The following is a 115,343-nucleotide window of genomic DNA, read 5'->3' on the forward strand; positions in this document are numbered from 1 at the left end:
GTAAAACCACCTAGAGAAGATCGCCGCAATCGATTCAATCGAGAAGCACGCATAAGATGTCAGTCCTTATGAGCCAGAGAAGAGGTTCTCCATCTTCCTCAATTTTCCGAAAGAATCAAGCAGAACGCCGAATGCCAACTCAGGCAGCGGACCAGCGTAAACAGCAGCGCGAAACACCAATTCCCAATCCCAGTAGAAGAAAAGTGCTAGGTTCAGGGACCGTGGCCGATGCAGCCGCCAGCGATGCTGAGGTTCCGTAGTTATCGTTCCAAGCAGTCAGGCCACTGGACGAAGCTTCGCTGTGCTGCCCTAGAAGGAAGTCTGAACCGTCAACGATTCCGTTGCCGTCGAAATCGCCCGACAATGCGAGGATCACTCCGGTGACGGCGACATTGTCGATCCACAGGTCGTGGCCGCCCGAGCCGTCACCCTCGCCGCTGGAAAAAGCGAGCAGGAAGTCGACTGACTCACCAACGGCTAGTACGTTGTCAGCGAGTCCAGCCAAAGAGTGATCGATGTCGTCGTGCGCGAGGTTATCGTTGTTCCCTGCGACGTGCGTGATTTCATCGTCGGCGGAGGTGTAAATCACGCCGTTGGTGATGTCACCACCCGACACGCTCAGTTCATAAGCTCTGGCTGCTTTGGGGCGGAAGGCGTAAGCGTCGAAATGGAAACCTTCCAGCTCGATGTCGCTGGTCCCATTGTTCGTTATCGTGAAGGTAATCGTTCCGCCGGTAGTTGCGTTGGAGAGTTCGAGATTTTGATCGTTGTCGGTGCCGACCGTCGTGTCCGCCGCGGGAGGGCCAGTGAATGTGCCCCAGTCGCCATCGGCGCTGGCGCCGCGTTCATCGTTGGTATGCCAAGCGAGCCCTTCGGACGTGGTGACTGCGGCCCCTGCGATGCCGCTCGCCGTGAACGAAGCCGTTGGTGCTGAACCGCTGTTCCAAGTGTCCCAGCCGGCAATCAGAGTCGGAGGTTCCGCCAGCGGAGGATCGGAAATCGTCAGCACACTGATCGAAAGTGGCGGCAGTGAGATCGCTCCAGGCGTCGAGGGGATCGAAGTCAGACCGCTGTCACCCAGATTGAAGGTAGGGAAATCGTTGACGTTGTTGAACTGGAGCGCCTCGTGCACGTAGGTGCCGCCATAGGAGCTGTTGTCGATGCTCAAATCAAAAGGAACACTCACCGGCGACTTGTTGACCGCGTAAACGACAACATCACCATCCTTCAGGACTGCTTTCGCTGAGGCCGCGTCCAATCCGGGAATAATCTCACTTGAAGTGACTTGTCCCGAAAGCAGATCGCTATCAACAAACACATTGCGGAGAATGTCGTAAGCGGCTCCGCGAGTTGTTTTCACATGCTTGGGGTTCGCACTCTTGTCGTAAATCACCAGCGGGTCGTGGTTGTGAATCTGAAAGTACTCGGCCGAACCGAACAGATCAGGACGATCAATGATTCCCAAATATGTATCAGACAGCCCTAGCACGCTGATCGCATTCTCGCCCGCATCCACGCTCCACTCCGAGAGCCAGATGGGTTTCCCCGGGAACTGAGCACGCGTCGCCTCAGCCGTTTGAATCATTTGGCTTCGCGCGTCGAGCACTTCTTCGAGCCCGGCGGTCGAATCACCCGGTCGGATGTATTTGTGCAAAGTCACCGCATCGTAATAAGTCTGATCAGCGGCGAGTGCAGCGTTCCAAGGAACGTGGTGGCCGGTGGTTCTCCACGAGACCGGTACAGAAAGCTCGATCGTTGGGTCTACTGCCTTGAGGGCAGCGGAGTGTGCCTGGGCAACGCCCACATACAGTTCAGGGGTCGCAACCGCTTCGCTGCGTTGATTTACCCAGAAGGTTTCGTTGCCGAGTTCGATTCGGCTGACGTCAAAACCGTCCGCTCGCCGGTCTTGCAGCCGGGCAACGCCCTTGGCGGGACTGTCGTAGTTGATATTCCAAGTATGCAAGACATCGAAGCCCAGGTTATCGTGCAGGGTTTTGAATCCGTCGTACCCGTACTTCAACTGCGGAACATTGACCACCGCGTTATAGTAGGTCCCCATGTAGTTGTCGTAGATCCGGCGGCCGTCGACCTCCCAGTCATAGAAGTTCGACCAGACGCCGTGCGGAAACCTGAGCGAGGGGGGAGACCAACCCGTGATGAGGGCCTGCCCGTCGGCGTCGTTGTATCCGTCGAGGCCGTAGAGGTTTTCGGGGAAGTTGGTATTCAGCCCCAGCAGTCGATTGTTAAAAGGCGTCTGGCTCGAGCTATTGATGCTCAGACTGGCGTTTTGTGGCCCGACGCTGCTATAGGGATAGTCGACCGCCGTCGCTCTTTGGCCGACGGCGCAGTAGGCCATCAAGACTAACGCGAACGCTAGGCAATTGATCCTCATGCTGACCTCGTCTTCTCTGTGTCCGAATGGGGGCGTACTCGCCTAAGCACAGTCTGCCTCAAAAGAAAGTTGGCCCGGCGCGATGAAACACACCGGGCCAACCTGTGCTGCCCCAACATCAAGCTAAATTGGCATCAAGCCAAATTGGCTCGTCGATTAGCGTCGTTTTCTACCCACGGCAACCAACGACATCATGCCCAACAGGACAAGACTGCTTGGCTCGGGGACAACGGAGCCGCTAACGGCAACGTTATCAAGGAACAGGTGATGTCCACCGGAACCGTCTCCAACACCGTTCGAGAAAGCAATTTGGATCACCACGGAACCACCTGCTTCAAGGACGTTGTCTGCGAGGCCAGTCAGATCCAGATCGAGATCATCATGCTGGTCATGCCCACTGAGGCCTCCGCCAAGGTGGGTGATTGCATTCGTGCTGTTATCGTTCATAGGTGCGTCGGACGTGAAAACATTACCATTGGTAATATCGCCACTCAGCACGTTCAACGCGTACGTTCTGGCTGCCTTGGGACGGAACGCAAGGGCGTCCATGTGAAACGCTTCCAAAACGATGTCGGCGGCGCCGTTGTTCGCGATCGTGAGTGTAACCTGTCCATCTGTTCTGGCATTCTGCAATGTGAAGTTGGCAGGCCCGACCTCTGTCTCGGAGCTAGCCGGCACCCCATTACCATCAAAGGTTCCCCATGTGGTATCCCCGCTGGATCCACGGCCTGAACCGTCAGAGATGCTCCAGTTCTCTGTGCCGCCAACAGCGGAAGCAGTAGCTGTTGCGGTGACGCCTGCAGCAGTTACAGGAACAGTAGGAGCTGTGGTGCTATCCCAATTATCGATGCCAGCAACAATGATTGCCGCTGATGCGCTCGAGTGCAGGCACAAGGCCACACTCAGCACGAGTAATGCTTTCGTAAACTTCATTAGAACTCCTCCCAAAAAGTAGTAATACCTAAGACAAGATTAGTGATCTCTGCGTAACGAAAATCTTTTCTTGTTCTCGCCTTTCATTTCTGCAAAGAGCGAGACCAAGAACTTCCTCTATTTAGCCCCGGTTGCGGCGGCTTGACCGTGCAAGCAGGGCGAATCCCATGGCAGCCAACAACATGGAGCTTGGCTCAGGCACAGCGTTCAAACTGGCCACTGCCGAAGTCGTGCCGTAATTGGCTTCCCAGTCTGCAAGCGAACCAATGTTGGTATCGCGTTGCCAATCAATGAAGTCGGTCCCATCGACATTGCCATCTTGGTCAAAGTCACCCGCGGTGAAAGGAGCGTCCTCGAAGGAGATGTCGTCGAAGCCGAAAACATTGGGGCCGGCCGTCACAGCCTGAGTGAGGCCAGCAAATGAGAAGATGATGTACTCGTATCCGGTGCCCAGGTCGAACGAGAGGCTGACGTCTTGCCAATCGGCACTGGGTGTTAGGGCACCGCCAGTATTGCTGTTCTCAATCAGCAAGTTATCCACCACGGGACCGGCTTCTTCGCCTGAGAGGTCTCGGTGCTGTCCTGCTGAAATCCCAGCAGCCGCAGTACCACTGGAAGCGAGATGCGTGAATTCATCGCCTCCCCACGGATCGTTGGCATCACCCGTGCCTTGCACCCCTTGCACCCTCACGGCGACAATTCCGCCGTCTGCGTTGCCAGTCCCGTCTGACTGATTTGGGGTGGGGTCGTTGTAGTACATCCTGAAATTGAGAAGCTGCGGGCCTGTGGTCATCCCGTCGTCGTAGAGCACGTAGCTTGCTCCAACGCCGTTTTGATCACCGGGAATATCATCGAGTCCGTCAGCCACGTTGGTATCGAAGTGAGCGGACATGAAGTTGCCGTTCACTCCGGTGGCGGCACCCGCAAGACCGACAGGCTGATCCGGCATGCCGTTGATCTCCCTGGGATTCACCACGTCTCTCATGCGACGCCCTGTCGAGCGGAACCACGCAGCGTCGCCCTGTTCAAGAACATTCGGATCGGAACCCGACTGGACAATACCGTTTCTGGTCGGATCGCCTGGGTTGTTATTCAGCATCAAAGGGCCAGTCAAATGAGACCCACTAAAGAAGTTGAGGGTATTAGCAGTACCATCGTAGATCATGGTCTGAGCGTTGGCCGATTGCGTAGACGAGAGGGCGACGAGTGCCATCAGAGCCGAGGCGAAATAATGATTGAATGAGCGCATCAAATTGTTCCTTCTCAAAAAAAGTTGGGCATGTAGCGTTTCAAATAGTGGAAGTAACTTAAGTCGGGAATCGCAGTGTCCTCGGCGATCCATTCACGGTATTCACGTCAGCTTGGCCTGTCGTTCTATGCGATTTGCCGAAACCCTGTTGCCCCGATGGCAAAGCACAAATCGTCGAACAGACCGAAGTACTCGCTGAGTTGTTTCAGTTCGATTGAATAAGGTGAAAAGTTAAGGCCCAGAATTCAGGGAGCTGACCCGAGCCTTAGGAACCGCCTGACCGCGACTCTAGTATGGGCAGAAATTCCCCTCCTGACCCGCAGTCCTCTTGCACTATTACTGCCCCGTCGGCCAAGATTGGACAGGAATTATTGCCCCGAAATATGGAAGAAGGCCCTCCCAGCTTGAATTTAGGCGAAAACGGCGGAAAAAAGCAGCATTTCGGCTCTCCTAAAGTTCCATGAATCCAAAAAAATCGCTCGTCAGCGCTCTCGAGCCGAAATGAACCTAAGTTGCTGAGAGGCAGCAATTTAAGGCTAAAGAAGCACTAATTCTTGGAATTGACCCATTCTGGCGCTAGTGGCGGTAGCCAATCGAAATATTTAACGATTTTTGGCCGTCCAAAATGAATTGCTATTGGCGTGTTACAGTAAGCACCAGCCACAGGCGGCAGGTGATTTTGCATCAAGTCACGCGGGATTCATCGCGTTCACCTTATCATTCTTCGTTGTGGCTCTCATTCAAGCTCAGCGATTTCGATTCTATTTTTCGTATCTTGGTGAAGGAACAAACATGAGTGCCAATCGGTCAAACAGCTCGCTCAAACGAAAGACGACGGGTTTTACCCTCGTCGAACTGCTCGTCGTAATCGCCATCATCGGCGTCTTGGTCGGGTTGCTGCTGCCAGCGGTACAAGCGGCCCGGGAGGCAGCTCGTCGGACTCAGTGCATCAATAACATGAAGCAACTGGGACTTGCCGCGCTGAACTACGAGTCGGCAAACGGACATTTTCCGACCTACGGATTGGCGCTCAATGGGTACGGGTCCGGGGTAGCGGGCCCTAATGGACAGCCTAACGTTAAGACTAAGGCCAGGATCGAAAACTTGTCGTGGACCTATCAGTTAATGCCCCTGATGGAAGCCAACAATCTTTACGAACTCCGTTCGCAGATCGGTGTCGTGCCCGAACTCCTCTCGCAAAGAATGCCTGGCCTGACGTGCCCGAGCCGTGGCCTGCGTGTGCTGGTCAACGGCATTGGTGATGAAGAGTTCTACGGCGATTACGCCTCGTTCGCGATGGATGCCATCTTCTGGAGAATTATCAAGGGCGAGTCCGGCATCGAGGTGCCCTTCTATCCCAACCCGGAAAGTCATCGCGTTGATCCGGTGCGAGGAGATGTCAGTGAAATTGATCTACTCGAGCAGCACATTAGCCAAGGCGTAATTGGCCGAGGCGGTTACTTGCGTGCATCACAAGCCCCGAGTGCGCTAGCCGCGTTTCAGAAGGTCGATACTTCAGCCATTACCGATGGTGCTTCGAATACCTTGATGTTCGGGGAGAAAGGCATCCCCGGTGACCTGTACGAGGACTATGCCAATAATCCAACGGAACGCAGCGGCTATTGGGCTGGCGGATTCTCGACCGTACGCCTGGGAATCGCATTCAACCCCGACAGCATCTTCTCAACCTCTGGCAATTACAAGAAGTTCTCTCATAATCAGAGCTTTGGTTCGCCGCACACTGGCGGGGTCAACTGCGTTTACGCGGATGGCTCGGTTCATTCGGTGACTTTCGATGTCGATGCCTTCGTCCGCTTTCAGCTTTTCCATCGGTCTGATGGCAACGTGCTAGATCAAACTCAACTTTGAGTTGGCCAGCTTCGAGTTGGATAGTCACGCCACTGGCAGGAAGAAGCTGGACCTTGTATACCTTTTCATTCGATTCAATCTCGTGCAATCAATAAGGATTCGTTCGCACCATGTGTCGAAAAATCAAGCAGCCAATAATCTTCCTATTAGCTCCCATTGTTTGTGCTCTCCTCGGCTGCTCGAATAAGCCCGACACAGACCATGTGAAAGCCCTCAACGACACCAACATCAAGAAGGTCTGTAGCGCGTATCAGCTCTATGCAGCTAGGTCGGGCTATACCGGACCAAAGTCGATGGAAGAGTTGAAGACCTTTCTCAAGACGAACGAGAAGATCTCGCGCAACCTGGAGTTGATGGGCATTGATCAAACCAAGATCGACGAAATGTTCATCAGTGAGAACGATGGCAAAGAATTCGAATGTCGTTGGGGTGTGTTCGTTAATCCTGACACGGAACGGGCCAAGACGCCGCTAGTGTTTGAGCGAGAAGGCAAGAATGGCGTGCGGCTGGTGATACTCGGCAATCGAAAGATCCTCGAAGTCTCCAATGACAAGAAGTACGAGGCACTCTTGAGCGGCAAAATCAATCGCAAAGAGGCGAAGAGCGAAGCCGAGCTACAAGAAGAGGCCGAAGCTGCGGCCGGGTAAGCTGTTCCACCTTGTCCAAGCGGATTCTCACACTATCCAAGACACTGGTGCTTTCTGTGAGAGTCATCGCAAAGGCAAATCTGGAAATGGCGTACCGTATCACTCTCCTTGCCTTCTGCTTTTTCCTTTCCGCGTCAGCTGTAGTGGCTGTCGAAAAGAAGAACGTTCTGATCTTCTTCATTGACGACCTCAGGCCTGAACTCGGCTGCTACGGCGAGCAATCCATCAAGAGCCCTCATATTGACGCGTTGGCGTCGCAGGGCGTGCTGTTCGAGCGAGCCTATTGTCAGCAGGCGATCTGCGCGCCTTCACGCGCTAGCATGATGGCGGGCCAGTATCCGGACACACTCGGAATTTACGACCTGTGGTCACCGCTTCGGCGGACGGTCCCAGACGTAATGAGCATGCCGCGGTATTTTAAAGAGCGAGGATACGAGACTTCATCATTCGGGAAGGTGTATCACCATCAGACGGACGATCAAGCTTACTGGTCGAAGCTCCCAAGAGTTCCTGGTGAGAAGTACGTTGATCCCGCCACGCTGAAATCGATCGCCCAGCGTAAAGCAGAAGCGGTTGCGAAAGGCTTGAAGCGAACGGCGCTTTCGGCAGCGACCAAAGGACCAGCGATCGAGATGGCAGTCGTGCCGGACGAGGCTTATCGCGATGGCGCTGTCGCCAATCAGGCTATCGAAGAACTGCGAAGTAGCAAGGGTACACCGTTCTTCATGTGTGTCGGTTTTGCGAAACCCCACCTGCCATTCGCCGCACCGAAGCGCTACTGGGACTTGTACGAGCGGGGGCAGTTTCAAGTTCCCGAGCGACAACTCCCTGCAGGTGCCCCGTCGCTGGCCTTCACCAAATGGGGTGAATTGCGAGCCTATTTAGGCATGCCCGCCAAGGGACCATTGACCGATGAGCAAACGCAAGAGTTGATGCACGGCTACGCGGCTTGCGTCAGCTATGCCGACGCTCAAGTCGGAAGAGTGCTGGCCGAGTTAGGAGAATTGGGCCTGCGTGAACAGACGATCGTCGTCCTCTGGGGCGATCACGGCTATAAGCTGGGTGAGTATGGATTGTGGTGCAAGCACACGAATCTTGAACTCGACACGCGTGTTCCTTTGATCGTGTCGGCTCCTGGTCACACACAAGGTAAGCGTTCGAAGGCATTAGTCGAAATCGTCGATGTTTTCCCGACGCTCGCCGAACTGACTAGCGGCGATATCTCTGGGTCTTGCCAGGGAGCGAGCCTAAAAAAGCTCCTCACAGATCCCAGCCAAGCGATTCGCAGTACCGCGTTGAGCCAATACCCACGGGGCTCAACGATGGGCTACAGCCTTCGAACTGATCGTTGGCGATACACCGAATGGTTCAATTCGCAGAAGAACAAGATAGTTGCTCGCGAACTCTACGACCATCAAGACTCTCACCTAACCGGTCGTAATCTCAGTGAAGAGCCAGGATATGCCAAGCTCATTGCGAGCCTATCAAAGCAACTAAAGTCTCGCATGAGAAAACCTGCCAAGTGAAATACTCTTTCAAGACGTTCGCGATCGTCGTTCTTCTGTCTTTCGCTATTCCAGAAGCCATCGCCTCAGAAGAAGACCTTATCACACCCCCGGAAGGTGGCAATCAGATCGTTGCGTTCGATCAAGATTTGCCTCTTCAGTTTCAAAGCCAGAATGTTGAGGCTACTGGTCGCTGGGCAGCCGCCAAGGATATGCCCTTCAAGGAGGTCTACCGCATCGAGTCGGACACGCGATTCAGCGATCCGAAGAACATGCAGTTGAGTATCCCTCTCGCAGCCTCCATTCGTAAGGGTGATGTGTTGCTTCTCTCGTTCTGGGTCCACCGCCCTAGGGCAGGTGGGCAGCCCAATAACATCTACCTCTCGATTGGTGATAAAGACGCGCCGGCAATCTACGAGAATCAACTCTCTGCCTACCGCGTGTGGAAGCAGCATGTGAGGTCGTTTATCGCGCCGCGAGATTGCGACTCGACAGATGCGGCCATTCATTTCGATCTCGGCGAAGCCGGAAAGATTGCCGAAATCGCTGCTATTCAACTCATCAACTACGGCCCTGATCGCGATCCGGCCACGCTCCCTCGATCGACCGTCAATTACCCAGGGCGTTCGCCAGACGCTCAGTGGCGAAAGGAAGCATTGAAGCGCATCGAAGAGATTCGCAAAGGCGAGATCGCTGTCAAAGTGGTTGACGCTCTTGGCGAGCCTGTCATCGACGCAAACGTCGAGATTGCCATGCAGCAGCATGCGTTTGGGTTCGGCAACGCGGTGAACTCAGAGATGCTCGGTGCTGAGAAGAAGGACTTCCCAATTCGTCCCAAAGGAAAAGCAACTGTCAAATGGGAGGACGCGCAGAAATATCGCGAAGTCGTCAAGAAGTACTTTGATCGCGTCACATTCGAGTCCGAATTGCGGCCTGCAAACTGGCAAGCCATGAAGAAAGGTAATCCCGCTTGGCAACGGAAGCACAGGATTCTGATGACTCAGACCCTACCGTGGCTTCAGGAAAACAACATTGACGCGCGTGGCCACTACATCGCTTGGGCGCCGATGGATTTCAACGCTATCGAAAAACAGTTTTTGGGGAAACCAAAAGAGCACCGGGCATGGCTGTGGGACCACATGGCGGACGTTCTGCCCGCAACCTCCGCGTATGTCACCGAATGGGACACGATCAATCACATCATTGGCTGGGGCAAGCACACTTACGAAGCGGAATACGGCGGGCCTGAGATCTATGCCGAGATTCTCGCCGAGGCCCGACGGCTCGCGCCCAATGCGACTCACGCCATCAATGAGGGCAAGGTGCTGCCCGACGGCTACAAGCGTGAGCCTTACAAACGCATCATTCGATTTCTCAATGAACAAGGTCAGCCAGCGGATATCGTTGGCTTCATGGCTCACTTCGGCCTAACGACCTTGACGCCCCCAGAGGAACTTTTGCAAGTGTACGATGAGTTCGCTGAGATCGCACCCCGCTTGCAACTGAGCGAGTTCGACGTTGAGGCGGGAGACGACGATGAGCTGCAGGCGGACTACTACCGCGACGTGATGATCGCGACCTTCAGTCACCCCAACTTCGAGGCGATCGTGCAGTGGGGGTTTTGGGAGCCCGTCCATTGGAAGCCGGCTGCCGCCTTGTGGCGAGAAGACTGGACGCTCAAGCCAGCTGGAGAAGTCTTCGTCGATCTCGTCGCCAACCAGTGGTGGACCGATGAGACGTTACAGACTGACGAGCAAGGGAAATGTCGCCTGCGGGGATTCTTAGGTGACTACAAGATCACCGTTGAGCATGACGGACAGACCAAAGTAGTATCGACCACTCTGGAAAGGAGCGGTGTGCAACTGAAGATTCAACTTCCCTGAGTCGAGAGTCGCTCGATCTCCGTTTGGGCTTCTTGTACCTGTTCTGAATTAGCCAACCAATCAAGAGTGAGCTCCGCTGACCAGCTCTCGCCCGCCTCTAAAGTAATCACCCGCCCTGCTTGTTCCTCGACGGAACGCCCGTTGGGGTAATTCGTTGCTGGCTCCAGGCCAGTCACGTAGCCGTCTTCGCTCGCTACTTCGTTTTTCCAGAGCGAAAAGTAGGGCAGTTCTTTTGTGTCATGTTCAAGCACCAAGCCTTGCGCGCCGTCTGCACTTTTGAGAAGCACTTTGGTGTGATCATGCTCATCACCGACCAACTCGAGAAAGTAGCAATCCTCGCTTTGACCAGCGACAGCAGGGCCGTACTTCCGCCAATCCTCCTTCATCTCAGTCCCGGCATCTCTGGGAGCGATTTCACGGACGTGAGCGACGAATTCTGCGCCAGGTCCCAACAACGGCTCGCCGACATTGATGTGGTAAAGCATCTGCATCTGCGCGGCGGTGCCACCAAAGTTTTCCACGCGGTCGACCTGCGTAAATGAGGAAGCATCAAAACTCGTCGTGATCGTCACCTCCAGGCGCAGCTTCTGAAAGTGGAATCGACTCTCTTCAACGAGACCCCGCACAATGATCGTGCGATCCTCTTCATTGACCGTCACTTCGACACAATGAGCCGGTCGGTTGGCAATGCGACCGTGTAGTGGATAGACAAGCTCGCCGTTCTCGCCGAACTCCGGGGCTCCATTACTTTCCAAACCGCAACGCACGATTAGTTCATCAAACCCCTCAAGCCAGCCAAGCCCACTCGGGTCGTGAATGGACACGAAACTTGGATGGACCGGTCCTCGCACAGGTGACCTCCAGCCCAACGACTGTCCCTCGTCTCTTTCGACATTCCATATCCCCATTCCTCGGGTCGGCAGAACGTGTATCCGCTGCAATCCGTTGTCAATCGTGAGCAGGTCGACTCCCTCACTGAGTCCACCCTGCAGGGTTTGTTGCGTTACTTCCCAGTTGCCCACGGCTCCGGGCAGGTCGCTTGCCGAGACGCGGAACTTATTCTCGTGAATTCCTCGTTCGACATCGGTCAAGGTCCAGGTGTGACTAGGCACGCGTTGGCTCCAGATTGCGGGGAGTTGTTGCGGTTTCGATCAACTGGCTCGTTGCCGAGTCGACCCACTGCTCGCGATAACTCCGCGGGGTGAGTTGCATCTCTTTCTTAAAGAGGCGAACAAAGTGGCTCGCGTCATAGAATCCCGTGCGGCTGGCAATCCGCTCGACACTTTTCGAGGAAGAACGTAACATCGTGCAAGCCGCGTTGATCCGTACCCGCGTAATGTACTGGGCAGGGGTGATCTTAAACAATCGCTTAAACGTGCGATTGAACTGGCTGATCGACAGATGAACAAGCTCTGCTAACTGCTGGACGCTAATCTTCTCGGCGTAGCAATTGTTAATATGAGTGATCGCGCGGGTCAAACGCTGATAAGGTGCCAACGTTGCCCCGGCTTTCTCCAAGTCGTGCATAATCCCCGCAATGCCGAGTATCTCATCCTTCTCATCGATCAGCGGAATCTTCGTTTCAACGTACCACCTGAGCAAACCCGTGGCATCAGGCACGCCACAGACATGATCAACAACAGGTTTGCGAGTGGTCATCACTTGCTGGTCTTGATCGCGATAGCGGTCGGCCACTTCGGGAACAAACAGATCGGCGTCGGTCTTGCCCCAAACCTCAGTTTCTGTGGGTAGACCCAACACTTCCAGCAAAGCACGATTCATGTGCACGAATCGCCCGAGCTTGTCCTTGGCAAAGAAATACGTCGCTGGCATATGATCGATCAAAGCCAACAGTGGGATCGGACTTTTGACAGCCGAAAAGAACTCATGCTGCCGCTTTTCAAGATCACCGCGAAAAGTACCCATGCGCGTTTTATACCATAACTTGATTGGCAAATACATTGCCTATCGGCGGACGAATGAGCCATATTAGCAATGCAGTGGAGAGCCGTGTGGTTCAATTATCCACGCTCGAAAGAGTCGGGTTTCACCCGTCTTTACTTATCTAAAAGGCCAAGTTTTTCACAGGAGTGAAGCGTTATGGCTGAGGCGGCCAGTGCTGGTAAGGCGCTAGATCAAGGGCAAGGAGTCTTGCGATTGACCCCCACTTGGGTACCACGGTCTTTCTGTATTCCTGGAAGAAGAATCAAGCTTCACCCCGACGACTACTATGCGTTGGGCGCCAATCGCGGCGGCATTGACGAGCGTTGGTTCTCTTCCACAACGCCCGCGGACAACGGTCCGCTGACAAGCAAGAACGAGGGGCTCAGTCATGTTGCTTTTGAAGATGGCGGCAACACGCAGTTGATGACACTGCGTGATGTCGTTGACCAGCTTAAAGGCCAACTACTCGGCGAAGAGTTTTGGGATACTCATCAATGCTGGCCCATGTACTCAAAGTTTTTTGACAACCAGGGTGCGCTCCCTTTCCACATTCACCACAACGATGAGTACGCCGCCCGTGTTCATGCCAAGGGGAAGCCGGAAGCGTATTACTTCCCTCCACAAGTGAACAATCATGGCGGTGATTTCCCTTACACCTTTATGGGCCTGTCACCAGGCGTCACCAAGGACCAGCTTCGCGAGACGCTCGTGCGATTCACCGAAGGTGATAATCGCATCACCGACCTTTCAGCCGCCTACTGTTTGACCCCCGGAACCGGCTGGGACATTCCTCCGGGGATCCTACACGCCCCAGGGAGCATGTGTACTTACGAACCTCAGAAGGCTTCCGATGTGTTCGCGATGTACGAGTCGGTCTCCCACGACAAGGTGATTCCCGAGGAACTGCTCTGGAAAGATACTCCCGAAGATCAAGTGGGCAACTTCGACTATCTGGTTGAGGTTCTCGACTGGGAGCAGAATGTTGACCCCAACTTCAAAGCCAATCATTTCATGGCTCCGATTCCCGTAAACGATCTCAGCGAAATGCGTGCCGAAGGCTATGAGGAGAAATGGATCTGTTATCGCAGCGAAGCCTACAGCGCCAAGGAGCTTACGGTACTTCCGGGGGCTTCGGTCACCATCAAGGACCAAGGTGCCTACGGGCTAATCGTACTGCAAGGCCATGGCACCTTGGGAGCTTGGGATATCGAAACGCCTTCTTTGATTCGCTTTGGGCAACTCACTCACGATGAGTATTTCGTCTCCGAACCGGCGGCGAAAGAAGGCATTGTGATCACCAACCCCAGCAAGACGGATCCCATCGTCATGCTCAAGCACTTTGGTCCTGGTGTAAATCCAGTACTGGCATAGCACTGCAGGCCGGTGTGAACTCTTCTCGTACGATCTCTCTGCGTAAGTTGTGATAGAAGATATTGGAGTTCCGAATGTCCACGGAAGTGAATTCCTTTCCCAAGCTCCACAATGCTGCGTGGCCTGGGCTGGTTGGCAAGGGCGACGACAGTGAGCCGCCGATTGAGTTAGATACGCTTCTCGACCTGACTGCGGCGGCAGAGGTCGATGGCGTGAAGTTCGACGGCATTGACTTGTTCTTGCTGTCGCCACATGTCGATATCGATTCCTCACCAGATCAACTCGAAGAACTGGCCAAGAAAGTCACCGATCGCGGCTTGGTGGTCGGCTCTTTGGTCGCGCCAGTTTGGCCGCCAACCGGCGGTGGGTCAGCCATGGGGACGCGTGAGGAACGAGCCCGGTTCTTGGACCAAGTCAGAAAATCGTGCCACATCGGTGCCGAACTGAAACGATTGGGCGTGAGACAATACGGCATCGTTCGCATTGACTCCGCCTGCGATCCGGCAAGCTGGTCGGCTGATCCGCACACGAACCAGATGAAAATCGCGGAGACGTTTCAGGAGGCCTGCAGCATCGCCGAAGGCTACGGTGAACGGCTTGCTGCTGAAGGAGAAATCTGCTGGGGTGGCATGCACAGTTGGAAGTATATGGTTGAGCTGCTTGAGCGAGTCGACCGTCCCCAGACCCTAGGATTCCAAGCCGATATGGCTCATACGCTGCTGTATCTGCTGGGCTACAACGCGCCTGAACATGCCTTGCTGGATCAAGGTTTTGATTGGGAGGATGAGACCCAATTCTACGAGAAGTACAAAACACTGACTGACACGCTCCGACCTTGGACGATCGACTTTCATGTAGCTCAGAACGACGCGACGGTTTTTGGTTCAGGATCCCACGACAAGACCGGCAAGCATTGCCTGCCGGACGATTCGGCAGGCAAGCTGGACATCCCTCGTGCAGCCGGGTACTGGCTTCGTGATGAGTCAGGCAATCTCACTAATCGGTTCGAGCATCTCTGCTGGGACGGCTGCATGTTTCCGAATGAAACCATGCTAAATCCTGAAACGTGGAACACCATCCTACGCACCTTGATCAAAGTGCGAGAGGCACACGGCTCGTCAACTTAACCTAACAGAAGAGCATCAAAGTGAGTGAAACCCTGAATATCGGCATGATCGGCTACGGCTTCATGGGTCGTGCGCACACCAATGCTTACAAGCGGGTAAGCGATTTCTTTCCCGACCTAAAGCTACGCCCCGTTCTGCGCGCAGCATGTGGTCGCGATAAAGAACAAGTAGAGGCTTTCGCTCAACAATGGGGCTACGAGTCGTCTGAAACGGACTGGCGGAAGCTACTGGATCGAGACGACATCGACGCCGTCGATGTGTGTGTGCCGAACAACCTCCACAAAGAGATTGCCGTCGCCGCAGCACAGGCAGGAAAGATGGTGCTCTGCGAAAAACCCTTGGCCATGAACGCCGAGGAAGGCGAAGCGATGTGCCAAGCCGTGGAGGAAGCAGGCGTCGCCAACATGGTTTGGTACAACTATCGACGAATTCCCGCGGTCACGCTTGCGAAACAGTTGATCGATGAAGGGCGACTAGGTCGAATTTTCCACTTCCGTGCCAATTTCCTACAGGACTGGACGATCTCCAGTGAAGTGCCACAGGGAGGGGCCGGCACCTGGCGGCTGGATTCGTCAGCGGCGGGCTCTGGGGTGACCGGCGATCTGCTAGCCCACTGCATCGACACCGCCATTTGGCTTAACGGGCAGATCACTGATGTCAGTGCCATGACCAAGACCTTCGTGACCCAGCGCGTGCATGCCGAAACAAAGGAGATTCAGGAAGTTGGAATCGACGATGCTTGCGCTTTCTTATGCTACTTCGACAACGGTTCGTTGGGCGTCTTTGAGTCCACGCGCTATGCTCGTGGGCACAAAGCGCTCTTCACTTTCGAGATCAACGGCGAGCATGGCTCTCTGCGTTGGGACTTGCACGATCTGAATCGCCTGGAGTTCTTTGACTACAACGACGACTCCCAAGTGCGTGCCTGGCGGTCGATTCACGTGACGGAGGGAGAAATGCCTTACATGAACCGTTGGTGGGTACCCGGACTGAGCATCGGCTACGAGCACAGCTTCGTACACCAAGTCGCTGACTTTCTCCACGGACTAGAAAAGCAGCAGCCTTGCCAGCCAGACTTTCGCAGTGCTTTAGATACGCAAGCTGTTTGTGATGCGGTCTTGAAATCCGACGACGAGGGGAAGTGGACTCAAGTCTAGTCTGCGTGTCTAGCCGTTAAGGAAGAAATTACGCTTGGCTCTCGCCAAGTGTGTTGTGCTCGAGCGCAGGAGGGCCTAATCGATGGCAGTTACGAATCGTCGCATTAAGCAATCGATTGTTCACTGGTGCTTGGAATCGAGTAGCGAAAACTGGGGAGTTGAAGAGACTTGCCAACTGGCGAAGTCGCTCGGTTGCCAAGCGGTCGAGATCGTCGCCCCAGAAGATTGGGGCATTCTGAAGCGTTACGATTTAATCTGTGCCATGACTTTGATCGGCATGCCCGGCATGCCTTTTGTCAAAGGTTATAACAATCGCCTCTATCACGAGGAGCTAATCTACCGCTCGAAAAGTACGATCGATGCGTGCCGGCAAGCGGGTTTCCCGAACATTATCGCGTTTACCGGCTTCAAATGGCGCGATGCTGAAGATCCTACAAGCGGTGAAATCTCGCTCGAAGAGGGGGCCGATAACTGCGTCGCAGGATTGAAAGAACTCGCTTCTTACGCTGAATCGCAAGGCGTGACAGTCTGTGTTGAGCATCTAAGCACACGTGACGAGAGTCATCCGATGAAAGGGCATCCAGGATATCAGGGCGATGACATTGACTATGTGGCTTCGATTATTCGCCGAGTCGGATCCCCTCGAATCAAGGTGTTATTCGACGCTTACCATGTTCAAATCATGCATGGCGACATTCTGCGACGCTTGGAAGAGAACGCAGAACTCCTTGGTCATGTGCATGTCGCAGGAGTCCCTGGACGAAATGAAATTAACGAAAATCAGGAAATCAACTACCCGGCTGTCATGCGGAAGCTATTAGAACTCGATTATCAAGGTTTTGTCGGCCAGGAGTTCATCCCTTCAGGCGATCCGGTCGAGAGTTTCCGAGAGGCTGTGAGTCTGTGCGATGTCTGACGATGGCTCTCAATGGCTCTCAACGAGACAGTCTTGTCTTAAGAGCTGACTTTTTAGCGGTAGAGTTCTCCTTGGATACCGCATCGACGGTACGCTCGCGAACCTGATACCAATCGTCGAGCAGACCACGAAGTTTCGTGACTTTCGCCGGGTGCTTCGTCGCTAAGTTCTCCTGTTCTGTCGGGTCTGCCTGCAAATCGAACAGTTGAGGCTCGCCGCTCTTGGCGGGAAATTTCCTTCGCCCATTCTGTCCATCGTAAGTGAGCAAAAGCTTGTCGTGACCGCGGATGACCCAGCGGTGCAACAGAGAGGCTTCTGGATTTTCGAGATCCGCAACGTCATGCGAGAACGTCTCGCCATAGATCACATCACGCTCAATCGCTTGACCGCTTTCAAGATGGGGCAACAGATTCATCCCCGGCATCGACTCAGGGATCTCTACGCCGACCGCGGCAAGGATAGTTGGCACAATATCTATGCTGCTGCAGAGTTCTTCGCGGTCCGCCGGTTGAAATTGCTGCGGCCAGCGGAACATGATCGGCGTCCGCACGCCACCCTCGTAGGGGCTTTGTTTCGAGCGTGCGGCATAGCGATTGAGGGTTGGACCTTGAATCCATCCGTTGTCGGTGACGTAGATCACTAGCGTGTTCTCAGCGAGGCCCCTTTCTTCAAGCCGCGTGAGCAGTTGCCCGCAGGTTTCGTCGAACCACTGGCACATCGCGTAGTAGGCGGCCACTGAATCGAGCCGGCCTTCTTTCTTGTACTTCTTCAGTAGTCTCTCAGGCGGATTATGGGGAGCATGCGGCAGAAAAGGGGCATACCAGAGAAAGAATGGCTTTTCGGCAGCGGTTGCTGTGTCGAGGAATTCGTAGATCGGCTCCATACCTTCCCTGCCGATCTTGAGTCCATCATCCCCGTGACGCCCGCCTCGCTCTGGAAAGCCGCGGGTCATGCCATGGGTGAATCCGCCCCGCTTGTAGTTGCCTTCCCACCACTTGCCACATTGAAAACTTAGGTACCCTTGCTCCGCCAGCACCTTAGGTAACACAGGGTGCTTGTCGATGTTCGAGATCAACATCTCGCGTGGATGGACCTTCGTTCGTTGCTGATGCGCACGGTTCGCTGCCGTGTCGGCCGGATCGTTGCCCGTGACGCCGTGTTGATGGGCGTAGAGCCCGGTCACCAGAGTCATTAAAGAGGGTCGGCAGAGGGCCGTTGGCACGTAGCCGCGTCGAAACGTTACGCTTTCACGCGCTAGCTGATCGAGGTGCGGGGTCTCGATGGCTTCGTGCCCCATAAAGCCATAGTCCGTCCACGCCTGATCGTCGGACAGAATGAGCACAACATTGGGCGGTGGATCGCTCTCCTGAGTGACCTTTGGTGTCTCGTTCGATTCCTGGTTACGCTCGCCGCGTAATTCCTTGATGCGAATATTCCTCCAGAGGACAGTGCCTTTAGCACCCTTATGGATTTGCAGCCCAAAGAAGCCCTTGGGGTAATCCCCTTTGTCAACCCAGTGAGCTGCCGGCACTCCGTTGATCCAGGTCTTGACCACGTTGCCTTTCGCAGAAATGGTGATCCGGTTCCAGCCGTCCTTCTTTTGTGCCGCACGAGCCTTCTTATGTTCCTTCAGCCACAACGGATAGAAGTAACCGCCGCAACTTTGGCCATAGATCCCACCTGACCAGTCTCGGTCCTTGGAGAACTCTTCCATCTCCGCCTGAGGACCATAGACGATCTCCTGATTCTTTTTGTCTTGCTTCGATCGGGCGCGAAACATCACGCCGCTGTTCCCTTCAACCTCCCACTTCATATCACAGGTGAAAATGAAGTCCGTGAAGTCGGCGCGTTCGGTGCATAGATAGGTGCTTTCCGAGCCCCGAACACAGGTGCCGACAAGCAGTCCGTCCCGGACTTCAAACTTGCACTTCCCGCCTCGTGGCGTCCAGCCGTCGAGTGTCTTACCGTCGAATAGTGTAGCGAACCCGTCAGACAGTGCCGGTTCGGCATCGGTATTGAGCAGCATATCCTCCGGCTTGGGGGCATTGGGCTGTTTACTGTAGCGCGGATACCACTGTTGTTGCTGTGGGTCGAATTCCCCGGCTTGGAGGGGACCGCTCAAGCAGCAGCCGAGTAGGAACAAAAGCGTTGAGCTCAGAAGTCGTTTCATTATTATCGTTCTTCCGTCAATTGGGTCATTTTGTTTGGCGAACATGGTTGGGAATCGCATCGCTCAGTTTTTCTATCACATCGCGGTGGCGCTCATCATCGGCAAGATTTCGCCATTCCTGCGGATCACTTCGGTGATCGTACAGTTCGCTGGAACCATCCGAATACTCAATAAGCCTCCAGTGCCTACTGCGGACGGAGTAGATTCCTTTCTTCACGGTCGATAGGACTACGCGATTGGTCTTCGCTTGGGGACGTTTTAACTGGGGAAGCAGGGATTCGCCATCTAGTTCGGACTTAGCCGGAAGGCTACACATTTCAATCAAAGTTGGATAAAGATCGATCAGTCCCACGGGCTCATCACAACGACTTCCCGTTTTGCAGCCATCGCTTTTCGACTTGGCGGATATGATCATCAGAGGAACTCGCGTCGAGCGTTCCCAGCCGGTCGTTTTGCCCCAGTGCTCTTTCTCCCCAAGATGCCAGCCGTGGTCGCTCCAGAGAATCACAATGGTGTTCTCTGCATGCGGTCCCTCATCGAGCGCCTTCAGCAAACGGCCAACTTGCTCGTCAACAAACGTAACACAAGCCAAGTAGGCAGCGACAGCATTCCTCCACTGGTCGTGTTGAAGTACGCTCTTGTGCAACCCGGCCGTTTGAATGGAGTGAGATAACTCAATCGCTTCGGAGCCTAAGTCGTTTAGATCGTCGGAAGGCACCTCGGGGACGACCGTGGACTCAGCGGGGTAAAGATCGAAGTACTTTTGCGGCGCGTACAAGGGAATGTGCGGTCGGTAAAACCCCACCGCCAGAAAGAATGGCGCATCCGAGGTTGGGTCTTCAACTAAACGCTCCGCCGCCCAACGGGCGACCTTGCCGTCACCCATTTCGTCACTGGAAACGGGAACAGCCCCCCAGTCAAACGAGCTGAACCGACCGGGCTGGAGTTGCTGCCGATCGTTCGGCATCTCGTTCAGAGGACGCAGGGGAAAGCGAGGCATTTCAACATTATCTTGCGGATACTTGTCCGCGTATGGGCTCCAGCGTTGCTCCGTGAAGAAAGACTCGTCGTACAAATCTTTGAATTTACGATGCATTAACTTCCCGGTGCCCAGAGTCCGATACCCGTGATTCTTAAAATACTGTGGCAAAAGTACTAAATCAGGCTTCAGCTTGCGAATCTGCTGTTGATTGTTGAACACGCCCGAGTGGAATGGCTGCATTCCAGAAAAAATCGCCGCTCTCGAAGGTCCGCAAAGCGGCGCGGCACAGTGAGCGTTGGAGAAGACTACCCCCCGCTTCGCCAAACGATCCATATTTGGAGTTTGGACTTGAGGGTGGCCATCAAGGAACCCGACCCAATCATTCAAGTCGTCAACGGCGATGAACAGAACATTAGGACGAGCGCATGCCGAAGTGAACCAAGTGAAAGTGAGTGCGCAGAAGAGCAACAAGAGAGTGCAAGCGACTCGAGATTCTCTCCACAACTTCATAATTTGATTCCGCAAGTCGGCAGCGATTCTAGGGAAAGCCTGCCAATAACACGTTCCGAATCGAGTATTCTGGACAGCAACTGTAGCGCCTGTAACTAGCTCAGCTCATGCTATCCGCAATGATTCTTGCATAATTGCTGTCCGTTGACGTTACCTCATTTTCTCGAAAAGAACCGTGAATTCTTTGAGGATAGTTTGTCCATTAGTCCTCGGTAGTGTCGTATTCTCGGGGGTATTCTTGTTCGTCGGTCAGGTTGCCCCTCTTTTTCCCTAGTCGGTCCCGCCCCTGAGGCCCGTAGAGCAGCTGAAGTCAGAGACAAGTCAATCTATGAAGAAGATTCCCTTTGCAAGCCTTCTTTCTGTCTTGCTGGCAGTATCAAGACTAACGCATCCTCAATGCCACGCTGAGCCGACTGAACCTCTCAGCCAACGCCCAAACATTCTGTTCCTCTTCACAGACGACCAGCCGGCGAATTGCACGGGCTACTCGGGCAACCAAGCGATTCAGACTCCTAACTTAGATACGCTTGCGCGTCGCGGGACGGTGTTCAACAACGCTTTCGTGACGACTGCGATTTGTTGCAGCAATCGCGCATGCCTGATGACAGGTCAGCCAATGCATCGTCATGGCATCAAAGATTTTCGCGCGCCGCTCTCGAAGGAGGCGTTTGCCAATACCTATCCAGCACTACTGCGAAGAGCCGGCTATCGAACTGGCTACCTAGGAAAATACGCCATCGGAAATCCCAACATGCATCCCGAGGAGGCCTTACCAAAGTCTGAGTTCGACACCTGGTATGGATTTCCGCAGAGTATTTCATTCAAGCAATCGGTCAACGGCGAACCCCGATACCTCACAAGCGTGATGACCGAGAAGGCGATTGATTTCTTTGAGGAGGAAGACGACAGACCGTTCTGCCTAACGGTCGCCTTCAAGGAGCCTCATGGCCCGTTCAGTTATTTCGATCCAAACGTTGAGGACCCCTACGAGAATGTGGAGCTACCACCATCGCCAACATTCACGAGAGAGGATTTCCAAAAACAACCTCCATTCATTCGCAATTCGCTAAACGCATCAAGCAGTAGCGAGTTCCTTGCGAACCGAGATCGCCATCAGCAGTATTTGCGCACGTTTTACCGGACCGTTACCCGTGCCGATCAAGCCGTGGGAGAAATCCTTGCCGCGCTCAAGCGTTTAGGATTAGACAAAAACACTGTGGTCATCTTCTCTTCCGACCACGGGGACCACCTGGGCGATCATGGGTTGACTGGCAAGTGGCTGATGTACGAGAGCAGCATTCGCGTACCTCTGATTATCTACGACCCTCGTCCCAAGCAACAATCGTCTGCACAACGAGACGAACTCGTTCTCAGCCTAGACATTCCAGCGACCATTATTTCCCTTGCTGGACTGACCGTCCCAGAAACGATGGAAGGACGAAGCCTGCTGCCGCTGCTGCACGGTAAAAAACCAGAGTGGCGATCTCACTTCTATTACGAACATACTTACACGCCAGAAGACAAGAAACGTCTGCCAATTCCACGGACCGAAGGCATTCGCACGGAACGCTGGAAGTACGTCCGCTACCCCGAGCAGAGCCCGGTGTTCGAGCAATTGTTTGACCTTGATGCCGATCCGCTTGAGCAACACAACCTCATTGCGAGTAAGCAGTGGCAGGAAATGGCAGATCGATTACGACGACTATGTGACGCCGAGGCGCCGCGACCATAATCATTCAGTTTCGGAAAACTCATGATAACCAACGAACCGCAAAGTATCAGATTAAATGTCAGCTGCGTTTGCAGGCTAGTGGTCCGTTCGTTTTTCATGGGAATGTGTCTAGCTGCAATGGCATGCGCGCTATGTGACATAGACGCGCGAGCAGACGAGGGAACGCGAAAACCGAACATCATCTTCATCCTCGCCGACGACCTCGGCTTCAACCAGCTTGGTTGCTACGGAAACACTCCCATCAAGACGCCGAATCTTGATCGGCTAGCGAGCCAAGGGATTCGATTCACCCAGGCTTATTCAGGCAACACGGTCTGCTCCCCATCGCGTGTGTCGCTGTTCACGGGCCGCGACGGCCGTCTAATGGAGAACAACTCTAATACGGTTCAGCTTCGCGAGATCGATGTCACGATGGCTCATGTTCTGAAGCATGCGGGCTACGATACGGCACTGTTTGGCAAGTACTCAATCGGTTCACAGATGGGCGTAACCGACCCACTTGCGATGGGATTCGACACCTGGTTTGGCATGTATTCGATTCTCGAAGGCCATCGTCAGTATCCTCATATCCTATGGCGTGACGGCAAGAAACTGCGAATCACAGCGAACGAAGGCGGCAAAAAAGGTGCCTACGCTCAAGAGTTGTTCACCAGAGAAGCAATCAACTACATCAACGAGCCGCACGACAACCCTTTCTTCGTAATGCTCGCATACTCATCACCCCATGCTGAGTTGGCAGCCCCGCAGAAATACGTTGACGGCTACAAGGACCAGTTTCAGGAGATACCTTACACTGGCATGTCGGGCGGCAAGCCAAGCGACAAGTACGCATGGTACTACCCGGAACCAGTCGAGCGGCCCAAGGCAACGCTTGCTGGTATGGTGACGTCCTTGGATGACTACGTAGGTCAGATCGTTGCAGCACTAGAGGAACAGGGGATCTTGGACGAAACGTTGATTTTCTTTACTTCTGATAATGGACCTCACGATGAAGGTGGTGGGGACCCCGTATTCTTCGAAGCGTCGAAGCCGTATCGGGGAATGAAGCGCGACGTCTACGACGGCGGAATCCACGTCCCAATGATTGTTCATTGGCCGCAGTCGATCACTCAGGCAAGAGTCGATGACACTCCTTGGGCATTTGCCGATGTTCTGCCAACACTTGCAGAGGTTGCCGGGGTTTCACTAGAAACTGTGCCGCGTGTGAGAACCAATGGCGTTTCGATCCGTGGCGTTCTGAAGGATGATCCAGCACCAATCCCAGAGCGCACACTCTACTGGGAGTTCGGCAAGCAGGCCGGAGACCCGAACTCAGGCGTCGTAGGCGAGGTCTTCCAAGCAGCCCGACGCGGCAAGTGGAAGGCCGTGAAATACGGCAAAGACGCTGCTGTGGAGTTGTACGACATTGTGACCGATCCAGGTGAAACCAAAGAGCTGTCTAAGCAGTACCCAGATGTACACAGCAGCTTTGTGCAACTACTAGAAAAGCATCGAGATTAAGAATCGTCAGTTGCATGGAAGTATCCGAGTACTATCCCGAAGGGATTGCATCCTAGAGCCCAGGGTCAGTCAATAGCGAGCCCCAGCGAGCTGTTGACCTACCCTGGGTAAGTAGAAGCCATAAGAATCGACCGAGAAGTAAGTTATGAGTACCGAAAAGCTTAATCGAGGTCGAAATGGGTCAGATTAGAGCGTTCATGCCAATTCACGTCTGGAGTTTGACACTAATAGTCGGCTTTTGGTTGCAGTTCGCAGAGTTCGCACTTGCGGAAGGAACCCTCGAGCTGATCGGCGAATCAACCGTCGATGCGCAGACCCTCACATTCGCGGAAGGCCCAGCCGCCCGATTCTCCGGCACCGCCAACGGTCGGACGCATCAGCAAACTCCACTCACAACTTTTCGCGGCTATCAGTACGTCACCTACTTCGATGATGAAAGACGTGTTTGCCTTGGCCGTCGAAAGCTACCCAAAGGCAATTGGGAGATCATTCAGTTTGAGGATCATCGTTTTGAATCCAACGACTCACACAATACTGCCGTTATCGGGATTTGCGAGCGAGATGGCACCATTCACATGGCCTTCGATCATCACGCGTCACCACTGAACTACCGTGTCTCGAAACTTGGGGCCGCCCACAATCCAGAAACTACCGATTGGACTGTCGACCTGTTTGGACCCGTCTTGCACACGCTCGGGAGTGTGAAACCCGCCGAGCGGGTGACTTATCCAAGATTTTTTCGCACGCCGGATGGCAACCTGATGCTTTATTACCGAGCCGTCACTTCGGGCAACGGCGACGGCATGATCGAGGAGTACGATGGCGAGAAGCATGACTGGACGCCCGGCCTTGGACGATTCATCGCACGGGACATCGGTACCTACACTGCCGGCGATGAAACGAGCACCGCTCGCTGCCCTTACATAAACTCCTTGTCCTATGCAGGCCAGCGGCTTCATGCCTCCTGGGTTTGGCGTGATCTCTTCGAGCGGACCCATCCGCGAAATCAGCACGATATCTGCTACATCTACAGCGACGACCACGGCCGCACATGGCACAACTCCGCGGGTGAGCTAATCGGCAGAATCGGTGATCGTCCCGTGCATCTGAATTCTCCAGGTCTTGTAGTTGTGCCCATCCCGCGGGGTTCCGGCCTGGCCAATTCGAACACGCACTATGCTTATCCAGACGGAAGCGTCCACATCGTCTTGCGTCATCGCGCTGCAGGCACCCTGGACGGTAGCTACCACCACTACTGGCGAAGCGCCACAGGAGTTTGGTCCGGAAAACAACTTTCGTTCACAGGAGATCGCCCCAAGTTGGTGGGGGCGAAGGATGGCTCACTGGTTCTCACCTACACCGATGAGAATCAGTTGCTACTCGCCAGGGGCACCCCATCAACTGAGAAGGACAATTGGACGTGGACAGCCATTGATCTCCCACAACATCAATCCTGCTACGGCGATGCCGTCTTGGATTATGATCGCTGGCAAGAAGAGGGATTCCTCTCGCTTTATATCCAGGAAGAACCCGACAGACTCATCAGAACGAAAACCTCAGAGCCCGTTGATGGCTTCCCTGCGCCACTTAGGGTGATCGATTACCGACTGAAAGATTAACGACGAGCTTTTCGGCAAGAGGCGAGTAGCAAAACTAGCCCACCTGCCAAGACGACTGTCGTGGGCTCAGGAATCGCTGCGGCTGCAGAAACCACCGAGGCTGACGAACCATAGTTGCCTTCCCACGCGGTTAATCCGCCTGGCGTCGTCTCGCTGCTTTGCCATTGCAGGAGATCAGAACCATCGACGTAGCCATCGTTGTCAAAGTCGCCAGGGAGTGAATCGAACGTGCCCGTGACGGCAATGTTATCAACCCAAAGGTCATGGCCCCCCGACCCATCTCCCGCACCGCCGGAGAACGTTAATAGAAAATCGACACTGCCTCCAGCTTCAAGGGTGCTGTCCGCAAGGTCGGCAAGGGAGTGATCGATATCGTCGTGAGCACTATTATCCCAGGCACCAGAGACGGTCGTAATTTCGTCTGCAGCCGAAGTGTAAATCACGCCGTTGGTGATGTCCCCCGAGGCCACACTCAACTCGTACGTTCGAGCAGCATTCGGTCGAAAGGCGTATGCGTCGAAATGAAAGCTGTCTAGTTCGATGTCTGTAGAACTCGTATTCGTGAGCGTGAAGGTGATCGTCCCGCCGGTTGTCGCGTTGGAGAGTTCGAGGTTTTGATTGTTCGTGTCAGCGACCGAGGTGTCCGCTGTTGGCGGTCCAGCAAAACTTCCCCAATCACCGTCGGCACTGGCACCACGCTCGTCGGTTGTGTGCCAGGAAATCCCTTCGGAAGTTGAAACAAACGAAGCCGTAATGCCTGCTGCCGTCTGCGAAGCGCCTACCGGCGATGAGCCCCCACCGCTGAACGTATCCCAGCCAGCCAACAGCGTACCCGGCATCGGCTGCGGACCATCGGGAATGGGGATCCCTGAATCCACGGTCGCATGGCTCACAAAAATCATCGCTTCGCTGGTGACCTCTTGGGCTCCGACGTAGATCCCCCAGCGGAAGCGTGTGTCAGAATTGTCCCCAGGATCCGCGTTACGAACATATTGGCCGGCAGCGAACGGTTCGGATTGGTCGCCAAAGTAAACTTCGTAGTCGAGGCCGTTATCGCGAACTCGCACATCAAAGGGCTGACCGATGGCGTTATCCACTAGCCGCTGCGTTTTGGGCTGCCCAGGCAACGGACGTCGATGGGTGACGTCGACGCTTCCGTCCGCGTTCATGTTCAGATGCACGGACCAAGCCTCGTCGTCGTTATCCTTCGCCTGAAAGATTGCTGCATTGATAGGCTTAATGATCGTGTAACGCGCAACCCAATCGTGCCATTCTCCGTCGCTCACATTCCAATTCGTGTTGGCATCGAAAGCTTCGACACGAGCCGCTAGAGGCCGACTATTACGGACGTTCTCCTCGCCAGGGAACAATCGAAAAATTTGTGTGGCCCCATCGGTCTGATACCAACGGCTCCAGTTTCCGAAAGTGCTCTCACTGAGCGAACTATTGGCGAGCGTGTGTAAGCGGAGATTGCTCTGCACACCCAACGAACCGTAGAGACCACCTTCCACCAACGCATTGTTCACGTCGATCGTGGTACCCGCGTAGCCATTGGTAATGTCATCGCGAATGTCTTCAAAGGGCGGGTTGACCCCCGGCCCTTCGGTGTAGAGCAAACTCTGGCCGAAGCTGTTTGCACTGACTGCAAGCAGAATCCAGCTTACACAGGCAAGTAGTGGTAGTTTCAATCTTGAATGGTCTGTCATTGGTATTCGCCTCTCGCTACATCCAATTTAGCAGCTTTTGTTGACTTGCAGGTGGTCTCTGTTCCGCAGAGATGACTTGATTTAACGATATGAAATCACTTCGCCCCCGCCACGGCTCGCGAAAGCATAAAGGGTTGGGAGATCAGCACTGTCCTGGATGAACTGAACAGAGCCATCCGCCATGGCAAAGTGGCAACCTCCCGGATGTTCCGAACCAAACCCAACATCGTTCCGTTGTACTTCAGATACGGTCGCACTATTGAGTGGGTAAGTGAGATTATGGGCTGTGTAGAACCACGTCGTGGCTGCACCAATCCACCACGGACGCGTACCTTGCTGTTCAGGTAAGCCGAATGCCGATTCACCGATGATGAACGTGTTGCTTGCTCCATCGGTGATCTGCCGGAACTCCGTTTCACCGCGGAAGGTAATGACACCATTGATCGCTAGCTTTCCCTCTCCTCCAGAATGGCACCGACCGTTACCCGAGTTATTCTCTTGCATGGGGTAAGGGCTATTCTCATTGATCCGATTCCCGGCACCGCAACCAGGGATCAGGTCGGTCCCCGCATACTCATCAAGGTTCGCCCCCAGCACCGCGCAGTAGGCAGTCGCCAATGCATTGTCCTCAACGGTTGCACTACTTCCAAAGTTGCCGATGTTGACCGGTTGCGTCTCGGAGAAGGAGGGGCATTTGAATTCGTAGATCGGGGTACTATCCAAAAAGTCACGGACATCTTGCGGTTGCCGGTCGTACGGCAGTTCTGGTACCAAAAGATTCCTGAGAGATTCCTGCTCAACGTACGGGGTCAGGTAAGCCAGATATCCCCAGTTTCCCACGTCCCAAGAATTGTTTTTGACTTGCTTTGGCGACAACTTACCGCTTGCAGGTGGGAACTGCCCACGGGCGGCAACATAATTCTGACAGGCAAGGCCAAGCTGGCGCAGCCGGTTCTGGCACTGGCTGCGTCTAGCGGCCTCGCGAGCTGCCTGAACCGCCGGTAGAAGCAGCCCAACCAAAACGCCAATAATCGCAATCACAACAAGAAGCTCGACTAGCGTAAAACCGTTCGTGCGTGCTGGCTTCTTGAAAGCAGAGGACGCTACATCCCTCTCCGCGAATCGATCCTGATTTCTCAGTAGAGACGCGATCGAGGTCGGCTTCGAGGGTGCCTGAGCAGGGCCCATCATGTGAAAAGTCCTTTCTAGTCTGCCTGAGTTTTTCGCTTCCGTCTCGACCAAGAGTGGCTCCGACGACGTTAGGAAGCTAAATCCGCTTTCTCTCAGCGAAAAAGGTTTAATGCGGGCTGTCCGGAAGCCAGAAATACGGCCTTTTCAAAAATCCCTACAAATACACGCCAAGATGCCCCGGAAATGGACAGGAAAAGCAGCATTTTCGAATTTTTTAGGGAGAATCGTAGATCTCAGGGGTTAAGACAATCTCCAGGTAATTGCTCGCGATTTCCGCCTAGTCGGGCTCCTTGGAATGCCGATGCTTACAACGAAAATTTCCCATATTATGTGGTTTGCATGTCCAAATCCCCGTTGCTGGGGCGTAACCTTACATGCCGCAACATTCCCCAGAAAAACCGGGTCCGCCGACAGACCCCATGAAGTACGAGCTTTTCGTTAAGCATCTGCTTGAGCATGAGCCAGGCGTACGCGCTTTCTTGCGGGGTTTGCTCCCAACTTGGCAGGACGTTGAAGAAGTGACTCAGGAAGCAAGCTTGGTCGCGTGGCGAAAGTTCTCAGATTTCCAGGAAGGCACCTCGTTCGGTGGCTGGTTCCTGACGATCGCTCGTTACGAGGCCATGAGCTATCGTCGGAAACTTGCACGCACTCCATTGGTGTTTTCCGATGATGTCTGGGACCTACTGGCCGCCGAAGGGGCCAAAGAAGAGCGTGGGGAAATGCGTCGGCAATACCTCGAAGAGTGCCTACAGAAGTTGGACGCTGCCGGTCGTGAAATCCTCTTGAAGGTCTATTCGCCGGGAGTCCTAATCCGTGAAGTGGCCAAACAATCGGGCAAGAGCGAACAGGCTTTTTACAAAGTGGTACAACGGCTCAGGTCAGCACTCCTGAAGTGTGTTTCGAAAGCCATGGCCAAGGAGGGCGTGTAATGTCTGAAAAGGACTTTGACCAACTGGTAGCTGCCTGGCTCGATGGCCGTCTTAGCGAGCAAGATTCGCTCGTACTGCAAACAGAATTGCGCTCTTCAGCATCGGCTCGCACGAAATTTCGCAAATACGCCCAACTCGATGTGGCTCTCCATGAGTTCGCTGACACCAGTGGCCTCCTTACACCTGAACAACTTGTCGCCAGTGCCTTAGGCGGCTCCAACGCTGAACAAGGGAAAGTTGCATTAGCGTCCGCTGGATCGACTCATAAACTCACAAGCCTACTTGGTTGGTTTCCCGCCTTGAGTGTTGGTATCGCAGCGACCATGCTACTCGCGGTGACGTATCTTTACACTCGGGATTCCTCAGCGGATCGACTCGGCAATCCGGATCGAAGCGAGACGGTAGCCAACGCTGGTTCGGAAGGCGACTCGCAGGAGCACGGCAAGTCCAGTGAGCGATCGGTACGAAGGCCGCCAGCCCCTGTTGCCACTTTGGCGGCTGCCAAGGAAGCTGTTTGGGAGGATTCGCAACTCGAGATCGGCCAAGCCCTCTATGAAAGTGAAACCGTCAATCTCAAGTCCGGCGACGCGCGGATAAGTGTCGGTTTTGGCGCTGAAATCGTCGCCGAAGCGCCTTGCTCACTTACCTTTCTGGCGAACGACCGCGTCCGCCTAAACCATGGCGAAGTCGCCGTCGATGTCGCTTCATGGGCTAAAGGTTTCACGATCGTCACCGAAGAAATGGACATCGTGGACCTCGGGACAACATTCACCGTTTCAGCTTCCCCTGGAGTGCGTTCCGAAACGACAGTCCTTAAAGGTTTGGTCCGGGTTCACCCCACAAAGTCTCAAGAGAAACAGCGTAGGGGGCTGCTCGTCACCGAGGGACAACAAGTTTCCGTTGATGGGAACGGACTTCTCAAGAATGCACAGCCAGAGGCTGCTCAGCAGCGACTCGCCGATTTAGACTTCGGCGTTTCGCAACCGTATCGACCTGTCAAACTCAACAACACAGGCATAGGGCTTGCGGTCGGCGATGAAGACCAACACTGGCGAGTCGTCGCTGGTCCAGACGGCGCATTCCAAGGTGAAGAGTTCGCCACCGTTTGTGTCCCGCACGAACGTTACTTGGAAAACGATCCTAGCGCATCTCAGTGGATTTCCATTGCCGACTGGACAACGGCACCGGCGAATTCCGTCTACACGTTCCAAACCGAGTTTGACTTGGAGGGCTATGACCTTTCCACCATGCAGCTCTTCGGTCGATTCTTAGCGGATAACGGTATTGCTGCTGTCCGCGTTAATGGCCAGTCAGTCAAAGTTCAATCATGGGTCGACAACATTAAGTATCAGCCGTTTGGCCACACTCAGTTTCGCTTCGTCAATGTCACTGAGGGGCTCGTCAAAGGCAGGAATGTTATCGAAGTCGATGTGCGGAATGGAATGCAACGAGTTTGGAAGCATGGAGCGGCAGTGCTCAGCGTGATCCCCAACCCGATGGCACTGAGAGTTGAGTGGTATGCCTTCGGAAGGCAACATAACTTCAACGATGCTGCCTACGATTCCGACCTTTTCGACGGATCAACCTGGCCCGCGATCTCCTTCGCTCTTGACCTTCCAAGGCAGTAGGACCACACAAAGTCCGACTAATTGCCGGGGCATGGAATTGCGTGGCAAGTCGCAGAGATTCGCCACGTGTGGTCTCTGCTGTGGCCGTAACATCCTGGGCCTCGATGAATCTACCCTTTGAAAACGACAACTTGGACACGAAGCCCATGCAACTCGCCGCAAGAAGGTCTCTACAGACGTGCGTGATCCTGATGATGGGTCTTCTCCTCGTCGCGCTACACAGCCCAGCGAAGTCGAAAGACGCACTCTCGCCCGAGCGAGTGGCGATTCGAGTTCCTCTCGCCGAGGTCAATCCCGCAAAGCCTCCTGCCGAGGGAATCATTGCTCTTGAGCGACAGTTGCCTGAGAAGGCCAAGCGGCTTGATTCTGAGGCGGTGTTCTTCGACTTCGGGCGAGTGGCCTTTGGTAATCTGGAGTTTTCACCACCTGCTGGTTTCCAAGGCACACTGACGGTTCGTTTTGGCGAAAAACTGAAAGATGGAGTGATCGATCGCGATCCGCCTGGAACCGTACGCTTCAGCGAAATCGCAGTGGAGATCGAACCTGGCAAAACAACAGTCCTCGCTCCCCCACCAGACGAGAGGAATACCCAACAGAATGGAGAAGTCAGACGCTCCGGGCCGACGCCTCCGGCCGTTCTGACCCCAAACGAGTGGGGCGTTGTCACTCCGTTTCGTTGGGTTGAAATAGAAGGCTTGCCGGCAGGTCTGGATGCCAGCGAGATCAAACTCGTTCGCCGTGCGGCTTTCCCAAAACATTGGGATGAGAATGCCGCCAGCTTCAAATGTTCCGATGAAACTCTCAACCGCGTCTGGGAACTCTGTCGCTATTCGATCAAGGCGACCATGTTTGCTGGAGTGTACGTCGATGGAGATCGAGAGCGGATTCCCTACGAAGCGGATGCGTACCTCAACCAGTTGAGTCACTTCTACGTCGATCACGACCCGAGCATGGCCCGCGATACGTTCGACTGGCTGATCGCCTACCCGACGTGGCCGACGGAGTGGGGCCCTCAAATGGTATTTATGGCTCATGCCGACTGGATGCAAAATGGCGACGCTGAGTGGGTTGCTCAGCGCTACGAGAGCCTCAAATCGAAAACCCTGATGGAGCGCTGCCTCAGTTCGGAGTTGGTTCATAGCAACCAGCAGCAGATTGCCTGGAACGACATTATTGACTGGCCACCCAGCGAACGTGACGGATTTGTGCGAACCGAGGTCAACACCGTCGTCAACGCATTTCATTTGGCTGCCGTCGAGCAGATGTCCGATTTGGCTGCCGCAGCAGGACTCGTAGAAGATTCCCAGCGTTACAGAGCTCACGCCGAGAGCGGACGCGAAGTCTTCTACGCGCAGTTATTCGATCGCGAGAAAGGTCTGTTCCGCGATGGTCTTGGTGTGAATCATCACTCCATACACGCCAACCTTTTTCCTCTCGCCTTTGGCCTCGTGAAGGAAGAGGACAAGCAGGGAATCGTCGACTGGCTCGTTGAACGAGGCATGCGGTGCTCGACTTACGCTTCGCAGTATCTCCTGGAAGCACTCTTCGAGAACGGAGCGGGTGAAGCCGCTGTTGAACTGATCATCGCCCCGGGAGAAAGAAGTTGGCGTCACATGCTCGACTCCGACGCGACAATTACCTGGGAATCGTGGAATGAGAAAGTCAAGAAAAACCTCGATTGGAATCACGCGTGGGGAGCGGCGCCGGCCAATCTCCTCCCGCGCTACGTTCTGGGCGTCCAACCACTGGCCCCCGGCTGGGATCGCGCACAGATTCGTCCTTGCCCGAGCGGGCTCGACTTTGCCGAGGGGGTGATTCCCACTCCGCACGGTCCTGTTTCGGTAGAATGGGCCGATGGCGATGTATTCCAGATGACCGTCGAACTACCGAAGGATATGAACGCCTCGGTACAGGTACCGTCGAAGCCTGGGGCAAGCAGCGTCTTGGTGAACGGCAAAAAGGCGGAAGCCAAGCTAGAGAAGGGATATTGGTTGCTCACGGAGGACATCAAGGGAACGGTAAAGATCGAAGTGCGCTAGATGGCTGCGAGGCACAGGCATCGTGCGAACTTATGAGCCAGACACGGATTTGATTCGGAACATAGTGGCAGAGAGGATGTACCATGCAAATTGGCGCGAGAAATTCTGAAAGGTTCCTTGCTAGACGTCTGCGGAAAGCGATTTTTGCAGTTGCGGTGATTCTTACGGCAAGCACATTGCCACAGGCGTCTGCGCAGTTCAGCGTGAGTCCACTGAGCGACATGTTGCTCGATTCCGACGCTCTGATCTTACCTACGGGTGGTAACTTTGCCACGACGATCAACGGTCAGCCCTACCAGCAAGAAGCACTTATCACACATGGCGGCTATCAGTATGCAGCTTGGTATCACAATAGTCCCACCAATGAAGACATCTATCTTTCGCGTCGCGACTTAACTGGGACGACTTGGGAAACATTTGACACCGGCTTTGGTTTGGACAACGGCGACGGAACAGCCTCATCACCCAATAGAGAATGGGATTCCCATAACGTCATTGGGTTGGGAATTTCCGGGGATGGACGCATCCACTTGTCCTTTGATCATCACGTGGATTCACTGCGTTACGTCACCACGAATGCTGGAGCCGCTACTGGCGGCACTTGGAATAGCTCGATACTAAACGCTGAGCGAGATTCGCTGAACGTTGGAGGTTCTACAATCCCCCGTGTCACCTATCCCCGTTTTGCCAACGTGGGTGATGACTTGGTCTTGACCTATCGCGATTATGGCAGCGGCAACGGTGACCACCGGATCGCCGACTATAACTCGGCAACAGGGCAATGGAGCAGCACTCGGTTTGTGACCAAAGGGAGATCAACTGGCCAAGTTTATGACGATGCTAATAGCAACCCATCAAGCAGTCGTAATTCTTACCACAACGGATTTCACTTCGACAGTTCCGGCAGATTGCACACCACTTGGAACTGGCGGGAAGGCACTCAGGATGGAAATCACGACATCATGTATGCCTACAGTGATGACAAGGGAGTCACTTGGCGAAACAACGACGGCCAACTAGTAGGGACGAATTCTTCGCCGATTACATTGAACTCTCCTGGCATTGAGGTCGTCGATCTCGACCGTCGCCAAGCCTTACTCAATCAGCAAGGCCAAATCGTGGATCCAGACGGTGGCGTTCACGCGCTAATGTTTCATCGCACTCCGGGACATAGTTTCACGAATTCACCGTTCAGTGACAGGACGAATTCGGAGTACTTCCACTATTATCGCGACCCGCAATCGGGGACCTGGGATGTTAGCGCGTTTCCAGCCGGGACTTCGGTGGGGAGCCGTCCCAGGATAAGTGTGGATAGCAACGGTCATCTCTACGGTCTCTTCACCGAAGGCGACGACCTGGTCATCGCCGGGCGCCAGAAAGTCCTAGGCGGTTACGATGACTGGGAGATTCTGCACGTAGACCAAACCTACAATTACGATGGCACACCGCTAGTCGACAACCAGCGCTTGCTCGATGACGGGATTTTGTCGGTATTTATTCAAGAAGAAGGTAGCCCTCATCCAACCAATCCGACCAGCAGTCCACTACGTGTCCTTGAATTCAGCACTACCGCACCGCCTGTCACGCAAGGCACACTAATCGCGGGCTGGGATACTTGGCAGAACTCAGGAGTGCAATCTCCCAACGTGACCGACGGAATCACCACAGGCACATCTGCCAGCAGTGGATTTGGCCTCGACTCCGATATGCGGTCGAGCACCGACGGAACGTGGGGAACCTTGAATACTCCCGCAGCTGATGGCACTGCCGATGACATCAATGATGCGGCACGGTTGGCCAACGGTGCCTCGGGTTACTACGACTTTACGGTGACCGACACAGGCGGAATCGATCGAGACTTAACCACGTTTCACTTCGATGCGGCTACCTTCAGGCCCAACTCCGCTCGAGACTATGAACTGTCAGTCCTCTCAGGCGATCTGACGGTGGGGTCTGTAGCGACAGGCAATGTCCCATCCTTTGCTGGGGGGCAGCAGGACTGGTCGAACTTCGACATCGACCTCACTGGCGTCGCTGACAACACTCTCGATGCCAACGGAACGGTCACCTTCCGGCTGAATTTCACAGGAGGAACTCTTGGGGCCGGGGGGCACCACCAGGGCCTCGACAATGTGGCGATAGCCGGCGAAGTACCAGCCTTGCCTAGTACTCTCATCGCCGGCTGGGATCGATGGGCTTCCAATGGGATTCAAGCTGCTAGCGTAACCGATGGAAACACCACAGCCACGACCGGAAACAATGTCGAGTTTGGCCTAGTTGCCAGCGGCAATACCGACGGAACCTGGGGAACCTTGGCGACGCCAACAGCAGATCAAACGACCGATGATAGTTTCGATGGATATCGGTTGGTCAATGGCGAAGAAGGTTCGATCGAGTTTACGCTCACTGACTCAAGCGGAGTCGATCGAGACTTGACGGAATTCCACTTCGACACAGGCACCTTCAGGCCAGACTCTTCTCATAACTGGGAGCTGTCCGTGATCTCAGGTGATCTCACCCTGGGATCAGTAGCGAGCGGAGATGCCCCAAACATAACGGGCGGTACCATTGATTGGCATGATTTCGATATCGATCTCACAGGCCTAGCCGACAACACCTTGGATGCGAATGGAACAGTGACCTTCCTCTTGGAATTCACTGGGGGCACGCTGGGGGCATCAGGTCATCATCAGTACCTCGACAATGTGGCTATCTCTGGCACAGCCGTCGAGATCGATGACACTGGCGACTTCGACGGGGACGGGGATGTCGATGGTGCTGACTTCCTAGCTTGGCAACGCGATACGATTGTTGGCAACCTCGCCGACTGGCAAGCAAACTATGGAACTCAGGCTCAATTGCTAAGCTCAGCGACTGCTGTTCCGGAACCATCAAGCCTTATACTTCTCTCGCTGGCTCTCGCACCCTACTTTAGGCGGCGACCTCCGACCCACCGTCCATAACGAACCTGAACCCAAGACATGACGACCGTACGCTGCCTTCAAGGATTGTTTCTACAGCTTCTATTGGTTCGACTTGCCCTTGGGTTGGCTCCTGCACCGACGCACCTCATTGTGGGCGAAGGGTTCGAAGACCCTCTAGGATTCCACGACGCAACGCCGACTTTCTCATGGCAACTACCGGTTGGCACCGCTAGCCAAACGGCTTATCAGATCGAGGTGCGAGACGTTCTCCAGGAAGAGAAGGCCTGGGACACCGGGTGGATCGATTCCGATCAATCGATCCTCATCCCCTACGGCGGTCATCCATTGGCTTCGCGTCAACAACTAAGTTGGCGTGTTCGCTTCCGCGATGAGGCTGGTGAGGACTCTGAATGGAGTGAACCCGCTAGCTTCGAACTGGGGCTCCTCAGTTCAAAAGAATGGCAGGCTAGTTGGATTAGTCCCAAGTGGGATGCTGACGAGCAGATAGAGCAAGTCGCACGGCTACGTCGCGATTTCAACTCATCTGGCAAGGTGATACGTGCCCGTCTCTACGCAACGGCACGCGGCCTTTACCAGATGCGGCTTAATGGACAAAAGATCGGCAGTGATGCTTTTACCCCAGGCTGGACCTCCTACTCCAAGCGGATCGATACGCAAACCTACGACGTGACCAATCTAATTCGTGACGGTGAGAACACGCTGGCCACCTCTTTGGGCTACGGCTGGTACGCGGGCCGCATCGGCTGGAAAGACCAGCGGCAATTCTATGGCGACTCCCCGGAACTGCTCGCACAGTTAGAAATCACTTACGGAGATGGCCGCACCGAAACGATCGTCACGAACGACGCCTGGAAAGCGACGCTCGAAGGGCCTATTCGGTCATCAAGCATCTACGACGGCGAAGCCTACGATGCCCGCCAGGAAATGCCGGAGTGGGATCAGCCCGGTTTCGACGCATCCACTTGGACTTCGGCGATCGCACGCGAAGAACTGGGCGATGTGAAACTAACGCCGAAGCCCTTTGCCCAGGTGCGCGTCACGGAGACCGTTGCGACGGTCAAAGTTACCGAGCCGCAGCCCGGCCGCTTTGTCTTCGACTTGGGTCAGAACATTGTCGGGTTACCGAAGCTACAGATACCGGTCGAAAAAGACAAAACCGTCACGATCCGCTTCGCCGAGATGCTCAACAAGAACGGCAGTCTCTACACGAAGAACTACCGCTCCGCTAAATCACTCAATAAGTACACGGCTGCCGAATCGAAGACCATTACTTGGCAGCCGCTGTTTACGTTTCATGGATTTCGCTACGTCGAACTTTCTGGACTGCCCGAGGGAGTCGTTCCCGAGAAGGACTGGGTCCAAGGATTGGTCCTGCACTCAGACCTGAGGCGGATCGGCACGTTTACCTCCTCACACGAAAAGCTCAACCAACTGCAAAGCAATATCACGTGGGGACAGCGGGGCAACTTCCTCGACATTCCCACCGATTGCCCCCAGCGAGACGAACGTCTCGGCTGGACGGGCGATGCGCAAGCGTTTTGCCCCACGGCAATGTTCAACTACGATTGCCACGCCTTCTGGAAAAGCTGGCTCCGCTCGATGCGAGACGATCAGTTCCCCGACGGTCGCATTCCGCATGTCATCCCAGACGCGCTGAACAATCGCGGGGGGAGCCCCGGCTGGATGGACGCGGCAACCATTATTCCTTGGCAAGTCTACGTCAGGACAGGCGACAAAGAAATCCTGGAAGAGAACTACGAGATGATGGAGCGGCTGGTCGGCTGGTATCGCAAGCGTCTGAAAAACGGCGTCGTTGAAAAAGTCGTCGGCTTCGGCGACTGGCTGCAACCCTACGCACCCGACAACAAAGGCGAAACACCACACCGATACCTTGCGACTGCGTTCTATGTGAACAGCGTGCAGATTCTTGCCAACTCAGCTCGCGTACTCGGGAAAGAGAAAGACTTGGAAACGTACGGCGCCGAAGCGGCCACAGCGAAGAAGGAGTTTGCTGAATACTTTTTCGACGGGGAAGGAAAACTCAAGAACGTCCCCGAAACCCAGACTGCCTACATCCTGGCGATCGGTTTCCAGTTGATCCCTCCCGACCTCCACGCAAAATCCGGGAAGCATTTGGTCCACCTGATCGAGGAAGCCGATGGCCACCTACGCACCGGTTTTCTTGGTACGCCGCTTCTTGCCGCGGCTCTCGATCAAACCGGCCATCTCGACGTAGCCTATGCCGTACTCTTCAAAGAGACTTACCCCTCTTGGTTCTTTTCCATCAATCAAGGGGCGACCACCATGTGGGAACGCTGGAATAGCTACAGCCACAAAGATGGCTTTGGCAACGCCGCGATGAATTCCTTCAATCACTATGCCTACGGTGCGATCGGTCAATTCATGTATGAACGCATCGCCGGCCTCTCGCCTGACGCCAGTCACCCCGGCTACAAACACTTTTACGTCCTGCCCGATGTGACGGGGCCACTCACTTCGGCCAGTGCAGAACTCGAAACCCCCCACGGCAAAGCGTCGAGCAGTTGGAAGAAGATCGATGGCCAGATCGAAATGAACATCACCGTCCCGCCGAACACGACGGCCACCATTCAGTTCCCCGACGGGCGGCCTCAAGAGACCGTTACCGCGGGGATGCACCGATTTCAATGCCAGGCTCCCGAAAGTGAGTAGCGTTGGCAGGTGAAACGAACCAACCCCGCCCAACCTTACGCGAAGATACTCATTCCCCATGAAATCAAATCTTCTCCGCATCCTAGCCCAACTCTGCTGCTTCGCAGCGATCGCGGTCTTCAGCGGGCTTAGCCGTGCCGCTGAGCAATCGCCGATGAACATCCTGGTGCTGTTCGCCGACGACTGGCGGCACGACACCCTGGGAGTCGCGGGAAACCCGGTTGTGCAGACGCCGGTTCTTGACGACCTGGCCGGTCAGGGTGTTCGCTTCACCCACAATTGCGTCTCCACATCGATCTGCGGCATCAGTCGCGCGACGCTCTTCACTGGGCAATGGATGTCGCGACATGGCTGCCGCAACTTCAAAATGTGGAAGACACCCTGGGAGCAAACCTACCCGGGACTGCTGCGTGACAAGGGCTACCACGTCGGCCACGTCGGCAAATGGCACAACGGTGATTTCCCCGCGGAGCACTTCGACTTTGGCCGCGCCTATTCTGGCACCCACTGGATCGAACAGCCCGACGGATCGAAAGTGCACGTCACTGCCAAGAACGAGCAAGACTCTCTTGAGTTCCTACAGAAGCGCCCCGCCGATAAGCCCTTCTGTCTGACGGTCGCCTTCTTCGCAACGCACGCCGAGGACAAAAACCCGCTCCAATTTCTTCCGCAGCCGCAAAGCATGGAGTTGTATCAGGATGTGTCGATCCCTGTTCCGCCGAATGCGACCGACGAATCGTTCCATCGCTTACCTGAGTTTGTCGCGACCGAAGAGAACGAAGGACGCAATCGCTGGCATTGGCGTTTCGATACGCCTGAGAAGTACCAGAGGATGATGAAAAACTACTACCGCTTGGCGACCGAAGTCGATGCGACGTGCGGACGCTTGCTGGCTGAACTCGACAAGCAGGGCGTCACCGACAACACACTCGTCATCTTCACCACCGACAACGGCTACTACCACGCTGAGCACGGCCTAGCCGACAAATGGTATCCGCACCAGGAGAGCATCCGCGTCCCCCTGATCATCCGCGACCCTCGGATGAAAACGCAAAAGCAAGGCCACACTAACGATGCGTTCACGCTCAACGTCGACTTGGCCCCCACCATCCTCGCTGCCGCGGGTATCGATCCGCCCGACACGATGCAAGGCCAAGACCTCAGCCCACTTTACATGGGAGCCACCCAGCCACCGTGGCGTGAGGAGTTTTTCTACGAGCACCCCATGCTTCGCAGCAACGACTTCATCCCCGCCTCAGAGGCACTTGTCCGTAAAGATTGGAAGTACTTTTACTGGCCCGCTTTCGACCGCGAACAACTGTTCGATCTCAAGGCCGACCCCCGGGAAGAGAACGATCTGGCGAATGATCCTGCTTATGCTGAGCAGTTGAGCGAAATGCGAGAGAGGTTTCAGGAACTAAAAGTTCTGTCCAACTAAGACAATTTGGTAAGCCTCTAGCTGTATGCACAGGAAGCTTTTATAGACTGCGATTCTTCCAACCCTCTCTGAAAAACGATCGCAGCGTGATTTCGAATATAGGGCCCAACAACTTCACTTTCTACGAGACTCTCCGAAAGGTTCAAGCTTGCTTTGCCAGAAGAAGACGATCAGCAAATGGGTAGTTGCGTTATTTATAGTTGCCGCTGAGGTCAATCCAACTCATGCAGAGCCAATCACAGAAAGCACTCGACCAAACTTCCTGGTTTTCATCGCTGACGACCTGAACAAGGAATATTACGGTTGTTATGGCAACGAGCAAACGGCTGCGCCGACCGCTTCGCAGTTAGCGGCGGAGGGCATGGTTTTCGAGAACGCATTTACCGGGCAGGCGATCTGTGCTCCGTCGCGTTCGATGCTCTACACGGGCAAGTATCCGTTAAGAAACGGAGCGTTTATGAATCATTCGCGAGTGTATCAAGGCACTCGAAGCGTTTGTCATTATCTCCGAGATGCATCCTATGACGTGATCCTCTGCGGAAAATCACACGTCAAACCAGATGATGCGTTCCCTTGGACGATTACCATGCATTCCGCCGAGCCTGCTGGTAATCCGGCAATGTATACGAAACCTGCGATGCCGCTGGAACGTTTGGAGAGCTACCTTTCAGCGAAGGACGAAAGTAATGGGCGTCCCTTCTGTATCATAGCTTCGAGCTTCTATCCTCATGGAGAGCATCCTACGAGCACTGAATTTACCGCAGATAAAGTAAGCGTAACCCGCTTTCAAAATGACAACAGACGCACCAGAGAGTCTGAAGCCCGATTCTGCCAAGCCATTAAGAATAGCGACGATGAACTTGCAGGGGTACTCGCCCTGCTAGACAAATACGAACTGGCAGAGAACACGCTTGTCATTTATGTTTCTGATCACGGACGCTTCGGTAAATGGACCGTCTACGATCGAGGACTCAATGTTCCCTTCATTGCTCGTTGGCCGGGAGTGATTAAGGAGGGAACTAGAACCACTGCTCTTGTCTCTTTTGCTGATGTCCTCCCAACGATGTTGGAGCTAGCAGGCGTTGACCCAGTCAGAGACCTAGACGGTAAGAGCTTCTTAGGTGTCTTGAAGGGGCGCACGACGACGCACCAAGACTATGGCTATGGCGTGATGACCAATCAGGGAATCATCAACGCCCATGTGTTCCCGGGAAGAATGATCAGGTCGGCTCGATATAAATACATTCGGAACTACAATGCGATGGCGGTCGTCCAGCGCAGAGAGAAAGCAGGAGAGGATTTCAGTGCTTTTCTAAGGATGGGAGCTGAACTACACCCTGGCGTGCCGGAAGAGGAGCTGTTCGATCTTGATGACGACCCAGAAGAGCAAAACAACTTGGCGACGAACCCCGCCTATCAAGCGACCAAGGCAGAGTTGAAGCAGAAACTCCAAGAGTGGCTGGTCGCTCAAAACGATTTCTTGAAGGAGCCCGGCAAGATGCCCCTGCTGCACACAAGCAAAACTTACCGCTTAGATCAAAGACATCCACGACGAAAGACTAGCCTCCCGACAGAATTACTTAACTCGCTCGACGATTTCGATTTCTACAAACATCAACCATAGATTAAACCAATGAGAATTTTCTTTACGTTGCTTGCGATACTCGGGGTATCGACTTCGATTCAAGCCGAGAACCGGCCGAACATTCTGTTCATTGCGGTCGACGACTTGCGGCCCGAGTTTGCATCCTACGGTGCGGATCAGATCAATTCGCCGAATTTAGACCGTCTTGCCAGTCAAGCCACGCAATTCAATCGAGCCTATTGCTCCGTCTCGACTTGTGGAGCGTCACGAGCAAGTTTACTCACCAGTGTTCGGCCTACGCCCACTCGATTCGTCACGGCGAAGGAGACAAGAGCCGACGTGGATGCGCCTTGGGCCGTTCCCTTCAACACTCACTTTAAATCGCACGGCTACCAGACGATTTCACTAGGCAAAATCTATCATCAAGCCAGCGATAACGAGGAAGGCTGGTCCAAGAAACCATGGAAGCCTGAGACCAATCTATACGCGCTCCAAGAGAACCAAACACTCGCGGCGGCTAAAGGAAGAGGGCCAAGTACGGAGGTCCCTGATGTTTCCGATGAGACGTACCCGGACGGAGAACTCGCCTTACAGGCAGTCAACGAGCTCCGCGAGCTGACCACACACTCGCAGGAGCCTTTCCTGCTTGCGGTCGGATTCTACAGACCGCACCTTCCCTTTGTTGCGCCGCAAAAGTATTGGGATCTGTACCCCGTCGATACAGTTGTACTGCCTGACAACTACAGAATTCCCGAGAACGCTCCGCAAGCCTCCCTCCATCGATTCGGAGAATTGCGAAACTATTCGGACGTTAGTAAAAAAGGCCCACTGTCCGACGAGCAAGCACTCCACCTAATACGGGGATACTACGCCTGCGTCAGTTACGTTGATGCTCAGATTGGCAGAGTCATCAATGAACTGGAGCGACTCGACCTGGCTGACAATACCATCGTGGTTTTGTGGGGAGATCACGGTTGGAATCTTGGTGATCACACGCTCTGGTGCAAGCATTCAGTTTACGAGTCATCACTGCGAATTCCCTTGATCATCAAGACCCCCCGGCATTCGGCAGGACAGCAAACAGATGCTATCGTCGAATCGATTGATATCTACCCAACGCTCTGCGAGCTCGCCGGCCTCCCTGTGCCAAAGACGGTCGAAGGTCGGAGCTTGGTTCCCTTGCTGAAGCAACCCAACCTAGCGTGGCCTGACGTAGCCTTCAGCCGATTTCGGACAGGTGATTCCCTCCGGACGGATCGTTACCGCTACAGTGAGTACCACAATATGACATCAGGCAAATATCTTGGTCGCATGCTGTACGACCACAAACTTGACGCGCTCGAGAACCACAACATTGCAGAGCGGCCCGAAAATAAGGAGCTCGTTGCCAAACTAGCGGAACTTCTTGAAGAAAAGCGTCTCGCAACTGCCAAACCACCCAGTCCGCGGCGTTCGTCTCCCAAAAAATAATGAAGCTTCGTTCAATCATCTCTGCCTACAAAGTCAACTGACAAAAAACCAGTGAGGAAAGAGTATGCGGCGAGCTAAGATCCGGACGCTATACATCGCAGCAATCGCGAGTGCTTTCTCCAGCAGTGGAATCATCAATCAGTGCAACGCGGCACAGCTAAACCAAGCTAGGCGCAAACCCAACATTGTGTTCATCATGGCAGACGACCTGGGATGGTCGGACGTTGGCTATAACGGTGCGGAGTTTTATGAAACGCCGAACATCGATGCGTTGTGCAAGTCCGGCATGGAGTTCACTTCGGCGTATCCCGGCGGTGCCAATTGCATGCCGTCCCGCGCGTGCATCATGAGTGGAATGTACACCCCGCGAACGAAAATGTGGACGCCAGGCAGGGTGGCGAAAGGAGATCCCCGCTTCATGCGATTTCTGGTGCCAAACCAGAAAAATCGCCGTGGTGATGGAAAAATCCCAACGAAGGGCTCATTGGGTCCATCCGTGGTCTCACTGGCTCACGTGCTGAAGCAGGCTGGCTACAAGACGCTGCATCTGGGTAAATGGCATCTCGGTCGGGAGAACCCGCTGGGATTCGATCGGAATGACGTCAATGGCCGCGGTGCTGGTTTGGAGAAGGACCAGAAATTCTACGGCAACAAAGACGTGGCCGAGTGGCTGACCGACGCCGCAGTCGAATACATCGCGGAAAATAAAGAAGGAACGCAGCCCTTCTTCATCTATCTGAATCACTATGACGTTCATGTGCCGATCAATGCCCGTGACGCAGTGGTTGAGAAGTACCGCAAGAAGAAGGCCACCCAAAAGTGGAATCGTAACTGGAATCCTGTCTATGCAGCAATGGTCGAGGCGGTAGATCGATCGGTTGGCCGCGTGTGGCAGTCGCTCAAAGCCAATGGCTTGGAGGAGAATACATTATTGATTTTCACCTCTGACAACGGTGGGTATGGTGGAGCCACCTGGAACACACCTCTAAAAGGTTCAAAAGGCAGCTTCTACGAAGGCGGCATCCGCACGCCGCTGTGCATAAGTTGGCCCGGAAAAATCAAGCCGAGAACCACGTGTCACACACCAGTCACAGGAGTCGACTACATGCCAACTTTCGCCGAATTGGCAGGCGCGGTTCCTCCGACGACACAGCCAGTTGACGGAGTTTCGATCGTTCCGTTGCTGAGGGGGCAGCCGCTTGCGGAACGCTCTGTCTACTGGCACTATCCTCTTTATCTTGACGGACGTGTGAAGACCAAACCAGTCTTTAGCACCGATCGCATGCACTGGCGGACAACGCCGTGCAGCGTGATTCGCCATGGCGACTGGAAGCTAATTCAGTTTTTCGAAACCGACACGACGGAACTGTACAATCTCAAGCAGGACCCAGGTGAGCAAAGTGATCTCGCAACCGACCACCGCGACAAGGTCAAAGAACTCCTATCGCTGTTAAAAGCGTGGCAGACCAACACCGAGCGAACATTCCGGAAACCCTGAACCCAGACTTCAATCCCAACTACGTCGCTCCGCGTCCTGGATGACATCATCCTGGGTGGAAGTAGTCATCATGTCACTGCCAACCAGGACAATGTCGGGATTCTCGTTGTGCCGGGAGTCTTTTTAACATACCAGTGAAATCACGATTCTCGGGACGAGTGCTTGAACGCACTTGAACCTCAGCCTACCGCTACCGCGAAGGCTTCACTTCCTGCCGTGAGGAACCTAATCCCTCGATACTCAGCTCAACCACATCCCCAGCCTTGAGGTACTGCGGCGGATCAAAGCCTAGACCAACGCCGTGCGGGGTCCCCGTGGAGATGACATCGCCTGGGAGTAGCGACATGTGTTGACTCAGATAGCTAACGACTGTCGGCACGTCGAAAATGAAATTTGATGTCGAGCCGTTTTGCTTCTGCTCACCATTGACTGAAAGCTGCATGGCTAACGAATTGACGTCGGCGATCTCGTCTTTCGTAGCGAGAAACGGTCCGAGCGGAGCGAACGTATCGCAGCTCTTTCCCTTGACCCACTGGCCGCCGGTTTCGAGCTGGAAGTGTCGTTCGGAATAGTCGTTATGTAGAGCATAGCCAGCCACGTAATCCAGCGCCTGTTCCTTCTCGACGTAGCTTGCCTTCTTGCCAATCACCACGGCAAGTTCCACTTCCCAGTCGGTCTTCTCACCGCCACGAGGAAGGACCAGATCGTCATTCGGTCCGACCAGCGAACTGGTCGCCTTGAAGAAGACAACCGGCTCTTCGGGAATCGCCATGCCGGACTCGGCGGCGTGGTCGCTAAAGTTGAGCCCGATGCAAATGATCTTCGACGGGCGAGCGATCGGCGGCCCCAAACGGGCATCACTGGGAATCTCTTCGCAGGACGATCCGTGTTCCGCGAACCACGCTTCCAGCCGTGCGAGTCCGTCGGTGGCAAAGAAGGTTTCGCTGTAATCTTCGCCGAACGCTGAGCAATCAATCCGCTTTCCGTCCGCAAGCTGCAGACCGGGTTTCTCTTGGTCGACTTCGCCAAATCGTATTAGTTTCATCGTTGTCTCGTTGAAGTGTTTAGGGTTTTAGGTTGTGGAATCCGCCATCGATCTCAAAATTCGCGCCGGTGACGAACGTCGCTTCATCCGAAGCCAAATACACGGCCAGCGAGGCGATCTCCTCGGGCTGGCCCATTCGTCCTAGAGGCTGAGTGGCGGAGAGATTCGCCAGCATCTCTGCTTCGTTGCCGGGATAGTTGTCTGCCAAAAACTTATCCACGAAGGGGGTATGAACCCGCGCCGGTGAAATGCAGTTGCAGCGGATGTTGTCATCAAGGTAATCACACGCCACGGAGCGTGACATCATCAGCACAGCCCCCTTGCTCATGGAATACGCGAACCGATCGGGGATACCTACCGTCGAGGCGATCGAGCCCATGTTGACGATCGACCCACCGCCACTGCTTTTCAAATAGGGAATACTCACTTGTAGGCAATGGTAGACGCCCTTCACGTTGACCTGGTACAGCTTATCCAAGTCTTCCGGGCTGGTCTGTTCCACATTGCCGATGTGGGCGATGCCCGCATTGTTCACCAGCGTTGTCAGTCCGCCGAAATCCTTCGCGGCCTGAGCCAGCATTTCTTCGACACTCGCCATATTTGACACATCGCACTGGTAAGGCCGGGCTTCTCCGCCACTCTCACCAATCGCAGCAGCGACTTTCTCCGCGGCATTGCCGTCGAGGTCGAGTACCGCCACTCGAGCACCCTCGGATGCGAACCGCAGGCAGATCGCTTCGCCAATGCCGGAGCCACCTCCCGTGACAACGGCGACTTTCTCAGTGAGTCGCTTACTCATACCTTGAAGGCTCCGAAAACACAGGTGAGTACTGCCTGATCATTTCTGCTTACCTTAGTTGGATGCCTGAAGTTTCTGGGAGAGTTTGCCTGCGGCTACCACAACCTCTTCTAACACGACATCGACCGGACGGCTGTGCTGAGATTGGGCCAGGTAGGGTACTGTGATTGCTGCTACGGCACAATCAGTATGGTCGAGGACCGGGGCCGATAGATCGGTCACGCCTCCGACGAATTGACTCGCTCGCTTCTCATATCCGCGACGGCGAACTTGCTTCAGACGTCTCAGTAGGGCCGTCCTTTGTTGGTTATTGACGTTCTCTGCTGACGCTGCGATCCATTGCTTTTGTTTATCTTCGGGTTGAAACGCTAACAAAACCATCCCCGAGCCGGTCTTGGCAAGCGGGACTCGCATGCCAACGCGGACGGTATAGCTCAAAAACCCCGGTGCATCGACCTGGGACATGATTAGCAAGAAACCTTCGTCCGGCACACCCAGATGGCAAGATTGCTCAATCTGTTGAGCCAACCCTCGGAGGATCGGCATTGCTGTTTCGTGCAAGCGATGCGTCGGCGGGTATTGGTGAGCGAGTACGAACAGTTTTGCTGAGAGGCGATACCGATCGTCGGACGTTGCCTTCTGGACGTAGCCTCTCTTCAGCAGGCAGTTAAGCATGCGGTAAAGCTGGCTCAGACTTCGCCCTAAGTACTCAGCAATCTGCTGCTGAGTCAGTCCGGCTTCGTGCACTGCCAGCAATTCTAAGATGTCGAGACCTTTCTCCAGGGCAGGGACTTCGTAACTGGTCTTTGTTGTACGTTTCTTTGCCATGGATGCCGTAGTTTCTTGACTGGCCGCCCAACTTCCCATATCGTACATCCATGAAAGTTATTTTCACAGGTGAAATATCAGCCGAATGGCCTTTTTTCACCTCAGGTGTGCGTGCCATTGAAATCACGTGAGGAAAGACCATGACTCATGGTGAGACTTCCCAGGTGCGATTACTGCGGATCAACCCTGCAGATAACGTGGCGGTCGCCGTCCTGCCGCTAGCAGCAGGATATCAAGCAACCTTTGATGGAAGTCGAGTGACGGTCCGAGAAGATGTAAATCTAGGAGCAAAGATCGCTCTAGCGGACATCGGCTCTGGTCAGAAGGTCATCAAATTCGGCGAGCCCATTGGCTCGGCAAGTACCGAAATCGCGGCCGGCGATTACGTGCATACCCATAACCTGCAAAGCGACTACATCCCGACTGCGAGCCACTGAGAAACGATGCAAGGCTACCTCCGACAAGATGGACGAAAAGGCATCCGCAATGTCGTCGCGGTCGTTTATCTCGTCGAATGCGCTCATCATGTAGCGCGTGAAGTGACTTTGCCGTTTCGGGAACAAGGCGCTCACCTGATCGGCTTCCCCGGGTGCTATCCCAATGCCTACGCCCAGAAGATGATTAGCCAGCTCTGCACCCATCCTAATGTCGGAGCCGTACTGGCTGTTTCGCTGGGGTGCGAAAGCTTTAACCGCAGCCGAACTGGCCGCCACAGTCGAAGCTTCAGGACGGCCAGTGGAAACCCTCGTCATTCAAGAGACGGGCGGCACCCGATCGACCATTGAGCAAGGTCGCGAATGTGTGCAGCGGATGCTTAAGCAACTAGAGCAGACTCCACGCGTCGAACTGACGGTCGCCGACCTCGTCGTGGGAACTATCTGCGGCGGGTCCGACGCCACCAGCGGAATCACAGCCAATCCGGCCATCGGAATGGCATTCGATCAGCTTGTTCAGGAAGGAGCCGCTTGCATTTTCGAAGAGACGGGGGAACTCGTCGGCTGCGAATCGCACCTCGCCCGTCGTGCCGCGACAGCCGAGCTGGCGACTGAACTGACCGCCTCGGTTGAGAAAGCCCGCCGTTACTATCAGACCCTAGGGCACGGCAGTTTCGCTTCGGGCAACGCCGTCGGCGAGTTGACCACCCAGGAAGAGAAATCGATGGGCGCCTACGCCAAGAGCGGCACCTCAACGATCCACGGACTACTCAAGCCTGGCGACTTGCCCAGTCGGAGCGGCTTGTACTTGCTGGATGTCGTCCCTGACGGCGAAGTCCGCTTCGGCTTCCCCAACATCAACGACAACGCAGAAATCGGCGAACTAATCGCTTGCGGAGCGCACGTCATCCTGTTTGCCACCGGACGCGGCTCCGTCGTCGGCTCGGCGATTTCCCCCGTGATCAAGATCTGCGGCAACCCTCAGACCTACCACCGACTCGAAGAAGACATGGACATCAATGCCGGCGCGGTTTTAGAAGGCAAGGCAGACATCGCCCAAGTCGGCCGAGAAATCTACGACTGCGTACTGGAAACTGCCGCTGGCCACGCAACGGCTTCAGAAGCGCTCGGCCACCAAGAATTTATCATGACATACAAGCAATTCGAGCCGCTCGGGCCGAGTTGCTTGCCGGTGGTGAGTTAGTGGCACATTCTCTACTGAGCTGACAAAGCGGATTGGTAACCTCAATTCGCTGTCGCGACGTCCGTATGGTGAACGGTCCCATCCACACCATGAAATCTTGCCGTTAGCGTTGGAACTGAGTTAACTCTCTCAACAGTCACTGAGAGAAATCCACCCTTCACACGAAGGAAACGGTGGTACTCTGCAACGAAGTCTTCTTTACTCCAACCTCCTGCATGTTTGTTGGAAGCCGGGCCGCAGCTATACTCGCGCGTCTTTGTCTTCGGATCGACGGACATATATTGCCAATGCCTGTTGCTAAAGACGACGACAGCGTTCACTTGAGACCCCAGAAACGCGCGTAACTCATCCCCCTCATGCTGAAAAGCCGCATTCGCATGGTTCTCGGCCTTCTTTGAGCGATCGGGCCACATGCCAAAAAGAGTTGCCGGCAGGCGGTTCGCTTGCGGCTACGGCGATATGAAGAGAACCTACGAGATCATAAAGAATCTCGCGAGCGGAGGGCATGGGACTCGAACCCACAACCGGTTGCCCGGCACCTCAATTCCAATGAGGCCGCTAGCCATTCGCTTACCCTCCGAAGGGCGACCACCAAACAGTGGCCTGGCAATTCATTATTTTAAGTCGTTTTACCTACTTCGCAACGGGAGTCTTGCCGGTGAATTGTCGACTTCGGAAGAGCCTCAACAGCGGTTGCTCGACCAAAAGGTGTCCCAGGGCTGCCACCAGCCCGCAGCAAGCGAGGCAAACTAGCGTCCACGCGAAACGGGTCGCGGGGGTCATCTCGGGAGAGAGCCCGCTTTGCAGTTTGGCAACCAAAGCAATGACATACACGTGCGACAGATACAACGAGTACGAAGCATTCCCCCAAAACGCCAATCCATCCCAAAGACCCTGGCCCGGCAGCCGCGGCCAACGGCCCAACTGCTCCAGCCCCACCGCACCCGCCACGACCAGCGCTGCCGCGGTTCCGTAGACCGACACACGCAACAAACCGTACTGGGATTCGTCCGGGTAATAATTCCCAACGAAGTAACCGACCAGCAACAGCAAAGCCGCTCCAACCCACAAGCTAACCGCGGGCAAACAATGCTTTCGCTCACACGCATACCAACCGATCAGGCACCCAGCGAGAAACTCCAGCGTGAGCGGCGAAGCAAAAATCGGCAAACTCAAGTTGCCGCGGAGTGAATGAAAATCAGGCTGGTCGTAATGAAAGAAAAAGATGAGCGTCACCGCGCCCCAAAGCAGTAGGTCAGCGCGAACTGCTTTCTTGGAAAACGGCAATAAAGCCGCGAAGACCAAATAAAAGTACATCTCGAAAACAAGCGTCCAACCAACGGCAACGGCGGGGAAGTCTTGCTGCGGCCACAACACGAGCGACTTCACGAGATTCGCCCCGACAAACTTGTCGCGCACTGCCAGCGAAGGAACCAACCAGGCAGCCGTCAACACGGCAAACGTCGTGAACCAATACAGCGGATAAACCCGCGTCGCTCGCCGCCAGAGGAAGCGGGGCACTTCTGCCGCGTTACCGAAACGGTGGTAACAGGTGACCATCATCACCACGCCGCTGATCACAAAGAACAGATCAACCCCGGAGAAGCCAATGACTCGATAGAAGTGCAACCAATTGGCCTGACCCTCGACGATCGACCAACGCTCGTCGGGAGTTTCCGCCAGGTGATACAGAACTACCAGCCAAGCGGCAAAAGCTCGCAAGGCCTGAATGCTCTCAAGCTGAAACGGCGGGGACGAATTAGCAGGCGTGACGGTACTCACGGAAACGCTCGAAACCCGTCGAATTCAAAGCCAATCAAATCAGTCAGCCGTCGTTTGAAGCAACGAAATGAACTCTTCGTTCGAATTGAACTTGCCGAGTTTCGTCGTGAGCTGCTCCATGGCATCCACGTGGTGCATCGAAGAGAGCGTCCGTCTGAGCATGGTAGCCGCTCGCAGAGTCTCTGGCTCCAGCAGCTTCTCCTCGCGGCGAGTTCCCGATTGCTCGATGTCCATGGCTGGCCAAATCCGACGGTCGGACAGTTTACGATCCAACACCAGTTCCATGTTGCCCGTGCCTTTGAACTCTTGGAAGATCAAGTCGTCCATGCGGCTGCCGGTTTCGATCAACGCTGTGCCGACGATCGTCAGCGATCCGCCTTCTTCAAACGCACGAGCCGTAGCGAACAACTTTTTCGGCACGTCCATCGCTTTGATGTCGACACCGCCGCTCATTGTGCGACCGGTGTTGCCGACGTATTTGTTGAACGCTCGTGCCAACCGGGTGATCGAATCCATCAGCATGAACACGTCCTTGCCCATTTCCGAAAGACGCTGGCAACGGGCAACCGTTAGCTGGGCGAGGCGAACATGATTCTCGACATCGTTGTCCAAGCTGCTCGCGAAAACCTCGCCGCGGACGTTCCGACGCATGTCGGTCACTTCCTCGGGGCGCTCGTCAATCAGCATGACCACCATCGTCACTTCGGGATGGTTTTCCGAAATCGCTTGGCTGATCTGCTGCATGAGCACCGTCTTACCAGTCCGCGGCGGAGCGACAATCAGTGCCCGCTGGCCTTTACCGAGCGGAGCGAGCAGGTCGATAATCCGTGTGCTGATTGGTTCAGCACCTGTTTCCAACCGCAGCCACTCTTCGGGCGTGATCGGCGTGAGTTCGTCAAACGACTTGATGTTGACGTATTCTTCGGGTGCCATGCCGTCGACATCCAGCAGCTCACGAAGTCGCGGGCCCTGCTGCTTGCGGTGGTGCTGGACCATACCGCTGAGCAAGAGCCCTTCGCGAAGCCCAAACTTCTCAATCATCGTGCCGGGCACGAACGGATCCGTTCGCTCGCGGGTGAAATTAGTTGCCGGGTCGCGGAGGAAGCCGTACCCGTTGGGGTGCATCTCAAGCACGCCGGAACCTGCGGTCAAAGGCAATGGTTCGCCGTTATCGGGATAGTCGTCGCGTCGCGAATCGCGGTTGTTATTGCGCCGACGGTTACCGCCACGTCCGCCACGTTTCTGGTTGCGGCCACCGCCATTATTGTTGTTATTTCGTCCGCGGTAACGACCGCCAGACCGCTGCTTCTTTGCCATACGAAAACTCTATTTGATTCCTAACGAGACTTCTAAAAGTGATTTCACTCTAGGCATGCCGAGAGAAAACCGTTGCACAAACTGACCTTAGCGGGCCTTCTTGATTTGATTCGAGACAACGTGCCGCCGAGGCATAAGCTCGATCCGAACTACAGACCATCATCCTCGTGCTTGAACTGAACGTGCCAGCCGAGATCTTCGACCTCCATGTTCTTGCTCTTTTCTCCAGCAAACAAAGCCGGTGGAACGAGCAAGTGACTACAAACATCCCTTCCTTGAGCCACTCCTACGAGAGTTGGCACACCAGCAGCTACCCTTCAACGGGTGAATCTGTGGATTTTGTTACTGCCGACTTTGCTGGCTCTGCCGATGGCGAGAACAAGCAAGATCGAGTCGACATCTCCCAGAACGAGCAGGTGCGTAGAACAATGATGCCCTTACTTCAGTTGCTCGGTTCCAATGAATTTATTCCTGCAGCCAATGGTGATGGCTGAGAAAGCCGCCCTTTGTTCATGCTAACAACTACCCAACAAATTTGTTGCCAGCACAGGCGAAAAAACGTTTTTGATCAGAGTCATCTCTGCTCACGGCCAAGGCCCAAGCGAAAGGTCATTTGTCTCATTCCGAACGTGACATCACGAAAGTTGGATGTGAGTTGGAAAGCTTCTGACTTCCTTCCCTAACGTGCGAAACCGCTCTCGGGGAGTAGTACCGTGTGACAGGATCGAGAGCTAAATCGCTCTCAACAATTGCCTCGCCCAGAACTACTGCCCGCGACACAAACAGGTGTCTTGGCAAACACGAAAGAGCCCTGATTGGCTGTGAAGAACTCGGTGCGAAGCACTGAGGTTTTGAACTACGCGGTAATATTAGTTATGCCAGCACTTATGTCAAGCGAATCCCGCAAAACAACGGGTTTTTCGCGGTTCGAACTCGCGAATCCGAGCAGAGTAAGAGAATACCTCAATATCGGTGGGGCCTATGTGAAATGGCTAGATCTCGCCAAGACTACCCAAGCCGGGCTGTGGTGGCTACCAAGTATCGCTGTAAACCCAATCAAGTTAATGCCTTAAGGAGAGCATCACGAACCTGCGGGATTCGCCCGTAAGTGATGGAAAGATGTCGAGATCGACGATCTCAGAAATCGGCAAATTTTACCCAAAGCCCCCAAGGATAATAATCCGATAACTCTCTGGACGGCGTCATTCCGTCGACGAAGGCGGATGCTCCTCTCCTAAACTCAAAAACGCGAATGGAATCGCAATGGCTTATCGATACACCTTACCGGTTTTCGCACTTCTCCTGGGTTGTTTCGCTGGCTCCGCGGCTGTTTCTGCGGAAGAAGCGGTTACATGGCGAACGAATCTTGACGCAGCAAAAATTGAGGCTGCTCAAAGCAATCGCCTAGTTCTGCTGCATTTCTACACGAAAAGCTGTGGCCCTTGCAGAAAGCTCGACAAGAACGTCTTCAGCCAACCGCAGATCGCCCAATCGATCGAGAAGAACTATGTGCCTGTGAAGGTCGATGCCGAGGCCTCGCCAGCGCTGCGTGGAGCCTTCCGTATCGAACGCGTTCCGACCGAGGTGATCATCACTCCCGAAGGCAATCAAGTCGCCAGCATGGGCAGCCCAGCGAAAGCCGATGAGTACGTCGGTCGACTAGGCCAAGTCGCTAATCACTTCCGTCAAACGACTCAGCAATTGGTAAGAACCTCTCACCAGCAACCTGCTCAGGTGAATAACGCTTACGCGAACCTGCAAGTCGCTCAGCCGACGCCAACCGGACAACCAACTGCTTCTACGCCACAAGCTGGTTCAGTAGCACAGGTCACGCAGAATCCTTATGTCAGTAGCCAGCCTGCACAAGCTCGCACTCAGCCTGCAACCACCGCTTCGGTTGGAGGTCGTTACGCAACACCTCCTGCTCAAGCCACTCCAGCACAGGCTGCTCCCCAACCGACAGCGCAGCCAAGCGTGGCCCATGTACAACAGGCTCAGCGACAACGTGCACAGCCCCAAATGCCAGCGAACGCGATGCCCCAAAGCTACAAGCGGAATCCTGAGGCAGTAAATACACAGTCGTCTGCACAAGTAGTTGCATCTCAGGTTCCTACAAGTCCACAACAGAACCTTGCAGCCACCACGACTCCTGCAGATCAGGCGAACGCAACCTCAGCATCCCAGCAACCGGTTGCCCCTTTCGTCGACAGAAGGGTCACACCAACGGCAGACAACAGCATCACTCCCACGCCTCAAGGTTTCGCTGCGGCTGGCGCAGCCGCAGGCCAGAAGGCGGGAACCGCCCCACTAGGGTTCGATGGTTACTGTCCTGTATCGTTGAAGGACCACAAGAGATGGGTGAAGGGTAAAGTCGAGCATGGAGTTGTCCATCGCAATCGGCTCTATCTCTTCGCCAGCGACGAAGCACGCCAAAGGTTCTACTCCAATCCTGACAAGTTCAGCCCCGTGTTCTCAGGTTGCGATCCTGTGTTGATGCTCGAGCAGCAGCAGGAAGTGCCCGGTTCGCGGCAATACGGCTACAGCCACCGCGGGTCGTTCTATCTGTTCGCCAACAAGATCACGATGCAGAAATTCGCCCAGAATCCGGACGCCTACTCGCAGCAGGTTCGCCAAGCAATGACCACTATCGATAGTCTGCAAGGCGGCGGTACGATTCGGCGATAGCCGTTTCTGGTCTCGCGATTCTTTCGTGGGGCAGAAAACAAGGGGATTGCGCGGTTAACTTGTCGAATCTTGAACCGCCAACTACTCTTTCACTTAGCCTTTCCAGTCGACATGCCGTCGGCTAACTGGACCTAAGACTCAGTAATCCAGCCGGGTACCTCGAGAGCCCGGCTAACCTGAGACGGCCAGACTGGAGAGGCTTTTTCTTTGCGCGCCAACCTGCCACGATACGGGTTTTCTTGTCGAAGCAGCTCTTTCTTGCTTTCTTGCTGAATTCTGACCAGAGGTTCGGGGCAGGGCCCCTTCTGAGAAATGAAGCATCCCCTCTGGAATCGCCTTGAAAGGGCCCGATATATCGATTTCTCTAGGCCTAAACACCTCAACAAACCCTTACGTCGCGGTTCTCAACCAGATTCACGCGATTCTTTTCTGATTACCCCCCCCCCCGAAATTGTTGACAATCGACAGATCCCGTGCAAAATGGGTCGTGTGTAGCGAATTCCTAGAATCTGCCGTTCGGCACGTGGGGAATTCCTCAAAAAGCCTTTTCACAGCGATCTGTTACTTTTTTTCTTGGAGGGAAGTTCTAATGAAGAAGTTGAGTTTTCTGAGCATCGCCACGGCTGTGGTTGTATGCTCCGCGGCAGTTTCACAAGCCGCGACGGTCACCATTGAGGCTCTTGACCTACGCGGCACTGGTGTCTTCGGTCATGCCGACGCCACGCTGAATTCTGGTCCCGGCAATACCACTGCCGATCCCCTCGATTGGGATATCACTTACAACAACTTAGATCTCGACGGCGATTCCACCGCCAACGATACCGTCAACTTCACCGTGCGTGCTTCTGGCGGTGCAGGCCAGCGTGCTTGGGGTCAAGGTGTCGATACTGGGTTCGGCAGCTTGAACGGCGTCACCTTCTCTGTGATCAATGTTTCTGGCACAACCACCGACGGTGGCAATGCCATCGTTTTCGACGGCTTTACTGGCGGTGCTATTGGTGTAGGCGGTAACGGCGACCTTGATCGGAATGCGGAGATCAATGGACAGCTTGCGAGCGTCATGTCTCCTAGTACTGGCGGTTTCCAGTTTGTAATCGACGCTGTTGATTTCGCTCCGACAGCAACTGTACTGTACGACAACTCCGGCGGTACTTTTGGTGCTGTATCTGCTCGCCACCACGACCTGCAGTTCAGTGCCGTACCTGAGCCGACTGCACTTATCCTTTTCGGTCTCGGAACGCTCGGCTTGGCAGCTAGCCGTCGTCGCTAAGAGACGCAAGCAGAATTGCTAACTAGAAACGCCCCCGCCGGGACGGCCACTGTGCCGGAACGGCGGGGATCGTTTTACCGCTGCGATTAGCCCGCAGCATCTGGGGCAGAGAGATCAAAACAGCCCAGGCAAAGTAGGCCTGCACGGTTCAGAGCAGCTTGATCCACGGAATATCGGCGGATTCCTGTGTTAGGGTCGCCAACGTATCAACCACGCTGGACTCTTTTGAAATTCAAACAAATTTCCGCAACCAAAATATTCTTAGGATAAACCCATGTTCCTCAAAAAAATAACGATCGCCGCTTCAGCGGTGCTCATGTTGACTTGCACAGCGAATGCTCAAGTCATCATTGATGGCCTCGATATCCGCGGCACCGGTATCTTCGGCTTCGGTGACCAAGGTAGCCACCAGACAAACGTTACTGCCTCTTCGTACAACGGTGGTGCTTTCCCTGGAGCTCCTCGCACCCCCAACGATCCTATTGATGTGACGATCACCTACCCAGGCCTCGATTTGGATGGAGATGCCACTGCAAATGACGAAGTCACTTTCACCGTTAGGTGGCAAAAGGTCGATTTCGACAACGACGGAAACGAAGGCGGTTTCCTTGCTAGCTTCGGTCAAGGGATGGACACAGGCTTTGGAAGCTTGGGCGATATGCAGGTAAGTGTCATTGGCGTAACTGGTAAGACAACCGATAGCGACGATTTCATCGTATTCGATGGTTTCACAGGCGCCACGCTTGGTGCAGGTGGCAACACAGGCGGCATTGATCGAAATGCTGAAGTCAATGGCACCTTGATCTCATTCACCGCTGCAGAGACTGGGGCATTCCAGTTCTTCACCGAGAGCATTGATTTCGCCCCAACACCAATCCTAGAGATTGGTAATTCAGGCGACTCTGATTTCGATGGGATGGGTGATGGCGGCGCTGGCAGCATCGTTGCCCGTGCCTATGACTTCCAATTTAGCACCTCGGAAGTCGATCCCGGTGTCGATGGCGACTTCGACGGCGACCTCGACGTGGATGGTGCGGACTTCTTGGGTTACCAAGTGAACGACTCCACCCAGATTCCTACCTGGGAAGCCAACTACGGCACGGGAACGTCACCACCAGCCATCGCGAGCGTACCCGAGCCAAGCTCGCTCTTGATCTGCGTTCTCGGCGGCGTTGCTGCTCTGTCAACCACGCGTCGTCGTGGATGCTAGTTAAGCAATTAGTAGAAATGAGTCCACCTCCTCCCGTACATGCGGGAGGAGGTATTCAGGAGCCGCGGGGCAGCGGCTCCTTTTTTCATAAATCCCCTACGGTCTAGGGAGAACCGGTTCTATGGCTAAGGAACATTTGAGGCCAACACGTCACTTAGAGCGATCTGCTTTCACTTTGGTCGAACTGCTGGTCGTGATCGCCATTATTGGTGTACTCGTAGGCTTGCTGCTGCCGGCTGTTCAAGCGGCACGCGAAGCTGCTCGCCGCAATCAGTGCTTGAACAACGTCAAGCAAGTTGCCCTGGCCGAATTGAACTACGAATCGGCAAACGGCGTTTTCACGCCCGCGGGACGCACCAACTACGACACACCGTGTGACGAGAACAATCCGGGCAATATTTCTTCTCCTCCTCCCCAGCGGAAGTATCCGAACGGCTGCGGCGGTCCACCGTGGACCGTGTTGATTCTTCCCTTCATGGAGCAAACCTCCCTCTTTGATCGGTTTCATCTGGACACGGGGTTTGTGCCCTTAAAGGACCTCACCGATTCAAGACAGTGTGGAAGTAGCCAGAAGAACTTGGACAATTACGCAGCCCAACTGTCACCCGCATCGTTTCTGCACTGCCCGAGCGATCCTTTCGCGATCGATCAGCCAACGGTCAGCTGCTACAGCATCTGCCAAGGCGGGGGGCCCAACGACACGAACACGAGCACCCTCGAATACGAACAGAACTTAGGGGCCAGGTGTTGGGGCGGTGGTGGCTCACGATTCTTCCTGGCGAACTACACCAACGGCATTGCCTACGGGAATTCGGAGATCGGTTTTGGCGAGATTACTGATGGTTCCACGAATACACTTTTGATCGGCGAGAATAAGCTGCACTTTCTAGCCAACACACAGGGTGGTCGACCAGAACGCTATTCTCTCTGGTCCTCCTCAGTCAATGAGTCCACCGGGTTTGGAGTTCCCCTTACCGCCTTTGCAGCGTCAAACGGAATCAATGCCGATGGTCGCACGGCAGGGCTGATGTACATCGACTGGATCCTTCAGGGCTGGCGCTGCATCAATGCGGGCAGCTTCCATCCGGGCGGGGCAACGTTTGCCATGGCCGACGGCTCAGTCCATTTCCTCTCTGAAGACATGGATCTCGAACTATATCGCTCGCTTGGCCGTCGTGCCGATGAGCAACCAACCGGCTCGTTCTTGGAGTAATAAAGAATGGATTCACGATACTTAGCAGGCATGCTCGCAATCGCGTTGGTCGTCACGCTCGGGTGTGGGGGAGGCTCGGGTGTCGAACGCAACACGATCACTGGAACCGTGACCTACGAAGGGAAACCCGTTCCGCACGGCAAGATTCGATTTGAACCAGATCGTGAGAAAGGAGGCAGCGGCCCTCAAGGCTTAGCAGTCATCACCGATGGCGAGTATTCCACTGACGATCTCGCTGGCAAGGGAGTGGTCTCAGGCCCGATGAAAGTCGCCATCGAGGGCTACCCCAGCAAAGAGCCAATGATTCCGCTGATGTTTCCAATCTATCGAGACACAATCGATGTCTCGCCTGATAATCTTGTCTTTGATTTCTCGATTTCGAAGCAACCAAAGCAGGAAGAGAACTAGCTGAACCTAGTGCCTTGTGAGGTGCCTGCGAGGCAGCCTGACACTACTCAGGCTTGTCCTGCTTGAGCGTCCGTTGGAGTCGGATCACTTGAGCACGGACTTCTTCCATGCTGGGATTCAGCCGCAGAGTCCGGCGGAAGCTTTCCAAGGCGGATAGAAGGTTTCCCTGCGAGAGATACGCGTGCCCCATGATCGAGGCGGCCTGGAAGTGATAGGCGTTAATCTCGAGGGCCTGATGGCAGTCGCGGACGGCCGCGTCGAATTGGCCAAGGTGGTAGTAGGCGACCCCGCGTTGGTACCAGGCTTGGGCGATCCAGGGAGTTTGCTGGATAAGTTTCGCTGCTAGTTTGGCCGCCTGGTCGTAGTCGCGGTCGTCGAGCTGCTCTTCGATGGCCACGAGCATCCGTTGGTCTGCGGCAGCCCCGACACGCATCCAAAGTCGGCGGATCGCTTGCTCGGCCAAAGTTCGGACCCCGCGGTCTGAATCGGCGAGAGCACATCCTACAACGTTATTCGACGTGTAGCTTGCTAGGCGACCCAAAGCCAGAATTGCAGCTCGGCGAGAGGAGCGGTGCCCCTCAAGGGCTAGTCGTTCCAACGTGCCAACGAAGTAACGACGCGAAGTCAGCCTCACAAAGGCAGTGATATCCTGGTCAACAAGGTATTGCTCGTACCATTCGACTAGCAGCGGCCCAGGGTGAAAATCCCCGGCCTGATAGTCTTCGGATTGGTATTCGTTATCCACGGAATAACTCGATCGATTCTGCCGTCTGCACTTTGATTTTGTGATTGATATCTACCGATTCTAATTGCAGGATTCACGCTCTCAACGGAAAATGATCGGAGGTCTCGACTTTGCACGACTTTCGCCCAACTGAACAGAAAATGCTTGACACGTATCGCCAGCGAAGCTTCGCCATCGCGTCTCTTGCGGCGTTGCTATTCTGCAACATGGCAACGTCGAGCATCGATGCAGCCGACTGGCACGGCACCAAATCGTTGCGAGCAAAGCTAAATCGTTCCGTGACGCTGCTCTGGCAAGGGCAACAACTTCGCAAGTCGCTGGATACGATTCAAGCAGCTTATGACGTCGATATCTGGCTCGACCGACGCCTCGACCCACGACAGACTTTTGATCTAGAGATCACCGACCAACCGCTGCGAGAGGTCTTCGAGGAACTTACAGAGCAGTGCAAAGCTGGCTACCAAGTTTATGGGGATCTGATTTATGTAGGGCCGAAGGAGTCAGCCAATCAGTTCGCAACGCTGATGGCTTTGGCTCGGGAGCGGCTCAACATCTGTCCTGCAAAAGTCCAGCGACGCTGGCTCGGTCGGTATGAGCTCGGATGGCAGTCTCCCGCGGAGCCCTCCTTACTACTTGGAGAATTGGCAGCCCACTGCAAAGGAGAGTTGGTTACAAACAACCTGGTGCCGCACGATCTTTGGCGAGCTGGGAAGGCTCCTGATCTACGTGCCTACGAACTGGCAACGTTGTGGTTGCTTAGCTTCGAACGACAGGCAGTCTTCGATCCGAAAACTGGCAATCTCATCATTGAGAAACTACGAAGCCCCGTTGCCGTAAAACAGTCCTACGAATCAAGCGAGAAGCTGCTGACCTTCCTTGAGACCAATCCACCAACCGCAACCCAACGCTCGGGCGAAGAGATCAGCGTCTTTAGTACGGTCGAGTATCATCACGCGCTTGCCGAGCATCTGCACGGAAAAAGTCCGTCACAGAATTCCCCTGCCGGCACGAAAGAAAGTTCGCCCCGGGGACCAAAGCAACTCGTATTCACGCTGAAGATTGAGAATCAACCTGTAGGTGCCGTCACAGATCAATTGGCGAAACAGCTCAAGCTAACCGTAACTTGGGCCGCGGAGACCAAGCCACTACGCAATCAGCTTGTCAGTTGCCAAGTTCGCGACGCATCGCTTGAAGAACTTCTGGCGACGGTCCTTGCGCCGGCGAAGCTGAAAGCAACTCAAAATAAAGATGGTTACCGCATCACCAAGCAGTGACCAACTAACTCATGATCCGCCCGAGTTGCTCTTTCATCTCGGTCTCGATCTTGCCCTTAAACATCGCAGCCGCGAAGGGAAGGTCCCCGGTGACTTTTAGGGCCTCTTCCTCAACCGTCATTTCGCCAGCGATCTTGATGCCGAGGGTTTTGAAGCCGAAAGATAGCGTGTTGTCGTCCCAGCTTTGCTCCATATCTTTGACTTGATCTTGGAACTTCGCCTTCATGGATTCGGCAAACCGCTCGAGGCGAGATTTCGCTTCTTCAACGGAATAGTTATGGGGGATCGTCAGGTTGAACTTCGGCACAATGGTCTCGCACGGCTGAGGGAATGAGGTTACGAGTCTGCGAAAAAGAACGGCCCATTGATGAATGACACCGCACCGCCTACTCTTCTTCCTCATCGTAATCGATCCGGTCCGATCCGTGCCAGAGTGGTAGCCCGGCTCGAACTCGCTGGGCGAGGACCTCGAGCTTTTCATCGGACCCAGGCATGGCCTTCGTACTGTTGAATTTTTCTTCGGGGATCTCGCTAGGCTCGAAGTCCCACTGCCCCTCTTTGATTGCGTCGAGAACCGAATTCGGCACGGCAAACCTCCCACCAAGCGTGCAAGTGAACAGGACGAAATGCGTGTGCTCAGCATACCGCTAGCACCAGACCATCTAACCGTGAGTATCAGGTTATAGAGGCCGATGTCAAGAAAATTACGGCCCAGCAAGTTATTGAGCCGCTTCAAGAATGGTGCTCAATTCCTTGATTCTGTCAGGTGAAATCGGCCCCTCTCGATCCCCGGTCGTGACCGCACTGCGGACGGCAACGAGATCGACGGATTCGAGCGGTAATTCGCGGATGATCTCTGGGGTCAGCTTTCCAGCGACAACCGTTCTCAACCCCGCTGCTCGAGCCTTCCTGAGATAACTGGCCAGTGTAGCGGTAGGAACATGCGTCGTCAGAGGCCCGGCAGATTTGTCGAACGTATCGATCAGAAGCGTCTGCAGGCCAAGCTCGATTGCCTCCGCAAGGACGACTTCGATTGCTGGTGCCTGAGCCCGGCCAAAGTCTGCATAGGCGACGGCAGCCAGTTGCTTCCCCGATTCTTGAATCTCGCTTGCCGCTTCCTGCCAGAGTTGACGCCAACCGGGAACGTTTTTGCACCCCGCTAGAGCAAGTTTGAGGATCTGGAGGTGCTCGACAGCAAGCAATTCTCGGGCCTGCGAAGTTGGCCATTCGAGCAACTCGCCAGCGGCTGCCGAAACGGGCAGACGTCTCTCTACGAGATCAACCACTTGCTGTGCAACTGAACCTGAGACCGCGCCGAGCGCACCATTGCCCGGCTCTTTAAGATCGATCCAATCAACGCCTCCTCTCATGGCGATCTGAGCTTCGGCAACGTCTCGCACGCTGACAAGCAGACCCGCCTGCTGCCCAGCTTCGTTCGCTTTCGCATCACACATTGAGAATGCCGTTCGACTCATTGTCATTTGGCTCCCTCACGAGGATGCTGCTTTGCCTCCTCAGTGACCTCACGCAGTCGACTGTTCAAGCGACGGATGACATCCGTGGTAAGCTGCTCGCACCAAGTTCCGCGAATCGTAGCGTAGCCCTCTTTCCAGTTGCCTAACGCCTGCTTCACTTCGACTTCTGCCCATTCGGGGGCTTTCTGTGAAATCCGCGCGACTAGATTCACTGTCTCAGCCGTCTTGCCTGCAACGGTTGGCAGGCTCGTCGGCCCTTGGCCTAGGAAAAACGCCTCGACATGCTCCACAGGGACGGCCACTGGCTGGCGAGCACGGAGGAAGAAGAGGACACTCCGATCCTGAAAAGCGATCCGTGGCCGTCTCAGTTGTCCAATAAGCCCAATAAGCAGGAGGCACCCCAGACCGACCAAAACCCAAGCCAACGCCGTCACCAGCGAGGTCGAGGAGAGCTTCGCGAGTAAACCGCCGATCACGACCAGAAGCCCAGCGGGAACCATCGCCATCATGAGGACCCTTCGATTGGGCTGCAACCAAACTTCCATCAATTCATGCTTTCTGAGACTATCGTGCTGCGATATCCCACAGAGGATCATCGCCGAGGGTCGGATTCTAGCGGATATACGGCTCAGAGACGACCGGCAAGCTTCCCTGGCCCCGGCGGCGAGAAGAACTCGCCGCTCTGAGCCCTCAAGAGTGACCTAGGTTATTCGTGGACAGAATTCTCTAGCGTAAGCCCCCAGCCAAGAGGCCCTGGATCGCATTCCGCCCGAGAGGCGGCGTAGACGATCCGCCATTCAATCCGTAACCTTGGAACCTCACGCGGTGCTATGCCCCGAGGGAGGTGCCGCAGTCAGAGGAAGTGCAGTCGTGGCAACGGACATTAGCAGCATGAGTAGAACTGGTGAGCGTCGGGGCGGCGTTGTCGTTTGGGCGATTTTCGGACTCCTGACGGCCTACTGCGCCCTGCTCGTTGCTGAACTGCCGCAGAGCTGGACGGCAGAAGTCGTTGGGGCTCACGCGGAACATTCCGACGTTGACATTCATCCCGAGCCACATGACGCGGGGCATCATAAGGCAGAGGCTCCTCCTTATTGGACGGTAATTCCCTTCGTCATCCTGCTCGGCTGCATCGCCGTGTTGCCACTGCTTCACAAAACGGAGCACTGGTGGGAAGAGAATATCAACCGCTTCAAAGTTGCCGCGGGGCTCGGAATAGTCACGCTCTGCTACTATGCGTTCCTGCATCACACCCCCGTCGAAGGACACTGGCCATCGCACCATGTGGTTGAAGCGAGCGATTCAGTCGTGCAGGTCGGTTTCGTCAAAGCCGTACTGGCTAACGCGATTCTGCAGGAATACATCCCCTTCATCGTTTTGTTGTTTAGCCTCTACACGATTGCTGGTGGAGTGCGGATCGAAGGCGACCTGCAAGCGAATCCGCTGACCAATGCGTCGTTCATGGCGGCTGGTGGTCTTCTGGCGAGCTTCATCGGCACGACCGGTGCAGCGATGCTCTTAATTCGCCCACTATTGGAAACCAACAAAGAACGAAATCATGTTGCCCACACCGTCGTGTTCTTCATCTTTGTCGTCTGTAACTGCGGCGGCTGCTTGCTGCCCATTGGCGACCCCCCGCTGTTCTTGGGCTACTTAGCCGGCGTGAACTTTTTGTGGACGTTGACGCTTTGGAAACCATTCCTGTTGGTCAATGGTCTGCTGCTTCTAACGTATTGCTTGGTCGATCAGCTCTACTACTATCGCAAAGAAACGATTGGCGATATTCAACGCGACGTTACGCAAACTCGCCGTCTGCGCATCAGCGGTTTGAAGCTCAACGGTCCGCTCCTCCTGGGCGTTGTCCTGGCGGTTGCTCTGTTGGATCCCAGCAAGGCGATTCCAGGCACTCACTGGCATTCCTGGATGTACCTGCGAGAGATGGTACAACTTGGCCTCGTGGGGATTTCGCTCTACTTCGGATCGAAGCAGATCCGCCAGCTCAATCAATTCAATTACGATGCAATCGTCGAAGTCGCCGCGCTGTTCATCGGCATTTTTATCTGCATGCAACCGGCCCTGCAGATCCTAGCCGTGATGGGTAGCGAGTTGGTCGAGAAGTGGAATATGGGACCTCAAGAGTTTTTCTGGGCGACGGGCGGCCTGTCCGCTTTCCTCGATAATGCACCGACTTACTTGGTGTTCTTCCAGACCGCCAAGGAGCCAGGCCTTGTTGGACCAACCGGCGGGGTTCCTGAGCCGATCTTGATCGCCATTTCCATGGGGGCAGTCTTCATGGGCGCGATGACTTACATCGGCAATGGCCCGAACTTCATGGTAAAGGCCATCGCCGAAAAGTCCGGCGTGAAGATGCCAAGCTTCTTCGGCTACATGGTCTACAGTTGCCTGATCCTGCTGCCGATTCTTGGCTTCACGGTCTGGCAATTTATCGTCTAGCCCGAAATGAGGGTCAGGAGTCGATAGTCGCTAGCATTAGCCCTTGCTAGCGCCGTAGAATGTTGGGCGAACACGTTTTACCACTAACGCCTTTCATCCTGTTTGCTCTCGTTTTGCCCGATCAGATTCTTACCCAACAAGCCGAGGTAGATGCCCTCTGCCGACGCATCGCCCCGTCGCCAGTGATTGGCATCGATACGGAGTTTGTCTCTGAGCATACGTTCTATCCCGAACTGTGCCTGATTCAGGTTGCGACGGCTGATGAAATGGCCGTGATCGACCCGCAAGAAGTCGATGTGTTGCCGTTTTGGAAGATGCTTGTTGAAGGTGAGCATACGACCGTGCTGCACGCTGGGCGTGAGGAGTTCAATTTCATTCTGCGGGCAGTCGGCAAGCTGCCGACGGATGTGTTTGACGTGCAGATTGCGGCCGGCCTGTGCAGCAACGAGTATCCAGCCGCCTACGGTTCGGTCGTCCACAAGTTTCTCAACCACAAGCCGCGAAAGGGAGAGCAGCGGACCGATTGGCGGAAACGTCCCCTGACCGACGCACAGATCGATTATGCACTCGAGGACGTCCGGTATCTGCTCGACTTACGTACCACACTCGTCGAGTTGCTCGAAGAGCGACAGCGGATCTCTTGGTTCGAACAGGAAATGGCGCGTTGGTCGCAAACCGTTGTTGAAGCCCAAGACCGTCGCGATTGGCGTCGCACGTCGGGCATCGGACGGCTCAACCCTACGGGACTGGCGATCGTCCGCGAACTCTGGCACTGGAGGTACGAGGAAGCGAAGCAGCTCAACCAGCCGCAAAAGCGCATTCTACGCGACGACCTAATGGTGGAGATCGCCAATCGCAAGACCGACAACCCCGAACGCATCCTTGGCATCCGTGGGCTGCAACGGGGATTGCTCAAGCGAAAGGTCGACGAGTTGGCTGACTGTGTCCGGCGTGGAATCGCGAATCCTGAAAAACGGAATCGTAGCGGACGACGGCGCGAATTGCCTACGCAACTGAACCTGCTTGGTCAGTTTCTCACTCCCGCCATGACAACCATCTGCCGTCAAGCGGAAGTAGCCGCCAGCATGGTCGGGACAGCAACCGACTTTCGCGAATTCATCGCCCATCGCATGGGCTTCAGCGAGACAGAAGAGCTCCCCAAGCTAGCACAAGGTTGGCGAGGTGAGCTCGTTGGCAACCTGATTGACGACTTACTCAATGGCAAGAAGTCGATCCGGATCGCCAATCTCGATGATGAGGATCCGCTTGTGTTCGATGACTACCAGGCGTGACCCGCCATTACTTGGTTGATTCACTGCTTGAATAAGCGGTGGAGGCGTCTTCCCAGCGGTTTTCATCCTTGAAGAAACGCGTGGTTTCTTCCGCAGCCAGTTTGATGTCCAGATCCGTGCAGCCCACTTCGGCGCGGAAGATGTGTGTTCCCGCTTGAGATGCCTGGGCTCGAATCTTGAGCTTCACTTCACCGCCAGCGGCTAGGCTTTCGATCACTTTGAAAGAGACACGCCCGTCGCGTATAGAGTGCTGTCCTCCCTCGACGGTAACAGGTTCGATGCCCGAAGAGAACAAGGCGGTGACGTTCACGTTCTGAGCAGCCGTGTTGCCGCGATTGACGACACGAATCTCGTACTCGGCCGGCTCGCCGACAGGTAGAGGACCACGGGGATCAGAAACGTGCAGTTTCAAATCCGCCAGAGCCACCACATTAGTGACGATGGTTTCGACATCACGAAGCTCGGCCTTTGCCGTTTCAGCGGTAACGATTAGTTGATTCACGCCACCGGTTGTCAGCTTGCAACGCATCTGCAGGAAACGCTCCTGACCTGGTGCCAAAGCTGGCGCTTTCCAAGTGACTTCCTTACCGTCAACCGTCTGGCGTCCACCTTCACTCGCGGAAACGAATTCGGAGCCCTTTGGCAGACCCAACGAAACGGTGAATGGTTCCGTCGCAGCAGTGCCAGGATTCCGCACACGGAAGTAGTAGGTCGCAACCGTGCCTGAGTACTTCTTCTCAGGTCCACGCCAGTCGATCTCAAGCTCCGGCTTACGGCACATGACGCTCTTGGTGGTCTCCGCCTTGAGATTGCCAGCCGCGACCGCAGCTGCCTGAACCGTCAATTCGCCCGCCTCGCGAGCGGTGAGTTCAAGCTCCAGCTCCTTCGACTCTCCGGGAGCAAGAACCCCGATCTTGTGGTCGATCACTTCGTTCTCAGCAGCCCCGGGAGGAGTGAGTTGAATGGCGACTTCCTCAGCGGTGCCGGTACCTGGATTACTGATGGTGAGTTGGTAGCGTTGTGATCGCCCAAAGAGAACATCGCTCGGACCAGCGAGCATCAGTGCCAACTTTGGTTCCTGAACTTCGACCATGGCTTGTGCGCCAATCGGAGCATGGGTCCATTGCACGCCAAGCTGGAGAGGACGGCCCGCTCGCGGAATCAGACGAAGCTCTAGTTGCTGCTCTGAACGGCCTGGTAGGTCGTGAAGCCTCCACTCAATGCTGCGTGATTCGTCGGCGAGGCTGCTACCGGCTGCTCGCTGAACAATTCCGCTCGAAGCACTGGTATCAATCACGTCCGCCCAAGCAGGGATCTGGACTGTCGCCGTGAGTTTGTTCGCAGCCGTTTCACCAGAATTCTTCAAGACAACTCGATAGGTGGCTTCACGCCCGACAACGATTCGCCGTGGACCCTCGACATGTGACTGAATCACTGGTTGTTGGTAGCTCAGCAAGACGTTCTCTTGCCGCATCGAATTCGCAGCGAGTTCGTTCGGAGACGCGGTCGAAACATTTGGAGCAAGCTCTTCTTGAGCCTCTGCCTCGGCGAACGCCTGCTCTGCTTCCGACGTGACCGAGGTTTCCGTCGGTTCGACTGTTGGCGTGATCGGTTGCTCGAAACTGGGTGCCAGTTCCGCTTCGAGACTTCCCGCCAGAGCGGATGGCTCGGGCTTCACTGGTGCTTCGACCTCTGCCTCTAGAGTTGGATCCGACTCTGCTAAACCTTCAGTTGATTCTTCCGTCGTCGACTCTGCTGGCAGGGTGCCTAAGCTGGCATGAAAGTCTTGTCCAACATTTGGAAGTTCAGATTCTGACTCTTCAGTAGCAGCGAAGGCGTCCAAGTCGTCAGAACTGTCACTCGTTGGCGTCTCGATTAATGCGCCGTGTAGATCGAATGGGTTTCTCTTCTTCGTGCCATGACGATCTGTGGTGTTTTGTGCAGTTGTCTTTGTTGCAATCAGGGACGGCTTGGCCTCTTCCGTTTTGAGTTCGGGAACCGATTCCTCCTCAACTAGACCCTGCAGGTAGCTGGGGAGTTCTTCACGTCCCGATGCTGCCGGTGGCGTGTCACTAGCTGGGGCGAAGAGATCAGAGAGCGCTTCATCCAGCTCGTCTTGGCGACTGCCAAACACGGGCGAGCGACGTGTTGCGCGAGCGACAGGCTCGGCGGCAGGCTTGGTGATGGGAGTTGAAGCCTTACGTGCCGATGGTTTGGCAGCTTGGTAGGAGTTTCGATTTCGATCGACTTGCGAAGCGTATTGCTCACGCGGAGACTTTGCTGCCGAAGCACTTTGGTTCGAAGTCTTACCGGAACCTGAGCCATTCAGCTCTGCCGGATCGTACGGCATGGGTGGCTTCGAATCCTCTGGTTGCGTGTTACGGCTACCGCCAAATAGGCTGCTGGGCGAGAACCTCGACCGAGTTGAGCTTGAAGTCTCTTGCTCGTCACTGGAATCGCGACGAAAGGAATTGCGAAACGAATTCAGCCGAGATGCCAGCGTGGCGCGTCTTGGCTCCGGCTTTCTCGTGTTCTGAGCGAAGCAAGGCGAGGAAAAGCAGATTCCGAGGAGGGCGAATCCAACAACAAATTGACGCAACATAGCAGCGCATCCCTGCGTAACAGACAGTAGATAGAGAGGGGTTCTGTCTGTTCATCGACACGGCGGCTTGCACCAATTGAACCGATTTTCACAAATTTTCCGGTTCCGTAAAATAGGCAAGAAGCCTTTGTGCTAGCAAGGCTTTCGCTAGCTTGGTACGACCGAGGTTGCACCCTCAACGCAGCCGGTAACCTCGAAGCCAAGATCACGAATCATGTCGTAATCCTCTTGGGGCACTTGTCCCTTCGTGGTGAGGTAGTCGCCTACAAAGATTGAGTTCGCAGCATAAAGCCCCATCGCTTGCAAGCTACGGAGATGAATCTCCCGACCTCCTGCGATGCGAATCTCACGGCTTGGATTCACAAAGCGAAACATCGCTAGCACTTTCAGGCAGTAGCTTGGCGTTAGCTCCTCCTGACCTGCCAGCGGAGTGCCTTCGATGGGGTTCAGAAAGTTTACCGGAATGGATTCGACGCCCAGGTCTCGCAGCTCGATCGCCATCGAAACGACATCTGCTGGCTGCTCTCCCATTCCAACGATTCCACCGGAGCAGAGTTCCATCCCCGCACCGCGAACCGCCTTAAGCGTGTCAACGCGGTCTTGGAAAGTGTGCGTGGAACAAATCTCGCTATAGAACTCTTCGCCCGTGTTCAGGTTGTGATTTACCCGATTGACCCCGCAGGCGGCAAGGCGTTGTGCTTGCTCGGGCGTTAACAAACCCAGGCAAGCGCAAATGTCGAGTCCGTATTGGCTTTTCACCTCGGGGACGATTTGCTCGACCGCTTCGATCTCCCGCTCCGAGGGTCCCCGTGCTGAAATCACAATGCAGTAGGTCTTGGCTCCCCGCTCCGCGGCAGCTTTTGCTCCGTCGAGCAACTGCTGGCGGTTGAGAAGATTGTACTTGGGGATCTCCGCATCGGAAATCTTCGACTGCGAACAGTAGCCGCAATCCTCCGGGCAAAGGCCGCTCTTGGCATTCATTAGAAAGTAGAGCTGCACGCTACGATCAAAGTAGTGGCGACGAATCTCAAAGGCACCCGCAAGTAACGCGGGAACTTGCTCATCCGGTGCTGCGAGGATCGACAGCGCCTCTTCACGACTCAGCTCGTGCCCTGCGAGCACTCGGCTGGCTAGTTGAGACCAATCAGTTTGACTCGACACAGTTGCAATTGTCATTGGGTTATTTACTCAGGAATTCGCCAGGAAGTAGCCAAAGTTGATTTCAGCGTAGATTATTGTACTAACCAATAGCCGTCGAGCTACGCCTCGACCGGTAAACCTAGCTATTCTCGCTTGGCAACCACCTCTGAAACGGCAAGAATAAACCGTTTCGGGAGCTGAATCCTCAAAACGTACCGCAATGTCTCACCACTTCGTCCGCTATGGCTTGCTAAGCAACATAGGCCGTTTTTCGACGGTCGATGCTTTGCGGTATCCGCGAAACTCGCGTGTGATTCTCCGGACTGACCGTGGGCTAGAAATCGGGGAAGTTCTTAGCCAAACAGAACAAGACGAATTACCCGAAGCGATAGACGGCCAGATTCTACGACCTATGGGAGTCGAGGACGAGCTCCTAGAGGCTCGCCTTCAGAAGCATCGCGAGGAAGCTTTCCAGGCCTGCTCCGACTTACTTGCGGAAAACGAGGTCGATGCCGTACTGATGGACGTCGAGCATCTTTTCGACGGGCAAGGCTTATTCTTTTACTTTCTCGGCAATCCGCCTCCAGAAGCAACCGACATCACTGACCAGCTCGCTGCCACCTACGAAACGAGCGTGGAGTTCAAACGCTTTGCGGATACGCTTGAAGAGGGTTGCGGACCCGGTTGCGGTACTGAGGAGGCGATGGGACAGGGAGGCTGCGCGGACTGCACTTCCTGTGCAGTGGCCTCGGCATGTAAGAAATAAGCTGAGTGGAACACACTGGCGGTTTATGGTGCTTTTACTCACCTAGCGAGCCAAGTGAAGCGAGGAATTCGCTCATCTCGCCGGCAGCGTGCGAATCTCCTTGCGTGCGAGCGGCTTCGATCCCGTCGCGTAAGATTTCGCGAGCGTCGTTGGCTCTGCCAAGTCTAGCGAGCTGCTGGCCCATCATGAAGAACGCCGGGACGTAGGGCGGTTCTTCCCGAGTCAGCTCGACGAGATTGGAAAGACTTTCGTCATGGTTGCCTTCCTTATCAAGTTCCATTGCCAAGCTGTAGCGCAAAAAAATGTCGCCCGGCTCTTCGGCTAACATCGCTTCAATTTTTTCGCGTCGCGACATACTGTGTAGCTCCCAGGTGGCTCAACTGAAGATATCTAAAAAACGCCCGTGATTTTCAATAGTTGACCGCCCGACAGCTTCTCGCCCACTTTTCCAAAAGCAGTGACGTAGAGGGTTGTCTTTGACGTAAACACAAGCGAAGTGGGCCGGACAGCTTTGGCGATCAAGACGGGATGGCAGACCTGATTGCCGTCGATCAATTTTTCGTCGAGTCGATATATACCCCCACCTTCGTCATCATCCCAAGCAAGGTCCGCAGCGTAAAGCTGTCCACTGGGGCTATAAGACAACGCAGCAACGTCTTTCAAGCTCGCAGGTAAGTCGAGGGCGAGGCGTCCACTGTGCGGGCTTAAAAAGGCGACGCGCGAGTCTCGCCGCTCACCGCCAAGCTTCCCACATGAACCGACGAGGAGATAGCCAAGATCACTCTGTTCAAGATTCAGAGTGGCCGCGAGCAGATGATCGCAATCGTACAGCTGACGAGTGGCCGCGTGCGGCTGGAGGTCAAAGGCCTTGTTTTTGGAGATCGAAGCCTTCAGCAACCAACTACGCTCGGGATCGCCCAGCGAACTGGCAAACAGCGCCACGTCCGGCTTCACCACCAGCGAAAAATGCCCTCCCTCGCCCGTCGCGGTTCGCGCGCCAGGCCCAATGGGACCAAGCTCGTAGTCGATATCCGAGTAGTCGATTGTTGCGTTAAATGGCAATTCCGTCGGCAGGTCGTAGATTCGCAGGCTATCCTTTCCCACTCCTAAACCACCGCTACCGACGACAAGTTTCGTACGCTTCAAGAACGCCAGCCCGAGCGGTCCGACCTGCAGGCTCTCATCCAACGCCCAGCCGCCCGTGGGAAAGCCTTCGACGACGGTCTGGATCGATTGCGGATCGCTGGTATTCAAACGCACTACCCGCGCGGCACCACTCTCGGAGAAGAAAACCTCTTCGGTCTTCGTACCACCTGGACGGACCGCCAATCCGCAGGGATTGTTGAGGCCGGTGGCGATTGTCTCGACCTTAAAACGCCTCGACTCGTCGCCCAGTTCAACCGCCAAGCATTGGTCAGCAGCGAAAGAAACGAGCACGACAAGCAGAGAGATTCTGCCCCAGAAAGTCATCAGCAGAAGCGTCGAGTGACTCGCAACGCTTCTCGATTCTCGCACGTGTGACTGCATCTACAGTGCCGCTTCGTAGGCTTCGATTCTCTCAACATGCTCGAGGGTAAGCGCGATGTCATCGAGCCCGTTCATGAGGCAATGCCGACGGAACGGCTCGACTTCGAACTTCGCTTCAAAGCCATGTCCATCGGTAACCGTTTGGCTCTCCAAGTCGGCGGTTAGTTCATAGCCTTCGTGCTGGGCCGCTCGTTGGAAGAGCTCCTCCACTTGCTCTTCGCTCAGTGGAATCGGGAGCATGCCGTTCTTAAAGCAATTGTTGTAAAAGATGTCTGCGAAACTCGGAGCGACGATCACTCGGAAACCGTAATCCCCCAAAGCCCACGGAGCGTGTTCGCGACTCGAGCCGGAGCCAAAGTTCCGCCGTGCAAGCAACACGCTTGCCCCTTGAGCTTCCGCCTTGTTGAGTTCGAAGTCCGCATTAGGCGATCCGTCGTCGTTGCGAGCCCAGTCCCAGAAAAGGAATTCTCCGAAACCGGTCCGCTCAATGCGTTTAAGGAATTGTTTCGGGATGATCTGATCGGTATCGACGTTCGCACGATCGAGTGCAACGACTTTGCCGGTGTGTGTTGTGAAAGGATTCATTTCGATTGCTTACCTGTTTCTGAAGACAGACTTGCTACGAGCAAGCTAAGAGACTCAGTTCCAGTCGCGGACGTCAACAAAATGGCCTGAAACCGCGGCAGCGGCAGCCATTTCGGGGGAGACCAGATGGGTGCGGCCCCCCTTCCCTTGGCGACCTTCGAAGTTGCGATTGCTTGTCGACGCACACCGTTCGCCAGGGGCGAGCTTATCCGGGTTCATCGCGAGGCACATGCTGCAGCCTGCCTCTCGCCAATCGAATCCGGCTTCCTTAAAGATTTGGTCGAGCCCCTCCTCCTCCGCTTGCTTCTTCACCTGCCCGCTGCCGGGCACGACCATCGCGTTGACATTGCTGGCTACTTTGTGACCCTTGGCGATGGCCGCGGCAGCACGAAGGTCCTCGATGCGGGCGTTCGTGCATGAACCGATGAACACGCGGTCGAGCTTCACGTCGGTGAGCGACTCACCGCCAGCAAGTCCCATGTACTCGAGGGCCTGCTCAGTGGTCTTCTGCTCGGTCGCGTCTGTGAAATCAGCAGGCGTGGGGACTTTCGCATCGACGGCCGTGACTTGTCCCGGGTTAGTTCCCCAAGTGACCTGCGGAGCAATGTATGCTGCATCGTAGACGAGCGAGTTGTCGTAGGAGGCCCCCTCATCACTGGGTAGTTCACTCCACTTTGCAACCGCCGCTTCAAAATCTGCGGGAACGAACTCCCGACCGCGAAGATAATCGTAGGTCACCTGATCGGGGGCAATCATCCCCGCACGGGCGCCGGCTTCAATGGACATGTTGCAAACCGTCATGCGGTTTTCCATCGTCAAAGCCCGAATCGCTTCGCCGGTGTATTCAATGCAGTATCCGGTTCCGCCACTGGTTGTGATCTGTCCGATCAGATAGAGCACGATATCTTTGGCGGTCACGCCGCGACCGACCTGACCATCAACACGGAGTTCAAGTGTCTTTGGTTTGTATTGCAGGAGCGTCTGGGTGGCGAGGACGTGTTCGACTTCGCTCGTTCCAATTCCAAAGGCCAGTGCCCCAAAAGCTCCGTGTGTCGAGGTATGGCTATCGCCACAGACGATTGTCATCCCGGGTTGGGTGTAGCCCATTTCTGGGCCAATCACATGGACGATTCCCTGACGCACATCGTTCAAATCGTAGTACTGGACGCCAAACTCCGCACAATTATCTCGCAGGGTATCGATCTGCTGCTTGGAGATCGGATCGGCAATCGGCAGACTGCGATCACTGGTCGGAACATTGTGGTCGGCGGTGGCAACGGTACGCTCAGGTCGACGCACCTGCCGACCGGCGAGCCTCAGACCCTCAAAAGCTTGCGGGCTGGTGACCTCGTGCACGAGATGCAAGTCGATGTAGAGAATCGTCTGACGGCCCTCTTCGGCGTGGACAACGTGGTTGTCCCAGATCTTCTCAAACAACGTACGGGGGCGTGGGGTAGCGGACATATCTCTAGGCCTCAAATCAACTGTCATTGCGAGCTAACGACTACTGCCTGTGCCGTAGTGTTGTAGCGAGCCCTGCATTCTACGAAGAACTCAAGGCTCGCGAAAGCCGCTCTCTACGGCGAGCTAATCACTAGAAGAGAGCCGCGTCGCAAGGTGAGGTTCGCCGGATGATCAGACCGCTGCCAATTCTTGCACCTGCTTGGCGAGTGCTTTCCGCTTCGGACAGCCATAATCTCGCCACCAATCGGCTGCATCTGCAACGGTCCAGGTGGGCTCGCTCGGCACATCTTCCAGGGCGGCAAGTAGAGACTGCACATCCTGAAAACGGTCCTCGGGCTGTTTTTCTAAACAGCGGAGGATGACTTCTTCCAGCTCGATAGGAAGCTCGGGGCGGACTTCACGCGGAGGGACGGGGTTTTCCGACGCATGGGCAACCATGACCCGCAACGGTTGCTCGTACTCAAAAAGTGGCTTGCCAGTCGCCATGTAGTACATCACGGCACCTAAGGAGTAGATGTCGCTCCGCTCATCAACGTTAGGGCTGCCGGTGGACTGCTCAGGAGACATAAACAGCGGTGAGCCGGTAATCGCCCCCGCGGCAGTCAGCCCTGAATCATTCAAATCACTGGTGGGTTTGGCCAGACCAAAGTCAAGCAGCTTAGCCACGTCGAAACGGCCACCTCGATACGCACAGTAAATGTTCGCCGGTTTGATATCACGATGCACCAGACCTTGCTCGTGGGCCTCACCGAGTGCTTCGGCCACTTGATTCATCAAGTAAACGATTCGTGACGGTGGAAGTGCACCATGGATCTCGATGAGTTCTCCCAGGTTATGCCCGGGAAGAAACTCCATCACATAGTAAAAGGTGCCATCTTCTGTGCGACCGTAATCATAAATGTCGATCGAATTCCAATGCGAGAGCTTGGCCGTTGCACGCACCTCGCGCTCAAACCTCGCCAAGACCTGCGGATCGCCCGCCTTCTCAGGACGAATGACTTTGATTGCACAGGGGCGCTTCATCATTTCGTGCTCAGCCAAATAGACCTCGCCCATGCCGCCAGAACCGAGCATTTGCTTGAGACGGTATTGGCCCAACTGCTTGGCGACGAACGCTTCACGTCGTAAAGTGCCGATGGTATGCACCCCCACGACGGCAACCAGAGACGTCAGCACCGCCATGATGGCATGCTCGGTAAAGACGCCCCGGAAAGCTTGCATGCGGGCGAGCTCCATGAACTCGGGCGATTGAGCGGCAACGATACCAAGCACAACGAGTGGTGCTACCGCAAGCGAGCCAACGACGGCTGCTGCCCGCTGCCAAGTGTTGGGGATAAACAGGGCATAGCAGAAGATCAGAAACTCCCACGGCCCGAAAATGCTCGGCACATGGGTGTGTCCAGCAAGAGCCGTTGCACTAAGCTGCAGACGCTCGTAGCTCAGAATAAAGAAGAACACGGCTGAGCTCGCCAGAATCAGTAGCTCAGCGATTCTCAACGATTTCAAGCAGAGATCGCATTTCGCACAAAGCTTCCAGGCACATAAGCCCGTTACGACCGTCGCACTGATGTGAGCATATAACGTCGTGAGTGAACCTGTCTCGCCAAAGCCGCCTTTGGGAACCATCAACACACGCCACAGCAGAAAAGTGGCAAACCCGCCACATAAGACCACCGCCAGGATACGCAGCCGACGTCGCAAGAGCGAACGCGTTTCGCCCGACATCTGCGGACCCGTTTCAGCAACAAGCGCTACGCGCCGGCGAGCCGATTGAAGCAGGCTATCGTCTTGTTGACCGGCAGACTGATCTAACAGCGCCTGATTGGGCTGCTTGATGATGGTTTCGTCATTACTGCCAGGTTGCTCAGGCATGAGGGACTCAGATCTTGAAGAACTACTATTCGCTTCTAATCCAAAATTGCCGACGTACTTACTCTTGCCATCAGCGATTTACTACCTCACCACCATCCTTGGTTAGCATGGCCTTGAACATGCCAAGATCAATATCCGAAGAGATAAATTGAACGCTACCGTCTGCGAACGCTGACAGAAATCCCATTGGGTGAACGGCTCCATCAAGACCTCCCAAAACGTTTTGCGGATTCATTTTCCAATCGGCGGGCTTCGTCCATTCAACCGCTGCGGTACTGTCGACTTGCAATACTGCAATGGTATTCGACAATCCATCGGTGATTCTACGAAGTCTCATCCCCTCAGCACTTCCATCGAAGATAGAATCTTCAGCGACGGGCAACAGGTAATGAGTCTTCCCTTCTTTCGGGTCTAGCGGAGCACTTGGCTCTGAAAAAACCGCTGGCATCTGCTCGATAAGCCGCTTGTTGTTTTCGCTATCCCACGGCTCGTCGAGATTGAAGCGGTCGTAGAGAGCTTGCTCCTCCAGGAATGGCAGAATCATGACTCGCCAACTGAGTAAAGCTTTCCCTTCATCATTGTAAATCGCATTTGGGGGGAAGTGCCCATGAGTAGCTTCGTAATTAAGTAGTGCGAGCATGATCTGCTTCAGATTATTCATGGACTGGTTTCGCCGAGCCGCCTCACGTGCTGCCTGTACCGCTGGCAACAGCAGGGCGACAAGAATGCCGGTCGTCGCAACGTAGGTTAACTGAGCGTTAGCTCCCGCTTTGGACGGGTCGACCTCGAAGAGGATGATCCGTGCCCCCTCCTGAGCGAACTGGATGCTTTCGTCCATCTTCTTCAGCATCCGTTGTTGATACCTTCCTCCCGCTTGCTCAACCGGGTCGTCCGAAGCGAGTGCCCGGACGATCTCGCCCTGTGCTTTTTGGCGGATCATTTCCTTTTTTGATTCCACCATCGCAAGCAGTTCTTCAGCGGCATCCTCGTCGTTGGCGGTGATGATAAAATTGGTGAGACTCTGGTTCGAAAAGTTCACACGCAATTCGATCTGGCTGATCAAGTCGGGTAGCTTTCTTAGATCTTCCAACTCCGGCGGTAGGTCGGCTTGTGCCATGCCCATGTTGATCAAGGGGCGAAGCGTCGCTGTGTTAATCATGACGAACAGGTCATCGCCCTTTGTGGCAGCAGCCACCTTAGCAGCTAAGGGTCCAACACCGTTCAGTCGAACCGGCTTCGTCAATTCTTGCATGGAATAGTCAGGCGTGAGCAAGAATGACTTCGCGTCAGGCTGAATAATACTGGGGGCCATGAACTCCTGACTCTTCCAATACTCCTTACCATTGACTTCACCCATCACGGTGTGGCGGGTTAATTCTTCCGATTGCAGATTTGCCGCTTCGGTGAAGCGGACCAAAGCAGTGTAGTTCGGAGGTCCGTTCGTTGGCGGTGATACCGAAATGACAATTTGGTCGGACTTCAGCGGGTCGAGGCCCGTCTCCTTGACCATCGCCGCCTGGATGACTTCGGTCGGCGCCATCTCCATCACTTGCGAGTTCAGAACCTGTCCCGGGCGTGCAACGATAACTACCGCGGCGTCGGATAGGACGTAGGATAGATCGAATTCCGAAGCAGGTGCTAAAGGCTTCTTGGCTAAGAGTGTGGTGTCTGAATTGGTACGAGACTTCACCGCGTCCTGAGCAATCACTGATGCGGCTGGACCGCCGATCATGACGGCCATCAGCAGAAGACAGATAACCTGGTGAAGAAAACGACCCGGGCGAGGCAACAGAGGATAAGAAGCACGCATGGTGGAACTCCTGCAGAGTTGAGAAGGGACGCCACAGCATGCGGCATTCCGCTTCTTCCAGCGTACCCCTGCTACCCTGACGGCGTCAATCTGCCGAGCTTCCTGCGAACGCCTAATTCGTCGATTTCGCGTTAGGCCTATTTCGCATTGGGATTGGGCGTAGGCATCTTCGCTTCGACAGATTGCTGCCAATTCTCAAGTTGCATGGCTAAGCGTTCCGCAACATCCGGATGTTGATCAGCGAGATTGTGTTTCTCGCCCAGGTCGTTCGCCAAATCGAAGAGTTCCCGTCTGCCATCTTCGAACCAGTGAATCAGCTTCCAATGACCCTCGCGAATTGCTGCCCCCGGCGCACCGCCTTGATTGCCGTAGTGGGGGTAGTGCCAAAAGGATGCTTCGCGTTCAAACTCATCACCTGTCAAAACAGGGCTGAAGTCAGAACCATCGATCTCACTGAGGTCCTCCGCTCCGGAGCCTGTCAGCGTCAGCAGTGCCGGGAAGTAGTCCGTACTTGTGACAACCGCTTGCGAGGTTTCTCCAGCGACTTCTGAACCGGGGACGCGGACGATCAACGGCACGCGAATTCCCCCTTCGTATAGCCAGCCTTTCCCAGCTCGCAGCGGCCGATTACTCGTGGGAGAACCTTCAGCCGTACTCAGCCCGCCATTGTCCGAAGTAAAAATGACGATGGTATTGTCTTCGAGGCCTTGGTCGTGCAAGCCCTGCAGGACTCTTCCGACAGCCAAGTCCATCGCCTCGACCATCCCCGCGTAGACGGCGTGGTCTTGGACTTCGCGATTCTGCCGCTCGCCTTCTGGGATAAAACGCTCCGTCGCAAGTTCGAGTTGAGTTCGTTTCTCCTCGTACTTCGCTTTCAAATCATCCCGAGCAATCAGCGGGGTGTGCACTGAGTAGAACGAAAGCATCGCAAAGAAAGGTTTCCCCTTGCAGTCTTTCATGAAATCAACCGTCTCTCGAGCGAGCCGATCGGGCAGATGCTCACCCGGAGGACCGTCTTCCAGACGTGGATTTCCGTAAGGAACAAAATACTTGCCCGGGCCGTAAGGGCCGCCCCGTTCCCAACCACCTTTATTGATTTGATACCCGTGATCTTCCGGCCAACTTCCTTTGGGCCCCAAGTGCCACTTGCCCGCGAAAAAGGTTTGGTAGCCGGCATTTTGAAAAAGTTCGGCAAGGGTTGTTTCACTCTCCGGCAGTCGCTCAACATAAGGTGCCGGCAAGAGGGGTTTATCTCGCGTCCAATGCTTGCTCATGCGGTTAGGTTGTGGTGCTCCGAACCAATCGGTTGTATCCATTCTCGCAGGATACATGCCCGTTTGGATCGCAGCACGCGTCGGCGAACAGACAGGGCACGCGGCGTAGGCGTCAGTGAATCGGACCCCTTCTGCGGCCAAGCCATCAAGGTGGGGCGTTTCGTAGAAGGTGCTGCCGTAGCAACTGAGGTCTGTCCAGCCGAGGTCATCGGCCACAATCAACAGGACATTCGGTCTCGACTCTTGGGCTATGCCTAGAGGTACTGCGAGGTAGAAAGCATTCGTGATGAGAAATGAAAGTAAGAATGTGCTTTGGACTGGTTGCATAGGCTTCACTGTCATCGTTGGTAAATCGGCAGGAGTTGGTAGCCTGTTGTGAGAGCTAGTATAGACATCGAAGTGGGATAGCAAGGACCAAAGTCGGCGGTTGTGTCGTGCTGCGAGAGCCAAGAACCGTCCCGCTGCTGCCCGCGAACAATCCCCATTGCGAGAGAAGGGTAATACTCCTTCCAGTAATGCCCTCCCATTTGAGCCATCGCCTGCGACGAATAATAGGCCGCGTAGGAAAAACGTTCCAAATCATCGTAACGTCGACTCGGGTGGGCGAGCAACCAATCGGCGGCGTCTTGGCAGAGCGGATCGTCCGCCGCACCGCCCAAAGCAAGCGTGAGCAAACCGCAGCCTGTCATGGGATGGTTCGCCATGTGTGTCCCCTCAGCGAAGTAAGAAAAGGCACCGCGCCTGCGGTTCCGATCTCCCAGTGGAACGTGGCATCGCCGCACGTAGGCGACCGCCTCTTCAGCGAATTCTTGCCTGACTTCGAAGCCAGCATTCAGAGCAGAGCGATAAAACATCAGATGCCAAGCCGTAACCGATAAGTCAGACTCGAAGTCAGCTCCCTCGGTACTGCGTCGAATGTATCGCCAGCCACCGACGTCCTGAGGACGTGGCTTTCTCTTGGTTTGTAACTGCCGTGTTCTAGCAATCGCACGCTCGATGGCTGACCGTAGTCGCTCGTCGCGACGCTCAGGGTTCATACCATAAGCTTCGCTGAGCATCACGCCAGCGATCGCGTGGTTATAGGTAGCTGTATGTGACGGTCGCCGTCGCACGTGAACTGCTTCGGGCCGTTTGTAGCTGAAGAGCCCATCTTCGAGCTGACAAGACAAGACGAACTCAACCGCTCGCTGCAGTTGCTTGCCATAAGGACCAGTACCTGGCTGATGTCCGCGCGACATGAATGCCAACAAAGCCAGCGCGGTGATTCCTGGCTGGCCCGCTGGCCGAGCAGAGTAGAACTCGCCCTGGTTGCCTTGCTTGGCAAGTAACCACTCAAGCCCGCGATCGACGGATGCGTCGAGCTGATTCCATTGGGCTTCAGTGAGGGCATTCGCGAGTGGTTCACGCGAAGGGCCTTGGGCACGAGCGAGCTGCAATGAACAACTTCCCAGAAATGGAAAAGTGAAAGCGAGAGCCAACCACTTTCTTGAGTTACCTCGCATTATCATCTCGCTTGCTTTGAGCTACGCCTTCTGACCCTCTTTTACCCAACTATCACGCAAGGTCGCCGTTCGATTGAATACGGGCTTGCCCGCTTTCGAATCAATCGGATCGGCATAGAAGTAACCGAGCCGCTCAAACTGAAATTGCTCTCCCGATTCCACTTTCCCAAGGGCAGGTTCGACTTTTGCCATCAATGTTTCTAGCGAATTCGGATTCAGGTTGTTGAGAAAAGTTCCGCCTTCAGGGGCCTTATCAGGGTTCTCGACACGGAACAAGTGATCATACAACCGCACCTCTGCTTCGACCGCTTGCTCGGCATCCACCCAGTGAATCGTCCCTTTCACCTTCTTGTCATTGTGTTTAGCCGTTGTGTCAGGATTGAATGAGCAGTGCAACTCCGTGACTTCTCCGGCTTCGTTTTTGACGATTTCCTCAAGCACTGCGATACCTGCACCACGCAGCCGCACCGCGCCGTCTGGCTTCAAGCGGAAAAACTTTTTGGGGGCATCTTCCTGGAAGTCGTCTTGTTCGATGTAGATCACGCGTCCTAATTTGACTTTTCTGGTACCGAGTTCTTGCTGCTGCGGATGGTTCGGCAGTTCGCACGTCTTCGCCACTTCGCCCTCAGCCACGTTGGTCAGCACAACTTTCAAGGGTCGCAGCACGCCCATTCTGCGCTGTGCATTCTCGTTAAGGTCCTCGCGGATCGCATCCTCTAGCCAGACCATATCGATCGTACTATTCACTTTCGTCACACCAACGCGTTCGCAGAACGACCGGATGGCTTGCGCGGTGTAACCGCGACGCCGCAGCCCTCGGAGCGTCGGCATGCGCGGATCGTCCCAACCGGCAACGTGCTTTTCCGTGACAAGTTGCAGGAGCTTCCGCTTACTCATCACGGTGTAAGTCAGGTTGAGACGCGCGAACTCGATCTGTCGCGGATGATGGATTTCCAGAGTCTCGCAAAACCAATCGTAGAGTGGACGATGGTTCTCGAACTCTAAGGTGCAGATGGAATGTGTAATCCCTTCAAGCGAATCGCTTTGCCCGTGCGTGAAGTCGTACGAAGGATAAATGGACCACTCATCTCCCGTCCGCTGGTGATGAGCATGTTTGATACGATACATGACTGGATCGCGGAGATTGATATTGGGCGAGGACATATCGATCTTCGCTCGCAGGGTCCGCTCGCCATCGGCGAACTCGCCGGCCTTCATCTTGGCGAACAGTTCGAGATTTTCTTCTACCGTACGATCGCGAAAAGGGCTTGGCTTGCCAGGCTCAGTGAGCGTCCCGCGATACTCACGCATTTGTTCCGCGTTAAGGTCGCAAACGTAGGCTTTCCCTGCTTCGATAAGCTGGACCGCCCAGTCATGGAGTTGCCCGAAGTAGTCGGACGCATAGAACAGCCGGTCTTCCCAATCCCCGCCCAGCCAACGCACGTCGTCGATGATCGCGTCGACGTATTCCTGCTCTTCCTTGGCAGGGTTGGTATCGTCGAATCGCAGATTGAACTTTCCGTCGTACTGACCGGCGATTCCGAAGTTCAGACAGATGCTCTTCGCGTGACCAATATGGAGGTAGCCATTGGGCTCGGGAGGAAACCGAGTATGCACCTGACCATCGTTCTTACCTTTCTCCAGATCAGCATCTATGATCTGTTCGATAAAGTTACGGGACTGCTTCTCAGGCTCTTTCTCTGACTCTGCTGCTTCCATGATGGCTCTGCTGGAGTTCCGAATCTGGTAGTTTGGGTGAGTTCAAGGCATTGTAGCTTTGACTACTGGTTCAGGCATCCCCATAAGCGATTGTCACCGCTACCGATTCAGCCACCAGAACGAAGCATTCAACAGCGTCGCGAAGCTCACCCAGAGCCAGTAGGGAACTAGCAACCAGGCCGCCAACTTCGCGTTCCGTTGGCTAAGCCGGCGAGCGGCGAGGATCGTTGCCCCGATCGCGAGCCAGAGGAATGTGATCTCGATCAACGCCAAGCCGGGGCGGTGAGCGCCGAAGAAAATCGCTGACCAAGCGACGTTGAGCACCATTTGCACAGCCCACAACTTCATCCCCAGTGACTTCGGACCCGCACGCCAGATTAACCAGCCGGCTACAGCGATCATCACATAGAGCGGTGTCCACACGACGGGAAAAACCCAGCCCGGCGGGTTGATGGCCGGTTTGTTGAGCGAGGCGAACCACTGGCCGGGTGGGTACAACTGCCCAACGCCAATCGCAGCCGCTGAGATTGCGAGAAATACGGCTAGTGCTGGCCAGTGTGTGCTTTTCTCTGTCGTCTCTTCTGTCATAAGTTGTCATCTTCTCGTTTCAACAAGTTGTCCAATCGCCTGCCTGAAATCGCCAGCCCTATTCCAATGATCAAGCTTCCGATTCCCGCAAGGGCCATGTCCTTCTGGGGATCCCAGAAGTCTCCTTGCTGTCCATTGTATCTCTCAGCAAATTCCGGTGCGGCAACGATCGCCAGCAACCACTCGAAAATCTCGTAAGCCGCACTCACCGCTAATACTGCCGTGAAAGCCAAGCTGATGGCGTGCAACCGTTTGAGACGCCAAAGCTTCACGCAAGCTTCGGCCAGCGGGTAAGTAAACAGGATTCCAAACGCCAAGTGAACGAACCGATCGTAGTGGTTGCGTTTCCATCCGAACGCTTCCGACGTGTCGGTTCCCAGAATCGCGTTGATCCAGTTGTCATAAGGCACATACGAATAGATCCACCGTGCGCCAACGATATGAAGCAAGAGAAAGGCAGTGATGCAAGCCATGGAAAGATTACTCAGCCACCTACGTTGAGAATTGGCGAGCAAGAATGCTATGCCGAAGACGGTAGGCACGTGTTGCAACCATTGTTGCCTTGGGTAGATCGGAGACATGAGACTTAGTGCCAGCGATGCGGCACAGAAAACGGCCAGTAACAATTGGTACTGCGAGCGAGAATTCGTTTCCGACGTGGTAGTCAATTTTGCTCTCTCCCCAATAGCGAGTCTCGCGGCGAAGAAGAACCTACTTCTGGCAGCGAAACCACTAGATTTCAAGCGTTTCACTCGTGCTCGCTCTACATCATTTCGAACCCTCGTGCGGCATGCGTCGTACACCATGATGCATCTGGGCATCATCAGGTTGCCCTCTGGCAACGCTACGCCACGCGACGTGGAAGGTCGTCAACGCGTTGCCTTCTCAGGTTCCGGTCGTGACGTGCGCGGCGGCAAAGTTTTCCAAGCTTGCCACGCTTCAACGATCCGCAATCCTCATGTTTCTGAACTAAGTTTCAGATGTTGCCCAAGCTATTGCAAGGCTTGCGGAAGTTTGTGCAACCAAGCCGCTGAATTACACAAACTTCGTAGTTCTCCCCACTACGGCAGATTAGCGGCAAGCTTTTCTGATTGTTCTTGTTTACATTGAATTGCCAGTTGGGCAAACAGCGTCGTCGCGAGGGAACGCCGTCTGTCACCCAGCTTAGGCAGAGAGAGGGGAACGGGCGGATGCCCAAGAGCAAAACGGACACGAATCGGCTGAATAGCCAAATCGAGTCGCTTGAAGAGCGGCTGGCGATGACGGCTAACCCGCTGACGGGTTTCTTGGGTGGTGGCATTGAGCACCATTCGTTTGATGAGCCCCCAGTGCTCAACCAACATGTTGAGCAACAAATACAACAGCAGGTAGAGCGGACCGCCGACTTTTGGCGTGACCCAACCGAGCAAGTCGATCTCGACTCGTACTTCCAAGAGATCGATCAGCATCTCAACAGCGCCCACAATACCACCGGGCTGAACGACGTCCGCGAAGACTACGGCTTTCGTGGAAACGGACAGACGGTAGTTGTCATCGACAGCGGTATCGCCTACGACCACTATGCCCTTGGTGGTGGTTTCGGAAGCGATTACCGCGTGGTTGGTGGATACGACTTCACCGGCTGGGGCGATGACGATCCCTACGACAGCGGTCCTTCAGGTTCCCACGGCACCCATGTTGCAGGCATCATTGGCAGTACGGACAGCACGCACGAAGGCGTCGCCCCTGGTGCTGATCTTGTCGGTTTGCGGGTGTTCGACGACGATGGCAACGGCTACTTCCACTGGGTTGAAAGTGCCTTGCAGTGGGTCCACCAGAACAAAGATGCGTTCGAAAACCCAATTACCGCCGTGAATCTTTCGCTGGGGGTTTCGAACTGGAACTCCAGCGCGATCCCCGGTTGGGCAAACCTTGAGAACGAGTTCGCTCAGCTCGAAGCAGACGGCATCTTCATCGCGGTTTCGGCTGGTAATAGCTACCAGAGCTTTAACGCGCCCGGCCTCAGCTACCCAGCGGCTAGCCCCTACGTCATTCCCGTGATGTCGGTCGATGACAGCGGTAATCTCAGCTACTACAGCCAGCGACACGATCGGGCAATTGCTGCTCCAGGACGTTCGATTTATAGCACCGTTCCTGACTACAACGGTAACAACAACGGCGTCACTGACGACTTCCGCGCGAAGAGCGGCACGAGCATGGCCTCGCCTTACGTTGCCGGTGCCAGTATCTTGGTTCGCGAAGCGATGGAGTTCGTTGGCCAAACGGGAATCACGCAAGACACGATCTTCGATCACATGATCGCGACAGCGGATTCGTTCTTCGACTCCGCTTCGAATTCTTCCTACAGTCGTTTGAACATCCAGGCAGCCATCGATGCTTTGATGCCCACCGACGATTATGGCGACAGCGCCGGCGCTGCCCATAGCCTGGGAACCATCACCGATACGGCCTCGGTCAGCGGTGTGATCTCGAAAATCGCCGACGCGGATTACTTCAGCTTCACCGCGGGTTCGACCGGCACGGTCAGCTTTACCGCGACCAATATGACTCACGAGCTGGCCGCCCAGTGGACCGCGGTAGGAGGTACCGTTTCCGGTGCGAATGGCGAAACCATTACGCTTGATGTAGTCGCTGGCCAAACTTACACCGTCGGCCTGGGAACTTCCGACGGGCTCGGTTACTTCGACATCGACGTGACCGCGGAGTCCAGCTTCTCGTTTGTTGATTGGGGAGCGTTCCTCTCTGGAGCAGTGAACGATGTCGTCGTTGCTGGCGAAGGCTGGTATCGAGTTGAAGCTTCTCAGAATGGATACATGACGGTACAGGCTGCGTTCGACGCCGCCGGGGGAGACATCAATCTTGAGCTTTACAATGAGAACCTGGAACTGATCGACGCTGGGGCCACCCGCGTCGACGTTTTGGCAAGCTCAGGCGAAGCCTTCTACGTCCACGCCGTGGGAACCAACGCCGACGTTGATTTCCAGATGACCAATCTGGTGAATCTCTCCGGCGGAGTCGTTACCGTCACCGGCACTAGCGGCGATGATAACTTTAGCTTCACGGCGGGCAGTACTTACAACGTTTCCGTCAACGATGTCGCCTACGACTTCAGCCTAGGCGAAGTCAGCACCGTCAACTTCGATGGCGGAAGTGGCACGGACGTCTTCGTCGCCTACGGATCAACCGGTGACGAGACCGGCGAGCTTCGCGAGGATTCCGCTTCCCTAACCGGAGCGAACTACACGGTCACCGCTACCAGCGTCGAACAGAACACCCTTCATGGAGGAGGAGGATCAGACACGGTAGCTGTCTACGACACCGCAGGGGACGACATCTACCGCACGTACGTTGATCGTGTTGAAATGTCACTGAGCACCGGCAACGTTCTAGCAGCTCACGGATTCGCAGTGACCCACGGTTACGCGAGCACTGGGCAGGACGAAGCCTTTAGCTACGACTCCGCAGGCGACGACCTCTATCGCACCTACGCTGATCGCACCGTCATGAGTGGGTCGGGCTTCAGCAACGAGACTCACGACTTTGATAAAACGTATGCCTACGCTTCGACTGGGCACGATCAGGTCACCACCTACGACTCCGCGGGAGACGATCTTTATCGCACATGGCACGATCGCGTGATCATGAGCGGCGACGGTTACTACAACTACGCCGGCGGATTTGACCAAACAACCGCCCAAGCCTCAACCGGTTACGATCTCGTCTACTCCTATGATTCCGATGGAGACGACCTGTACCGTGCATGGGCGGATCGAGTTGTTCTATCAGGCGACGGGTTTTCCAACTACGCTGCTGGTTTCGATAGAAGTTACGTCTACGGATCAACTGGCAACGACGTCTCCTACTCGTATGATTCCGATGGCGACGATGTCCTGCGAACGTGGGCTGATCGTTCGGTCCTCTCAGGTGACGGATTCTACAACTACGTACAGAACTTCGATCGCACCTACACCTACGGCACCAATGGCGACGACCGGGCCTACCTCTACGACTCGGCGGGTGACGATCTTTATCGTGGCTGGGCGGACCGCGCAGTGATCTCAGGCGATCACTTCTACAACTACGTGCAAGACTTCGATCGCACGTATGCGTATGCATCAACCGGCAACGACATTGCTACGGTCTACGATTCTGCGGGAGACGATCTCTTCCGTGCTTGGAGCGACCGCACTGTCATGAGCGGCGACGGATTCTACAACTACGCCCAAGGCTTTGATCAATCCACAGGCAATGCCAGCACTGGCAACGACACGGCTACGTTCTACGATTCGATAGCCGACGATAGCCTGCTGGTCCGTGACTGGGGAACTCGGCTCTCTGGAACCGGATTCAGCAATACCGCTGCCGGATTCGATAACGTATCAGCACATGCCGTGAATGGTGGAGACAACGACTCGGACATTGAAGCCGTTGACTATATCTTCAGCAGTGTCGGCGCCTGGTAAGACTAGGCTGCAACCGCTGTCGGATTCGCGTACTCGCCAAGCACACATTCACTCGCATCTTCCGCAATCTGTTCTGCGGTGATGTAATAGGCTTCTTCAAGGGCAAAGCTTGAAGGGGCGGGGGCGTCGGCAAGCGTCGTGCGTCGCACTGGGGCTCGCAAGGAACTGAAAGCTTCGTCTGCGACCGTGGCAGCAACCTCCGCCGCGAAGCCGCACGTCTTCCACGCTTCATCGACGACCAAGAGCCGACCTGTCTTCTTCACGGAGGCGACTACGGTTTCACGATCCCACGGCTTCAGTGACCGCAGATCGATGACTTCTGCATCGATCCCCTTCACAGCCAATTGCTCAGCTGCTTCCACGCTCTTGGGAACCATGCTCGAAAGGGCGACGATCGTAAGGTCCGTGCCCTCACGACGAACTGCCGCCTTCCCAATCTCGACTTCGTAAAGCTCCTTAGGGACTTCTTCTTCCAAGTCGTATAGCGAGCGATCATCGATATACATGACGGGGCTGTCGTCTCGATTCGCAGCAACCAGCAAGCCTTTGGCGTCATAAGCCGTCGAAGGCATCACGACTTTCAAGCCCGGAATATGAGCAAACATCGCCTGCAAAGCTTGCGAGTGCTGAGCCCCCTGCTCGCCGCGACGGTTAATCACTGCGCGGATCACCAGCGGAGCTGAACCCTTCCCCTCAAACACGTAGGACCAGTTGGCCGCCTGATTCACAATCGGATCAACGGCCAGCAACATGAAATCCATCCGAGGATGGAATACAATGGGACGCATCCCCGCGATCGCCGCACCGATGGCCGCCCCCGTTGTGGCGTTCTCACTTACCGGAGAATCGATTACGCGTTCGCAACCGAACTCTTTATCCAAGTCCTTCATGCTCGCACCCGCGTACCAAGGACTCCAAAGCCCCTGGCCCAAGATAAACACCCGCGGATCGCTCGCCAGAAGTTGACGATGGGCTTCGCAAATGGCTCCGGCGTAATTGAGTTTTCGCATCTCGAATCCGTTCTAACTTGTTGTGTGCCACTGCTGACTTGTCCAGCAGTGCCACCCGAATAGTCAAAGTTTGCTAGGCAGCTTCCGAATAGACGTGTCGTAAAACTTCGGATCCCATCGGTTCAGGGGAGTTTCTCGCGTATTCCAACGCTGCCGCTACTTCTTCTTCAACCTCCTGCCTGAGGTCTGCTAGCGCTGGCTCGGTAACACCTTGCTCTACGAGTTCCTGTCGGCAACGGAGCAGCGGATCGCGTTTGATCCAATCCTTGAGTTCGTCCTTACGCTTCACACCGACGTCATAGTCCCACGCCGGTCCAACATGGCCTCGCCAGCGGAACGTGCGGCACTCAAGCAGCGTCGGCCCTGCGCCGGCACGAGCACGGGCCGTGGCTCGCTTGCTTGCTTCGAAGACAGCCGTCACATCGTTGCCATCGACACTCTCTCCAACAATGCCGTGAGCTTCGGCACTCTTGAGGATGTTGTCCTCACGGCGGCGCTGGTGAATTCCCATGTGACTGGAGTACAGATTATTCTCGCAAACGAAGAGTACTGGCAAGTTGTTAACGCCGGCCAGATTGAGTGACTCGTGAAAGTGCCCCTCTTCGGTGGCACCGTCACCGAAGAAGCTCACCGCCACACGGTCCTCACCACGCAACTTCGCCGCGAGCGCCGCCCCTACGGCAATGGGAATCGTCGCAGCAACGATTGGTACCGTGCCCATCACGCCAACGCTCGTATCAATCACATGCATCGAACCACCTCGGCCGCCGCAACAACCCGTGCTGCGGCAAAAGATTTCCGCCATAAGGGCCTGCATGTCGCCGCCCTTCGCCAGGTAATGACCATGCGAGCGATGTGCTCCGAAAATTTGGTCGTCGGTGGTCAGCGCTTCGCAAACCCCTACCGGCGGAGCTTCCTGACCAATGCAAAAGTGACAAGGTGTACGGATCTCGCCGGCTTCGACAACATCGGCTACGGCTTCTTCGAATAGTCGAATCCTGAGCATCGAGCGATAGAATCGCAGGAGATCCGTCTGCTCATTTACATTATTGAGTGTCTTCATCGCGGGCCTACTTTCTTGCATCGATAGCATGGATTCAATCAGGCTGCTCTTGCTCGGTCAGCATCACGGGCGGTTTCGATTAATTGCTGGTAGCTTGCTTCGGAAAGCTGCCAGTCGGCAGCTCCCAGATTCTCGACGACTTGCTGCGGACGCTTCGCACCAAACAGCACACTGCCGACACCATCGGTGTCGAGCAGCCAACGCATCGCCGTCTGTGCCGGGCTCTTCCCGACGCGAGCGGCAATCTGTTTCAGCGCGTCGACAACACGTAGATTGGCGTGGAACTTCTCGCCCTGGAAATTCTCGTAACGACTCCGACGGTCGTTCTCCTCGAAGCGGCTGTTGACGTCGTACTTGCCGGACAACAGGCCTTGAGCCAACGAGCCCCAGGTTACCAAAGGAGTGTCGGTTGCTTGAGTGGTTTCCGACGCTTCCTCAGCAAGACTTCGATCCACTAAGCTGTACTGAATTTGCAGAGCGCTAATCGGAGCTACTTCGGCTGCACGCTTGACCTTTTCAGGCGAAAAGTTCGAGAGGCCGATGGCACCGATTTTCCCCTCTGACCGCAGACACTCCAACTCACCGACGATCTCTTCGACGGGAGTTACGCCGTCAGGCCAGTGAACGTAGTAAAGGGGAATGCACTCCAACCGCAGCCGGCGGAGACTCGCTTCAAGTGCCGTGCGGACGTAATCAGGCGAGATATCCTTCCGCGTGTTACCTTGTAAATCCCAGCGAACACCAAACTTCGTGGCGATCACTACTTCGTGGCGGGCGTCTCCGAGTGCTTCAGAAAGCAGTTCTTCGGAGCGGCCCAAACCGTAAACATCGGCTGTATCAAAGAAGGTAACCCCAAGCTCCAGGGCCTTCCGCACCGCAGCGACTCCCTCGGCATCGCTCGAATCGTTGCCCCAGCCGTGCCCGCCCAAAGGACAGCCTCCGAAACCAAGACGGGAGACTTCGAGCCCCGAGTTGCCGAGCGTGGTTGATTCCATCAGGAAGCCCTCCGCAGTGGTCGAGTTGCGATCACCCAGAAGGTTTGCCAAAGGATAGCGATATCGCCCCAGAAGCTTCGTGTATCGACGTACTGCAAACGGAGCGCGTTCTTCTGCGGCAGAATTCGCTCGCGGAAGACTTTATCGGGATCTTCTCCGCCGACATGGGATTGGAGGTCGTGGAATTTCAGGCTCGAGAGATCGGTGATCCCGGGACGAACACTCAGTATCCGTTGTTCTTCCTGCGTGAATTGACTCGTGTACTCTTCCACTTCGGGTCGTGGACCCACGAGGCTCATGTCGCCAAAGATCACGTTGAACAGTTGCGGCAGCTCGTCGAGTTTGAAGTCGCGTAGCGTTTTACCAATGCTCGTCAGCCGAGCGTCGTTCTGGCCTGTGGTCGTTCCACCTAAGCGCTCCGCGTTCACAACCATTGTGCGGAACTTGAAAATGCGGAACTCGCCACCATAGCGTGCCGTGCGAACACCACGGTAGAACACTGGCCCTGGCGAAGTGAGTTTCACGAGAATAGCCACCGATATCAAAATCGGCAAAAGCAGCGCAACGGCTACTAGGGCAACTACCAGGTCGAGAGTTCGTTTGGCAACTTCTTGCACAATTAGGCCGCCTGCCTCGATGATGGCTGAGTGGGTCGCTGTTTCGACTGGCTGACCGCTGGCTTGTGAAGCTCAAAGCTGAATTGCCAAGCCATCCGACGTATTAGCGGGATTCGCAAGATCACCGCATCAATCGCATTGCCGATCGAAAGGGCAGGGCGGAAAAGTGGAGTCTTGCGAAGTACCGAAGCAGCAATGCTCGCCAAATGCCAGTAGCGGACGTTCTTCACATCAAAATAATGCTCAGATAGCTGCAGCTCGTCGTGAGAGAGAATATGGTGCTTCTCCCATTCGGTTCGCAAACCAGGCGTGAGCAATCGATAAGCTTTGACGATCGGATTGTAATCGAGGGCTTCGATCGCCAAGCAAACACCACCTGGTTTCAAAACCCGACACATCTCAGGGAAGGCCTCTTCAACGTTGAGGTGATGCAGCATCCCTGAGCAGATCATCACGTCCACGCTATCGTCTGGCAGCCCTGTCGCTTCACAATCGCCTTGTAGGAAGAATGTGTTGCCTTCCAGCCCGTCAGCTTTGGCGTCGGAACGGGCATTAAGAATCGAAGTGCGGCTGATGTCGAGCCCGATGGCCAAGTCGGCTCCACTACGTGCGGCGTGCATCGCTAACGAGCCTTGACCGCAGGCATAATCAAGAACCACTTTGCCCGGCGAGTGTGAAGAGATCCACTGCAGCGTATGCTGCTTGGATTTCTCAACAGTTGAATAGAACCGCTTGTTGCCACGGCTCTTCTCTTGCAGGTCTTCCGCGTCGCGATCTTTGCCGTGACGGTCGACCTTCTCATCATGAAAGCGCGCTTCTTCTGCTTTGCGGTCTTCGACGTTTGCGAGCCAGGTATCGTCGCCCGTGCGATCGATTTCTCGCAACGTGGCTATCAGGTCTTCTCGAGATCGACTCGTTGCACTTTGCACTTGATGAATCCTTCTTGCTAGCTCCTGCGGAAGCAGCAAGAACTGATCATGCTGCCGGGCGGGGATAGTACCGATCAGCCGTGCTGCCCGCAATAGCTTCCAAGTGCTCTGCGAAGCCCCCATAAACCTGCTCGGCTGAGTATCTTTCTAGGAAAAGATCGCGAGCATTCTGCACCAGTTCTCGGTGCCGCCCAGTATCGGCTAGCAGGGCTAGCATCTGGGAAGCAAGGCGGTCCGCGTCGCCGTTGTAGCTGATTCCCACCTCGTTGGATTCGACGAGCCGATGCAGCGCACCTCGCGACAGACTACTGACGATCGGTAGCCCTCCGGCGAGATACTCAATCGGTTTGTTAGCGACGTTGCTCAGGAAATTGGGCGTTTCCAGATAGGGTGCCAAGCCAAACTGTGAGTGCTGCATCAGTGCCCAAATTTGGGCTGCATTGACCCAACCCGGCCATTTGATGAACTTGTCGCCAGCCGTCTCGGCCCGCAAGCTTTCAAGGACCTCACCCTGTCCACAGAAGACGAACTGGACGTGACGTTTCGCATTCACTCGCCGAGCTGCGTCGATGACCGAATCGAAGTCGAACTGTCGATTGAGTGTTCCGAAGAAGCAGGCGACCGGCACGTTTGGGTCGACTCCGATCCCTTCTTGATCCCAATGGCGACGTGAATCTTGCAACTCGTTTTCGCTCAAGTTCGGTGGGTCGTAAGCGAACGGAACAGCACGGTCCCAATCACTAAGGCCCCGCCCACCTCGTTCGAGGCCCCAGCGGACGAACTCGTCAGTGCTACCGCACAGCGCGGTTGCCTGCGCACAGGCATTACTCGACATACGGAAGTACGGCGCAAGAACACTACGGGCGATCTTTTGCGTTGAGCCGGGAGCATGGTCCACGAACAGATCAGGCCAAAGGTCACGGATATCAAGCACAACAGGCACGTCATTCTCTCGACCGTATTTCACAGCCGTGTAGCTCGCTTCAATTGTTGGATACGAGCAAAGAATCACATCGGGCTGCGTTTCTCGAGCCATCACGGTGCGTAGCTTGCGACCCAAGAGATAGTGATTCTTCAATCGCTGCAGAGAGATATTCTTCTGGTAGGCAGGCACATGCAGATAGCGAACTCGAAATTGCTCAGAGAGTTCAACAAGCCTATCACTGCGATAGCGATGCTCCTTATCAAAATGCGAAAAGGTGGAGGTAAACCAATCCACCTGATGGCCTCGCTTGAGCAACTGCTCAGCGATCATCCCGGTGCGTCGAAGACGCATCGCGCCTGCGTCGGCAGGGGTTGGTTCAGTACTGTTGATCAGCCAGACCTTCATAACGATGTTCCTTAAGCAGCGCTTCCTAAGCAGCAACACGGGCGGAAGTAGGCTGCGTCGTTCTTTGCGGCATTTGTTGGTTTTGGATAGTGAAGCCCAAGCTCTTCCCGATCGCCCAGTATCCGCCAACCGACGAACACAACAGCAAGCTAGTGGTAACAATCCCGAAGGCATTTCCTGGGATAAGCCAAATCCAGACGAGAATCAAAATGGCCTGAAATACTGCGGAGATGACGCTCTTCCGACGCAACAGCGCGACTTGAACCGCCTGGGTACCAAAGCCGGCGATCAAACCTCCCAGCAACACTGCAGGCCAACCCCAATTGCGCCAGAGATCGCCCACAAAGCTCACCGGCAAGATTACCAGGCGTGGTGCATAGCGACTCTCTAGATACTCGCGCCCTGTGAGCAAGCAAAACATGCGAATGTATTGCCCACGCAGTTGTCGGTCTGCTGTTGGAAAGTACTCGAACGCCATCGCCGAAGTACGCGCCGAGGCAAGCAGGATACGATTCACCACAACGTGATGCACGCCGTCCTGGACTTCGCCAAGGTCTGCCTCGCTGTCGTATTGGATTGCCGAGATGAGCCCCGTCACGACAAGTGCAATCGAAGCGACTGTCGCATAGGCCCTGATCGCTTTCACACGAAACAGCCGTTGCGTATTCGCAATTGCTACCCCAAACAGCAACATGCAGCAAAGCACCATTGCTGGGGCTCGCTCCAATGACAGGCAAGCAATAATCATTCCTGTGATGAACACGAATAGAAAATCGCGTCGCCAGATTCCTCCGCCTGCTACCCACATGAAGTACAGATAAAGCATGCAGAGCGGTATCAGCAGACTACGAGAGATCGCAAGGGCAAAGAGTAAAGCACGCGGCAACTCACTAACAGAGAAGCGTAACGAGAGGTCGTCGATCTCTGCGGAGTAGTCGACGAATAGTTTCATAATGGGAATGAATTCCGAGACAGCAATGTAAACGCCAGCAACACCGCAAGCGATCCAGAACACCAGGTAGACGATCCGTCGGAACGCCACATCACCAGCGGTGATGTGTAAACGATCAGCGGCGTAAGCGGCGACTCGCTTTCTCGAATCGGAGAAGCAAGAAGTGGCCAGCAGCACGCCGACGGGAAAGGTCACCAACACGCTCTGGATGCACCAGAGATAATTACTGCGAGCCCAATGATCCATCTCCGAATAGATCATCAGCGAAGGCAATGCCATCAGGCAAAAGTAAGCCATCAGGAACATCGCGGGGATGGTGAGATTCGAGACCTGAAGACAGGGCCCCAGCAGAAGCTTTCCACCCAACGCAACCAGCGACCCAACAGCGAAGCATTGCACTGCATGCGAATCGAGATCGCTGAAGATACTGATCCAAAGGTTCAGCCCAATCACCACGGCAGCGGAGAGGGCGTTCTCAACGCCCATCCGGCTGATTCGCTTCCCTGACGAGCTGGTTCTCGCGTTGGACGCTAATGCGACGCGGTGAGTGTTCACGAAACGGCCCCCCGCGGATGACCAATCGCGTACCAACTGAGGCTGACGGAGATCAAGTGCGACAAACAGCCGGCAGCACTCATCGCAGCAATCGTCACGAGGGGATCGCCCAGGAAATAGGAAGGCAGGAAGAGCCCTAGCAACATCAGCGAAGCCCCAATGGCGGCAGCCACAAACTGCAAATCTTGTCGATGGGTGACGTCAAAGGTGGGACGGATCGAAACGGCGAATAAGTGCATCAGCAGTAGCGGGCAAAGAATCTGGCAATAGACGCCTGCCTCTGTCCACTGTTGTCCCAAGCCCCAGGGGAAAAGCACGCGAGCCGACAGGGCCAATAGCGCAATCACAGGAGTTCCTACCAGCGCCGACTTGCGTAGGGTACGAATGAAGAAATCTCGTAGCTCCTTCGGCGCGTGAGGACCAATCCTCGATGCTTCTGAGAGATAAACCCGTGCGACCGGAACTACCAAAAGCGTGAGCGGCGCGCCAACGATTCGCCAAGCAAGCATGAACCAGCCCGCGCAGGTGGTACCGTAAAGGCTCGCCAGTAGCAGAGGCGGCACCGTTGTTTGCGAAATGTTGAGCGTCTCCGACGCAACTCCAAACTGAGGGAATCTCCGGTAAGTTGCAGCCGCGGCTTTGAGGCCTCGCCACGAGAACTTCGGCAACCGGCGTTTACCAAGCCATGCCAAAGTAATCAGACACGTCAGCGAGTAGCCAACCAACTGGCCAAGGATCAAGCCATTCCAGGCGTCAAATAGAAACGCGAAAACCAACTGAGCAAGAACCATGCTCACGATCAGCGTAAAACGCAATTGCGCCAATCTGCGAAACTGAGCATCACGAGTCGCCCAAAGTGTGAGGATCTGAAACAGGCCATAAGCCAAGAGGTTGAGTGCGAGCGGAAAAAGGTAGGGCCGCAGCGGAGCAAGCTTCGAGTCCCCACCGAACCACTGCAATGCGAGCCCAATGCCACAGACAGCGGGCACACTTAAAGCCAAACCCGAGAGCAGTGCTAGCTGAGCGAGCCTGCCAGCAGCTCGGCGGGTTTTCGGAAGTGGAATAGCGGCCTCAAAACGCAAACAGATCGCCACGCCTAACAGAGACATCATCGAGCCATAGGTTGCTAGCACGCCGAATTGCGATGGTGAGTACAGCCGCGTCAACAGCGGTGTTGCCAGCAACATCAGTGCATAGCCGCCAGCGTGCCCCATCGCGATTGTCGCAACACCTCGCGTAAGCCGACCCTGCCCGAGCTTCGACTGCAATGCTAGCACACGACCTGAGACTCGGTCGGTGATTCGAATCGCAGCTTGGGAAAGGCTAGGCATGCCGGCGTCGTGAGGGGTCTCGGGAGTACCTGATGCAGAAGGCATCGCTGGCAGGCTTATAGAGAGAAGCAAGCCTTGTAGTCAACGGAGTCTTGGCAACCGGCGTTCCTAACGCTGGCATCTCTTAAGGCCCTCCAACCCACCTTGCTTGGGGACTGCTCACCGAGTAGCATCCGCCCGCTCTGAATCCCTCGTGCGCGAGCTAACTAGCGATGCGTCGCGAGCCTTCAATAAACCCATTCAAAGTGAAATTGCTTTACCCAATGAAGCAAAGCAACAAAATATCTCACCCGCTAATAGTTACCGCGTTGGCAGGCTGCGCGTTGGGGTTGGCTGGCTGCCAGAGCGGTCAGATTCGGGCCAATCGGCTGCCTCCTGAGTTCCAAGTTGCTGCCACGAAGAATACCGAAATGCTCAACCTCTCAAGGATGGCGAGCACCGGCAACGGTGGATCGTTAATCGCCGCGGGGGATCTTCTCTCAGTGACGGTTTCCACCGGACGAACCGGAGAGCGACCAGCTCCAACGTTGGCTCGTGTCGATGATTCCGGAAATGTCGATGTCCCTTTGGTTGGCCCAGTGCAGGTAGCCGGGCTCGAACCACCAGCCGCTAGCCAAGTCGTTTCCAGTGCTGCTGTTGAGCGTGGAATTTACCGGCAGCCGCACATTTCCGTGGAAATGAAAACCAAGGCGGTCAACAAAATCACTGTCATCGGGGCTATCAAAAAATCGGGGCTACATGAACTTCCACGCGACTCAAGTGACCTGCTAGCCGCACTCACCGCTGCCGGTGGTCTGGCCGAGGACGCCAGCACGATGGTCGACATCATGCAGCAACCACCAAAGCTCGCCGAAGCAAGCAGCAACCCTTCAGATGTTCAACTCGCAGGGTACCGCGATGGCCAGACGGCTGAAGGAGTCGAACCTGCAGGCTTCCTGAGAAACAGGCAGCGCCGAGGGTACGCTGGCCCCAGAAGCATGCGTATCGATCTGGAACAGCTGAGTCAGCAAGGCGGAGTGGCACAACCCCTGTCTGATGGCGATGTCGTGATGGTGTTGCCCAAGGAAAAACGTGTCGTTCACATCTCCGGCCTTGTAAAGAAACCGAACCAATTCGAGTTGCCACCTAACCAAGACGTTTATTTGCTTGACGCCGTGGCCATGGCCGGAGGGATCAGCTCACCGGTGGCCAATAAAGTGTTGGTCATTCGGCGTTTGCCAAATCAAACCGAGCCCGTCGTCATTCAGGCGAGCCTAGCTCGGGCGAAAACTGACGGTGCTGAGAATCTTCGCCTAGCCCCCGGCGATATGGTTTCCGTGGAACGAACGCCCGCCACAATCGTGGTGGATACGATCGGCAAGTTCTTCCGTGTCGCAGTCAGCGGCTCGACGGCGCTTTTCTAGCACAACTTAATTCCCCGCATATCGAAAACGACTCAAAGACCACCTTGATGACTCCCCCGCAAGAAAACAACGAAGTCAGCACCTCGATTGCGGCCCCGTCCGCAGACTTGGTGCCAGGTCTCTTGCGATTTCTGCGCATCGCTAGGTTTCGTCGCAAGGTGGTTTACAGCACTCTCTGTGTCGCTGTCATCTGTGGCGGAGTCTACTACGCGCTCGCACCACGAAAGTACGAATCATCAGCCAAGATATTGATTATCCAGCATCGGCCTGACCAAGTTGCTTCTGTCGGCGATCACGACAGCAACGAGTCAACAATGGCTACCCAGCGCGATCTCGTGAAAAGCGAGCGTGTGTTGGAAGCTGCGATCGAACGGCTCGAACCCGAATACCGGGTTGATCTGGTTAGTACACCCGAACGACAACGTGCAAAAGAACTAGCAAAAGGTTTGGCGGTCAAAGTCACCCGGAATACGAACTTCATCGAACTAAGCTATCGTTCCCGAAAAGATGTCGCCGCAGCAGCAGTCGTCCGAGCGGTTCTGGCCTCGTATCTCGAGTTCGTTGGCAGCACTCACCAAGGTTCTGCGGGGCTGCAGCTCGAGAACCTGCGTACCGAGCATAGCCAGAAGCAGAAGCTTCTAAGTATCAAACAGCAACAGCTTCAAGAGCTGAGCCATCGGGTAGGGCATCTCGATGTAAATAGCGAAGATGGAGTGATCGACCCCATCATTCAGCGTGCTCTAATGCTCAACCAAGCACTCCTGACGGCCCAGGAGCGGCGGCTCGAGTTGACTTCGGTCATGACCACCGTGAAAGCGGCCCGCGAACGCGGTGAAGACATCACCCAGCATCTTGCCGGCGTCGAAACCGTGGTTGGTCGTGAAATGCTTCTCGCTGGACTAGGAATGAGCCGACAAGACCACCAAGTCTTGGCCGACCACCAACGTCGCCTACTCGCCGCGCAAAACGAGCTGCATGAAGCCTCTTCTTACGAGGGACCGAACCACCCACGCATCATCCAACTAAAAGAGGAAATACAGAGCGTCGAACAGTTCCTTGAGAACTATCACGTCAACGTGAGTAAACGATTCGGCGACTCCAGCAGTCGCGAGCTTGGGCCTGTTGTCGAACGCATGCTAACGCAATCGGTTCAGCAAGCGATCGACCGCGAAAAACAGATCGAGGTTTCTTATCTTCAAGCACGGGACGAAGCCTCTCGTCATCGAGGCTCGCTCTACATGCTGGAAGGCCTGGATCGCGAGATCCAGCGGCTTGAGACGCAAATCGACAACCTTGCAGTTGCAATTTCAGACGTCGATTTCCAGAAAGCTCAAGCACCGATCCGCGTCGAAGTTGTAAGCGACCCGCGACCGGAGCCAATCCCTGTCTCACCGCTGCTGCGGAACGTGATCGTCATGACGTTGCTTGGTGGTCTGGCCGTCGGCGGACTACTGGTGTACGTGCAAGACTTGCTTGACGACCGATTCAGCTCGCCCGAAGAACTGACCGCGCTGCTAAACGTTCCCGTCCTGTCGATTGTTCGCACGCTCAACCCACTTTCCGGTGAGGGCCTCGCCTCCGTACAAACGCACGCCTTACCTCATGCTGTCGAGACAGAAGCGTTCCGCACGCTCCGAACTTCACTCACTCTGAACGGTCAATCGACCGATCGAATGTTGATCTCCAGCACCGAGCCTGGCGACGGAAAGACGACCGTCTCCTCGAACCTGGCCGTTTCATTTGCTCAGGCAGGTAAACGGACCTTGGTGATTGATGCAGACCTTCGCAAACCGGGCATGACAGCGCTACTTGATCTCAAAGGTCAACGCGGCGTAGCAGATATTTTGGCTGAGGACACTTCCATTGAGCAGACGGTCATTGAAGTCGTCCAGCATACGGAAAACGAACTGTTAGACGTCATCCCCGCCGGCCTTCGCCGACCAAACCCTGCTGAACTGCTCAGCAGCCGCCAATTCGCGGAACTCTTAGCCTGGGCCGACTCGCAATACGATCAAGTGATCGTCGACTGCCCGCCCGTGCTGGCCGTGAGCGATGCCCAAATCGTCGCCCAATTAGTCGACGGTGCAGTACTCGTAGTGCGCCCCGAAAAGAACCACCGCCGACTCGTCATGCGTGCCGTCGAGAGCTTTGCCGCGAGCGGCAGTAACGTCTTCGGAATCGTCGCCAACGGGCTTTCCGAGGAGGCGGCCGGTTATGGCTACGGATACGGGTATGGCTACGGATATGGGCATGAGGAGTCTCTCGACGAGTCAGAGGAGCCGAGCCTACCAGCCGAGACCTTCTCGTTCACCCCGCCGAGTCCTGAATCAATACCACCTGTCGCCACAACGGTTCCGCTACCCCCTAGGGCTCCTGAATTGAGCAAGAGTAGCCCGTCGCCTACGCCACTTATCAAACCTCGACGTGCTGCCTAAGAAATTCCGCATTGTTCAAGTCGTAAAAATGTCCCAATGGAACCGAACCAATTCGTCGCACCCGCAGCCTGGTGGAACCCTAGGGGACTTCTGCCTAAAGACGGTTGATTGGGGCCTAGCGGCAGTTTCGTTGATCGTCCCGTTGGCGTTCGGCGGAAATCATCACTTTGGGCGACTGCTTCTTGTCACAATTACTTGCGCCGTGGCAATCGCTTGGTTCACTAGGCAGGCTTTTACCCACGCCGACCGTGCTCGATCCGTACCGGGTCTCTGGTTGTTCGGACTGGCGACCTTGGTGGTGGGACTGCAGTTGGTGCAATTGCCGACGAGCTGGATTGCATCGCTTTCGCCTCGCATTAGCGAACTGCTTCCCATGTGGAGCCCCGGCGGTCTCAATGGGATCGGCCTAGGCAAGTGGCAAACCCTTTCGTTAGCGCCAGACTCAAGTCGTATCGCGCTGGTGATGATGCTGACCTACGGCTTACTGTTTACCGTCGCTTCTCAGCGACTTGTTGAGTTAGGAGATCTCCGCAAACGGCTTTACTGGCTTGCCGGGGGTGCTGCCTTAGCGGCAAGCATTGGATTACTACAAAAGTTTGGCAGCAACGGCTTGTTTCTTTGGTTTTACGAGCGACCTGGCTTTCTCGATGACTTTGATCTCCGAGGCACCTTTGGTAATCGCAATCACCTCGGTCACTTCCTCGTTCTCGCCTTGGGTCCGCTCTTGGCCCTAACGATAGCCCATCTGCTCGACCGCGAGGCATCGAAAACGAAGCCGACAAGTTTTCAGCCCCAGACCCTCCAAAAAACTCTTTCCGACATCGGCTGGCAGACGTTCGTGCTCGGCGGAGCAACTCTGTTGGTCGCGTTTACCGCATTGCTGACACTTTCAAGAGGAGCAATGATCACGGTCGCGTTTGTGAGTTGCTTGACGCTGCTCGCCTGTTGGGTCCGAGGACTGCTAACGTCGCGAACAGTGGGAACTCTCGGAGGATTCGCCCTCGGAATCTTCGCGCTACTGACCGTCTACGGGTACGAAAAAGTTGCCCATCGCCTAGACGACCTAACCGTGACCTCTCTAGAGCAACTCGACAAAGACGGAGGGCGAAGGAGTATTTGGGCCGCCAATGTTGGTGCAATCAAACAAGGCGGCTGGTTCGGTTCGGGTACGGGGAGTCATTCGCGTATCTACCACGCCTACTTGAAGAAGTCGCAGCGCGACCTCTATGTCTATGCAGAGAATGGCTACTTGCAAGTCCTCACGGAAAATGGCTTCCTTGGGGGATTCCTTTTGGTTCTGGCCCTGGCAGTTGGCTTACGCTGGGCTTTTGTGGCTATCTACTTCGCTCCCTCGAATCAGTCTTACTTGCTTGCAGTCGGCGTTGTTGCCAGTTTGGCGGCAAGTCTCTTGCAATCAACTTGGGATTTCGTCTGGTACAACCCGGCTTGTTTCGCAGCGACTCTCTTTCTCCTCGCCGTTCTTGCCAGACTTGCCGCGGAGGGTTCGCCCCGCCGTAGTGCGTATGACAAAGCGCCGCTCGACAGCTTTCGCTGGGTCACACCGATCGGTGTTACCGCTTTGGGAGCCGCGCTTGTTTTCTCAATGATTGGCCCGGGAATTGGCGCCTTGCACTGGGATAGCTACCTGCTTGCTTCGAGGGCACGAGAGAGGCTCTCACACGCCCGACTAGCGAAACCGCATAGCGAGTACGATCCCGAGTCGGAACGAGCCGAACTCACTGAGAAATCAGTACTCTACGAGAGAATGCTCACCCACTTGAGGGCTGCCGTTCGCTGGCATCCGGGCAATGCCGACGCGCACCTGATGCTGGCGACCCGCGCGAAGACGGCATTCATGCTTGAATCGATGAAAGCCCAAAACGCGATGCCCGTCCTAGAGATCCGTGACGCTGCTCTGGGGCGTTTCGCCAGTCCGCAGGAGCTCAAAGAGTGGCTCGTCGTGGCTTTCGGCGAGCATAGCCAGATGCTTTACGAAGCAAATCACCACGCGCAGCGAGCCGCAACCCTAAGTCCCCTCTTGGGAAAGGCCTACCTCCACTTGGCTGATCTCTGCTTCCTACGAACCGACAGACCCGACGTGATTGACGCCTGCGTTGCCCAGGCACTGCTTACTCAGCCTCAGAGCGGTGACGTCCTTTTCTCAGCCGGTCAGCAGAAGCTGGTCCAAGGAGAGACAGCCAAAGCCTTTGAGTTTTGGCAAGACGCTTTTCAGGACGAAGGCATCCATCAGCAACGCATTATTCAATTGCTCGCAGCACAGTTGCCTGCTCCTGCCTTTCTGGAAATGTTCCAGCCAAAATGGGATACGCTTCGCCCGCTCTGGACCCACTATCGTGCTTCAGCTCGTACTGCTGAAGAACTTATAGCCATCACGGAGTATGCAGTCGCTCAGGCAAAGCGTGAGATGCCTTCGCTCTCGCGCGAAGCAGCGGGAAGCCTCTGGTTGCGACTGGCGACCATGCAGATCGAAACCCATCAAGCGGAAGCAGCGCTGCAAAGCCTAGCAACGGCGGTACGAGTTACCCCTGAGAATTACGGCACGCGACGCCTGCTTGGTTTAACCCTTGCCGAGGCAGGTAGAATCGAGGAAGCAGAAACGCATCTCGACTGGTGCCTCATTCGGCGTCCCCGGGACGAAAGCGTGAAACAGACGATTCAAGCGATTTCCAAAGCCCGGCTCGCAGCGCTACGAAGCGAGAACCGCGAGACGAGCTTGACACCAACGTCGTTCCAATAGATGACGCAACATTCAGTGCTACCCGAATCTTACCATGACCCACCAACAACGAATCGCTCGTGTCCTGGCTCAATTGGCGTTGCTCTCGCCGATTCTGGTTTGCGCGTATTGGGCTTCGTATATGCTGAGGTTCTCTGGAGCGATTCCAGAATTCGCGCAGCACGCGTTCACCAGCACCGTCGCCATCATGCTGGCCATTAAAGCGACCTCGCTGGTGTGGTTCCGCGCTCATCATCTGTGGAGCCGATATGTCAGCCTCCACGACCTACAGATTCTTGCTCAAGCAGTCACAATTGCCACCCTCGGTTTCACCCTGCTGGACGCGTTGCTACTTCCCAACATCATCATTCCCCGCAGCGTGATCTTGCTCGACTGGGGAGTTACGCTCGTCGCTTTGGCCACGGTGCGTGCTCTGCCTCGTGTCATGAGCAACTTGCAATGGAAAGCGAAGGCCCACGAAGGTGTCCGCGCCTTCATCGTCGGGGCGACCGACTCTGGAGAGACCCTCCTGCGAACCTTGCACGGCAAATCGAGCCTTGCCTACAAGTGCGTCGGTATTCTCGATGATCGACCACGCTACCGAGGTCGACGACTCGCCGGAGTCGAGGTCTTAGGCGGCCTCGACGACACGGCACGCCTCGTCAAACAGTACCATGTGGCCGAAGTCTTGATCACCGCTGGCGAACTCCCAGGTCTGCGTGTGCGTCAGTTGATGGACTTGGCAGAAGAAAATAACTTCAGGGTCAAAGTCCTTCCCAGTTACGATCAACTGCTCGCGGAACAAGTCGCCGTTCAGCCGAGACCGGTCGCCATCGCGGACCTCTTAGGAAGACCCCATGTCGAGCTCGACGACTCAGACACACGAGATTGGCTTAACGGAAAGACGTTGCTTGTCACTGGTAGTTCAGGAAGCATCGGCTCGGAAGTTTGCCGTCAGCTACTGAAAATGAATCCAGCGAAGCTAGTCGTGCTCGACCGATCAGAGACAGGTCAGTTTTTCCTGGAACGTGAGCTACGACGATTGCATCCGAGTTCAAACATTGAAGTGGCACTGGCCGACATCAACGACGGCGATCGCCTCGAAGCAGTGTTTGAGCAGTACCAGCCCGACATCGTCTTCCACGCGGCTGCTTACAAGCACGTGCCATTGATGGAGGCTCATGTTGGCGAGGGCGTGAAGAATATCGCACTGGCAACTCGCAAGCTGGCCGACCTGGCACACGACTTCGAAGTCGAAAGTTTCGTCATGATTTCGACGGACAAGGCGGTCAACCCGACCAGCGTCATGGGTTCGTGCAAACGCCTCGCGGAGCAGTATGTGCAGGCGAAGGCCTCAACCTCAGACACTCGCTTTGTCACCGTACGTTTCGGAAATGTGCTCGATTCAGCCGGCAGCGTCGTGCCCATCTTCCGCGAACAGATCGCCCGGGGCGGACCGATTACCGTCACCGACGAGAAGATGGTCCGCTACTTCATGATGATTCCCGAAGCGGCCCAACTCGTCATCCAAGCCGGTGCGATGGGGCAAGGGGGTGAGATCTTCGTCCTCGACATGGGCGAACCGGTCCGCATCGTCGACCTCGCCAAAGACATGATTCGCCTGTCAGGACTGCGCGTCGATGAGGATATCGAAATCAAATTCTCAGGCCTCCGCCCAGGCGAAAAACTCTACGAGGAACTGTATGGCACAGAAGAAAACCATACCGAGACCCCTCACCCTAAAATCATGGTCGCCGAAAGCAAGACACGATCGCTGCTGGAAATCATCTATGATTTCTCACGGCTTGAAGAAGTCGCCAACGGACCTAATGATGTTTGTGCCGCGATGCTGCAGGAAATTATTCCGCTGACTGGGAAGCGAACGGCCAGCGCGAAACGGCTAGCGGCCTAGCTCTCATGATCACGAGAGTATTGTCCAGCGTTCGTGTAGTTTTTGTCTGCCGTGCGAGCACAAGCAATCTTCCCGGGTTGCTTGATTTACCCCCGACTCGACCCTAGAATCGGGGTCCCACTCGCCAGCGGGGAGCGTATGCTTCCTCCGATTACTGGCGATTTCGTTAGGTTTGTCTCCGAAGCGATCACCTCCAGCTTCTTGCATCTTCGAAAGAGAAACAATCATGAATTTCCGTACGCTCGTAACTAATCTCGCGGCCCGCGCTCTGCTCGCCGCCGTCGCACTGCTGGCTTCTACGAACGCCGCCCGTGCCGAGGACTTACGAGGCGGCCTCTTCGCCGGCCTGTCCAACCTAGACAACTACGCCAACGCTCAGCTCGACGCATTTCAGGATGAGGCTGGCTTCGTTGGCGTGCTTGAAGAGAACCAAGTCGACGGGCCAAGCCTTGTGCCAGTCACCCTTAACAGTAACTTCACCTTTGGTACCGAAGAGGACAACGGCGTCTTCGCCATTTCCGGCAACGCCTCGGCGCAGTCCGTTGCCGGCATCCTGCGCGCCTCGGCTCGCACCACGGTTACCGACAACACCGTTTCCGACTTCAGCGTCCCCTTCCTCACTGACGATAGTGACGACCCCGCAGGCATCCCCACGACCGCCGGCTTTAGCGCCTATGCCGGATTCACCGATCGACTTCAATACGGCGGCACCGCCACCAACTACGGCTCGCGGTTCCTCTTCCGCCTCACGGGCCGTATCGACAACCCCGGTGCCTTCGTCGTCGTCACGATCCAACACGCTGAACAGCCCGCCCAGTCCTTCTTCTTCACCGAAGTCGGTATCTTTAACGAGGTCGTCTCCACCGAGGCTTACGTACACGGCGGCGGCTTCCAGGAACTCTCCGTCGACATTCAGGTCTCCGCCGACGCTGACCCCATGTTAGACTTGGACGGCGACACACTCGCCGCCGACTTCAGCAACACCCTCGAGATCATCGGCTTCGAGCTCCGCGACGCCGACACCAACCAACTCCTCACCAACGAAACCGTCACCACCTTCGCCGGCGGCACCCTGCCGATCACCGCCATCCCCGAGCCCACCGCGATCATCCTGCTTGCTATCGGCGGCCTCGCATTCACTAGGCGACTGAGAGGACATCGCTGAGAATCCCCAAACATAGATTATTCCTCGGCGTTCTTAGTTCGCACGCTAGCAACGCGAAACAACATTTTCTGGACAGTTAGAATTCCATTCGTTCAGGACACCAGTCAGGTAGCATTGAGAGTGATCAAGAGATTTCAAAGCTCGCTAAGACCCACTCCGTCCATCAGCTCGAATTCGCTGCTCCAGGCGAGTCTCAACCCGCACGTCGGTTGCTCGCACAAACTCCTGCCTCGCCATCTCCGCAAGATCATTCAGGAGCTCGTCACTGGCTTCTTGCGGCGAGGCCACGACGAGTTGCAATTCTTGCCCCTGTTGGGATCGCAGTAGCTTGACCTCTAGGACTCGCGTGTCAGGTTCTTCGGCCACGCGCTGGGCGACCGCCTTTCGAAAACTTCGGGGCAACTGCACGGGAGAGATCCATTCGTAGATCCCTAAGCCTGCCATGATGACCACAAGTGCCGCCAGGGCACGGGGAGCCCACGAGGAAACGAAGCTATGCGCGTGAGCGCTGCGTATCCCCACCGCCCATAAACTGCAAGCGGCGCCCAGAATGATCGCCACGATGTTCGTCAGAAAGAGCAGTCCGGCCCCGAACGCCAGCTCGAGCCTTCCCATCGCTAAGCAGATTCCGGCAGTCGCAATCGGCGGCACCAAGGCCGCGGCAATGGCCACACCAGGCAGTGCGGACAACAGATTCGGCCTACCGTTGGCATAAGCCGCGGCCAGTCCGCTGGCGAATGCGATGATGAGGTCGGGGACCCGTGGCGAACAGCGGGCGAGCATCTCAGCGGTTGGTGATTCTGGTTGGACGAGCAGACCCAACAGAGCGCCGACCGCCAGCGCAACGAGAAACCCTCTCGTCACCGCCCCGACCGAAGACTGGGCCAAAAGACGGTTTCCTTGAACGAGCGCCAGCCCGGCTCCCAGCAGCGGCGTCATCAGCGGTGCGACCAGCATGGCTCCGATCACCACTGCCGTGGAGTTCTGCAGGAGCCCTAACCCGGCGATCAAAGTCGAGAGCAGAATTAGCGCGACAAAATCCACGTCCCAGCGAGAACTTCGATGCACCCGCTCCACAAGATCAACCCGACGGCCACGATCGAGTTGCGGGACGATATCGCTCACCACCCGACGGCACGCAGCAACGAAGCGGCTTCGCCAAGGCGCTGAGGGCCGAATAACAATCGTTGTCGGTCGAAGTTCTGAGGAGACAATCTGCTCAGTGATCGATGAAAAGAAAAAGCGATGGACAATCGAATGATAGCTCGCCCCTAGAATCAGCAAGTCAGCCCGATCGTTGGCTTCATCCTTGATCCCGCTGATCACCTCGTCACAGACGAGGGATCGCGTAGCGACCCGCTCCTCTTGATCATCCGCGTACCGATGGACGAGCTTTCTGATCGTACGCTCACCCACAAGTGCTGCCGATTCGTCGACATCCTCTTGCAGATAAATAGCCTCAACTTGGCCATCGCAGTCCTCGGCAAGATCGGTCGCTAAGCGAATCGCGTCGGCCGTATTCCGTGATCCGCGTGTTGGAACAACCACCCTGTTGCACGCCAACGGATCTCCCTCGCCCAGGCAAAGTTGCAAGGTGGTGCAGGGCGCTTGCAGAAACAACTCTCGCTGTAGGGCAAAGTCTGCGGACTTACTCTTCGAGCCTCGATGCCGCGGGAGGATCAGAAACTCCGCTTCGACTTCCAATAGGTCAGCAAGAATGGGATCAACCGGCTCGGCAAGTCGTACTTTCTTGAGCTTGCAATCTGAAAGCCAAGGTTCTGCGTCTGTGTGTGCCTTCTGGATGATGCCAGCAACTTCTTCAACTTCTCCGCTTTCTGAGAGACTCTCTTGCCCTAAGTCGACCGTTTCGAAGACTTCCTTCTTCGACTTTCGCACATCGTAGACGACCAAATTCTGACCGCGTGCCGAGGAAATCTTCATTGCCCACTTGAGATAGAACTCAGGCTGAAAATCTTGGGGGATAATTAACGCGACACTCATGCAGATTCAATTCGAAGAGGCAGAACCGAAAGGGGATGTCAGGCAATGTACCCTCCCCACCGATCGTTTGCCATTCTGCAATCTGGGAATGTAGGCATGAAAAACGCCGTAGAACCGATTTGGTTCTACGGCGATGGAGGAAACTCAGTTCTCAAACACGCGACTACGGAGTTGTCGAAGAGTTATCGTCATCATCAGAGTTGTGAATCGCGACAGGAATCGCAATGGCTGCAGCGACCACGCCGGCGACAACCAAGGGGTGCGTCATCGCTTCCTTGAACCCGCCATATCCGGCTGCCACGGGGCTGCCACAGTACGTTTGGCCACGCACAATCTGTTCGCCTGAGATCAGCATCACGCCCTGGTTGGCCTTCGGCGGAGCGGCCGCTTGCTTCCAGACGCGACAAGGCTTGAGCTGCTTACCAACCTGCAATTGGTAACTGCCTGTCGCCACGTTGTCGAAACGGAATTCACCGCGCGCGCTCGTTTGCACAAAACGAGTTTTCTTGCCTTGGATCAAAGCCACCTTGGCCTTCGCTTGAGGCTGTCCCTGGACGTTGACGATCTCGCCAATGAGCCGACCGTTGGCATCCAATGCCACGTCTACGGTCTTTACCGCAGGTTGAGTGATTTGTGTCTTCGCTTGCACCTGAGGTGCGACGACAGGCGGTTTCGCCATGACCTGCATCGGAACAACCACTGTCGCTGCGGCCACCCATGCGCATGTCCGCTGCCACCATGTGTGACGTTTCATCTCTAAAATCCTCCGGAATTCCCCCCGACGTGAGAAAACTCGCGTGGGTCATCGCCCACACCGTTGCCGCGGAAAGTAGCAAACGGGCGATCATGTCGCCATAGCATCACCCACCCAGCGCATAAAAAAAGCCGCCTCGGTATTTCTACCGGGCGGCTTCGGATGTCCCGCATTGCTAGCAACGATTAAGGACCCGTTGCTGCGTTGTCGTCGTCGTCATCGACTGCTAAAGGAATCGCAACCGCAGCGGCAACGATACCGGCAGTCATAATTGGGTGAGTTGCGACCCAGTTCGTGACCGTAGCGAAAGGACCAGCACCATGGTTGCCCAACACAGCCTGATCACCGGCAACTGCCATTAGACCAGTGCTGGCGGCTGGTGGAGCCGTTTTGGGTGCCCACAGACGGTACGAACCTTGATGTCCGGGGGCAGCTACTTGGTAAACTCCGCCCTTCAGGTGAGCCACAGTGAATTCGCCTTTGGCGTTGGTGGCGACGCGGATGATTTCGCGACCGTTCTTTTGAATCGAAACGGGAGCGGATGCTACAGCGGTTCCCTGCGGAGTCATAATTTGTCCCACGAGAACGCCGCCATCACGGAGTGCGATATCCGAGGGTCGAGCTTGCTTAGCCGCTGGGGCTGCCATCGCAATTGGTGAGATAAGCATGCTGGCACAGGCGACAGCAGCGGCAGCAAATTGAATCTTGATTCGTTTCATTGTCTTGAAATCCTTTTCAGAGTCCGCACAGGATAGTTTCAGAAGAGCTTCGCCTTCAAACAGCTTCCTTTCGACTCCGAATAGCTCGCAGTTCCATCCAGAGTCGCTTGCCGCTGAGACCTCCCACCAGCGCTAGCGTCAGCTACGCCGAGAAAGACTCCGCTTTGAGAATCATCGGCAGCCGGGCGAGCTGTCTGTAGTCAATCGAGCTGACTATTCAGGGATTCCACTAAATCGTCAGATTCTTCCTATTCTGCCAGGCTCAAAGTCGCATAGCGAAGGTGACGCAGGCTGCTCAGCCGCGTCGCCAATGCTTGAAGTGCTGGACCATCTGAGTATCCAGTCGGGGAAGCTCCGCACGTAGTCGCTCAGAAAGTCGTCCGGGAGGATTTCCTCGGCGAATGTCGGCCAGAAAGTTGACCAACACACGATGGCCCTCGCGCGGCCCATGAAGCAGAAAATGGGTCCATGCCCAGGCGAAACGGTACTCTGAGGCCCCCATGTCTCTCAGATCACGAGCCTGCTCAAGGGCTTCAATCTTCTGAAGCCGACCAAGCCGCAGGTCCCAACGCAGACGCGCGAGGTGGGGATTTCCGAAGGCACGCCCCTCTGCAGGCACCTCGAAATACTCAGCTAGGCCCTCGTCCAACCACAGCGGAACCATCGCCAGATTGCTGTGCAGCAAGGCGTGCGTACATTCATGTCTTAGGTCGACCCCGAGTTCTTCGTGATGGTAGGCGTAAACCGAAGCTGCCGTTCCGCGTTGCACGTACAAGGCTCGACGGTAAGGCACGCGAGGGAACGCTTGCTTCAGGTACTGACGGTGCGAGTTCTTATCGCTGAACAGATACACCTCGACCGGCGTCTCGGCGGGGGGAACGCCTAGAGTACGTTGGAGTTCGAATTCTAGATGGCCCAGATTGGCGAACGTCTGGTCGTAGTCGGCCAAAGGAAAGGCGGCCGCGATCTCGAATGGGCCGTACCTGCGACGGTCGAGCCAGCCCGCAGTTGCAGCGCGTGTCAACCTTTCGGCGAGCAGAATCGAGCCGCCCGCGGCTAAGCCGCAAGCGGATTTTAGAAAGTTTCTTCTCGTGAAGTTTCTTCTGGTGCAAATGCCGGGCATTAGGCCGCCTTCCCGGCAAAGAAACGACGCCAACCCTTGGTTTGAGTCTGGCGTCGGCCTGGGGTCACATCCTCACCGGCGGCAACCAATGCGGGATTGTCACAGCAAAGTTCAATGGCAGTCTCAAGACCTGCGAGTTGACTCAGTCGATCGAAAGACCGTCGCATCTTAGGCCGACGCGATCGCACGCCGTGGGCGTCAGTCGCTAGAAAATGAACCAGCCCCTCGGCAACCATCCACTCAGCCAGCCGTCGCGGAGCTTCTCCCATCCCCCCAATCAGGCTGCTAGCCGTCACCTGCATCAAGCAGCCTGCATTGACCAGATGAGGCAAGACGGTCGGATCTCGCAGTAAGCCTTCATTCCGTTCAGGGTGGGAGAGAATCCCCACCATGCCCATGCGTCCAAGTTGCTCTAACACGCCTTCGAGCGGAAAGTAAAGCTCGTGCGGCAACTCAAGAAGAACATGCCGCCTACGATCCGCTAGCGTTAACACTTCGCCAGTCGCTAGCTTCTCGAACATGCCGTCTTCGATTCTTACATCAGCCCCCGGCAATACCTGCAACCGCGACCCGTGAGCGGCGAGCTGTTGCTGTAGTTCCTCAGTGCGTCGCTTGAGATCGTCGCCGTGATTGTGGGAGTTTGCTCCGAGTTGATGAGGCGTTAGAATCATCGCCCGCGTGCCGCTCTTTTCAGCCATCTGCGCCATCTGCAGCGTGGTCGCCAAATCGGGAGAGCCATCGTCAACCCCAGGTAGCAGATGGCAATGGATATCGACGAACGAATGCGACATAGCGCCTCCAAGGGAAACCGATTAAGCGTGGCGGCGGAGTATAGCGATGGCCCCTAGCTGGTCAAGCCAGACGCATTCGTCACAACGACCAAGAATGCCCCGGAATCAACGCGACCCGAGCTAGCGTCTCAGTCTCGCGCCGCCCGTCTCGAATCGAGACGAAGACCGGGCCCGACGACCCTCAGGAGATCAGAGAGCACTCCACGCGATGTATCGCAAATGCTTTATGAAAATGAACTTACGTAACATGAGAACTCGCAATCATTGAATTGGCACGCACGTTGCATCTACAGGATATCGTCGCATCACGCGACGGGCATCAACGAGCAAGAAGGCAACTTTGCCAGCTCGCAGCGATAGCCCGACTTATCTAGGGATAGTACCAAGGAGTGAGACCATGTTAGTTTTAAGCAGAAAGTCAGGGGAAAAAATTCACGTCGGTGACGACATCGTTGTCGAAGTTAAGCGAGTCACCGGGACACGCGTCACGATTGCCATTCAGGCCCCGCGTGATCTGCGGATCCTTCGCGGTGAACTAAAGCAAGCGGCCACTGAATTCGAAATCGAACTGCCTGAAGATAGTCAGGGGTCGGAACAGCCAGCCGCGATAGCATCGACTGAGAAGACGAGCGAAGCGGAAGATCGGCTCCGTATGACCATCGCTGCTAGCGATGCGTTTCTGTCCGAGCACCAGAAGCTAACGAGCCTCAACCCTACAAGCCTCGACATGGGTAATACGGTGATTAGCTAGATAAGTCTGCATTATGCTCATTAGAAAGTGATCGCAAGCAATCAACGAAGGAATGGGCCGCTTCCAAGGCGGCCTTTTCTTTTGCCAGTAGGATCGGGTGATGCAACAGCAGGGTCGAGTTCGCGTAACATTCAGACCAGGTTAGGGGAACAGGTTTCCGGCAGCGTCGTTCTGACCGTTTGGCGAACCCGCGAAACCCTTCACCAATTGGCAAGCCCGCTTCGCGCGTTTTCGCGAGCAAGCTGCTCCTTACGTCTGGATCCTTCCCAGCGGGGACCAGCGACCACGCATGCTTATAGAAGGCGGGGGAGTCTTCGTCGTTGATTTGCACCGGACGAAGAAGGTCGCCCGCCTCTGCAGTAACCTCTCTGACTTGGGCAAGCCGTTTCGTTCGAGTTTGATTTCTCTCACGCAGCTTTCCAAGCTGTGGCAGCAAGACAGCCGCCTGCAGTTCACTTAACGGAAACGCATCGTTCCCTCGTTCCTGATGTCGAACGATCCGCTGCTTGATGGAGGCATCAGCAGTGAGCACGGCACCACCACGACCGGCCGTTAAGAGTTTGCTGCCGCCAAAGCTGAGAACCGCCGCGTCCCCCCATGTGCCCGCCAATTTTCCGCCTACGGTAGCCCCCGGCTGTTGGCACGTGTCTTCGACGAGAGCCCAGCCGTGCTTTTGCGAAATCTTTTGAAGAGTAACAACATCAGCAAGCCCACCATGGAGGTACGAAACTAACACCGCCTTCACTTCACTGCTTGCCGCTTCTTCCACTTGCTGGGGATCAAGCGACCACGTTTCCGGCTTGATATCAACGAGCACGGGTCGGGCACCGATGGCTTCAACGGCTCGGAAATTACCTGGGAAGTCATAACCGGCGAGAATCACCTCGTCACCCGCCTCAACGCCGCAGCCTCGCAGCGCCAGCTCCACGGCAATCGTCCCTGAGCTACAGAGTGCAACGTGATCCAGCGAGAAAAAGTCGGACAAGGCAGCCGTGAGTTCTTCTGAGTTTCCGCCGAAGTAGCTTCCCCAACTTCCGTCTTGAAAGGCCTTCTCTAGGGCCAGCCTCACTTCCTGATCAGCAAGCGGCCAGGGATAGCTCCCACTTGAATGGTCGTCAGCATCTTCTCGCTCATGTAAGCTGAATGTCACGGTGCTCTAGACCACTATGCTTTCGGAAAAAACGATACAGGTGATTACGTGATGCGATTCTTGATGATTGGGGGCTTTCTCGGTGCCGGCAAAACGACCACGCTGGCTCGTCTCGCACGGCACTACGTTGCTGCCGGACAGAAAGTAGCACTCGTCACCAACGATCAGGCCTACGGACTGGTCGATACTCAATCATTGCGTTCGCAAGGCTTCGACGTTGGTGAGGTCCCCGGGGCCTGCTTCTGCTGCAAGTTCACGGACCTCATCGACACCGTGGCTGAACTCTCTGCAGAGCATCGCCCAGACATCATTCTTGCAGAACCGGTCGGCAGTTGCACAGACCTAGTCTCAACAGTCTTGCGCCCCTTAGCCAACCTGTACGGCGATGATTACGAACTGGCCCCCCTCGCGGTCCTCTGCAAACCGGAGCATGGCGAGCGTATTCTCGAAGAGGGACACACTGGCTTTTCACCCCAGGCTGCTTATCTGTTCCTGAAGCAGCTAGAAGAAGCTGAGCTGATCGTGCTGAACAAGATCGATAAACTCGACGCGCCCAAGAGAGAAAAACTCTTGCAACTATTGAGTCAACGCTTTCCTGAGAAGCCGATCGTTTCCCTGAGTGCCAAGGAGGGGCACGGTTTCGAGGATTTTCTGGGGCACCTGGAGGGAACTTCGTCGCTAGACCGACCGGCCATGGAGATCGACTACGACATTTATGCTGAGGGAGAAGCGGAGCTTGGCTGGCTCAACGCAACGGTGAAGGTAACGGGCAAAGAATCCAATGCCAGCCCTTGGCCCTTGGACGGTTTTGTGGCAGCGCTCGTCGAGACTCTCGCAATGGATTTCTCCCGAGTTGAACTCGAGCCTGGCCACGTGAAAGTGCTCGGATCCTCACTCACCGAGGAAGGCAACCTTGTAAACGCTGTCGCAAACTGGGTCGCACTTGGCGAGGCGGTCGAACTCTCCGTAGCTTCAAATAGCAACGTCGAGGAGGCCGATATCCTCATCAATGCTCGCATTGCTAGCGATCCAACAGCCATTGCAGATACGGTCGCCTCAGCAATCGAAAGGGTTGCAAAGTCTAGCAACTTAGCCAGAGAACTTATCAGCCTGCAGCACTTCAGCCCGGCCCGCCCCGAGCCAACCCACCGAATGACTAGCTAGCTGTCTCTCACAGCGAAGGCAGAGGTTGACCGCACGGTGGCGATTTCCTTATTCTCCCGCTGCGCTAATGCGCCGCCTGCAAGCAAGGAAGCTGCAGGCTCAGGATCAGAGCACTCGATGGGGCCAGGATGGCCAAGCCGTTACCCAAAACAACCCGCCAGCAAACTTCGCAGAGCGCCCTACGTTACTCGCAGGTCGTTTGCTTGCTGCTGCTACTCGCTGCAGTCCCTGGTTGCGCATCCTCAAGCCGCTGGGTCTCACTCCGCAACACGCCACGCAACCCACTCACAGAAACGCTCGGACTGGTCACCCGTCAGGGTCCCAAAGCAACGCCGCGGACGATGCAGCTTCTGCGGCGGTACGATCTTGATGAGAAGAAGATCGACAACGGTGGAGAATTGCTCTCCGAGCTCAACAAGATCGACAAGAACGATCCTCAGCGAGACCATCTCTATGCACTGGCGGAGCTCTCCTACGTCGGTGCCAAACGGGCAGAACGATCCCATGATGAGGAACGCGCGTTAGAGCTCTACGGATCGTCGGTTTTGTACTCGTATCGTTACTTGTTTGACAACGAATATCCCGTCGCGAGTAATCCCTACGATCCCCAATTCCGCCGCGCGTGCGACCTTTACAACACGGCGCTCGAAGACACCTTGCGTATGGTCACGCGTCAGGGCAAGCTGCAACCCAACACCACACTTAATATCAAGACCGCCAGTCACGATTGCAGCATCGACGTCGTTCTCAAGAGTGACGGCTGGCACGGCGAAGATTTCGATCGCATCGAATTCGTCTCTGACTTCGAGGTGCACGGCCTAAGGAATCACTACCACAACTTCGGCCTCGGAGTGCCGCTGATCGCCGTGAGAAAGCACCACGAGGACGCCGACCCTCGCGAGGCTTACTACCCGCCTGATCTTTCGTTCCCAGTCACCGCTTTTTTGCGAATTGAGTCCAACCCGTCGAGCAAGCTCAGGCGAATCGCCAATGATCCGCGTGCACCGCTCGTTGCTGCGGCCGATCGCTCGGGTTATCAACTGAAGGCAGTCCTGGAGCTGCGCGACCCGCTCGACGAGGCTT

Annotated in this window: 89 protein-coding genes and 1 tRNA gene (2 of these 90 running past the window's edge); 41 read left to right on the forward strand and 49 right to left on the reverse strand. The window is 55.3% G+C overall.

What is annotated here, in order from left to right; genetic code table 11:
* The 4 genes from RIB44_08240 to RIB44_08255 all read right to left on the reverse strand — a co-directional run.
* Positions 1 to 53, reverse strand: the 5' portion of a protein-coding gene (locus RIB44_08240) for a DUF1559 domain-containing protein (protein ID MEQ8616568.1). The gene continues 961 nt to the left of window position 1, outside the view; the window shows 53 of its 1,014 coding nt (coding positions 1-53); its start codon is at positions 51 to 53; the stop codon falls past the left edge of the window.
* Between the two features lie 86 nt (positions 54 to 139).
* Complete coding sequence (locus RIB44_08245; protein ID MEQ8616569.1) at positions 140 to 2,392, reverse strand: PEP-CTERM sorting domain-containing protein; 2,253 nt, start codon at positions 2,390 to 2,392, stop codon at positions 140 to 142.
* Positions 2,393 to 2,548: 156 nt separating this feature from the next.
* Entirely contained in the window at positions 2,549 to 3,325 is a 777-nt protein-coding gene (locus RIB44_08250; GenBank protein MEQ8616570.1) for a PEP-CTERM sorting domain-containing protein, read from the reverse strand.
* A 121-nt stretch (positions 3,326 to 3,446) separates the two neighbouring features.
* Positions 3,447 to 4,574 (reverse strand): PEP-CTERM sorting domain-containing protein, encoded by a 1,128-nt coding sequence (locus RIB44_08255; protein MEQ8616571.1) that lies wholly within the window; start codon positions 4,572 to 4,574, stop codon positions 3,447 to 3,449.
* A gap of 792 nt (positions 4,575 to 5,366) precedes the next feature.
* On the opposite strand from RIB44_08255, the gene RIB44_08260 reads away from it, so the two are divergent.
* The 4 genes from RIB44_08260 (at position 5,367) to RIB44_08275 (ending at position 10,478) form a co-directional block, all read left to right on the forward strand.
* Positions 5,367 to 6,443 carry a DUF1559 domain-containing protein gene (locus RIB44_08260; protein ID MEQ8616572.1) on the forward strand — a complete coding sequence of 359 codons (1,077 nt, stop codon included), beginning with the start codon at positions 5,367 to 5,369 and terminating at the stop codon, positions 6,441 to 6,443.
* A gap of 203 nt (positions 6,444 to 6,646) precedes the next feature.
* On the forward strand, positions 6,647 to 7,090 hold the full coding sequence (locus RIB44_08265; GenBank protein MEQ8616573.1) for a hypothetical protein: 444 nt from the start codon (positions 6,647 to 6,649) through the stop codon (positions 7,088 to 7,090).
* A 143-nt stretch (positions 7,091 to 7,233) separates the two neighbouring features.
* Complete coding sequence (locus tag RIB44_08270; GenBank protein ID MEQ8616574.1) at positions 7,234 to 8,616, forward strand: sulfatase; 1,383 nt, start codon at positions 7,234 to 7,236, stop codon at positions 8,614 to 8,616.
* The gene (locus RIB44_08275) at positions 8,613 to 10,478 is read left to right on the forward strand and encodes an endo-1,4-beta-xylanase (protein MEQ8616575.1); all 1,866 of its coding nucleotides are present in this window, start codon (positions 8,613 to 8,615) and stop codon (positions 10,476 to 10,478) included. Before RIB44_08270 ends, RIB44_08275 begins: the two co-directional genes overlap by 4 nt.
* Here RIB44_08275 and RIB44_08280 read toward each other — a convergent pair.
* Positions 10,466 to 11,590: an aldose 1-epimerase family protein gene (locus RIB44_08280; protein ID MEQ8616576.1), complete on the reverse strand. Its 1,125-nt coding sequence runs from the start codon at positions 11,588 to 11,590 to the stop codon at positions 10,466 to 10,468. The two genes, RIB44_08275 and RIB44_08280, sit on opposite strands and share 13 nt — an antisense overlap.
* Positions 11,583 to 12,404, reverse strand: a complete 822-nt coding sequence (locus RIB44_08285) for an AraC family transcriptional regulator (protein MEQ8616577.1) — start codon at positions 12,402 to 12,404, stop codon at positions 11,583 to 11,585. Before RIB44_08285 ends, RIB44_08280 begins: the two co-directional genes overlap by 8 nt.
* A gap of 174 nt (positions 12,405 to 12,578) precedes the next feature.
* Here RIB44_08285 and RIB44_08290 point away from each other — a divergent pair, with 174 nt between their 5' ends.
* The 4 genes from RIB44_08290 to RIB44_08305 all read left to right on the forward strand — a co-directional run bounded on the left by RIB44_08290 (position 12,579) and on the right by RIB44_08305 (position 16,993).
* Entirely contained in the window at positions 12,579 to 13,793 is a 1,215-nt protein-coding gene (locus tag RIB44_08290; GenBank protein MEQ8616578.1) for a hypothetical protein, read from the forward strand.
* Positions 13,794 to 13,867: 74 nt separating this feature from the next.
* The gene (locus RIB44_08295) at positions 13,868 to 14,920 is read left to right on the forward strand and encodes a TIM barrel protein (GenBank protein MEQ8616579.1); all 1,053 of its coding nucleotides are present in this window, start codon (positions 13,868 to 13,870) and stop codon (positions 14,918 to 14,920) included.
* A gap of 44 nt (positions 14,921 to 14,964) precedes the next feature.
* Entirely contained in the window at positions 14,965 to 16,077 is a 1,113-nt protein-coding gene (locus RIB44_08300) for a Gfo/Idh/MocA family oxidoreductase (GenBank protein MEQ8616580.1), read from the forward strand.
* A gap of 82 nt (positions 16,078 to 16,159) precedes the next feature.
* On the forward strand, positions 16,160 to 16,993 hold the full coding sequence (locus tag RIB44_08305) for a TIM barrel protein (GenBank protein ID MEQ8616581.1): 834 nt from the start codon (positions 16,160 to 16,162) through the stop codon (positions 16,991 to 16,993).
* A 19-nt stretch (positions 16,994 to 17,012) separates the two neighbouring features.
* On the opposite strand, the gene RIB44_08310 is transcribed toward RIB44_08305, so the two are convergent.
* Together RIB44_08310 and RIB44_08315 are read right to left on the reverse strand one after the other, a co-directional pair.
* Positions 17,013 to 19,163 (reverse strand): sulfatase-like hydrolase/transferase, encoded by a 2,151-nt coding sequence (locus tag RIB44_08310; GenBank protein MEQ8616582.1) that lies wholly within the window; start codon positions 19,161 to 19,163, stop codon positions 17,013 to 17,015.
* 25 nt (positions 19,164 to 19,188) lie between these two features.
* Entirely contained in the window at positions 19,189 to 20,655 is a 1,467-nt protein-coding gene (locus tag RIB44_08315) for a sulfatase (protein ID MEQ8616583.1), read from the reverse strand.
* Between the two features lie 328 nt (positions 20,656 to 20,983).
* Here RIB44_08315 and RIB44_08320 point away from each other — a divergent pair, with 328 nt between their 5' ends.
* The 3 genes from RIB44_08320 to RIB44_08330 all read left to right on the forward strand — a co-directional run bounded on the left by RIB44_08320 (position 20,984) and on the right by RIB44_08330 (position 25,506).
* The gene (locus RIB44_08320; protein MEQ8616584.1) at positions 20,984 to 22,387 is read left to right on the forward strand and encodes a sulfatase; all 1,404 of its coding nucleotides are present in this window, start codon (positions 20,984 to 20,986) and stop codon (positions 22,385 to 22,387) included.
* Positions 22,388 to 22,504: 117 nt separating this feature from the next.
* Positions 22,505 to 23,887: a sulfatase-like hydrolase/transferase gene (locus RIB44_08325; GenBank protein MEQ8616585.1), complete on the forward strand. Its 1,383-nt coding sequence runs from the start codon at positions 22,505 to 22,507 to the stop codon at positions 23,885 to 23,887.
* Between the two features lie 197 nt (positions 23,888 to 24,084).
* Complete coding sequence (locus RIB44_08330; protein MEQ8616586.1) at positions 24,085 to 25,506, forward strand: BNR repeat-containing protein; 1,422 nt, start codon at positions 24,085 to 24,087, stop codon at positions 25,504 to 25,506.
* On the opposite strand, the gene RIB44_08335 is transcribed toward RIB44_08330, so the two are convergent.
* Positions 25,503 to 27,212 carry a hypothetical protein gene (locus tag RIB44_08335; GenBank protein ID MEQ8616587.1) on the reverse strand — a complete coding sequence of 570 codons (1,710 nt, stop codon included), beginning with the start codon at positions 27,210 to 27,212 and terminating at the stop codon, positions 25,503 to 25,505. The genes RIB44_08330 and RIB44_08335 overlap by 4 nt on opposite strands.
* An 81-nt stretch (positions 27,213 to 27,293) precedes the next feature.
* On the reverse strand, positions 27,294 to 28,403 hold the full coding sequence (locus RIB44_08340; GenBank protein ID MEQ8616588.1) for a DUF1559 domain-containing protein: 1,110 nt from the start codon (positions 28,401 to 28,403) through the stop codon (positions 27,294 to 27,296).
* 374 nt (positions 28,404 to 28,777) lie between these two features.
* Between RIB44_08340 and RIB44_08345 the strand changes: the two genes are divergently transcribed.
* The 9 genes from RIB44_08345 to RIB44_08385 all read left to right on the forward strand — a co-directional run bounded on the left by RIB44_08345 (position 28,778) and on the right by RIB44_08385 (position 44,626).
* A complete protein-coding gene (locus tag RIB44_08345; protein MEQ8616589.1) occupies positions 28,778 to 29,332 on the forward strand; it encodes a sigma-70 family RNA polymerase sigma factor in 555 nt (184 codons plus the stop codon).
* Positions 29,332 to 30,960, forward strand: a complete 1,629-nt coding sequence (locus RIB44_08350; protein MEQ8616590.1) for a FecR domain-containing protein — start codon at positions 29,332 to 29,334, stop codon at positions 30,958 to 30,960. The genes RIB44_08345 and RIB44_08350 overlap by 1 nt, the downstream gene beginning before the upstream one ends.
* A 104-nt stretch (positions 30,961 to 31,064) precedes the next feature.
* Positions 31,065 to 32,999, forward strand: a complete 1,935-nt coding sequence (locus tag RIB44_08355; protein MEQ8616591.1) for a family 78 glycoside hydrolase catalytic domain — start codon at positions 31,065 to 31,067, stop codon at positions 32,997 to 32,999.
* Between the two features lie 203 nt (positions 33,000 to 33,202).
* Positions 33,203 to 35,962, forward strand: coding sequence for a BNR repeat-containing protein (locus RIB44_08360; GenBank protein ID MEQ8616592.1), 2,760 nt, complete (start codon positions 33,203 to 33,205; stop codon positions 35,960 to 35,962).
* Positions 35,963 to 35,980: 18 nt separating this feature from the next.
* Positions 35,981 to 38,635, forward strand: coding sequence for a family 78 glycoside hydrolase catalytic domain (locus RIB44_08365; protein ID MEQ8616593.1), 2,655 nt, complete (start codon positions 35,981 to 35,983; stop codon positions 38,633 to 38,635).
* 58 nt (positions 38,636 to 38,693) lie between these two features.
* Entirely contained in the window at positions 38,694 to 40,073 is a 1,380-nt protein-coding gene (locus RIB44_08370) for a sulfatase (protein ID MEQ8616594.1), read from the forward strand.
* Between the two features lie 148 nt (positions 40,074 to 40,221).
* Positions 40,222 to 41,697, forward strand: coding sequence for a sulfatase (locus RIB44_08375; protein MEQ8616595.1), 1,476 nt, complete (start codon positions 40,222 to 40,224; stop codon positions 41,695 to 41,697).
* 9 nt (positions 41,698 to 41,706) lie between these two features.
* A complete protein-coding gene (locus tag RIB44_08380; GenBank protein ID MEQ8616596.1) occupies positions 41,707 to 43,128 on the forward strand; it encodes a sulfatase in 1,422 nt (473 codons plus the stop codon).
* A gap of 64 nt (positions 43,129 to 43,192) precedes the next feature.
* A complete protein-coding gene (locus RIB44_08385) occupies positions 43,193 to 44,626 on the forward strand; it encodes a sulfatase (GenBank protein MEQ8616597.1) in 1,434 nt (477 codons plus the stop codon).
* Positions 44,627 to 44,816: 190 nt separating this feature from the next.
* Here RIB44_08385 and RIB44_08390 read toward each other — a convergent pair whose 3' ends face one another.
* From RIB44_08390 to RIB44_08400, 3 genes are read right to left on the reverse strand one after another with little or no spacing between them, the layout of a single operon-like run.
* Positions 44,817 to 45,671 carry a fumarylacetoacetate hydrolase family protein gene (locus RIB44_08390; protein ID MEQ8616598.1) on the reverse strand — a complete coding sequence of 285 codons (855 nt, stop codon included), beginning with the start codon at positions 45,669 to 45,671 and terminating at the stop codon, positions 44,817 to 44,819.
* Between the two features lie 19 nt (positions 45,672 to 45,690).
* Positions 45,691 to 46,470 carry an SDR family oxidoreductase gene (locus tag RIB44_08395; GenBank protein ID MEQ8616599.1) on the reverse strand — a complete coding sequence of 260 codons (780 nt, stop codon included), beginning with the start codon at positions 46,468 to 46,470 and terminating at the stop codon, positions 45,691 to 45,693.
* Positions 46,471 to 46,524: 54 nt separating this feature from the next.
* Positions 46,525 to 47,298 carry an IclR family transcriptional regulator gene (locus tag RIB44_08400; protein ID MEQ8616600.1) on the reverse strand — a complete coding sequence of 258 codons (774 nt, stop codon included), beginning with the start codon at positions 47,296 to 47,298 and terminating at the stop codon, positions 46,525 to 46,527.
* Positions 47,299 to 47,438: 140 nt separating this feature from the next.
* Between RIB44_08400 and RIB44_08405 the strand changes: the two genes are divergently transcribed.
* Together RIB44_08405 and RIB44_08410 are read left to right on the forward strand one after the other, a co-directional pair.
* On the forward strand, positions 47,439 to 47,735 hold the full coding sequence (locus RIB44_08405) for a UxaA family hydrolase (GenBank protein ID MEQ8616601.1): 297 nt from the start codon (positions 47,439 to 47,441) through the stop codon (positions 47,733 to 47,735).
* A 208-nt stretch (positions 47,736 to 47,943) separates the two neighbouring features.
* The gene (locus RIB44_08410) at positions 47,944 to 48,936 is read left to right on the forward strand and encodes a UxaA family hydrolase (protein ID MEQ8616602.1); all 993 of its coding nucleotides are present in this window, start codon (positions 47,944 to 47,946) and stop codon (positions 48,934 to 48,936) included.
* 41 nt (positions 48,937 to 48,977) lie between these two features.
* On the opposite strand, the gene RIB44_08415 is transcribed toward RIB44_08410, so the two are convergent.
* The 4 genes from RIB44_08415 to rho form a co-directional block, all read right to left on the reverse strand.
* Positions 48,978 to 49,349 carry a hypothetical protein gene (locus RIB44_08415; protein MEQ8616603.1) on the reverse strand — a complete coding sequence of 124 codons (372 nt, stop codon included), beginning with the start codon at positions 49,347 to 49,349 and terminating at the stop codon, positions 48,978 to 48,980.
* Positions 49,350 to 49,433: 84 nt separating this feature from the next.
* Positions 49,434 to 49,515, reverse strand: a tRNA-Ser gene (locus RIB44_08420).
* Positions 49,516 to 49,569: 54 nt separating this feature from the next.
* Complete coding sequence (locus RIB44_08425; protein MEQ8616604.1) at positions 49,570 to 50,718, reverse strand: acyltransferase; 1,149 nt, start codon at positions 50,716 to 50,718, stop codon at positions 49,570 to 49,572.
* A gap of 39 nt (positions 50,719 to 50,757) precedes the next feature.
* Positions 50,758 to 52,035, reverse strand: a complete 1,278-nt coding sequence (rho, locus tag RIB44_08430) for a transcription termination factor Rho (GenBank protein ID MEQ8616605.1) — start codon at positions 52,033 to 52,035, stop codon at positions 50,758 to 50,760.
* Positions 52,036 to 52,202: 167 nt separating this feature from the next.
* On the opposite strand from rho, the gene RIB44_08435 reads away from it, so the two are divergent.
* The 6 genes from RIB44_08435 to RIB44_08460 all read left to right on the forward strand — a co-directional run bounded on the left by RIB44_08435 (position 52,203) and on the right by RIB44_08460 (position 58,821).
* Positions 52,203 to 52,529 (forward strand): hypothetical protein, encoded by a 327-nt coding sequence (locus tag RIB44_08435; protein MEQ8616606.1) that lies wholly within the window; start codon positions 52,203 to 52,205, stop codon positions 52,527 to 52,529.
* A 769-nt stretch (positions 52,530 to 53,298) separates the two neighbouring features.
* Positions 53,299 to 54,720, forward strand: coding sequence for a DUF255 domain-containing protein (locus RIB44_08440; GenBank protein MEQ8616607.1), 1,422 nt, complete (start codon positions 53,299 to 53,301; stop codon positions 54,718 to 54,720).
* A gap of 589 nt (positions 54,721 to 55,309) precedes the next feature.
* Positions 55,310 to 55,990: a PEP-CTERM sorting domain-containing protein gene (locus tag RIB44_08445; GenBank protein ID MEQ8616608.1), complete on the forward strand. Its 681-nt coding sequence runs from the start codon at positions 55,310 to 55,312 to the stop codon at positions 55,988 to 55,990.
* Positions 55,991 to 56,264: 274 nt separating this feature from the next.
* Positions 56,265 to 57,200 carry a hypothetical protein gene (locus RIB44_08450; GenBank protein MEQ8616609.1) on the forward strand — a complete coding sequence of 312 codons (936 nt, stop codon included), beginning with the start codon at positions 56,265 to 56,267 and terminating at the stop codon, positions 57,198 to 57,200.
* A gap of 121 nt (positions 57,201 to 57,321) precedes the next feature.
* Complete coding sequence (locus RIB44_08455; protein ID MEQ8616610.1) at positions 57,322 to 58,413, forward strand: DUF1559 domain-containing protein; 1,092 nt, start codon at positions 57,322 to 57,324, stop codon at positions 58,411 to 58,413.
* A gap of 6 nt (positions 58,414 to 58,419) precedes the next feature.
* Entirely contained in the window at positions 58,420 to 58,821 is a 402-nt protein-coding gene (locus RIB44_08460; GenBank protein MEQ8616611.1) for a hypothetical protein, read from the forward strand.
* Between the two features lie 43 nt (positions 58,822 to 58,864).
* Here the strand turns inward: RIB44_08460 and RIB44_08465 are convergent, their stop codons facing one another.
* A complete protein-coding gene (locus RIB44_08465; protein ID MEQ8616612.1) occupies positions 58,865 to 59,566 on the reverse strand; it encodes a tetratricopeptide repeat protein in 702 nt (233 codons plus the stop codon).
* Positions 59,567 to 59,676: 110 nt separating this feature from the next.
* On the opposite strand from RIB44_08465, the gene RIB44_08470 reads away from it, so the two are divergent.
* Positions 59,677 to 60,840: a hypothetical protein gene (locus RIB44_08470; GenBank protein MEQ8616613.1), complete on the forward strand. Its 1,164-nt coding sequence runs from the start codon at positions 59,677 to 59,679 to the stop codon at positions 60,838 to 60,840.
* A gap of 4 nt (positions 60,841 to 60,844) precedes the next feature.
* Here RIB44_08470 and RIB44_08475 read toward each other — a convergent pair whose 3' ends face one another.
* From RIB44_08475 to RIB44_08490, 4 genes are all read right to left on the reverse strand, one after another.
* Positions 60,845 to 61,147 carry a polyhydroxyalkanoic acid system family protein gene (locus RIB44_08475; protein MEQ8616614.1) on the reverse strand — a complete coding sequence of 101 codons (303 nt, stop codon included), beginning with the start codon at positions 61,145 to 61,147 and terminating at the stop codon, positions 60,845 to 60,847.
* 79 nt (positions 61,148 to 61,226) lie between these two features.
* Positions 61,227 to 61,427, reverse strand: a complete 201-nt coding sequence (locus RIB44_08480) for a hypothetical protein (GenBank protein ID MEQ8616615.1) — start codon at positions 61,425 to 61,427, stop codon at positions 61,227 to 61,229.
* 132 nt (positions 61,428 to 61,559) lie between these two features.
* A complete protein-coding gene (locus RIB44_08485) occupies positions 61,560 to 62,315 on the reverse strand; it encodes a (5-formylfuran-3-yl)methyl phosphate synthase (protein MEQ8616616.1) in 756 nt (251 codons plus the stop codon).
* A gap of 2 nt (positions 62,316 to 62,317) precedes the next feature.
* Positions 62,318 to 62,821 carry a hypothetical protein gene (locus RIB44_08490; protein ID MEQ8616617.1) on the reverse strand — a complete coding sequence of 168 codons (504 nt, stop codon included), beginning with the start codon at positions 62,819 to 62,821 and terminating at the stop codon, positions 62,318 to 62,320.
* A gap of 385 nt (positions 62,822 to 63,206) precedes the next feature.
* On the opposite strand from RIB44_08490, the gene RIB44_08495 reads away from it, so the two are divergent.
* Together RIB44_08495 and RIB44_08500 are read left to right on the forward strand one after the other, a co-directional pair.
* The gene (locus RIB44_08495) at positions 63,207 to 64,769 is read left to right on the forward strand and encodes a sodium:proton antiporter (protein ID MEQ8616618.1); all 1,563 of its coding nucleotides are present in this window, start codon (positions 63,207 to 63,209) and stop codon (positions 64,767 to 64,769) included.
* A 59-nt stretch (positions 64,770 to 64,828) separates the two neighbouring features.
* Entirely contained in the window at positions 64,829 to 66,061 is a 1,233-nt protein-coding gene (locus RIB44_08500; protein MEQ8616619.1) for an HRDC domain-containing protein, read from the forward strand.
* 7 nt (positions 66,062 to 66,068) lie between these two features.
* Here the strand turns inward: RIB44_08500 and RIB44_08505 are convergent, their stop codons facing one another.
* Together RIB44_08505 and bioB are read right to left on the reverse strand one after the other, a co-directional pair.
* Entirely contained in the window at positions 66,069 to 68,411 is a 2,343-nt protein-coding gene (locus tag RIB44_08505; protein ID MEQ8616620.1) for a hypothetical protein, read from the reverse strand.
* Between the two features lie 399 nt (positions 68,412 to 68,810).
* Positions 68,811 to 69,839 carry a biotin synthase BioB gene (gene bioB, locus RIB44_08510; GenBank protein ID MEQ8616621.1) on the reverse strand — a complete coding sequence of 343 codons (1,029 nt, stop codon included), beginning with the start codon at positions 69,837 to 69,839 and terminating at the stop codon, positions 68,811 to 68,813.
* Positions 69,840 to 70,023: 184 nt separating this feature from the next.
* Between bioB and RIB44_08515 the strand changes: the two genes are divergently transcribed.
* A complete protein-coding gene (locus tag RIB44_08515; GenBank protein ID MEQ8616622.1) occupies positions 70,024 to 70,569 on the forward strand; it encodes a PSP1 C-terminal domain-containing protein in 546 nt (181 codons plus the stop codon).
* 34 nt (positions 70,570 to 70,603) lie between these two features.
* Here the strand turns inward: RIB44_08515 and RIB44_08520 are convergent, their stop codons facing one another.
* From RIB44_08520 to RIB44_08570, 11 genes are all read right to left on the reverse strand, one after another.
* Positions 70,604 to 70,924, reverse strand: coding sequence for a hypothetical protein (locus RIB44_08520; GenBank protein ID MEQ8616623.1), 321 nt, complete (start codon positions 70,922 to 70,924; stop codon positions 70,604 to 70,606).
* Between the two features lie 35 nt (positions 70,925 to 70,959).
* On the reverse strand, positions 70,960 to 72,096 hold the full coding sequence (locus tag RIB44_08525; GenBank protein MEQ8616624.1) for a hypothetical protein: 1,137 nt from the start codon (positions 72,094 to 72,096) through the stop codon (positions 70,960 to 70,962).
* Positions 72,097 to 72,681: a 3-isopropylmalate dehydratase small subunit gene (gene leuD / locus RIB44_08530; GenBank protein ID MEQ8616625.1), complete on the reverse strand. Its 585-nt coding sequence runs from the start codon at positions 72,679 to 72,681 to the stop codon at positions 72,097 to 72,099.
* A 54-nt stretch (positions 72,682 to 72,735) separates the two neighbouring features.
* Positions 72,736 to 74,145 (reverse strand): 3-isopropylmalate dehydratase large subunit, encoded by a 1,410-nt coding sequence (gene leuC / locus RIB44_08535; GenBank protein ID MEQ8616626.1) that lies wholly within the window; start codon positions 74,143 to 74,145, stop codon positions 72,736 to 72,738.
* A gap of 171 nt (positions 74,146 to 74,316) precedes the next feature.
* On the reverse strand, positions 74,317 to 76,017 hold the full coding sequence (locus RIB44_08540; protein MEQ8616627.1) for a serine/threonine-protein kinase: 1,701 nt from the start codon (positions 76,015 to 76,017) through the stop codon (positions 74,317 to 74,319).
* Between the two features lie 70 nt (positions 76,018 to 76,087).
* Positions 76,088 to 77,827, reverse strand: coding sequence for a DUF1559 domain-containing protein (locus tag RIB44_08545; protein ID MEQ8616628.1), 1,740 nt, complete (start codon positions 77,825 to 77,827; stop codon positions 76,088 to 76,090).
* 137 nt (positions 77,828 to 77,964) lie between these two features.
* Positions 77,965 to 79,428 (reverse strand): sulfatase, encoded by a 1,464-nt coding sequence (locus RIB44_08550; GenBank protein ID MEQ8616629.1) that lies wholly within the window; start codon positions 79,426 to 79,428, stop codon positions 77,965 to 77,967.
* Positions 79,429 to 79,439: 11 nt separating this feature from the next.
* Positions 79,440 to 80,603 (reverse strand): terpene cyclase/mutase family protein, encoded by a 1,164-nt coding sequence (locus tag RIB44_08555; GenBank protein MEQ8616630.1) that lies wholly within the window; start codon positions 80,601 to 80,603, stop codon positions 79,440 to 79,442.
* Positions 80,604 to 80,624: 21 nt separating this feature from the next.
* Positions 80,625 to 82,322: a glutamine--tRNA ligase/YqeY domain fusion protein gene (locus RIB44_08560; protein MEQ8616631.1), complete on the reverse strand. Its 1,698-nt coding sequence runs from the start codon at positions 82,320 to 82,322 to the stop codon at positions 80,625 to 80,627.
* Between the two features lie 99 nt (positions 82,323 to 82,421).
* Positions 82,422 to 82,910, reverse strand: a complete 489-nt coding sequence (locus tag RIB44_08565) for a TspO/MBR family protein (protein ID MEQ8616632.1) — start codon at positions 82,908 to 82,910, stop codon at positions 82,422 to 82,424.
* On the reverse strand, positions 82,907 to 83,578 hold the full coding sequence (locus RIB44_08570) for a DUF2238 domain-containing protein (protein MEQ8616633.1): 672 nt from the start codon (positions 83,576 to 83,578) through the stop codon (positions 82,907 to 82,909). Before RIB44_08570 ends, RIB44_08565 begins: the two co-directional genes overlap by 4 nt.
* A 522-nt stretch (positions 83,579 to 84,100) precedes the next feature.
* Here RIB44_08570 and RIB44_08575 point away from each other — a divergent pair.
* Positions 84,101 to 87,373, forward strand: a complete 3,273-nt coding sequence (locus RIB44_08575; GenBank protein MEQ8616634.1) for a S8 family serine peptidase — start codon at positions 84,101 to 84,103, stop codon at positions 87,371 to 87,373.
* A gap of 2 nt (positions 87,374 to 87,375) precedes the next feature.
* Here RIB44_08575 and RIB44_08580 read toward each other — a convergent pair whose 3' ends face one another.
* The 8 genes from RIB44_08580 to RIB44_08615 all read right to left on the reverse strand — a co-directional run bounded on the left by RIB44_08580 (position 87,376) and on the right by RIB44_08615 (position 96,200).
* Complete coding sequence (locus RIB44_08580; protein ID MEQ8616635.1) at positions 87,376 to 88,383, reverse strand: transketolase C-terminal domain-containing protein; 1,008 nt, start codon at positions 88,381 to 88,383, stop codon at positions 87,376 to 87,378.
* A gap of 73 nt (positions 88,384 to 88,456) precedes the next feature.
* Positions 88,457 to 89,446, reverse strand: coding sequence for a thiamine pyrophosphate-dependent dehydrogenase E1 component subunit alpha (locus RIB44_08585; protein MEQ8616636.1), 990 nt, complete (start codon positions 89,444 to 89,446; stop codon positions 88,457 to 88,459).
* 38 nt (positions 89,447 to 89,484) lie between these two features.
* Complete coding sequence (locus RIB44_08590) at positions 89,485 to 90,441, reverse strand: aldo/keto reductase (GenBank protein ID MEQ8616637.1); 957 nt, start codon at positions 90,439 to 90,441, stop codon at positions 89,485 to 89,487.
* Positions 90,441 to 91,058 carry a sugar transferase gene (locus RIB44_08595; GenBank protein MEQ8616638.1) on the reverse strand — a complete coding sequence of 206 codons (618 nt, stop codon included), beginning with the start codon at positions 91,056 to 91,058 and terminating at the stop codon, positions 90,441 to 90,443. The genes RIB44_08590 and RIB44_08595 overlap by 1 nt, the downstream gene beginning before the upstream one ends.
* Positions 91,059 to 91,060: 2 nt before the next feature.
* Positions 91,061 to 91,987, reverse strand: coding sequence for a class I SAM-dependent methyltransferase (locus RIB44_08600; GenBank protein MEQ8616639.1), 927 nt, complete (start codon positions 91,985 to 91,987; stop codon positions 91,061 to 91,063).
* Positions 91,988 to 92,033: 46 nt separating this feature from the next.
* The gene (locus RIB44_08605; GenBank protein ID MEQ8616640.1) at positions 92,034 to 93,317 is read right to left on the reverse strand and encodes a glycosyltransferase family 4 protein; all 1,284 of its coding nucleotides are present in this window, start codon (positions 93,315 to 93,317) and stop codon (positions 92,034 to 92,036) included.
* 25 nt (positions 93,318 to 93,342) lie between these two features.
* A complete protein-coding gene (locus RIB44_08610; GenBank protein MEQ8616641.1) occupies positions 93,343 to 94,824 on the reverse strand; it encodes a hypothetical protein in 1,482 nt (493 codons plus the stop codon).
* Positions 94,821 to 96,200 carry an oligosaccharide flippase family protein gene (locus RIB44_08615; GenBank protein ID MEQ8616642.1) on the reverse strand — a complete coding sequence of 460 codons (1,380 nt, stop codon included), beginning with the start codon at positions 96,198 to 96,200 and terminating at the stop codon, positions 94,821 to 94,823. The genes RIB44_08610 and RIB44_08615 overlap by 4 nt, the downstream gene beginning before the upstream one ends.
* Before the next feature lie 365 nt (positions 96,201 to 96,565).
* Here RIB44_08615 and RIB44_08620 point away from each other — a divergent pair, with 365 nt between their 5' ends.
* The 5 genes from RIB44_08620 to RIB44_08640 all read left to right on the forward strand — a co-directional run bounded on the left by RIB44_08620 (position 96,566) and on the right by RIB44_08640 (position 105,807).
* Positions 96,566 to 97,558 carry a polysaccharide biosynthesis/export family protein gene (locus RIB44_08620; GenBank protein MEQ8616643.1) on the forward strand — a complete coding sequence of 331 codons (993 nt, stop codon included), beginning with the start codon at positions 96,566 to 96,568 and terminating at the stop codon, positions 97,556 to 97,558.
* Positions 97,559 to 97,605: 47 nt separating this feature from the next.
* Positions 97,606 to 99,993, forward strand: a complete 2,388-nt coding sequence (locus RIB44_08625) for a polysaccharide biosynthesis tyrosine autokinase (GenBank protein ID MEQ8616644.1) — start codon at positions 97,606 to 97,608, stop codon at positions 99,991 to 99,993.
* Between the two features lie 28 nt (positions 99,994 to 100,021).
* A complete protein-coding gene (locus RIB44_08630) occupies positions 100,022 to 102,751 on the forward strand; it encodes an O-antigen ligase family protein (protein MEQ8616645.1) in 2,730 nt (909 codons plus the stop codon).
* A gap of 34 nt (positions 102,752 to 102,785) precedes the next feature.
* The gene (locus RIB44_08635) at positions 102,786 to 104,642 is read left to right on the forward strand and encodes a nucleoside-diphosphate sugar epimerase/dehydratase (protein MEQ8616646.1); all 1,857 of its coding nucleotides are present in this window, start codon (positions 102,786 to 102,788) and stop codon (positions 104,640 to 104,642) included.
* Positions 104,643 to 104,868: 226 nt separating this feature from the next.
* Complete coding sequence (locus tag RIB44_08640; GenBank protein MEQ8616647.1) at positions 104,869 to 105,807, forward strand: PEP-CTERM sorting domain-containing protein; 939 nt, start codon at positions 104,869 to 104,871, stop codon at positions 105,805 to 105,807.
* Positions 105,808 to 105,951: 144 nt separating this feature from the next.
* Here RIB44_08640 and RIB44_08645 read toward each other — a convergent pair whose 3' ends face one another.
* The 5 genes from RIB44_08645 to RIB44_08665 all read right to left on the reverse strand — a co-directional run bounded on the left by RIB44_08645 (position 105,952) and on the right by RIB44_08665 (position 111,195).
* Positions 105,952 to 107,808, reverse strand: a complete 1,857-nt coding sequence (locus RIB44_08645) for a DUF389 domain-containing protein (GenBank protein MEQ8616648.1) — start codon at positions 107,806 to 107,808, stop codon at positions 105,952 to 105,954.
* A gap of 163 nt (positions 107,809 to 107,971) precedes the next feature.
* Positions 107,972 to 108,562 carry a carboxypeptidase-like regulatory domain-containing protein gene (locus RIB44_08650; protein ID MEQ8616649.1) on the reverse strand — a complete coding sequence of 197 codons (591 nt, stop codon included), beginning with the start codon at positions 108,560 to 108,562 and terminating at the stop codon, positions 107,972 to 107,974.
* Positions 108,563 to 108,747: 185 nt separating this feature from the next.
* Positions 108,748 to 109,281: a carboxypeptidase-like regulatory domain-containing protein gene (locus tag RIB44_08655; protein ID MEQ8616650.1), complete on the reverse strand. Its 534-nt coding sequence runs from the start codon at positions 109,279 to 109,281 to the stop codon at positions 108,748 to 108,750.
* Positions 109,282 to 109,576: 295 nt separating this feature from the next.
* Complete coding sequence (locus tag RIB44_08660) at positions 109,577 to 110,404, reverse strand: hypothetical protein (protein ID MEQ8616651.1); 828 nt, start codon at positions 110,402 to 110,404, stop codon at positions 109,577 to 109,579.
* Complete coding sequence (locus RIB44_08665) at positions 110,404 to 111,195, reverse strand: CpsB/CapC family capsule biosynthesis tyrosine phosphatase (GenBank protein MEQ8616652.1); 792 nt, start codon at positions 111,193 to 111,195, stop codon at positions 110,404 to 110,406. The genes RIB44_08660 and RIB44_08665 overlap by 1 nt, the downstream gene beginning before the upstream one ends.
* A 397-nt stretch (positions 111,196 to 111,592) precedes the next feature.
* Between RIB44_08665 and RIB44_08670 the strand changes: the two genes are divergently transcribed.
* On the forward strand, positions 111,593 to 111,946 hold the full coding sequence (locus RIB44_08670; protein MEQ8616653.1) for a carbon storage regulator: 354 nt from the start codon (positions 111,593 to 111,595) through the stop codon (positions 111,944 to 111,946).
* Here the strand turns inward: RIB44_08670 and RIB44_08675 are convergent.
* The gene (locus RIB44_08675; GenBank protein MEQ8616654.1) at positions 111,939 to 113,096 is read right to left on the reverse strand and encodes a DegT/DnrJ/EryC1/StrS family aminotransferase; all 1,158 of its coding nucleotides are present in this window, start codon (positions 113,094 to 113,096) and stop codon (positions 111,939 to 111,941) included. The two genes, RIB44_08670 and RIB44_08675, sit on opposite strands and share 8 nt — an antisense overlap.
* Positions 113,097 to 113,147: 51 nt before the next feature.
* Here RIB44_08675 and RIB44_08680 point away from each other — a divergent pair, with 51 nt between their 5' ends.
* Both RIB44_08680 and RIB44_08685 read left to right on the forward strand, forming a co-directional pair.
* Entirely contained in the window at positions 113,148 to 114,260 is a 1,113-nt protein-coding gene (locus tag RIB44_08680; protein MEQ8616655.1) for a GTP-binding protein, read from the forward strand.
* Positions 114,261 to 114,388: 128 nt separating this feature from the next.
* Positions 114,389 to 115,343 carry the beginning of a hypothetical protein gene (locus RIB44_08685; protein ID MEQ8616656.1) on the forward strand. It continues 1,295 nt past the right edge of the window, so only the first 955 of its 2,250 coding nucleotides appear in the window; the start codon lies at positions 114,389 to 114,391; its stop codon lies beyond the right edge, outside the window.

The organism is Lacipirellulaceae bacterium, from assembly GCA_040218535.1.
Lineage (GTDB): Bacteria > Planctomycetota > Planctomycetia > Pirellulales > Lacipirellulaceae > Adhaeretor.

Coding starts and splice junctions, on each gene's coding strand:
- RIB44_08245 (MEQ8616569.1), bottom strand. CDS start 2,392: ATGAGGATCAATTGCCTAGCGTTCGCGTTAGTCTTGATGGCCTACTGC.
- RIB44_08250 (MEQ8616570.1), bottom strand. CDS start 3,325: ATGAAGTTTACGAAAGCATTACTCGTGCTGAGTGTGGCCTTGTGCCTG.
- RIB44_08255 (MEQ8616571.1), bottom strand. CDS start 4,574: ATGCGCTCATTCAATCATTATTTCGCCTCGGCTCTGATGGCACTCGTC.
- RIB44_08260 (MEQ8616572.1), top strand. CDS start 5,367: ATGAGTGCCAATCGGTCAAACAGCTCGCTCAAACGAAAGACGACGGGT.
- RIB44_08285 (MEQ8616577.1), bottom strand. CDS start 12,404: ATGGGTACTTTTCGCGGTGATCTTGAAAAGCGGCAGCATGAGTTCTTT.
- RIB44_08290 (MEQ8616578.1), top strand. CDS start 12,579: ATGGCTGAGGCGGCCAGTGCTGGTAAGGCGCTAGATCAAGGGCAAGGA.
- RIB44_08295 (MEQ8616579.1), top strand. CDS start 13,868: ATGTCCACGGAAGTGAATTCCTTTCCCAAGCTCCACAATGCTGCGTGG.
- RIB44_08300 (MEQ8616580.1), top strand. CDS start 14,965: ATGATCGGCTACGGCTTCATGGGTCGTGCGCACACCAATGCTTACAAG.
- RIB44_08305 (MEQ8616581.1), top strand. CDS start 16,160: ATGGCAGTTACGAATCGTCGCATTAAGCAATCGATTGTTCACTGGTGC.
- RIB44_08310 (MEQ8616582.1), bottom strand. CDS start 19,163: ATGAAACGACTTCTGAGCTCAACGCTTTTGTTCCTACTCGGCTGCTGC.
- RIB44_08315 (MEQ8616583.1), bottom strand. CDS start 20,655: ATGAAGTTGTGGAGAGAATCTCGAGTCGCTTGCACTCTCTTGTTGCTC.
- RIB44_08320 (MEQ8616584.1), top strand. CDS start 20,984: ATGAAGAAGATTCCCTTTGCAAGCCTTCTTTCTGTCTTGCTGGCAGTA.
- RIB44_08325 (MEQ8616585.1), top strand. CDS start 22,505: ATGGCATGCGCGCTATGTGACATAGACGCGCGAGCAGACGAGGGAACG.
- RIB44_08330 (MEQ8616586.1), top strand. CDS start 24,085: ATGCCAATTCACGTCTGGAGTTTGACACTAATAGTCGGCTTTTGGTTG.
- RIB44_08335 (MEQ8616587.1), bottom strand. CDS start 27,212: ATGACAGACCATTCAAGATTGAAACTACCACTACTTGCCTGTGTAAGC.
- RIB44_08340 (MEQ8616588.1), bottom strand. CDS start 28,403: ATGATGGGCCCTGCTCAGGCACCCTCGAAGCCGACCTCGATCGCGTCT.
- RIB44_08345 (MEQ8616589.1), top strand. CDS start 28,778: ATGCCGCAACATTCCCCAGAAAAACCGGGTCCGCCGACAGACCCCATG.
- RIB44_08350 (MEQ8616590.1), top strand. CDS start 29,332: ATGTCTGAAAAGGACTTTGACCAACTGGTAGCTGCCTGGCTCGATGGC.
- RIB44_08355 (MEQ8616591.1), top strand. CDS start 31,065: ATGAATCTACCCTTTGAAAACGACAACTTGGACACGAAGCCCATGCAA.
- RIB44_08365 (MEQ8616593.1), top strand. CDS start 35,981: ATGACGACCGTACGCTGCCTTCAAGGATTGTTTCTACAGCTTCTATTG.
- RIB44_08370 (MEQ8616594.1), top strand. CDS start 38,694: ATGAAATCAAATCTTCTCCGCATCCTAGCCCAACTCTGCTGCTTCGCA.
- RIB44_08380 (MEQ8616596.1), top strand. CDS start 41,707: ATGAGAATTTTCTTTACGTTGCTTGCGATACTCGGGGTATCGACTTCG.
- RIB44_08385 (MEQ8616597.1), top strand. CDS start 43,193: ATGCGGCGAGCTAAGATCCGGACGCTATACATCGCAGCAATCGCGAGT.
- RIB44_08390 (MEQ8616598.1), bottom strand. CDS start 45,671: ATGAAACTAATACGATTTGGCGAAGTCGACCAAGAGAAACCCGGTCTG.
- RIB44_08395 (MEQ8616599.1), bottom strand. CDS start 46,470: ATGAGTAAGCGACTCACTGAGAAAGTCGCCGTTGTCACGGGAGGTGGC.
- RIB44_08400 (MEQ8616600.1), bottom strand. CDS start 47,298: ATGGCAAAGAAACGTACAACAAAGACCAGTTACGAAGTCCCTGCCCTG.
- RIB44_08405 (MEQ8616601.1), top strand. CDS start 47,439: ATGACTCATGGTGAGACTTCCCAGGTGCGATTACTGCGGATCAACCCT.
- RIB44_08410 (MEQ8616602.1), top strand. CDS start 47,944: ATGTCGGAGCCGTACTGGCTGTTTCGCTGGGGTGCGAAAGCTTTAACC.
- RIB44_08415 (MEQ8616603.1), bottom strand. CDS start 49,349: ATGTGGCCCGATCGCTCAAAGAAGGCCGAGAACCATGCGAATGCGGCT.
- rho (MEQ8616605.1), bottom strand. CDS start 52,035: ATGGCAAAGAAGCAGCGGTCTGGCGGTCGTTACCGCGGACGAAATAAC.
- RIB44_08440 (MEQ8616607.1), top strand. CDS start 53,299: ATGGCTTATCGATACACCTTACCGGTTTTCGCACTTCTCCTGGGTTGT.
- RIB44_08445 (MEQ8616608.1), top strand. CDS start 55,310: ATGAAGAAGTTGAGTTTTCTGAGCATCGCCACGGCTGTGGTTGTATGC.
- RIB44_08450 (MEQ8616609.1), top strand. CDS start 56,265: ATGTTCCTCAAAAAAATAACGATCGCCGCTTCAGCGGTGCTCATGTTG.
- RIB44_08455 (MEQ8616610.1), top strand. CDS start 57,322: ATGGCTAAGGAACATTTGAGGCCAACACGTCACTTAGAGCGATCTGCT.
- RIB44_08460 (MEQ8616611.1), top strand. CDS start 58,420: ATGGATTCACGATACTTAGCAGGCATGCTCGCAATCGCGTTGGTCGTC.
- RIB44_08485 (MEQ8616616.1), bottom strand. CDS start 62,315: ATGAGTCGAACGGCATTCTCAATGTGTGATGCGAAAGCGAACGAAGCT.
- RIB44_08490 (MEQ8616617.1), bottom strand. CDS start 62,821: ATGGCGATGGTTCCCGCTGGGCTTCTGGTCGTGATCGGCGGTTTACTC.
- RIB44_08495 (MEQ8616618.1), top strand. CDS start 63,207: ATGAGTAGAACTGGTGAGCGTCGGGGCGGCGTTGTCGTTTGGGCGATT.
- RIB44_08500 (MEQ8616619.1), top strand. CDS start 64,829: ATGTTGGGCGAACACGTTTTACCACTAACGCCTTTCATCCTGTTTGCT.
- RIB44_08505 (MEQ8616620.1), bottom strand. CDS start 68,411: ATGCCGTACGATCCGGCAGAGCTGAATGGCTCAGGTTCCGGTAAGACT.
- bioB (MEQ8616621.1), bottom strand. CDS start 69,839: ATGACAATTGCAACTGTGTCGAGTCAAACTGATTGGTCTCAACTAGCC.
- RIB44_08515 (MEQ8616622.1), top strand. CDS start 70,024: ATGTCTCACCACTTCGTCCGCTATGGCTTGCTAAGCAACATAGGCCGT.
- RIB44_08520 (MEQ8616623.1), bottom strand. CDS start 70,924: ATGTCGCGACGCGAAAAAATTGAAGCGATGTTAGCCGAAGAGCCGGGC.
- RIB44_08525 (MEQ8616624.1), bottom strand. CDS start 72,096: ATGCAGTCACACGTGCGAGAATCGAGAAGCGTTGCGAGTCACTCGACG.
- leuD (MEQ8616625.1), bottom strand. CDS start 72,681: ATGAATCCTTTCACAACACACACCGGCAAAGTCGTTGCACTCGATCGT.
- leuC (MEQ8616626.1), bottom strand. CDS start 74,145: ATGTCCGCTACCCCACGCCCCCGTACGTTGTTTGAGAAGATCTGGGAC.
- RIB44_08540 (MEQ8616627.1), bottom strand. CDS start 76,017: ATGCCTGAGCAACCTGGCAGTAATGACGAAACCATCATCAAGCAGCCC.
- RIB44_08545 (MEQ8616628.1), bottom strand. CDS start 77,827: ATGCGTGCTTCTTATCCTCTGTTGCCTCGCCCGGGTCGTTTTCTTCAC.
- RIB44_08550 (MEQ8616629.1), bottom strand. CDS start 79,428: ATGCAACCAGTCCAAAGCACATTCTTACTTTCATTTCTCATCACGAAT.
- RIB44_08555 (MEQ8616630.1), bottom strand. CDS start 80,603: ATGCGAGGTAACTCAAGAAAGTGGTTGGCTCTCGCTTTCACTTTTCCA.
- RIB44_08560 (MEQ8616631.1), bottom strand. CDS start 82,322: ATGGAAGCAGCAGAGTCAGAGAAAGAGCCTGAGAAGCAGTCCCGTAAC.
- RIB44_08565 (MEQ8616632.1), bottom strand. CDS start 82,910: ATGACAGAAGAGACGACAGAGAAAAGCACACACTGGCCAGCACTAGCC.
- RIB44_08575 (MEQ8616634.1), top strand. CDS start 84,101: ATGCCCAAGAGCAAAACGGACACGAATCGGCTGAATAGCCAAATCGAG.
- RIB44_08580 (MEQ8616635.1), bottom strand. CDS start 88,383: ATGCGAAAACTCAATTACGCCGGAGCCATTTGCGAAGCCCATCGTCAA.
- RIB44_08585 (MEQ8616636.1), bottom strand. CDS start 89,446: ATGAAGACACTCAATAATGTAAATGAGCAGACGGATCTCCTGCGATTC.
- RIB44_08590 (MEQ8616637.1), bottom strand. CDS start 90,441: ATGGAATCAACCACGCTCGGCAACTCGGGGCTCGAAGTCTCCCGTCTT.
- RIB44_08605 (MEQ8616640.1), bottom strand. CDS start 93,317: ATGAAGGTCTGGCTGATCAACAGTACTGAACCAACCCCTGCCGACGCA.
- RIB44_08615 (MEQ8616642.1), bottom strand. CDS start 96,200: ATGCCTTCTGCATCAGGTACTCCCGAGACCCCTCACGACGCCGGCATG.
- RIB44_08620 (MEQ8616643.1), top strand. CDS start 96,566: ATGCTCAACCTCTCAAGGATGGCGAGCACCGGCAACGGTGGATCGTTA.
- RIB44_08625 (MEQ8616644.1), top strand. CDS start 97,606: ATGACTCCCCCGCAAGAAAACAACGAAGTCAGCACCTCGATTGCGGCC.
- RIB44_08630 (MEQ8616645.1), top strand. CDS start 100,022: ATGTCCCAATGGAACCGAACCAATTCGTCGCACCCGCAGCCTGGTGGA.
- RIB44_08635 (MEQ8616646.1), top strand. CDS start 102,786: ATGACCCACCAACAACGAATCGCTCGTGTCCTGGCTCAATTGGCGTTG.
- RIB44_08640 (MEQ8616647.1), top strand. CDS start 104,869: ATGAATTTCCGTACGCTCGTAACTAATCTCGCGGCCCGCGCTCTGCTC.
- RIB44_08645 (MEQ8616648.1), bottom strand. CDS start 107,808: ATGAGTGTCGCGTTAATTATCCCCCAAGATTTTCAGCCTGAGTTCTAT.
- RIB44_08650 (MEQ8616649.1), bottom strand. CDS start 108,562: ATGAAACGTCACACATGGTGGCAGCGGACATGCGCATGGGTGGCCGCA.
- RIB44_08655 (MEQ8616650.1), bottom strand. CDS start 109,281: ATGAAACGAATCAAGATTCAATTTGCTGCCGCTGCTGTCGCCTGTGCC.
- RIB44_08660 (MEQ8616651.1), bottom strand. CDS start 110,404: ATGCCCGGCATTTGCACCAGAAGAAACTTCACGAGAAGAAACTTTCTA.
- RIB44_08665 (MEQ8616652.1), bottom strand. CDS start 111,195: ATGTCGCATTCGTTCGTCGATATCCATTGCCATCTGCTACCTGGGGTT.
- RIB44_08670 (MEQ8616653.1), top strand. CDS start 111,593: ATGTTAGTTTTAAGCAGAAAGTCAGGGGAAAAAATTCACGTCGGTGAC.
- RIB44_08680 (MEQ8616655.1), top strand. CDS start 113,148: ATGCGATTCTTGATGATTGGGGGCTTTCTCGGTGCCGGCAAAACGACC.